General features: G+C 70.8%; 74 protein-coding genes. 39 read left to right on the top strand and 35 right to left on the bottom strand.

Annotated elements, in window-relative coordinates; genetic code table 11:
- The first annotated feature begins 240 nt into the window (after positions 1–240).
- Both uvrA and Van01_RS25240 read left to right on the top strand, forming a co-directional pair.
- The gene (gene uvrA, locus Van01_RS25245; protein ID WP_204012539.1) at positions 241–3,183 is read left to right on the top strand and encodes an excinuclease ABC subunit UvrA; all 2,943 of its coding nucleotides are present in this window, start codon (positions 241–243) and stop codon (positions 3,181–3,183) included.
- Positions 3,184–3,374: 191 nt separating this feature from the next.
- Positions 3,375–3,851: a Rieske (2Fe-2S) protein gene (locus tag Van01_RS25240; RefSeq protein WP_204012545.1), complete on the top strand. Its 477-nt coding sequence runs from the start codon at positions 3,375–3,377 to the stop codon at positions 3,849–3,851.
- A 54-nt stretch (positions 3,852–3,905) separates the two neighbouring features.
- Here Van01_RS25240 and Van01_RS25235 read toward each other — a convergent pair whose 3' ends face one another.
- Complete coding sequence (locus tag Van01_RS25235; RefSeq protein WP_204012538.1) at positions 3,906–7,160, bottom strand: penicillin acylase family protein; 3,255 nt, start codon at positions 7,158–7,160, stop codon at positions 3,906–3,908.
- A 188-nt stretch (positions 7,161–7,348) separates the two neighbouring features.
- Here Van01_RS25235 and uvrC point away from each other — a divergent pair, with 188 nt between their 5' ends.
- On the top strand, positions 7,349–9,334 hold the full coding sequence (gene uvrC, locus Van01_RS25230) for an excinuclease ABC subunit UvrC (protein WP_204012537.1): 1,986 nt from the start codon (positions 7,349–7,351) through the stop codon (positions 9,332–9,334).
- A gap of 86 nt (positions 9,335–9,420) precedes the next feature.
- Here uvrC and recQ read toward each other — a convergent pair whose 3' ends face one another.
- Positions 9,421–11,256: a DNA helicase RecQ gene (gene recQ, locus Van01_RS25225; protein WP_204012535.1), complete on the bottom strand. Its 1,836-nt coding sequence runs from the start codon at positions 11,254–11,256 to the stop codon at positions 9,421–9,423.
- Between the two features lie 109 nt (positions 11,257–11,365).
- Positions 11,366–12,019 carry a hypothetical protein gene (locus tag Van01_RS25220; protein ID WP_204012533.1) on the bottom strand — a complete coding sequence of 218 codons (654 nt, stop codon included), beginning with the start codon at positions 12,017–12,019 and terminating at the stop codon, positions 11,366–11,368.
- 265 nt (positions 12,020–12,284) lie between these two features.
- Here Van01_RS25220 and rapZ point away from each other — a divergent pair, with 265 nt between their 5' ends.
- The 9 genes from rapZ to Van01_RS25175 all read left to right on the top strand — a co-directional run bounded on the left by rapZ (position 12,285) and on the right by Van01_RS25175 (position 20,292).
- Complete coding sequence (rapZ, locus tag Van01_RS25215; protein ID WP_099851059.1) at positions 12,285–13,133, top strand: RNase adapter RapZ; 849 nt, start codon at positions 12,285–12,287, stop codon at positions 13,131–13,133.
- Positions 13,130–14,101 carry a gluconeogenesis factor YvcK family protein gene (locus Van01_RS25210; RefSeq protein WP_204012530.1) on the top strand — a complete coding sequence of 324 codons (972 nt, stop codon included), beginning with the start codon at positions 13,130–13,132 and terminating at the stop codon, positions 14,099–14,101. Before rapZ ends, Van01_RS25210 begins: the two co-directional genes overlap by 4 nt.
- Before the next feature lie 54 nt (positions 14,102–14,155).
- Complete coding sequence (gene whiA / locus Van01_RS25205; RefSeq protein WP_093401454.1) at positions 14,156–15,136, top strand: DNA-binding protein WhiA; 981 nt, start codon at positions 14,156–14,158, stop codon at positions 15,134–15,136.
- A 248-nt stretch (positions 15,137–15,384) separates the two neighbouring features.
- A complete protein-coding gene (gene gap, locus Van01_RS25200) occupies positions 15,385–16,389 on the top strand; it encodes a type I glyceraldehyde-3-phosphate dehydrogenase (protein ID WP_204012527.1) in 1,005 nt (334 codons plus the stop codon).
- 52 nt (positions 16,390–16,441) lie between these two features.
- The gene (locus Van01_RS25195) at positions 16,442–17,641 is read left to right on the top strand and encodes a phosphoglycerate kinase (protein WP_204012525.1); all 1,200 of its coding nucleotides are present in this window, start codon (positions 16,442–16,444) and stop codon (positions 17,639–17,641) included.
- On the top strand, positions 17,641–18,432 hold the full coding sequence (tpiA, locus tag Van01_RS25190; protein ID WP_204012523.1) for a triose-phosphate isomerase: 792 nt from the start codon (positions 17,641–17,643) through the stop codon (positions 18,430–18,432). The genes Van01_RS25195 and tpiA overlap by 1 nt, the downstream gene beginning before the upstream one ends.
- Positions 18,433–18,527: 95 nt before the next feature.
- Positions 18,528–18,788 carry a preprotein translocase subunit SecG gene (gene secG / locus Van01_RS25185; RefSeq protein ID WP_099844816.1) on the top strand — a complete coding sequence of 87 codons (261 nt, stop codon included), beginning with the start codon at positions 18,528–18,530 and terminating at the stop codon, positions 18,786–18,788.
- Between the two features lie 138 nt (positions 18,789–18,926).
- Positions 18,927–19,271 (top strand): RNA polymerase-binding protein RbpA, encoded by a 345-nt coding sequence (locus tag Van01_RS25180; RefSeq protein ID WP_204012521.1) that lies wholly within the window; start codon positions 18,927–18,929, stop codon positions 19,269–19,271.
- 67 nt (positions 19,272–19,338) lie between these two features.
- Positions 19,339–20,292, top strand: coding sequence for a DMT family transporter (locus tag Van01_RS25175; protein WP_204012518.1), 954 nt, complete (start codon positions 19,339–19,341; stop codon positions 20,290–20,292).
- Here Van01_RS25175 and Van01_RS25170 read toward each other — a convergent pair.
- The 11 genes from Van01_RS25170 to Van01_RS25120 all read right to left on the bottom strand — a co-directional run bounded on the left by Van01_RS25170 (position 20,257) and on the right by Van01_RS25120 (position 31,965).
- Positions 20,257–20,931: a B3/B4 domain-containing protein gene (locus tag Van01_RS25170; RefSeq protein WP_204012516.1), complete on the bottom strand. Its 675-nt coding sequence runs from the start codon at positions 20,929–20,931 to the stop codon at positions 20,257–20,259. The genes Van01_RS25175 and Van01_RS25170 overlap by 36 nt on opposite strands.
- The gene (locus tag Van01_RS25165; RefSeq protein ID WP_204012513.1) at positions 20,928–22,250 is read right to left on the bottom strand and encodes a Gfo/Idh/MocA family protein; all 1,323 of its coding nucleotides are present in this window, start codon (positions 22,248–22,250) and stop codon (positions 20,928–20,930) included. The genes Van01_RS25170 and Van01_RS25165 overlap by 4 nt, the downstream gene beginning before the upstream one ends.
- Positions 22,247–23,356, bottom strand: coding sequence for an Ldh family oxidoreductase (locus Van01_RS25160; RefSeq protein WP_204012510.1), 1,110 nt, complete (start codon positions 23,354–23,356; stop codon positions 22,247–22,249). The genes Van01_RS25165 and Van01_RS25160 overlap by 4 nt, the downstream gene beginning before the upstream one ends.
- 10 nt (positions 23,357–23,366) lie before the next feature.
- Positions 23,367–24,653: a M20/M25/M40 family metallo-hydrolase gene (locus Van01_RS25155; protein WP_239099280.1), complete on the bottom strand. Its 1,287-nt coding sequence runs from the start codon at positions 24,651–24,653 to the stop codon at positions 23,367–23,369.
- Positions 24,650–25,513 carry a sugar phosphate isomerase/epimerase family protein gene (locus Van01_RS25150; RefSeq protein ID WP_204012508.1) on the bottom strand — a complete coding sequence of 288 codons (864 nt, stop codon included), beginning with the start codon at positions 25,511–25,513 and terminating at the stop codon, positions 24,650–24,652. The genes Van01_RS25155 and Van01_RS25150 overlap by 4 nt, the downstream gene beginning before the upstream one ends.
- The gene (locus Van01_RS25145; protein WP_239099284.1) at positions 25,510–26,628 is read right to left on the bottom strand and encodes a DegT/DnrJ/EryC1/StrS family aminotransferase; all 1,119 of its coding nucleotides are present in this window, start codon (positions 26,626–26,628) and stop codon (positions 25,510–25,512) included. Before Van01_RS25145 ends, Van01_RS25150 begins: the two co-directional genes overlap by 4 nt.
- Positions 26,629–26,630: 2 nt before the next feature.
- Entirely contained in the window at positions 26,631–27,788 is a 1,158-nt protein-coding gene (locus tag Van01_RS25140; protein WP_204012506.1) for a DegT/DnrJ/EryC1/StrS family aminotransferase, read from the bottom strand.
- Positions 27,785–28,576, bottom strand: coding sequence for a tryptophan synthase subunit alpha (trpA, locus tag Van01_RS25135; RefSeq protein WP_204012505.1), 792 nt, complete (start codon positions 28,574–28,576; stop codon positions 27,785–27,787). Before trpA ends, Van01_RS25140 begins: the two co-directional genes overlap by 4 nt.
- Positions 28,573–29,760 (bottom strand): tryptophan synthase subunit beta, encoded by a 1,188-nt coding sequence (trpB, locus tag Van01_RS25130; protein ID WP_204012504.1) that lies wholly within the window; start codon positions 29,758–29,760, stop codon positions 28,573–28,575. Before trpB ends, trpA begins: the two co-directional genes overlap by 4 nt.
- Positions 29,757–30,548 (bottom strand): indole-3-glycerol phosphate synthase TrpC, encoded by a 792-nt coding sequence (locus tag Van01_RS25125; RefSeq protein WP_204012502.1) that lies wholly within the window; start codon positions 30,546–30,548, stop codon positions 29,757–29,759. Before Van01_RS25125 ends, trpB begins: the two co-directional genes overlap by 4 nt.
- A gap of 130 nt (positions 30,549–30,678) precedes the next feature.
- Positions 30,679–31,965 carry a nucleotide sugar dehydrogenase gene (locus Van01_RS25120; protein WP_204012499.1) on the bottom strand — a complete coding sequence of 429 codons (1,287 nt, stop codon included), beginning with the start codon at positions 31,963–31,965 and terminating at the stop codon, positions 30,679–30,681.
- Between the two features lie 707 nt (positions 31,966–32,672).
- Between Van01_RS25120 and pdxR the strand changes: the two genes are divergently transcribed.
- Complete coding sequence (gene pdxR / locus Van01_RS25115; protein WP_204012494.1) at positions 32,673–34,160, top strand: MocR-like pyridoxine biosynthesis transcription factor PdxR; 1,488 nt, start codon at positions 32,673–32,675, stop codon at positions 34,158–34,160.
- On the opposite strand, the gene Van01_RS25110 is transcribed toward pdxR, so the two are convergent.
- The 11 genes from Van01_RS25110 to tkt form a co-directional block, all read right to left on the bottom strand.
- The gene (locus Van01_RS25110) at positions 34,084–34,707 is read right to left on the bottom strand and encodes a phosphoribosylanthranilate isomerase (protein WP_204012492.1); all 624 of its coding nucleotides are present in this window, start codon (positions 34,705–34,707) and stop codon (positions 34,084–34,086) included. The genes pdxR and Van01_RS25110 overlap by 77 nt on opposite strands.
- A gap of 104 nt (positions 34,708–34,811) precedes the next feature.
- Positions 34,812–36,164 carry an MFS transporter gene (locus Van01_RS25105; RefSeq protein WP_204012490.1) on the bottom strand — a complete coding sequence of 451 codons (1,353 nt, stop codon included), beginning with the start codon at positions 36,162–36,164 and terminating at the stop codon, positions 34,812–34,814.
- Positions 36,161–37,420 (bottom strand): ATP-grasp domain-containing protein, encoded by a 1,260-nt coding sequence (locus tag Van01_RS25100; protein WP_204012488.1) that lies wholly within the window; start codon positions 37,418–37,420, stop codon positions 36,161–36,163. Before Van01_RS25100 ends, Van01_RS25105 begins: the two co-directional genes overlap by 4 nt.
- A gap of 34 nt (positions 37,421–37,454) precedes the next feature.
- Positions 37,455–38,681, bottom strand: coding sequence for an ATP-grasp domain-containing protein (locus Van01_RS25095; RefSeq protein WP_204012486.1), 1,227 nt, complete (start codon positions 38,679–38,681; stop codon positions 37,455–37,457).
- Positions 38,669–39,700, bottom strand: coding sequence for a Gfo/Idh/MocA family oxidoreductase (locus Van01_RS25090; protein WP_204012484.1), 1,032 nt, complete (start codon positions 39,698–39,700; stop codon positions 38,669–38,671). Before Van01_RS25090 ends, Van01_RS25095 begins: the two co-directional genes overlap by 13 nt.
- Positions 39,701–39,781: 81 nt before the next feature.
- Positions 39,782–41,038, bottom strand: coding sequence for an ATP-grasp domain-containing protein (locus tag Van01_RS25085; protein WP_204012481.1), 1,257 nt, complete (start codon positions 41,036–41,038; stop codon positions 39,782–39,784).
- 247 nt (positions 41,039–41,285) lie between these two features.
- Positions 41,286–42,050, bottom strand: a complete 765-nt coding sequence (gene pgl, locus Van01_RS25080) for a 6-phosphogluconolactonase (RefSeq protein ID WP_204012478.1) — start codon at positions 42,048–42,050, stop codon at positions 41,286–41,288.
- A gap of 56 nt (positions 42,051–42,106) precedes the next feature.
- Entirely contained in the window at positions 42,107–43,123 is a 1,017-nt protein-coding gene (locus Van01_RS25075; protein ID WP_204012473.1) for a glucose-6-phosphate dehydrogenase assembly protein OpcA, read from the bottom strand.
- Positions 43,124–43,217: 94 nt separating this feature from the next.
- Positions 43,218–44,732: a glucose-6-phosphate dehydrogenase gene (zwf, locus tag Van01_RS25070; protein ID WP_204012471.1), complete on the bottom strand. Its 1,515-nt coding sequence runs from the start codon at positions 44,730–44,732 to the stop codon at positions 43,218–43,220.
- 317 nt (positions 44,733–45,049) lie between these two features.
- Positions 45,050–46,228, bottom strand: a complete 1,179-nt coding sequence (gene tal / locus Van01_RS25065; RefSeq protein WP_204012463.1) for a transaldolase — start codon at positions 46,226–46,228, stop codon at positions 45,050–45,052.
- An 18-nt stretch (positions 46,229–46,246) separates the two neighbouring features.
- A complete protein-coding gene (gene tkt, locus Van01_RS25060) occupies positions 46,247–48,385 on the bottom strand; it encodes a transketolase (RefSeq protein ID WP_204012460.1) in 2,139 nt (712 codons plus the stop codon).
- Positions 48,386–48,674: 289 nt separating this feature from the next.
- On the opposite strand from tkt, the gene Van01_RS25055 reads away from it, so the two are divergent.
- The 3 genes from Van01_RS25055 to Van01_RS25045 all read left to right on the top strand — a co-directional run bounded on the left by Van01_RS25055 (position 48,675) and on the right by Van01_RS25045 (position 51,124).
- Positions 48,675–49,631 (top strand): heme o synthase, encoded by a 957-nt coding sequence (locus tag Van01_RS25055; RefSeq protein ID WP_204012459.1) that lies wholly within the window; start codon positions 48,675–48,677, stop codon positions 49,629–49,631.
- Between the two features lie 224 nt (positions 49,632–49,855).
- Complete coding sequence (locus Van01_RS25050; RefSeq protein WP_204012458.1) at positions 49,856–50,191, top strand: hypothetical protein; 336 nt, start codon at positions 49,856–49,858, stop codon at positions 50,189–50,191.
- 6 nt (positions 50,192–50,197) lie between these two features.
- On the top strand, positions 50,198–51,124 hold the full coding sequence (locus Van01_RS25045; RefSeq protein ID WP_204012457.1) for an ATP-grasp domain-containing protein: 927 nt from the start codon (positions 50,198–50,200) through the stop codon (positions 51,122–51,124).
- Positions 51,125–51,210: 86 nt separating this feature from the next.
- Here the strand turns inward: Van01_RS25045 and Van01_RS25040 are convergent, their stop codons facing one another.
- On the bottom strand, positions 51,211–52,191 hold the full coding sequence (locus Van01_RS25040) for a COX15/CtaA family protein (RefSeq protein WP_204012456.1): 981 nt from the start codon (positions 52,189–52,191) through the stop codon (positions 51,211–51,213).
- 115 nt (positions 52,192–52,306) lie between these two features.
- Between Van01_RS25040 and Van01_RS25035 the strand changes: the two genes are divergently transcribed.
- From Van01_RS25035 to Van01_RS24985, 11 genes are all read left to right on the top strand, one after another.
- On the top strand, positions 52,307–53,110 hold the full coding sequence (locus tag Van01_RS25035; protein ID WP_373306291.1) for a helix-turn-helix transcriptional regulator: 804 nt from the start codon (positions 52,307–52,309) through the stop codon (positions 53,108–53,110).
- Positions 53,107–54,537 (top strand): Fe-S cluster assembly protein SufB, encoded by a 1,431-nt coding sequence (gene sufB / locus Van01_RS25030; RefSeq protein WP_204012455.1) that lies wholly within the window; start codon positions 53,107–53,109, stop codon positions 54,535–54,537. Before Van01_RS25035 ends, sufB begins: the two co-directional genes overlap by 4 nt.
- Positions 54,538–54,646: 109 nt before the next feature.
- Positions 54,647–55,789: a Fe-S cluster assembly protein SufD gene (gene sufD, locus Van01_RS25025; RefSeq protein ID WP_204012454.1), complete on the top strand. Its 1,143-nt coding sequence runs from the start codon at positions 54,647–54,649 to the stop codon at positions 55,787–55,789.
- Positions 55,789–56,115, top strand: coding sequence for a non-heme iron oxygenase ferredoxin subunit (locus Van01_RS25020; RefSeq protein ID WP_204012451.1), 327 nt, complete (start codon positions 55,789–55,791; stop codon positions 56,113–56,115). The genes sufD and Van01_RS25020 overlap by 1 nt, the downstream gene beginning before the upstream one ends.
- Positions 56,115–56,888 (top strand): Fe-S cluster assembly ATPase SufC, encoded by a 774-nt coding sequence (sufC, locus tag Van01_RS25015; RefSeq protein WP_204012448.1) that lies wholly within the window; start codon positions 56,115–56,117, stop codon positions 56,886–56,888. The genes Van01_RS25020 and sufC overlap by 1 nt, the downstream gene beginning before the upstream one ends.
- Before the next feature lie 27 nt (positions 56,889–56,915).
- Positions 56,916–58,220: a cysteine desulfurase gene (locus Van01_RS25010; protein WP_204012445.1), complete on the top strand. Its 1,305-nt coding sequence runs from the start codon at positions 56,916–56,918 to the stop codon at positions 58,218–58,220.
- Positions 58,220–58,696 (top strand): Fe-S cluster assembly sulfur transfer protein SufU, encoded by a 477-nt coding sequence (gene sufU, locus Van01_RS25005; protein ID WP_204012444.1) that lies wholly within the window; start codon positions 58,220–58,222, stop codon positions 58,694–58,696. Before Van01_RS25010 ends, sufU begins: the two co-directional genes overlap by 1 nt.
- Positions 58,693–59,046 (top strand): metal-sulfur cluster assembly factor, encoded by a 354-nt coding sequence (locus Van01_RS25000; RefSeq protein WP_308442425.1) that lies wholly within the window; start codon positions 58,693–58,695, stop codon positions 59,044–59,046. Before sufU ends, Van01_RS25000 begins: the two co-directional genes overlap by 4 nt.
- 183 nt (positions 59,047–59,229) lie before the next feature.
- Positions 59,230–59,370, top strand: coding sequence for a hypothetical protein (locus tag Van01_RS24995; protein ID WP_204012443.1), 141 nt, complete (start codon positions 59,230–59,232; stop codon positions 59,368–59,370).
- Between the two features lie 93 nt (positions 59,371–59,463).
- Positions 59,464–60,090 carry a LysE/ArgO family amino acid transporter gene (locus tag Van01_RS24990; protein ID WP_204012442.1) on the top strand — a complete coding sequence of 209 codons (627 nt, stop codon included), beginning with the start codon at positions 59,464–59,466 and terminating at the stop codon, positions 60,088–60,090.
- Positions 60,091–60,120: 30 nt separating this feature from the next.
- Entirely contained in the window at positions 60,121–60,783 is a 663-nt protein-coding gene (locus tag Van01_RS24985; protein WP_204012434.1) for an acVLRF1 family peptidyl-tRNA hydrolase, read from the top strand.
- Between the two features lie 80 nt (positions 60,784–60,863).
- On the opposite strand, the gene ypfJ is transcribed toward Van01_RS24985, so the two are convergent.
- Positions 60,864–61,775 (bottom strand): KPN_02809 family neutral zinc metallopeptidase, encoded by a 912-nt coding sequence (ypfJ, locus tag Van01_RS24980; protein ID WP_204012432.1) that lies wholly within the window; start codon positions 61,773–61,775, stop codon positions 60,864–60,866.
- A gap of 233 nt (positions 61,776–62,008) precedes the next feature.
- On the opposite strand from ypfJ, the gene Van01_RS24975 reads away from it, so the two are divergent.
- The 4 genes from Van01_RS24975 (at position 62,009) to Van01_RS24960 (ending at position 66,900) form a co-directional block, all read left to right on the top strand.
- Complete coding sequence (locus Van01_RS24975) at positions 62,009–63,613, top strand: ABC-F family ATP-binding cassette domain-containing protein (protein ID WP_099844850.1); 1,605 nt, start codon at positions 62,009–62,011, stop codon at positions 63,611–63,613.
- A gap of 146 nt (positions 63,614–63,759) precedes the next feature.
- Positions 63,760–63,987: a helix-turn-helix domain-containing protein gene (locus Van01_RS24970; protein WP_007072022.1), complete on the top strand. Its 228-nt coding sequence runs from the start codon at positions 63,760–63,762 to the stop codon at positions 63,985–63,987.
- 58 nt (positions 63,988–64,045) lie between these two features.
- Complete coding sequence (locus Van01_RS24965) at positions 64,046–64,813, top strand: enoyl-CoA hydratase/isomerase family protein (RefSeq protein WP_204012421.1); 768 nt, start codon at positions 64,046–64,048, stop codon at positions 64,811–64,813.
- Positions 64,814–64,923: 110 nt separating this feature from the next.
- Complete coding sequence (locus Van01_RS24960; protein WP_204012540.1) at positions 64,924–66,900, top strand: ABC transporter ATP-binding protein; 1,977 nt, start codon at positions 64,924–64,926, stop codon at positions 66,898–66,900.
- 37 nt (positions 66,901–66,937) lie between these two features.
- On the opposite strand, the gene mug is transcribed toward Van01_RS24960, so the two are convergent.
- The 6 genes from mug to Van01_RS24930 form a co-directional block, all read right to left on the bottom strand.
- Positions 66,938–67,576 (bottom strand): G/U mismatch-specific DNA glycosylase, encoded by a 639-nt coding sequence (gene mug, locus Van01_RS24955; protein WP_204012418.1) that lies wholly within the window; start codon positions 67,574–67,576, stop codon positions 66,938–66,940.
- Positions 67,573–68,334, bottom strand: a complete 762-nt coding sequence (locus Van01_RS24950; RefSeq protein ID WP_204012415.1) for an SDR family oxidoreductase — start codon at positions 68,332–68,334, stop codon at positions 67,573–67,575. The genes mug and Van01_RS24950 overlap by 4 nt, the downstream gene beginning before the upstream one ends.
- Before the next feature lie 65 nt (positions 68,335–68,399).
- Positions 68,400–68,900 carry an SCO6045 C-terminal-like domain-containing protein gene (locus Van01_RS24945; protein WP_204012412.1) on the bottom strand — a complete coding sequence of 167 codons (501 nt, stop codon included), beginning with the start codon at positions 68,898–68,900 and terminating at the stop codon, positions 68,400–68,402.
- Positions 68,897–69,715, bottom strand: coding sequence for an MbnB/TglH/ChrH family RiPP precursor modification enzyme (locus Van01_RS24940; RefSeq protein ID WP_204012409.1), 819 nt, complete (start codon positions 69,713–69,715; stop codon positions 68,897–68,899). Before Van01_RS24940 ends, Van01_RS24945 begins: the two co-directional genes overlap by 4 nt.
- Entirely contained in the window at positions 69,712–70,641 is a 930-nt protein-coding gene (locus Van01_RS24935) for a TIGR04222 domain-containing membrane protein (protein WP_204012406.1), read from the bottom strand. The genes Van01_RS24940 and Van01_RS24935 overlap by 4 nt, the downstream gene beginning before the upstream one ends.
- A gap of 102 nt (positions 70,642–70,743) precedes the next feature.
- A complete protein-coding gene (locus Van01_RS24930; RefSeq protein ID WP_099844857.1) occupies positions 70,744–71,316 on the bottom strand; it encodes a TetR/AcrR family transcriptional regulator in 573 nt (190 codons plus the stop codon).
- Positions 71,317–71,470: 154 nt separating this feature from the next.
- Here Van01_RS24930 and Van01_RS24925 point away from each other — a divergent pair, with 154 nt between their 5' ends.
- Together Van01_RS24925 and Van01_RS24920 are read left to right on the top strand one after the other, a co-directional pair.
- On the top strand, positions 71,471–72,115 hold the full coding sequence (locus Van01_RS24925; protein WP_099844858.1) for an HAD family hydrolase: 645 nt from the start codon (positions 71,471–71,473) through the stop codon (positions 72,113–72,115).
- A 162-nt stretch (positions 72,116–72,277) separates the two neighbouring features.
- Positions 72,278–73,210 (top strand): serine protein kinase RIO, encoded by a 933-nt coding sequence (locus Van01_RS24920; protein ID WP_204012404.1) that lies wholly within the window; start codon positions 72,278–72,280, stop codon positions 73,208–73,210.
- Positions 73,211–73,334: 124 nt separating this feature from the next.
- Here Van01_RS24920 and Van01_RS24915 read toward each other — a convergent pair whose 3' ends face one another.
- Positions 73,335–73,583: a DUF2630 family protein gene (locus Van01_RS24915; RefSeq protein WP_204012400.1), complete on the bottom strand. Its 249-nt coding sequence runs from the start codon at positions 73,581–73,583 to the stop codon at positions 73,335–73,337.
- A gap of 573 nt (positions 73,584–74,156) precedes the next feature.
- Here Van01_RS24915 and Van01_RS24910 point away from each other — a divergent pair.
- From Van01_RS24910 to Van01_RS24890, 5 genes are all read left to right on the top strand, one after another.
- The gene (locus tag Van01_RS24910) at positions 74,157–75,857 is read left to right on the top strand and encodes a prenyltransferase/squalene oxidase repeat-containing protein (protein ID WP_204012398.1); all 1,701 of its coding nucleotides are present in this window, start codon (positions 74,157–74,159) and stop codon (positions 75,855–75,857) included.
- A 97-nt stretch (positions 75,858–75,954) separates the two neighbouring features.
- The gene (locus Van01_RS24905) at positions 75,955–78,429 is read left to right on the top strand and encodes a nitrate- and nitrite sensing domain-containing protein (RefSeq protein ID WP_204012396.1); all 2,475 of its coding nucleotides are present in this window, start codon (positions 75,955–75,957) and stop codon (positions 78,427–78,429) included.
- Between the two features lie 88 nt (positions 78,430–78,517).
- A complete protein-coding gene (locus Van01_RS24900; RefSeq protein ID WP_204012394.1) occupies positions 78,518–78,949 on the top strand; it encodes a roadblock/LC7 domain-containing protein in 432 nt (143 codons plus the stop codon).
- Entirely contained in the window at positions 78,946–79,332 is a 387-nt protein-coding gene (locus Van01_RS24895) for a DUF742 domain-containing protein (RefSeq protein WP_204012392.1), read from the top strand. The genes Van01_RS24900 and Van01_RS24895 overlap by 4 nt, the downstream gene beginning before the upstream one ends.
- Positions 79,313–79,909, top strand: a complete 597-nt coding sequence (locus tag Van01_RS24890; protein ID WP_204012390.1) for a GTP-binding protein — start codon at positions 79,313–79,315, stop codon at positions 79,907–79,909. Before Van01_RS24895 ends, Van01_RS24890 begins: the two co-directional genes overlap by 20 nt.
- Positions 79,910–79,974: 65 nt before the next feature.
- Here Van01_RS24890 and Van01_RS24885 read toward each other — a convergent pair whose 3' ends face one another.
- Positions 79,975–82,830: an aconitate hydratase gene (locus Van01_RS24885; RefSeq protein ID WP_204012388.1), complete on the bottom strand. Its 2,856-nt coding sequence runs from the start codon at positions 82,828–82,830 to the stop codon at positions 79,975–79,977.
- Between the two features lie 158 nt (positions 82,831–82,988).
- Between Van01_RS24885 and Van01_RS24880 the strand changes: the two genes are divergently transcribed.
- Positions 82,989–83,348, top strand: a complete 360-nt coding sequence (locus tag Van01_RS24880; protein ID WP_204012386.1) for a VOC family protein — start codon at positions 82,989–82,991, stop codon at positions 83,346–83,348.
- The last annotated feature ends 54 nt before the right edge of the window (positions 83,349–83,402 follow it).

Raw genomic sequence — 83,402 nt, 5'->3', positions numbered from 1 at the left:
TTGTGGTGGTTGGTACGCAATGGTTTGTCCGCTTCGTGACGTGCCACAACTGCATGATCGGCGGCGGTCGGGGGGTGGTGGGGTGGGTGGGGAGCGGGGGTGGGATGCGCGGGTGGGGGAAGTTGTCGGAGGTCGGGTCTACAGTTGCCGGGGCGCACTCTCCGCGCTGGCACAACCGCTGGGCTCACCACAAAAGCGGACAGATCTTCCTCTTCGTTCTCACCCGGGAGTACACGGACCGTGGCCGACCGTTTGATCATCCGTGGCGCACGCGAGCACAACCTGCGTGACGTCAGCCTCGACCTGCCCCGGGACGCCCTTATCGTGTTCACCGGGCTGTCCGGGTCGGGCAAGTCGAGCCTGGCCTTCGACACGATCTTCGCCGAGGGCCAGCGTCGGTACGTCGAGTCGCTGTCGTCGTACGCCCGGCAGTTCCTCGGCCAGATGGACAAGCCGGACGTCGACTTCATCGAGGGCCTGAGCCCGGCCGTGTCCATCGACCAGAAGTCCACCTCGCGCAACCCCCGCTCCACCGTGGGCACGATCACCGAGGTCTACGACTACCTGCGGCTGCTCTTCGCGCGGGTCGGCGAACCGCACTGTCCGGTCTGCGGCGAGCGGATCTCCAAGCAGAGCCCGCAGCAGATCGTCGACCGGGTCCTCGCCATGGCGGAGGGGACGCGCTTCATGGTGCTCGCACCCGTGGTGCGGGGGCGCAAGGGCGAGTACGTCGACCTCTTCGCCGAACTCCAGGCCAAGGGGTACGCCCGGGCCCGGGTCGACGGCGTGGTGCACCAGCTCACCGACCCGCCGAAGTTGAAGAAGCAGGAGAAGCACACGATCGAGGTGGTCATCGACCGGCTCAGCGTCAAGCCCAGCGCCAAGCAGCGGCTGACCGACTCGGTCGAGGCGGCCCTCGGCCTCTCCGGCGGCCTGGTGCTGCTCGACTTCGTCGACCTGGCCGAGGACCACCCCGACCGGGAGCGTCGCTACTCCGAGCACCTCGCCTGCCCCAACGACCACCCCCTGGCGATCGAGGACCTGGAGCCCCGGGTCTTCTCCTTCAACGCGCCCTACGGCGCCTGCCCGGAGTGCACCGGCCTCGGCACCAAGAAGGAGGTCGACCCGGAGCTTGTCGTGCCGGATCCGGAGCGCTCGCTGCGGGAGGGGGCGATCCAGCCCTGGGCCACCGGCCACAACCTGGAATATTTCCTGCGCCTGCTGGAGGCGCTCGGCGAGGCGGAGCACTTCGACGTCGACACGCCCTGGCGGGCGTTGCCGTCGCGGGCGCAGAAGACGATCCTGCACGGCTCCGACGACCAGGTGCACGTGCGGTACCGCAACAAGTACGGCCGGGAGCGGTCGTACTACACCGGTTTCGAGGGTGTGGTGCAGTGGATCGAGCGCCGGCACTCCGACACCGAGAGTGAGTGGTCGCGGGACAAGTACGAGGGCTACATGCGCGACGTGCCCTGCGCGGCCTGCGGCGGTGCCCGGCTCAAGCCCGAGGTGCTCGCGGTCACCCTGGCCGGACGCAGCATCGCCGAGGCCTGCAACCTGTCGGTAGGCGAGTGCGCCGACCTGCTGGCCGGCATCGAGCTGACCGACAGGCAGAAGCTGATCGCCGAGCGGGTGCTCAAGGAGATCAACGCCCGGCTGCGTTTCCTGCTCGACGTCGGGCTGGACTATCTCTCCCTGGACCGCCCGGCCGGCACCCTCTCCGGCGGTGAGGCGCAGCGGATCCGGCTCGCCACCCAGATCGGCTCCGGGCTGGTCGGGGTGCTCTACGTGCTCGACGAGCCGTCGATCGGGCTGCACCAGCGGGACAACCACCGGCTGATCGAGACGCTGGTGCGGCTGCGTGGCCTGGGCAACACGCTGATCGTGGTCGAGCACGACGAGGACACCATCCGCACCGCCGACTGGATCGTGGACATCGGCCCCGGTGCGGGGGAGCACGGCGGGCAGATCGTGCACAGCGGCTCGGTGCCGGCGCTGCTGGAGAATCCGGAGTCACTGACCGGGGCGTACCTGTCCGGCCGGCGGGAGATCCCGACACCCACCGGACGCCGGCCGCAGACCCCCGGGCGGGAGCTGGTCGTGCACGGGGCCCGCGAGCACAACCTGCGCAACCTGACGGTGTCCTTCCCGCTCGGCCAGTTGATCGCCGTCACCGGGGTCAGCGGCTCGGGCAAGTCGACACTTGTCAACGACATCCTCTACGCCGTGCTGGCCAACCAGATCAACGGCGCGCGGCTGGTGCCGGGCCGGCACACCCGGGTCTCCGGCCTGGAGCACGTCGACAAGGTCGTCGGCGTCGACCAGTCGCCGATCGGCCGCACCCCGCGCTCCAACCCGGCCACCTACACCGGCGTCTGGGACCACGTACGCAAGCTGTTCGCCGAGACCACCGAGGCCAAGGTTCGCGGGTACGGCCCCGGACGGTTCTCGTTCAACGTCAAGGGTGGTCGTTGCGAGGCGTGTTCCGGCGACGGCACGATCAAGATCGAGATGAACTTCCTGCCCGACGTGTACGTCCCGTGCGAGGTCTGCAAGGGCGCCCGGTACAACCGGGAGACCCTGGAGGTGCACTACAAGGGCAAGACCGTCTCCGACGTGCTGGAGATGCCGATCGAGGAGGCGGCCGAGTTCTTCTCCGCCATCCCGGCCATCCACCGCCACCTCAAGACGCTTGTCGACGTCGGCCTGGGCTACGTACGGCTGGGTCAGCCCGCGCCGACCCTCTCTGGTGGCGAGGCGCAGCGGGTCAAGCTCGCCTCCGAGTTGCAGAAGCGCTCGACCGGGCGGACGGTCTACGTCCTCGACGAGCCGACCACCGGCCTGCACTTCGAGGACATCCGCAAGCTGCTGCTGGTGCTGGAGGGCCTTGTCGACAAGGGCAACACGGTGATCACGATCGAGCACAACCTCGACGTGATCAAGAGTGCCGACTGGCTCATCGACATGGGCCCCGAGGGCGGCCACCGGGGCGGCACGGTGCTCGCCACCGGCAGCCCGGAGGAGGTCGCCGAGGTCGCCGAGAGTCACACCGGGCAGTTCCTGCGTACCGTCCTCAAGCTCGACGGCGCGGCGAAGGGGGCCGTGGCGGCGACCACGCGGGCGGCGAAGGCGAACGGTAGCCGGGCCCGCAGCGGTCGGAAGACCACAGCTGGCGCGCGCTGACGGGGCGGGAAGTCGACCGCCGACCGGCACGCGGCGGTCGGCGGATGTCCGGCGGTCGGACGGCGCGCTCGGGTGGCCGATCGGGTGAACCGCCGGGCAGAGTGGTGCGTGCAGGGAGAGTAGCCACAGATCATGCACCGGAGTGACCGACGGAAGGGCGAGGCATGAGCGAGCCGCAGCGCAGCGCTGACATGAGCGACGATCAGGTGCCGGTCGGGCCTGGAGTGCGTACCCGCCGGGCGATGCTCACCGGCGCGGGAGCGGTCGGCGCGGCGGTGGTGCTGGCCGCCTGCGGCGGCGAGGGCGACGACGGCGCGGCGCCCAGCCCCGGACCGCAGGTCACCGACACCGGTGACGCCGGTGGCGGGGACCGTGCGGGGGCCCAGTCACTGGCGCGGACCACCGACATCCCGGTCGGCGGCGGCGCGGTCTTCGCCGCCCAGGGCGTGGTGATCACTCAGCCCAGCGCGGGTGACTTCAAGGGGTTCGATCCGATCTGCACCCATCAGGGTTGCCCGGTGTCGAACGTCGACGGCGGCACCATCAACTGCACCTGCCACGGCAGCAAGTTCTCCATCGAGGACGGCTCGGTCAAGGCGGGCCCGGCCACCACCCCGCTGCCGGCCAAGAACATCAAGGTCGACGGCGACCAGATCGCGCTGGCCTGAGGCCACCCGCCGGGCGCGGCCGGGACGGGGTCGTCCCGGCCGCGCCCGGTGGCCTCACTGGGCGTGGACCGACATCTCCCAGAGCGAGAAGCCGTAGGAGGTGCCCCGGGTCAGCCCGTACATCCGCACGTACCGGGCCGACTGCGGGGTGAAGGTGACCACGTCCGTACCGCCGTCCCCGGCGCTTGTCGACCAGACCTGCCGCCACGCGGCACCGTCGGTGGAGACCTCCACCCGGTAGGACCGGGCGTACGCCGCCTCCCAGGCCAGGGCCACCCGACCCACCTGGCGTACGGATCCGAGGTCCACCCGCAGCCACTGGTTGTCCGACCAGGAACTGGCCCAGCGGGTGCCCGGGTCACCGTCGACGGCGCGGCCGGGGCCGTGGAACAGTTGACTGCTGGAGGCGGTGGCCGGGCGACCGGCCGCCAGGTTCGTCAGGTCGTCGCCACGTCGGGCGGGGAACGACACCACCTGCTGGTAGGTGGGGCGGTTCTGCCAGGCGATCGTGGCGTGCTTGATGCCGCCCAGCGGTGACTGGATGATGGCGTCGGCGCACCACTGGTCACCTGCGGCGCAGGTCGAGTCGCCCGGATAGGTCTGCGCGGCCGGCGTGGCAGCCGCCGTGCGCAGCGTGTCGAGCAGGATCTGCCGGCAGGAGGCCAGGTTCCCGTTGCCGCAGAAGGTACGCCCCGGCCCTCCGGCGACCGGGTCACCAAGCACGGCCCGCAGGTCCTTGTCGACCCAGCCCCACCATCCGTACTGGAACGCCGAGCCCTTGTGCGTCTGGGCGCTGTTCGCCGACGACGGCAGGTTCGACACGTCGCCCTGCTGGTGGCCGGAGGGTGACTCGTTGACCTGGAGGGTGTTGACCAGGGACTGGTACAGCTCCGCGCCGAGCGGATCGCGGAACATGCCCCGCACCAGCAGCGGCCACCAGGCGTCGAGGGTCCGGATCGCCTCGGCGTGCTGGTAGACCTTGCTGCCCTTGGTTGTCTCCACCCGCAGCGCGCCGGCCTGCCGCCACGCCTTCAACCGGGCGATCTCGGCGGCCAGGGCGGTGTCGGTCACCGGCTGGCTCTCCAGCACCCGGATCAGCTCGCCGAGCACTTCGGCGCCGCGCAGGTCGGTCAGCCCGGCCCGCTGCACCAGCTCGGTCAACGTGGCCCGGTCGAACGTCCGACCCGCCGCGATGGCCGCCTTCACCGGCTTGTCCAGCAGGTCCCCGCGGTGCACGGCACCGAAGCTGAAGTTCCCGTCGGCGGCACCGAAGTCCTTGGCCTGCTTGTTGTTCCAGCTGACGTAGTAGTCCTGGTTGACCGACTGCGGGTGGGCCGACGCCGGTGCGTACCGGGCGGTGCCGGTGTCCGGGTCGAAGTCCTGCCACTCGTACGCCCGGTCGGCCTTCATCGGCAGGCTCGGGTTGGTGCCGGCGGCCCGCACCGGGTTGAGCCCGGAGTTGAAGTACGCCGACTCGGTGGAGTTGACGTAGAACCAGTTGAACGCGTACTCGACGTTGTTCGCCGAGGTGAGGAACGCGCTGGCGGAGCCCATCTGGGTCGGGTCGTTGTACATCTGGAAACCAATGGCGGAGTCGGCCTCCCGACCGTAGGTGGAGCGCAGTTGGGTGAAGGCGTGCGGCACCCCGCCGACGGTGCCCCGCCAGGCCACCAGGCCGAGCTTCGTACGCCAGGCGACCAGCTTGTACGACCCGGCTGCGGTGCTGTCGGCGACGGTCGGGCTCCACCTGTTGACGTGGGACAGCTCCTCCATCGCCAGGCACTGGCGACGGAACAGGTAGTGGTTGCTGCCCTGGGTCGGTGTGCCACCGCCAGGGACGCAGAGCGGCACCGCGTACGTGTCGGTGATGTCGTGCACGGAGGAGGTGGCGCTCCAGGCGTAGTCCTGGCCCCGGCCGAGCAGGACGTAGAGGTTGAGTCCGGCGAAGGCGGCACCCCGGGCGCTGATGCCCGGACCCTGCAACTCCTGAACCATCAGCAGTTGCGGGGAGAAATAGCCGGTCTGCGGCCCGAAGACCGCCACCGGGTGCCCGCTTGTGGAGTGCTCGGCGGAAATCACCGCCGCGTTGGACATGCCCCGGTGTGCCGGGTCGATGGTCAGCCCGGACAGCGCGGCGGCCAGCTCGGAGCTGCGGTTCGAGGTCGTGGCGGCGGTGGCGGAGCCGGTCGGGTCAGTGAGGACCGGCTCGACGCGGGCCGAGCCGGCGTCCGGCAGCACCACGCCGGGTGCGTCGGCGGAGGCGTCGCCGTACGGGAAGCTCTGCCCGTCGTGCAGGGTCAGCACGGTCTCCGGGTCGTTCTGCCCCCGGAAGCCGTTCCACACCCGGTCACCCTCCACCGGGCCGAACTTGGCCCGGGCGGCGATGCGGACCAGCGCGGACTGCATCTCGGTGCCGCCCCCGCCGCCGAACAGGCCACCTACGACACCGGCGATCGCGACCAGGTCGGTCATGACGAACGGCTCGGGCCCGCCGGCGTTGGTGATCGCGTCGAGGTGCCCGGTGAGCACGTACTCCCCGGGGCAGTTGCGGTTGGCCATGCAGGTGCGGATGTAGGCGTTGACCCCGGCGATGTACTCCTGCACGTCGGCGTGGAGCTGCTCACCGCGGCCACCCTTCTGCCGCAGCGCGGCGACCTGCGCCGCCAGGTCGGCCTCGGTGTACGGGGAGGTGCGCCAGACGCTCTGCTCCAGCGCCCGGTTGCCCGGCGCGCCGCCCGCGAACGGGGTCAGGGTGCCCCGGCCGACGTGCCGCAGCAGGTCCATGGTGAACAGCCGGTCCTCTGCTCCGGCGTAACCGGCGCCGAACATGGTGCCGGCGCGGGTGGTACCGGTGATGTGCGGTACGCCTGTTGCCCGGTCCCGCACGATCCGCACGTCTGAGCGGGGCGAGTAGTCGCGCTCCACCTGGCTGGGCGCGACGCCGAAGGAGGCGTCATTGAAGAAGGTGCCGATCTGGTCCTCGCGCAGCCCGGCGTAGCCGTAGACGAGGTCGGCGTACCTGTCGAGCTGGTCGGCGGAGTGTCGGGGCAGGGTGCCGAGGGCCTGGTTGCCCAGGATCTCGACAAGTGTGGCGTTGCCGTTCTGGCCGGGCGGCAGGATCTCCGAGCATTCGCCGAGGCAGTAGTCGTCGGCGGCGAAGGCGCTCGCGACGTTCGCCGCGAGGGCGGTCACGGTGCTGTCGGTCGGGGTGGCGGTGGCCGTGGTCGGGGCCGCGACGAGCAGGGCGGCGACGGCGGTGGCGGTCGTGGCACCGGCGAGCAGCCGGCGGAGGGGGCGGTGACCGGTCATGGCGATCCTCTGTGGACGGGGGATCGGGCGGGATCATTACATGAAGAACATTCGGTTACTGGATGGTAGGCCGCAGTGCCCGATATTGGAAGGCGTCGATCGGGGTGACGGGGTGCGGCCTCGGCCAGGGTGAGAACGGCCATCCAGGGATGATTCGGGCTGTCGGGGGCGGCGACTAATCTCGGAGTGTGGCTGATCCGTCGACCTACCGGCCCGCGCCGGGCACGATCCCCGAGGCGCCGGGGGTCTACCGCTTCTACGACGGCACCGGCCGGGTGATCTACGTCGGCAAGGCGAAGAACCTGCGCAGTCGGCTCAACTCCTACTTCGCCGACCTGTGGGGGCTGCACCAGCGCACCCAGCAGATGGTCACCACGGCCGAGTCGGTCGACTGGGTCACCGTGGGCACCGAGGTCGAGGCGCTCCAGCTCGAATACCTCTGGATCAAGCAGTACGACCCGAGATTCAACGTCCGGTACCGCGACGACAAGTCCTACCCCTACCTGGCGGTGACCCTCGACGAGGAATATCCCCGGCTCCAGGTGATGCGCGGGGCCAAGCGCAAGGGGGTGCGGTATTTCGGGCCGTACTCGCACGCCTGGGCGATCCGCGAGACGCTCGACCTGCTGCTGCGGGTCTTCCCGGCCCGCACCTGCTCCGCCGGGGTGTTCAAGCGGGCCGGTCAGGTCGGCCGGCCCTGCCTGCTGGGCTACATCGGCAAATGCTCGGCCCCCTGCGTCGGCAGCGTCTCCGCCGAGCGGCACCGAGAGATCGTCGACGACTTCTGCGACTTCATGGCCGGGCGCACCGACACCATGGTCCGCAAACTGGAACGCGAGATGGTTAAGGCCAGCGAGCAGTTGGAGTTCGAGCGGGCGGCCCGGCTGCGCGACGACATCGCCGCGCTGCGCCGGGCGATGGAGAAGCAGACGGTGGTGCTCGGCGACGGCACCGACGCCGACGTGGTGGCCTTCGCCGACGACCCGCTCGAAGCCGCGGTGCAGGTTTTCCACGTACGTGGTGGCCGGGTGCGGGGCCAGCGCGGCTGGGTGGTGGAGAAGACCGAGGAGCTGACCACAGGTGACCTGGTGCACCACTTCTGCACCCAGGTCTACGGCGGCGAGCACGGCGAGGCCGACGTGCCGCGCGAACTGCTGGTGCCCGAGCTGCCCGCCGACGCCGAGGCGCTCGCCGACTGGCTCTCCACCCACCGGGGCGGCCGGGTGACCCTGCGGGTGCCGCAGCGCGGCGACAAGCGGGCCCTGATGGAGACCGTCGAACGCAACGCGAAGGACGCCCTGGCCCGGCACAAACTCAGGCGGGCCGGTGACCTCACCACCCGCAGCAAGGCCCTCGACGAGATCACCGAAGCGCTCGGCCTGCGGACGGCGCCGCTGCGCATCGAGTGCTTCGACATCTCGCAGATCCAGGGCACCGACGTGGTGGCGAGCATGGTCGTCTTCGAGGACGGGCTGCCCCGCAAGAGCGAGTACCGCCGGTTCATCATCCGGGGGGCCACCGACGACCTCTCGGCGATGTCCGAGGTGCTGCGCCGTCGCTTCGCCCGCTACCTCGACGCGCGCGCCGAGACCGGTGAGGTGGGTGTCGAAGCCGACGCCCTCCCGGCTGAACTGGGCGCGACCGACGGCAGCGACGAGCCGCGGATCGGCGCGCTCGTCGACCCGACCACCGGCCGGCCGCGCAGGTTCGCGTACCCACCGCAGCTGGTGGTGGTCGACGGCGGCGCGCCGCAGGTCGCCGCCGCCGCGCAGGCCCTCGCCGAGCTGGGCATCGACGACGTGGCGCTGTGCGGCCTGGCCAAGCGGCTGGAGGAGGTCTGGCTGCCCGACGACGACTTCCCGGTCATCCTGCCGCGCGCCTCCGAGGGGCTCTACCTGCTGCAACGGGTCCGCGACGAGGCGCACCGCTTCGCCATCACCTTCCACCGGCAGCGCCGCTCCAAGCGGATGACCACCTCGGCGTTGGACAGTGTCCCCGGCCTGGGCGAGGTACGCCGCAAGGCGTTGCTGCGTCACTTCGGCTCGCTGAAACGCCTGTCCGCCGCCACCGTGGAGGAGATCACCGAGGTGCCCGGCGTCGGCCGCCGGACCGCCGAGGCGATCCTGGCCGCGCTCGGTGCGCCTACCCCCACCACCGAACCTCCCGCAAGCTGACAACTTCGGGGATGTTGCGGTGTCCGCAGCGCCTGGGACAGCAACATCCCCGAAGTTGCGCAGATCTTGATGTGGGAGGGTGGCACTCAGCTGGCGTCGGCGAGCACCCCGAGCAGTTGCTCGCCGTACTTGGCCAGCTTGTTCTCGCCCACGCCGCTGATCCGGGACAGCTCGGCCAGGGAGGACGGCGCGTCGGACGCGATCTGCCGCAGCGTCGCGTCGTGGAAGATGACGTACGCGGGTACGCCCTGCTCCTTCGCGGTGGCCGCCCGCCAGGCCCGCAGCCGCTCGAACGTGCCGGCCGCCTCCGCCGGCAGCTCGGCGACCACTGTGGCCGCGCCCCGGGGCTTGGCCGCCTTCGCCGGGCGTGCCGCCTCGCGGCGCAGCATCACGGTGCGCCGCCGGCCGAGCACCTCGCCGCTGGCGTCGGTCAGCGCCAGCGTGCCGTAGTCGCCCTCCACGGCGAGCAGCCCCTCGGCGAGCAGTTGCCGGACCACGCCGCGCCACTCCGCCTCGCTCAGATCGTCGCCGATGCCGAACACGGTCAACGAGTCGTGCCGATGCTGAGTGATCTTGTCTGTGGCGCGGCCGAGCAGGATGTCGATGCAGTGCCCGGCGCCGAATCGCTGGTTGCGCTCGCGGTCCAGCCGGAAGACGGTGGAGAGCAGCTTCTGCGCGGCCACCGTGCCGTCCCAGGACTCGGGTGGCTCCAGGCAGGTGTCGCAGTTGCCGCAGCCGCCGGTGGCCGGTTCACCGAAGTACTCCAGCAGTTGCGCGCGGCGGCAGCGGACCGTCTCGCAGAGCGCCAGCATCGCGTCGAGGTGGGCGGCGAGGTTGCGCCGATGCGCCAGGTCGCCCTCGGAGGTGTCGATCATCTTTCGTTGCTGCACCACGTCCTGGAGCCCGTACGCCAGCCAGGCGGTCGACGGCAACCCGTCCCGGCCGGCGCGGCCGGTCTCCTGGTAGTAGCCCTCGACCGACTTCGGCAGGTCGAGGTGGGCGACGAACCGTACGTCGGGCTTGTCGATGCCCATCCCGAAGGCGATCGTCGCCACCATCACCACGCCGTCGGCGCGCAGGAAGCGCTGCTGGTTGGCGGCGCGGGTGCCGGCGTCGAGACCAGCGTGGTAGGGCAGCGCGTCGATGCCGTTGGCGACCAGAAAGTCGGCTGTCTTCTCCACCGAGGCCCGCGACAGGCAGTAGACGATGCCGGAATCGCCGGGGTGCTCGTCGCGCAGCAGGGCGAGCAGTTGCTTGCGTGGTTCCCGCTTCGGCACGATCCGGTACTGGATGTTGGGCCGGTCGAAGCTGGCCACGAAGTGCCGCGCCGCGGTGAGGCTGAGCCGGGTGGCGATCTCGGACCGGGTGGCGCTCGTCGCGGTGGCGGTGAGCGCGATGCGGGGTACGCCCGGCCAGCGTTCGTGCAGCATCGACAGGTTCAGGTAGTCCGGCCGGAAGTCGTGACCCCACTGCGACACGCAGTGCGCCTCGTCGATGGCGAACAGGCTGATCCGCCCCCGGTCCAGCAAGCTCAGCGTGGCCCGGCTGGCCAGCGCCTCCGGCGCGAGGTAGAGCAGGTCGATCTCGCCGGCCACGAACTCCGCCTCGACCAGCCGACGGGTGTCCGGGTCGAGGGTGGAGTTGAGGAAACCGGCCCGCACCCCGACCGCGGTCAACGCGTCGACCTGGTCCTGCATCAGGGCGATCAGCGGCGAGATCACCACTGCGACACCGTCCCGGACCAGGGCGGGAATCTGGTAGCACAACGACTTGCCGCCGCCGGTGGGCATCAGCACCAGCGCGTCGCCGCCGGCCACCACGTGGTCGATGACCTCCCGCTGGAACCCCCGGAACGCGTCGTACCCGAAGACCCGCCGCAGTACCTCAAGCGTCGCTGTCACCTGCTCGGCGGGGGAGACCATCCGAGGATTCTACGAGCGGCTGATCTCGGCGTCCGATCCGTGGCGGTTCCGGTGCTGCCGGTTCGGCGTGTCGACCACCTGCGGTGCCACAGTTCGTAGCCGTGGGTGCTCACGGGGTGGGTGGGACGGGGACGCGTTTGGCCCAGCGGACGTCGCCGTCGGGGTCGACGTAGCAGAACGCCACGACCAGACGCGACGGGTCGGTCAACGGCAGGGCGCCGGGCACCAGTCGGAAGACGGCGATCAGGCTGCCGTCGGCGGTCGCGCGGGTGCCCACCGCGCCGACGTTGTCCGGGGTGGTGAACGTGCCCTCGGGCTCCTCCCGGGTGGCGGTGTCGGCGAGCCAGGCGTACCGCTCGGCCAGCACGTCGTACGCTCCGGCCCAGTTGGAACCGGTGCCGCCGTCGCGGTCCCAGCCGGCGTAGGGCTGCACCACCCGGGCGGGTTCCACCCGGGAGTCGAGCAGGATGACCTGGTAGTAGCCCTTCCGCGGCGGCCCGGACCAGCGCAGCCGCAACACCACCGACTGCCGGTCGGGGTCACCTATGACGTTGTCCACCGGCTCGGGCCAGCCCAAGGCGGCGACCGCGCCCGTCACCCCGTCCGGCTCCGGCAGCACCGCCTCGACGGTCACCGCCACCTGGTCGCCGCCGCGAGCCCATTCGCGTTCACGGTCGACGTAGCGGTCCACCGTGGCCAGCACGGCGATCGTGACCGACACCAGGGCAACCACCCAGCGCAGCCGCGCCCCGTGCCTGCCCATGGCCGGAGAATAGCCGCGTCGCGCGTCGCGCGCCGTCAGTCAGCCGACAGACCGCCGGCGCTTTCGGTGGCCCCTGCGGTGACGCGGCGGTGCGTCCCGCGGAGCCGGACACCGGCGAGCTAGAGTCGCTGCTTGACCATGCCCGGCCGGACCGGCCGGGGCAGCGCGGTTGGAGGTTTGACGGGTGGGCGAGGCGCACACGACCGGTCACCGTGCGGGCGTACCCGGTGAGCAGACCGGGGCGACCGCCGAGACGGACACCACACTGGTCGTGGTCACCGGCCTGTCCGGCGGTGGCCGCAGCACCGTGGCCCGGGCGCTGGAGAACGTCGGCTTCTACGTCGTCGACAACCTGCCGCAGGCCCTGCTGCTGGACATGGCCGAGCTGGCGGTCAAGGCGGGTGGGGCGGCCCGGCGTACCGCGATGGTGCTGGACGTGCGCTCCCGGGCCTTCTCCACAGATCTGGCCGAGGCGATCCGGGAGCTGAAGGAGCGTGGCTACGCCCCCCGGGTGGTCTTCGTCGACGCCGACGACGAGGTGCTGATCCGCCGGTTCGAGAGCGTCCGGCGCTCGCACCCGTTGCAGGGCGACGGCCGGCTCGCCGACGGCATCGCCGTCGAGCGGGGTCTGCTGGAGGAGGCCCGCGACCAGGCCGACGTGATCATCGACACCAGTCACCTCAATGTGAACCAGCTGCGCCGCCGGGTCGAGGAGCTGTTCGGCGGGGAGGACGCCCGCCGGTTGCGGCTGACCGTGATCTCCTTCGGCTTCAAGTACGGCCTGCCACCGGACGCCGACTTCGTGATGGACGCCCGGTTCCTGCCCAACCCGTACTGGGTGCCCGAACTGCGCGAGCACACCGGGCGCGAGGAGGCGGTGAGCGCGTACGTGCTCGGGCAGGAGGGCGCGGACGCCTTCGTCGACGCGTACGCGGACCTGGTCAACGCCACCACCGCCGGCTTCGAGCGGGAGGGCAAGCGGTACCTGACCGTGGCGGTCGGCTGCACCGGTGGCAAGCATCGCAGCGTGGCGATCGCCGAGGAGTTGGCGGCCCGGCTGCGCCGCTCCGGGCTGGCGGCCAACGCCCAGCACCGCGACCTGGGGCGGGAATGACGATCCGGGTGGTGGCGTTCGGCGGCGGGCACGGCCTGTCCGCCTCGCTGCGCGCGCTGCGCCGCTGCGCTCCCGAACTGGACCTGGACATCACGGCTGTGGTGACAGTCGGTGACGACGGCGGGTCCAGCGGCCGGCTGCGCGCCGAGCGGGGCGGGTTGCCTCCCGGCGACCTGCGGCAGGCACTCGTGGCGTTGGCCGGCGACCATCCCGCCACCCGACGCAGCGCGGGGCTGTTCCAGCACCGGTTCGCCGAGGTGACGGTCGCTGGCCGGGGTGACGGGCTGGCCGGGCACGCGGTCGGCAACCTGGTGCTCTGCGGCCTGATGGAGTCACTCGGCGACCCGGTGGCCGCGCTGGAGCACGCCGGCGCGATGCTCGGTGCGGTCGGCCGGGTGCTGCCGATGTCCCGTCAGCCTGTCGACATCGAGGCCCGGGTACGCGGAGCGGACCCGGGGCGTCCCGACGAGGTGTGCACCGTACGCGGACAGCACCAGGTGGCGGTCACCACCGGCCGGGTCGAGTCGCTGCGGCTCACCCCGCAGGCCCCGGCGGCGTGCGCGGAGGCGGTCGCCGCGATCGGCACCGCCGACTGGCTGATCTTCGGGCCGGGCAGTTGGTACACGAGCGTGCTGCCGCATCTGCTGGTGCCGCAGTTGGCCACGGCGATCCTGGCCAGCCCGGCGCGACGACTCGTCACTCTCAACCTGGCCGCCGAGAAGGAGACGCTCGGGCTCTCCGTCGCCGACCACCTGGCGGCGCTGCGCTGGTACCTGCCGGAGCTGACAGTCGACTTTGTGCTCGCCGACGCCAAGGCGGTGGGTGACCCCGAACCGGTCCACGGTGCGGCAGAATCCCTGGGAGCCCGACTGGTCCTCGCTCCCGTCGCGGTCGACGACGGCACTCCCCGTCATGATCCGGCTGCTCTGGGCGCCGCCCTGGTGCCTGTACTGGGCGCCGATCGTTAGACACGTACGTAATCTCCGGCGACACGCCGGAACCGGTCCGTGAGGGGACGCACAATGGCGATGACGGCTGCGGTCAAGGACGAGCTGAGTCGGGTCGACGTGCCCAAGCCCTGCTGCCGGCGGGCGGAGATGGCGGCGCTGCTGCGGTTCGCCGGTGGGCTGCACATCGTCTCCGGGCGGGTGGTGGTGGAGGCCGAACTCGACACCGGCGCGGTGGCCCGGCGGCTGCGGCGGGAGATCGCCGAGGTCTACGGCTATCCGAGCGAGATCCATGTGCTCGCCTCCGGTGGGCTGCGCAAGGGCAGCCACTTCATCGTCCGGGTGGTGAAGGACGGTGAGGCACTGGCCCGGCAGACCGGGCTGCTCGACGTGCGTGGCCGGCCGGTACGGGGACTACCGCCGCACGTCGTGGCCGCGAGCGTCTGCTGCGCGGTGTCCGCCTGGCGGGGGGCGTTTATGGCCCACGGCTCGTTGACCGAGCCGGGGCGCTCCAGCGCCCTGGAGATCACCTGCCCCGGGCCGGAGTCGGCGCTGGCGCTCGTCGGCGCGGCGCGGCGGCTCGGCATCACCGCCAAGAACCGGGAGGTACGCGGCGTCGACCGGGTGGTCGTCAAGGACGGGGACGCGATCGCCGCGCTGCTCACCCGCATCGGTGCCCACTCCAGCGTGCTGGCCTGGGAGGAGCGTCGGGTCCGGCGCGAGGTCCGGGCGACGGCCAACCGGCTGGCGAACTTCGACGACGCCAACCTGCGGCGTTCGGCCCGGGCGGCGGTCGCCGCCGCGGCCCGGGTGACCAGGGCGTTGGAGATCCTCGCCGACGACGCGCCAGAGCATCTGACCTCGGCCGGCCGGCTGCGGCTGGAGCACCGGCAGGCGTCGCTGGAGGAGTTGGGCGCGCTTGCCGACCCGCCGTTGACCAAGGACGCCATCGCCGGGCGGATCCGCCGGTTGCTGGCGCTTGCCGACAAGCGAGCCCGGGACCTGGGCATCCCGGATACCGAAGCGGCCGTCACGCCCGACATGCTCGTGGTCTGATAGGACGGTGGGGCGACCACCCGGCGCAGCGTGGCTCGGCGCGCTCGGATATGGTCGCTGCGTACGGCAAGGGGGCCGGCACCGGTGCTTCCCGCCGTACCCACCGCCTCGACGGCGGTCAGGTCCCTCGGACCGCGGCGGGGTGGCCGGGATGAACCGTCAACGGCCGGCTCCAACGGTCGGCGCACACCGCTTCGCCGGCCGAGGGTCTCCACGCCGGCGGACCAGAACGCGAGGAGATGGGACCTGTGACCATCCGGGTTGGCATCAACGGCTTCGGCCGGATCGGCCGTAACTTCTTCCGGGCAGTGCTGGCGTCCGGCGCTGACGTCGAGGTCGTGGCCGTCAACGACCTGACCGACAACGCGACGCTCGCCCACCTGCTCAAGTACGACAGCATCCTGGGTCGCCTCCCGCAGGAGGTCAAGGCCACCGCCGACGAGATCACCGTCGGCGGCAAGTCCATCAAGGCGTACGCCGAGAAGGACCCGGCGTCGCTGCCGTGGGGCGACGTCGGCGCGGACGTGGTCATCGAGTCGACCGGCTTCTTCACCGACGCCACCAAGGCCAAGGCGCACATCGACGGCGGGGCCAAGAAGGTCATCATCTCCGCTCCGGCGAAGAACGAGGACGTCACGGTCGTGATGGGCGTCAACGACGGCCAGTACGACCCGGCCAGCCACAACATCATCTCGAACGCCTCCTGCACCACCAACTGCCTGGCGCCGATGGCGAAGGTGCTGCACGACACGTTCGGCATCCAGCAGGGTCTGATGACCACCATCCACGCGTACACCCAGGACCAGAACCTCCAGGACGCGCCGCACAAGGATCTGCGCCGGGCCCGGGCCGCCGCGCTGAACATCGTGCCGACCTCGACCGGCGCCGCGAAGGCCATCGGCCTGGTGCTGCCGGACCTCAAGGGCAAGCTCGACGGGTACGCGCTGCGGGTGCCGATCCCGACCGGCTCCGCCACCGACCTCACCGTGACCGTCGGTCGGGAGACCTCGGTGGACGAGGTCAACGCCGCGCTGAAGGCCGCCGCCGAGGGCCCGCTGCGGGGCATCCTGACCTACAACGAGGACCCGATCGTCTCCGCCGACATCGTCACCGACCCGGCGTCGTGCATCTTCGACGCGCCGCTGACCAAGGTCATCGGCAACCAGGTCAAGGTCGTCGGCTGGTACGACAACGAGTGGGGCTACTCCAACCGCCTGGTCGACCTGGTGAAGCTGGTTGGTTCGTCCCTGTGAGTGCGAGGAGTGAGCTCGCGAGCCCCGCAGTCACGAACGGAGGATCAGCTCTGTGAGCATCCGTAACCTCGACGACCTGCTCGCCGAGGGGGTCTCGGGTCGGCGCGTGCTGGTGCGCGCCGACCTGAACGTCCCGCTTGACAAGCAGACCGGCGACATCAGTGACGACGGCCGGATCCGGGCGGTGCTGCCGACCCTCGGTGCGCTGACCGAGGCCGGTGCCAAGGTGGTCGTCTGCTCCCACCTGGGTCGGCCGAAGGGTGCGCCGGACCCGCAGTTCAGCCTCGCCCCGGTCGCCGGGCGGCTCGGTGAGCTGCTCGGCACGCCGGTGCACGCCGCCACCGACACGGTCGGTGAGTCCGCCCGGGCGACGGTGGCGGCGCTCGCCGACGGCGAGGTGGCGCTGCTGGAGAATCTCCGCTTCAACAAGGGGGAGACCAGCAAGGACGACGCCGAGCGGGCCGCCTTCGCCGACCAGTTGGCCGCCCTCGGCGACGTGTACGTCGACGACGCGTTCGGCGCGGTGCACCGCAAGCACGCAAGCGTCCACGACGTGCCCGCGCGGCTGCCGCACTTCGCCGGCCGGTTGGTGCTGCGCGAGGTGGAGGTGCTGTCGCAGCTCACCGGCGACCCCGAGCGGCCGTACGTGGTGGTGCTCGGCGGGTCGAAGGTCTCCGACAAGCTCGCGGTGATCGAGGCGCTGCTGCCGACCGTCGACCGGCTGCTCATCGGTGGCGGCATGTGCTTCACCTTCCTCAAGGCCCAGGGCCACGAGGTCGGGTCCTCGCTGCTGGAGGCCGAGATGGTGGAGACCTGCCGTAACCTGCTGGAGCGCTCCGAGGGCAAGATCATGCTCCCGGTCGACGTGGTGGCCGCCGACGCGTTCGCCCCGGACGCCGCGCACGACACCGTGCCGGCCGACGGCATCCCCAGCCACCGGGTCGGGCTCGACATCGGGCCGAAGACGGTGGCGGGCTTCGCCGCCGCGCTCAAGGGCGCCCGGACGATCTTCTGGAACGGCCCGATGGGCGTGTTCGAGATGCCCGCGTTCGCGCACGGCACCCGTGGGGTGGCCGAGGCGATTGCCGGCGCGGACGCGTTCAGCGTGGTCGGTGGTGGTGACTCCGCCGCTGCGGTGCGGGCCCTGGGTCTGGACGAGAAGGCCTTCGGGCACATTTCCACAGGCGGTGGCGCGTCCCTGGAGTACCTGGAGGGCAAGACCCTCCCCGGCATCGCGGCTCTGGAGAACTGATGGCGAGCGCTCCCCGCCGGCCGCTGATGGCCGGCAACTGGAAGATGAACCTCAACCACCTCGAGGCGAACCTGCTGGTGCAGAAGCTGGCGGCCAGCCTCACCGAGAAGCAGTTGACCGAGGTGGAGACGGTGGTGCTGCCACCCTTCACCGACCTGCGCACGGTGCAGACCGTGGTGGAGGGCGACAAACTGCTGATCGGCTACGGTGCGCAGGATCTCTCGCCGCACGCCTCCGGCGCGTACACCGGGGAGATCTCCGGCGCGATGCTGGCCAAGCTCGGCTGCACGTACGTGGCGGTCGGGCACTCCGAGCGCCGGCAGTACCACCGCGAGGACGACGCGCTCGTCGGCGCCAAGGTGCAGGCGGCGCTGACCCACGGGCTGACCCCGATCCTCTGCGTGGGGGAGGGGCTGGACATCCGGGAGCAGGGCACCCACGTGGCGCACTGCACCGACCAGCTCGACGCGGCCCTCAAGGGGCTCAGCCCGGAGCAGATCCAGCGGGTGGTTGTCGCGTACGAGCCGGTCTGGGCGATCGGCACCGGCAAGACGGCCACCCCGGAGGACGCCCAGGAGGTGTGTGGCGCGCTGCGGGCCCGGCTGGCCGAGACCGTGGACCAGGCCACCGCCGACGGGGTGCGGATCCTCTACGGCGGCTCGGTCAAGTCGTCGAACGTGGCCTCGATCATGGCGCAGCCGGACGTGGACGGTGCCCTGGTGGGCGGCGCCAGCCTGGACGCCGAGGAGTTCGCGAAGATCTGCCGGTTCCCGGAGCACATCACCGGCTGATCGCTCGCTATCCTTGACTCCGCCCGTCCGCCGGTCGGTGCCGCCGTGCCCGATCTGCCCGGGCGAGGATCGTAACGAGAGGACTGACCCCCGCCATGCCGCTCTGGTTCGCCTACACGTTGATCGTGTTGCTGGTCATCACCAGCTTCCTGCTCGTGCTGCTCATCCTGCTGCACCGCGGCAAGGGCGGTGGAATGTCCAGCATGTTCGGCGGTGGCGTCAGCTCCAGCCTGGCCGGCTCGTCGGTGGCCGAGAAGAACCTGGACCGCTACACGGTTCTGGTGGGCATCGTCTGGTTCGCCTGCATCATCGGGCTCGGTCTCTGGCTCCGGCTTGAGGTGGGTACGGGCGTCTGATTCGACCCCACAGGCGTACAATCTGCGCGCGGTCCGTCACCCGACGGGCCGCGCGCAGTCCGTTTCACCCGCTGCACCGCGTCGCCCGCCGTCCACCCCTACCGACGGCGGTCCCCTCCGACGACAGGAGTCAGCGCCGTGCCGAACGGCCACGTCATCCGGGGCGCCCGCGTCGGGTCCGCGCCCCCACGTCCCCCCGAACGCCACCAGCCGGTCCCGTGCCGGTCGGTCAGCTACTGGTGTCGCAACGGGCACCGCACTGACATCCGGATCGTCGCCGACGTGGCGGCCCCGACCGTCTGGGACTGCCCCCGCTGCGGGTTGCCCGCAGGCCAGGACGCCCAGGATCCGCCGGGCCGGACCCGGGCGGAGCCGTACAAGACCCATCTGGCGTACGTGAAGGAACGGCGTACCGATGCCGAGGGGGAGGCGATCCTCGCCGAGGCCCTCGCCGCCCTGCGTAACCGGCGCGGCGGGGGGTGATCACGCCGTCCCGGCACGTCGAGGGTCATCGACGTGAATGCCGAGGTCTTATGCTCACGCAATGGCTATGACCAGTTACCGTGCGGGGTTGATCAGCGGGGCGCTCGCGATGGCCTTCGTGGGCAGTTCCGCTGCCGTCAGCCCGCTGCTCACCGACTATCCGGTGTTGACCGGTCAGGCGTGGCGCTACGCGGCCGCGGCTCTACTGCTGCTGGGCTACCTGTGGCTGCGCCGGTTGCCGTGGGTCCGGGTGGGCAGGTCGGACTGGGCACGACTCGTCCTGCTCGCCGCAACAGGTCTGGCAGCGTTCAACGTGTGCCTGCTCCAGGCCGCCCGGCACACCGACCCTCCGGTGCTCGGTGCCATCGTCGGGGCGGCTCCGCTGGTGCTCGCCATCATCGGGCCGTTGCTGGCGGGTCGTCGGCCGTCGCTGCTCGTGGCGACATCGGCGGTGATCGTGGTGGTCGGCGTCGGTACCGTCCTCGGCGGGGGACACTTCAGTCTGCCCGGCGTGCTGTGGTCCCTCGGCGCGTTGGCCGGTGAGTGCCTCTTCTCCCTGCTCGCCGTCCCGCTGCTGCCCCGGCTCGGGCCGGTACGGGTGAGCGCCTACACCTGCGCGCTCGCCGGTGTCATGCTCGCCCTGGCCGCCCTGCTCGTCGAGCGAAGTGACGTCGCCACCGTGCCCACAGGCGTGGAGGTGCTGTCGCTCGCCTTCCTCGCGGTCTTCGTCACCGCTGTGGCGTTCGCCCTGTGGTATGCCGCAGTCGGGTCGCTGGGAGTGGACCGTGCCGGCCTGCTGGCGGGCCTCGTCCCGGTGGCTGCCACCCTCATCGCGGTCGGGATCGACACCACGACACTGTCGCTCCAGGTCCTGCTCGGTGCCGTGCTTGTCGGGGCGGGTGTGAGCCTGGGCATGCTCCCGCCCCGGCGTCGACCCGGCGGCGGGGAGGCCGGCCGCGGGGGACAGCGGCCGGCCAGCCGCCGGTCAGCGCAGGTTGAGCAGGTCGGCGGATTGCCGTAGCGCCTCCGCCGCCTGATCGGGGGCGATGCCGTCCACCACGCACGCGAGCAGCAACACCCGGCGGGTGTCCGCCCGGACCGCCTGGTGTACGCCGTCGCGGTGGGCGAAGAGCGACAGCACCCGAGCGTCGTCGGCCAGGATCAGCCGGTCCGGCTCCACCGCCACGTCCTCCTGGGCACCGATCGGTCGCAGGCGTTCGCCGCCCTGACTCAGGGCCAGCCGGACCGGACCGGAGAGCCGCTCCGCGTCGAACACACCGAGCGCGACCATCGTCGCCACCGCTGTCACGTTCACCGCGTCCACAGTGGAATTGATCTTCGGCCAGTTGCCCAGCGGTTTCGTCCGCAGGCCGCGCTCGACAAGTGCCTGAATCGACGGCGGCTGGCGGTCCGGGTCCACGCCGATCTGCCGGGAGAAGCGTCGGTAGGCGTCGATCGCCTGGTGTGCGCGGATCTCCGCCTTCGCCACCCCGTGCCACAGGCCGTGCTGCTGCGTCCAACGCTCCTGCACCTCGCGTGCGATGGCGTCACCACCGCCCACCTCGGCCTCGACACACAGCACCCTGACGTCGGGGAATGCTGCCGCGACCTGCGGGGAGACGGTGACCTCGGCCATGGGCAGGTGTGCTTGAGCGGTCATCGCACAGCCTCCAGAAGTTGCAGCGAATCGCCGACCTGCAAGCTTAGGTCCTCGGCCGTGATGATGCGTTCGGTGTCGATGAGGATGTTGTAGTGGTTGGGCCAGTGGCACTCGTCGAAACCGGCGACGGTGCCGATCCGCTGCCCGTTGCAGACCACCACGTCGCCCCGCTGCACGACGGTGGCCGTACTGAACTCGGCGAACCCGAGGAAACCGACAGCGTCCACCCGGTCACCTGGCCGGCTCGGCTGGTCCGTGGTCGTCACCAGCTCGTGGATCTCACCCTGTCGGACGCACCGCGACAGCCACTGTGACATCGTCATGCCGCGTTCGTCGCGCCTGTGGAACAACAGCTTCACGAACCGCGCCATTGTCGGTCGCTTCGACGGCGTACGCAGCCGTGGTTCCTTGCGCCGGGCGATGGCGTACGCCTGCTCGACGAGAGCGACGATGTCCGGACCCGCGTCGGTGTACGCGTCACCGAGCGACACCACGTGCCGGAAATCCGCCATGATCGCGGCGTATTCGTGGTCGAGAGAGGACTTGAACCCGGGGAATCCGGCAAGCATGTCGGCCGACCGGACCGAGCCGTCCTTGCCGTACACGGTGATGTCCTTGACCTCGCCCGACGGCAGAGCCCAGTCCAGTTCGACGGTGACCGGCACGCCGCTGAGGGAGCGCAGGTGGAGTTCGGCGCAGAACTCCACCCCACGACGGACGTCACCGATGGTGGCGTCGACAAGTTCCAGGTCGCCGACGATCGTGCGGACCGCGTCCAGCGCGTTCGGGCCGTTGTCGATGACACAGCCACCGCCGCCCAGATCCTGGTCGAGGTACCACGCCTCAGATCCAGTGTGCTCCTCGATGCGCTCGGAGTAGCGGCACACCAGACGTTCGATGTCCTCCGGATCGCCCACTCCGAGGCGCAGCGCGGCCACGTTACGGTTGTACCGCCGGTGGAAGGCGGTGAACAGCGTCCGACCAGCCTCCCGCGCCAACGCCATGAGCATGTGTGCGTCCGCCAGCTGCACGGTCATCGGCTTTTCGCAGCACACGTGCACCCCGGCGCGTAGCGCGTCGGCGGCGACCTCGGCGTGCACCGCGTTCGGCAGGGTCAGCACGACCGCGTCGACCAGACCCGAGGCGAGGAGTTCGCGGTGGTCGGTGTAGGTCGCGACGGCACGGCTGCCGTCGGCGAAGTCCACGAGCTTCGCGTCGTTGCGATCACAGACGGCGGTCAGAGTGAGGTGCTCGTCGTCCTCGATGGCCCGCAGGAAGTACGGAGCGATCACCCCGAGGCCGATGACCCCGATCCTCATGCCGGTCCCGCCTCGGCCAGCGCGACCGGGACTGTCACGTCGAGTTCGGCACCGAGCCGTACCAACTGGACGGCGACGTGGTGCGGGAGCCGGATCCCTTCGGCGTACGACGCCGCGGCCCGCTCCGCCTCCGGAGCCCCCGGGTAGGTCACCCGCTGTCCGGGTGCGGCGGGCGACGACGACACCGTGTCCAACAGCGTGCGGGTCTCGGTCTTGAAGCCGTCCGCGACGCCGAACGCCGCGGGGTCGATCACGAGGGCGACCTGGCCGATGTTCACGTCCTCGGCCGGTTCGGTCTCGGTGAGCGCCTGCGGCCGGGGCCCGTACGCGGCTCCGGCCAACGGTCCGCACAACAGGTCGACAAGCAGCGCGAGGCCGTACCCCTTGGCGCCACCGGTCTGCGCGGTGCCGCCCAGCCAGGCCACGTCGGCGTGCCCGTCGAAGTACGCGTCGGGGTCGGTGGTCGTCGACCCGTCGGCGGACACCAGCCAGCCCTCGGGGACCTGCCGTCCTTCGCGCTGAGCCGCCCGGATCTTGCCGGTGGCCACGGCTGTGGCGCTCATGTCCAGGACGAACGGCGCACCGTGAGAGACCGGCACCGCCGCGCTCAGCGGGTTGGTGCCGAGCAGCCGCTGCACGCCGCCCAGCGGCGGGACGACACCCTGTGCGCCGCAGTTGGACATGACGATCCCGATCAGACCGTTGGCGGCGACCCGGCTGGCGTAGTAGCCGGCGCTACCGAAGTGGCTGCTGTTGCGTACCGTCACCATGCCGAGGCCGAGTTCCCGCGCCTTGGCTGCGGCCAGGTCGACGGCGGTCACCATCGTGACGGCTCCCAGGCCGTTGTCGCCGTCGACGACGGCCGTGGTCGCGGTCTCGACCACGACCTTGGGTTGCGCGTCGGGTCGGATGCTCCCGCTGCGCAGGCGAGGGGCGTAGATCCCGGCCAGCGCGTTGGTGCCGTGGGTGGTGAAGCCGTGGATGTCGGCGTAGCAGATGACCTCGGTGGCCGTCGTCGCCGCCGGCTCGTCGAGTCCACATCGCAGCAGTACCGTCCGTACGAAGGCGGTGAGCTGGGTGTGCTCGACCGTCACGCTGTTGGCCATGTCTCTCCCGTTACTGTGTCGGCACGTGGGCGCCGAAACGCACCACGAGGTCGCGGATCTGTCTCGCGTAGGTCGCCAGGTCGCCGACGCGTACCCACTCGGCTGCGGTGTGCGCGCCGTTGTCGTCGAGCCGGCCCGGTCCGCACACCGCGACGTACCGGCCGGGCCCGCCGGCCCAGATGGCGTCACAGGTGAAGGCGCTGCCGTCGGCCAGGCCGTCGTGGCGGGGGAATCCCGCCGCGGCGAGCAGGTCTTCCATCTCGGGGTCGCGGTTGTCGAGCACCGGCAGCCCACGCTTGAGCCAGTCCAACCGCACCACCCGATCCCAGTCGTCGACGAGGCGGGCGGTGAACGGGTTGCCGAGGTGTGCCTTGGCGAAGACGTCACGGGCCTCGTCGACCGCCCGCTCCAGCTCGTGCCCAAGCGTCTCCGCGCTTGCCTGGTCCCGGTAGGCGATGTTGAGCAGCAACTCACCCTCGCCGTACACCCGGTTGTGCGCGGTTCCGGTGTGCAGACCGGCGACGCAGAGCTTGGCGCCGAGGTCGGCGGCCCGGGGGCCGACGGCGCGGACCAGATGATCCGCGAGGAAACCGAGCGCCACAGTGGCGTTGTGCGCGTCGGCGGGATGGTCGTCAGTGCTGCCCTCGCCGAGCACCCGGAGTCGCGGGGTCATCGCCGCCGTACAGGCGTCCATGACCCGGCCACCGGTGGGCTCGGCGAACAGCATCAGTCGACCCGTGTAGCCCTGCCGCACCAGCCACCGGGTGCCGAGGACACCCATCGCGCCGCCTTCCTCACCCGGCACGCTTGTGAGCATGACCTCGATGCGTCGGGCCAGCGAGGGATCCGCCGCGAACGCGGCGGCGACACCCACCGCGGCGGCCACCCCGGGTCCCTTGTCATCGACCGCACCCCGACCGTGCAGGATGTCGCCGTCGAGGCGCGGCTCGACGTGCGGGCCGACGGTGTCGACGTGAAAGTTGATGACCAGCCGTCGCTCCGGTGGTGCCGGGTCTCCCATGGCCACCACCAGGGAGGGCTGGGCATCGAGGAAGGTGTCGGGGGCGGCCGCCAGCGCCCGCCGTACCGGCATCGGGATCTCCCCGGACGTCATGCTCCGCACGGTCGGGCTGCCGTAGTGGCGGACCTGGAAGCCGCGCGCGGAGGCACCGGCGAGGAACACCTCCTGCGCCTGCCGGGTGGCGGCGATCCGTCCGCCCTCCAACGGCGACACCGAGTCCACCGCCATGAACTGCCGCAACCAGTCCAGGTCGGTCTGCGTCCAGCAGGCTGTCACGGCTGGGCCGCCCCTTCGACGATGTCGCGGAAGCCCGTCGCGTAGGCCCGGTAGCTCTGCTCCAGCTGCTCCGGGTCGCCCGAGACCTGAAGGTGCGGAATGTGTGCCACGTGTGGCTCCAGGCTGTACCAGCCCCGGTAGCCTGCCGCTTCCAGCCGGCGGATGCAGGCGGCCAGGTCCAGCTCGCCGGCGTCGGGCAGGGTGAACCGGGCCTGGCCGTCCGGGTCTCGGTGGCCGTTCTTGATGTGGACGTGTTCGACCCAGGGCAGCACCTGCGCGAGGTACTCCTCGGCCTGGTAGCCGTACGCCAGGCCGTTGCCCACATCGAAGATCAGCCTGAGGTGCGGACTGTCGACGTGGTCGAGCATGCGCAGCGTGTTGGCGGCGGAGGCCCCCGCCCACCCCTGGCAGTTCTCGTGCAGCAGCACGACTCCGAGCCGGCCCGCCTCGTCGGTCAGCAACCGCATGCGCCGGAGCGACTCCGCGGCCCACGCGTCGTGCGGCCAGCCGTCGTTGGGGTACGACATGACCCGCAGCCACCGACAGTTCAGCGCGTGCGCGACTGTCGCGGTGCGGCTCAGGATCGACAGTTCGGTGTCGAGGTCGGTGGCGACGGTGGTGGACCAGTTGCCGATCGGGGTGTCCAGCACCGGTACCCGCAAACCGCTGGCCTCGACCTGCCGACGCAGGTCGGCCACCTCGTCGGTGCCGAGTTCGTGCAGACCCCGACCGTCGACCGTACGCAGCTCCACCCCGGACATGCCGAGGTCGCGGTGTACGTCGAGTTGTCTCATCAGGCCCGGTGCGGCCTCGTCACCGATGCCGCAGACCCGGCTGGCCCAGATCCCCACCGCCGTCATGCGCCCTGCCGGTAGAAGCCGGCGATCTCCTCGACGACCCGCTCGACGGTTCCGGCGGGCAGTTCCGGATGCAACGGCAGTGCCAGGCACTCGCGGGACAGGCGCTCGGCGACCGGGAAGTCACCCGGGCCGTGGCCGAGGTGCCGGAACGCGGGTTGCAGGTGCAGCGGCCGGGGATAGTAGACCTTCGTCTCGATACCGCGTCCGGCCAGGTACGAGCGGAGGTCGTCGCGCTGTGGCGCGCGTACGACGTAGGTGTAGACGGCCTGCCCGGTGAGGTCCCCGGGGGGCGTCAGCACGACGGGCGCGGCCTCGCGCAGCAGCTCGCCGTAGTGTCGGGCCAGCCGGCGACGCTCGGCGAGGAACTGGTCGAGGTGTGGCAGCCGGCGCAGCAGGAACAGCGCCGTGACCTCGTCCATCCGACTGTTGAAGCCGACCAGGTGGTGCAGGAACCGAACCTTCAGGTCCTGACCGTGGTTGCGCAGCATCCGGCAGGTGGTGGCCAGCTCCGGATCGTCGGTGACGATCATGCCGGCGTCCCCGATCCCGCCCAGCGGTTTGCCGGGGAAGAAGGAGTACACCCCGGCGTCGCCGTGGCGGCCGGCGGGTCGGCCCGCGACCTGACCGCCCAGCGCGACGGCGCTGTCCTCGATCAGGCGCATCGAGTGGCGGTCGGCAAGTGCCCGCAGCGCCGGCATGTCGGGGCTGCTCGCGAAGAGGTACGCCGGCACGACGGCCCGGCTCGCCGTGGTGCGGACGGCCTCGACGGTCGCCACGGTCAGCATCGCCGTGTCGTAGTCGACGTCGGCGAAGACCGGACGGGCACCGCGCAGCGCCACAGTGCTGGCCGAGGAGATGAACGAGAAGGCGGGGGTGACGACGTCGTCGCCGGGTCCGATGTCCATGGCCGTGAGGATCAGCGTCAACGCGCCGGTGCCGCTGGCGACCGCGATGGCCTCGGCGGCGCCGGTTCGCTGCGTCACGGCCGTCTCCAGGGCCGCGACCCGGGACTTGAGGATGAACTCGTCCGACTCGCCGACCTCCCGGACCGCGTCCAGGACGTCCTCGGTCCACCCGGCGTACCGGGTGGGGTAGTCGAAGTACGGGACTGCCATGGTCACTGTCGCTCCCGATAGAACTCGTGGATCAGATCGCAGACCCGGTCGACCTGCTCGTCGGTGAGGTCGGGATACATCGGCAGTCCGACCGCCCGCTGACTTGCCGCCTTCGCGACAGGTACGGGCTGGTCCACCCCGGCCCGGGTGATCAGGCAGGGCTGCTCGGTGAGCGGCCGGGGGTAGTACACCTCGGTGCCCACGCCGTGCGAGGTCAGGTAGGCGACCAACTCGTCACGCCGCTCACACTCGATCAGGTAGACGTAGTAGACGAGGTTGCTCTGTTTGCCGGCCGGAGCGAGCCAGGGGGTACGGACCAGCGGCGCGAGTTCGTCGAGCTGTTTGTCGTAGCGCGCCGCCACGGCCGCCCGCCTGGCGATTTCCGCGTCCAACGACTCCAGCCGCCACAGCAGGAACGCGGCCTGCACCTCGTCGCAGCGGCTGTTGTAGCCGAGTTCGAGGTACTCGTAGGAGCCGTCGCTCGGCTGGCCGTGGCAGCGCAGTTGGCGTGCCGTGCGGGCGAGGTCCTCGTCGTCGGTGAGCAGCATGCCCGCGTCGCCCAGCGCGCCGAGCGTCTTGGTGGGGAAGAACGAGAGCACTCCGGCCCGACCCCAGCGGCCGGCGTGCCGGCCGTCGATGTGCATTCCGATACCTTCGGCGCTGTCCTCAAGTAGTTGCAGGCCGTGCTCGTCGGCCACCTCGCCCAACGCCACCATGTCCGCCATCTGGGTGAACAGGTGCACCGGCATGATCGCCCGGGTCCGCTCCGTTACGGCGGCGCGGACCTGCTCTGGGTCCAACGCGTAGGAGCCGGGCTCGATGTCGACAAGGACCGGCCTGGCACCGACGTGCAGCACCGAGGAGGCGCTGGCGAAGAAGGTGTACGCGGGCACGATCACCTCGTCGCCCGGCCTGATCCCCGCCGCCCGCAGCATGATGATCAGCGCGTCGGTGCCGTTGTTCACCGCTACCGTGTGCCGGGCGCCGGTACGCTCCGCGATCGCTTGTTCCAGTTCCTCGCCCACCGGTCCGAAGGTGAACCGTCCGGTGTCGGTGACCGTACGCAGCCTGGCGGCGAGCCCGGCCCAGTCCCGGCGGATCGACGCCGCGCCGCTGAAGAACGGCACCGCGGTGGTGGAGGTCGTCGTCGGAGCACTCATCGGCACGCCTCCTTCAGCTCACTGATCAGGGTGGTCGTCTCCGCGATCCGCTGCTGCGGGGTGGTGGCCGCCCCGATTCGCTTGAGCAGCGCGCTGCCGACGATGACGCCGTCGACCTTGCCCCGCAGGGCGGCGACGTGTTCCGGTCGCGAGATGCCGAAGCCCACCGCGACGGGCGTGGTCGCCGCGGCCCGGACCCGGGCGAGGTAGGCGTCGAGCCCGTCGGCGAGCCGGTCCCGGACACCTGTCACCCCGTTGTCGGCGAGGCAGTACAGGAATCCGCGGGATTGTCGCGCGGTGCGGCGCAGCCGCTCGGGACTGCTGCCCGGAGCGGCGAAGAAGACCTGGCCCAGGTTGTGCCCTTCCGCCTCCACCAGCCAGTCCGTGCTCTCGGTGGCGGGCAGGTCCGGCACGATGAAGCCGTCGGCGCCTGCCGATGCGGCGTCGGCGAAGAGTTTCGGCAGCCCGTACCGGAGAAAGGGGTTGCAGTAGCCCATCAACATGATCGGCACGTCGTTGCCGGTGGCCCGCACCTTGGCCACCAGGTCGAGCGTCGTCGCCACCGTCACACCGGCGCGCAACGCCTGCTGGGTGGTGGCCTGGATGACCGGACCGTCGCCGAGCGGGTCGGAGAACGGCGCCCCCAGTTCGATGACGTCGGCGCCGGCCGCGCAGGCCGCGTCGACGAGATCGACGGTCTCGTCGAGGCTCGGGTAGCCGGCGGTCAGGTACGCCACAAGCGCGGTTTCGCGCTGGCTGTCCGCGAACGCGTGCTCAAGTCGTCTCACCTGTCTGCTCCATCCCGTTCGCGTATCGCTGCCAGCGCGCTGACCAGGTCCTTGTCGCCGCGTCCGGAGAGGTTCACCAGGATGTTGCTGCCGTGCGGCAGTTCCTCAGCCAGTTCGAGCCCGCCCGCCACCGCGTGCGCGGACTCCAGGGCGGGGATGATCCCCTCGGCGCGGCTGAGCAGCGCGAAGGTGGCGAGCGCCTGGTCGTCGCTGGCCGTTCGGTACTCGACCCGGCCGGTGTCCTTGAAGTAGCTGTGCTCCGGTCCGACACCTGGGTAGTCCAGTCCCGGTGCCACGCTGTGGGTCAGCAGGATCTGCCCGTCGTCGTCCTGAAGGAGGTAGGTGCGGGTACCTTGCAGGACGCCGGGCTCGCCGTAGAGCAGCGGTGCGGCGTGCCGGCCGCCCGGACCCAGCCCCTCACCGGCCGCCTGTACGCCGATCAGGCGTACCGGGTCGTCGAGGAACGCGCTGAACATCCCGACCGAGTTGCTGCCGCCGCCGACGCAGGCCACCACCGCGTCGGGCAGATCGCCGACGCTGTCCAGGAACTGCTGCCGGGCCTCCCGGCCGATGACGGACTGGAAGCCGCGCACGATCGTGGGGAAGGGATGTGGCCCGACCACCGAGCCGAGCAGGTAGTGGGTGGAGTCTGGGTGGGCGATCCAGTCGCGGATCGCCTCGTTGATGGCGTCCTTGAGGGTCGCCGTGCCGTTGTCGACCAGACGCACTTCGGCCCCCAGCAGCTCCATCCGCTGGACGTTCGGCGCCTGCCGCTCGGCGTCGACGCGTCCCATGTAGATGGTCGCGTCGAGCTGGAGATGAGCGCACGCCGCCGCGACCGCCACACCGTGCTGGCCCGCCCCGGTCTCGGCGATGATGCGCCGCTTGCCGATGCGTCGGGCCAGCAGAGCCTGCCCGATCGCGTTGTTGATCTTATGTGCGCCGGTGTGGGTCAGGTCCTCCCGCTTGAGCCAGAGGGTGCAGCCGTTGGCCTCGACCCCCAACCTGCGAAGTCTGGTAAGCGGGGTGGGCCGGCCGACGAACCTGTTCAACAGGTCGTCCAGCTCGCTGAGGAAATCCTCGCTGGCCTGGGCCTTCTGGTACGCCGCCTCCAGTTCCTCCAACGGAGCCACCAACGTCTCCGCCACGAACTGGCCGCCGTACCCGCCGAACCACCCGCTCATCGCACTGCCTGCACGATCCGGACACCGCGCAGCGAACGGAGCTTGTCCGCCGGGTCGTCACTGGTCAGCAGGCTCTCGCCGATCAGGGCGGCGTGAAAGCCGTGCGCACCGATGCGGGCCAGGTCGGCCGAGGTGTGCAGGCCGCTCTCGCTCACCGTCAGCACGGCGGGCGGGATCAACCGACGCAGCCGCGTCGAGTTGTCCAGGTCGACCGCGAAGGTGCGCAGGTCGCGGTTGTTCACGCCGACGATCCGGGCGCCGGCCCGGACGGCCCGGTCCACCTCCGCCTCGGTGAACGTCTCGACGAGCGCGTCGATTCCGAGATCGTCGGCGGCCGCGAGGAGGTCGGCGAGCAGGGCGTCGTCGACCGCCCGGACGATGACCAGCACCGCGTCGGCACCGCAGTCGTGTGCGAGCTGCACCTGCCGTACGTCGACCAGGAAGTCCTTGAACAGCACCGGAACGGTGACCTCGGGGTCGTTGGCGACCTGCGCGACCAGGTCCGGCGAGCCACCGAAGTAGGCGGTGTCGGCCAGGACCGACACCGCGGCGGCGCCCGCTCCGGCGTACGTGCGGGCCAGGGGCACCGCCTCGGTCAGGGGCAGCAGGTCGCCCTTGGACGGCGACTTCGGTTTGACCTCGGCGATGATGCCCACGTCGGTACCGCTCAGGGCGGCGGCGAACGTGCCGGGACGGGCGGGCGTGGCACGCCCGCCCGTCTTCGACACCGGCGCTCGCGCACCTGTCCAGGCCGACCGCTTCGCGGCGACGATGTCGTCGAGATGCATGCGGAACTCCTTGCTGGGTAGTGGTGACTGCGTCATCGCGAGTCGTGTTCGGCGGCGGTGACGGCAGTTGGCTCGCCGCGCAGTGCGTCGAGTCCGGCCGGTGCCACGGGCAGGGAGCGGGAGGCCGGCGTCACAGGATTTCGATGTTGTCGCCCGGCGTCAGGACGTTGCGCGTGTCCAGCACCAGCGGTGCCGCGCTCCAGTGCGGGTCCGCCGCGATGCGGTTGTGCGGGGTTACCAGCACGACGCAGTCCTGGGCGGCGAGCTCCGTGGGCGTCCAGGCCGCCACGGGCACGGCCTGGTTGTCGAGGACCATCGACGGCACCAGCGGGTCGTAGTAGCTGACCTGCGCGCCGCAGTGCCGCAGCGCCCGGATGATGTCCAGGGCCGGCGCGTTGCGCAGGTCGGCGACGCCCTCCTTGTAGCTGACACCGACGATCAGCACCCGGGCCTGCTGGATCGTTCCGCCCCCGGCCGCGATGAGCTCCACGATCCGGTCGACGACCTGCCCCGGGCGCTCGGTGATCCGTCGGTGTGCGGCCTGGACCAGGCTGAGATCCGTGCCCGCCAGTTGCGCCAACGGCTGGAGGAAGAGCGGATCGACAGGGATGCACTCGCCGCCGACGCCGGGGCCCGGGTAGTGCGCGAGGAAGCCGTACGGTTTGGTCGCCGCCGCGTCGATGACTTCCCGGACCGGAATCCGCAGGTGCCGGCAGAGGTCGGACAGTTCCAGACTCAGGGCGATGTTGACCAGCCGGAAGGTGTTCTCGAAGACCTTCGCCAGCTCGGCGACCTCCGGGCTGGAGACCGGGTGGACCTGCTCGCAGACCTGCTCGAACAACACGGTGGCCCGGCGGGTGCACTCGGGGGTGAAGCCGCCGACGAGTTTGGGCGTGTTCGTCATCCGCCAGCCGTCGGCGTTCGCCGGATTGATCCGCTCCGGAGCCATCGCCAGGTAGAGGTCGGTGCCGATGCGGATGCCACCCTCGCGGGTGAGCCGGCGCGCCGCAGCGGACGTGGTGCCCGGCGGGATGGTGGACTGCAACACCAGCAGCGTTCCCGGTCGCAGGTGCGGGACCACCGCGGCAAGGGCCGCGTCGACGTGTGAGAGGTCGGCGACGCCGTGACTGGTAGGTGTCGGGACACAGACGACCACGGCGTCTGCCGCCGCCATCGCGGCCGGGGACGTGCCCACCGACAACCGCGGGTGCAGTTCCTCCAGCTCCAGGTCCGAGACGTCGGGCAGGTAGGACTCGCCCCGGAGGATGGCGTTGATCTTCTCGGCATCCGTGTCGAGACCGACCACTGAGAAGCCCGCCGCGGCGAAACCGGTAGCCAGCGGCAAGCCGGTGTACCCGAGCCCGATGATGCCGACGACCGCCTTCCGGCTGGCGATGAGGCGATCGAAGTCGGCCACCTCGACAACGGTGCCGGCGCGCGGGTCCGCTGCTCTGGAATCGGTGGGCGAGCTGACCATAGTAACCATTTGTACAGCTCCAAGCGGTGGGCGTGAATGCTCGGCCACTGAGTGCCAGCGGCGATCCAATCAGCCGGCCGGTCGCCCGGCCCAGACCACTGAACAGGGACATCGGCAGACCAGGACCGGGTTACGCTGCGAATCGTCTGCGTTGACCTGGGTGTCGTCCACGTATTGGTCAATCTTCGCTCCGCCGGATCGTCTCCCCGGTGCACCGTCCGGGCAGTAATTGCCGCCTATGTGATGGCCCTCTCCTGCTTCCGCATGAGGTGCATATGGCCATAGCAAGCACGAAAGCGTCGAAATGGGCGTAGTTCGGTGGTGCTAGTTGCGCATGGCTACACTCCGTCCGATATCACCTACTTTATGTTGCGGGATCATCCCGGCCGATTCGGCTAAAGGGTGCGCTACGGACGGCCGGTGATCCACGATGGGGCCCTCCGCGCCGGGGGGTCAGCGGCGTTGTTTCGCCGGCCACGATTCGGTGTCGACTGGGGGTCGACGCTAGAATCCACTCTGCGTGCCATTGTGGGTGGGGCGGCGATCATCGGATTCGGTCATTGGTGACCGACCTGAAAGTTCAGCACGTGGGATCCGATGAGCAAAAGCCAAGGGCGATGCTGCCATGCTGAGGGGGCAATTCCAGAATGCCGTGGCATCTGACAATCAGCGTTTGCAGGGATGTCGACGAGCCGCTTAGCCGGCAGATCCAGAGCGCTATCAAGGAGAAGATTCGAAATGGCGTTCTCCTACCCGGCGTGCCGCTGCCGTCAAGCCGTCTGTTGGCTCGTGACATCGGAGTGTCGCGCAGCGTGGTGGTCGAGGCGTACGAGCAGATGAGCGCGGAGGGGTACCTGGAAGCCGTCCAGGGTTCGGGTACCCGCGTCGCCACCCGGCCCGTCGTCGGTGTGGAGCGGGGATCCGGTCTCGACGAGCCGACGGCACCGGCCGTGCGCTGGGACCTTCGTGTCGGTGCGACGGACGTGACGAACTTTCCACTTCAGGAATGGCTGTCGTGCTACCAACGGGCGACGCAGAGCCTGGGTGCCAACGACCTGAGCTACCCGCCGATAACCGGCATCCCGGCGCTGCGTACGGAGTTGGCGAGCTACCTGGGCCGGGTGCGGGGCGTACGGGTGGAACCCGCCCACACCATGGTCACGATGGGCTTCGCCCACGGCCTCGGTCTAATCTGCCGGACCCTGCCGACGGTGGGCATCGACCGGATCGGTGTGGAGAATCCCGGTAGCGGCAAGCAGTTCCACTTCATCCGCAGCACCGGCATGCGCGCGCTGCCCGTACCTGTGGATGCCGACGGTGTGGACCTCGACGCCCTGGCGCGCAGTGGTGTCCGCGCTGTCCTGATCACCGCGGCCCACCAGTTTCCCACCGGGGCGACGATGTCGCTCGAACGCCGGCAAGCGCTGCTGCGGTGGGCGAGTGACGTCGACGGAATCATCATCGAGGATGACTACGACACGGAGTTCTGGTTCGACCAGCGGGAGCGGCCACCGGCGATCCAGGGCAGCGACCCGGAGCGGGTCGTCTACGGCGGAAGCCTGAGCAAGGTACTCGCCCCCGGGTTGCGCCTCGGTTGGCTCGCCGTGCCGGAATGGCTGTTCGGCGCGGTCGAACGAGCACGGGCCACATCGGACCAGGGCTCCGACAGCATCACCCAACTGGCCGTGTCGGAGTTCCTCCGTGCCGGCCTGCTCGACCGGCACCTGCGACGGCTGCGGCCGAGGTACCGGTCCAGACTGGAGACCGTCGTCCAGGCGGTACGGCGACATCTGCCAGGTGCGAGCATCAGGGGCGCCTCCGCCGGCCGTCACGTCTACGTCGAGCTGCCCCACCACGTGGACGAGGCGGCCGTCGTCGACGGAGCCCTGCGCCTGTCGGTTCTTCTGCGCGGGGGCGCGCACTTCCGTCTCGCCGAGTCCCCCCGCCTCACCAACCGTCCAGCGCTGGTCATCGGCTACTCGGCGGTACGGCCAAGTGACATCAACGAGGCGCTCGCCCGCGTCGGTGAGTCCTACGCCCGGTACGCGGACCCTCGGCCTAACCGGAATGGGGCGAGCCTGACCCGTTCGATCGGGCAGCCGTTACGAATTCCGCGATCAGCCGCGGTTCCTTGACCCCCCGGCGCACCTCCACTCCGCTGGAGACGTCGACCCCCCACGGAGACAGTGCCGCGACGGCGGCCGTGACGTTGCCGGGGCTGAGACCACCGGCAAGCATCCAACGCCCGGCCAGTGGCTTCGTCCTCAGGGAGGACCAGTTCCACAGGTTGCCGGAACCCGGCTGGGGAGAGTCGATGATCAGCATGTCCTCGCCGTACGAGCCGGGTTGCAGGTCCTGACCCTCGGCCAGCGACGTCGCCCTGATCAGCGTGACGTCCAGGTCGCGCAGCGCCTCGTAGTGCTCGCGGGGCTCGCCGCCGTGCAGTTGCACAGCCCGAAGACCGGCCGTGGTCACACATTCGCGGATGACGTCGACCGGCTCACCCCGGAACACCCCGACGGTCAGCACGTGTGGCGGCACCTCGGCCGCCAGGCGACAGGCCTCCGTCGGGGTCACCCGACGGACGCTCTCCGTCAGCATGAAGCCCACCGCGTCCACCCCGGCCCGTACGGCGGCGGCGACATCGGTCGAGGTCCGTAGGCCGCAGACTTTGATGAACAAGCATGTCCTCCTTCGACGTCCCATATTCTGCATCGCTGCCCGGGGCGCGGCGGGAGCACGTGCCGGACGGGTGGCGGTCTGGTGCCGTGGCCACGACTCGATCGCTACATCGGGTCGCCCGAGCGCTTGAGGTTCGTGGGCAACTCGGCCTCGGGGCCCTCCGGTGCCTCGGCGATCCGTCCGGCCGGGGTGAACGCGAACACCACCGCCCCGACCATCAGGCCGATGCCGGCGATCAACAGGGCGCCTCGGGCGCTCAGGACGTTTGCCAGCACTCCGGCGAGCAGGCCACCCAGCGGGATGACCGCCCAGGCGACGAAGCGGTAGGTGCCGCTGACCCGCCCGAGGAGACGGTTGGGGATGATCGCCTGGCGCAGCGCCACCGAGTGGATGTTGAAGATGGTGATGCCCACGCCGCTGATCACGTACCCCGCGCCGAGCAGCAGCAACTGCACCATCGGCGAGCCCGTCGCCAGCGGCAACGCCAGTAGGCCAAGTGCCGAGGTCAGCACGCCCGCGACCATCGCGGGGCCGATCCCGAGGCGTCGCGCCAGCCCACCTGCGATCAGCGAGCCACCGAAGGCGCCGACGCTGGCCGAGGCGATGATGAACCCGAGCAGCGCCGGCGACAGCTCCAGGTCCTTGAGGCCGTACAGGGGAAACAGCACGAGTACGACGTCATGGAACAGGTTGAACCAGGCGGCCTGGAGCAGGACGGCCCGGAGAATGCGATGACCGAGGGTGGCCCGCAACCCCTCGCCGATCTCGCTCCACACACCCCTGAACCCTCGGGACGTGGTGGAGCGACGTGGTTCGCGGGTCTTGATGGCCAGCAGGGACGCGGCGGAGATCAGATACGTCAGGCAGTCGACGATGATCGCGCCGGGAGCGGTGAACACCTGGATGAGCACACCGCTGAAGCCCTTGCCGCCGGTCTCGGCGATGGACCGGGTGGACTGCAGCTTCGAGTTGGCCTCGACGAGCTGGGCCCGCGATACGAGCACCGGCACGTACGCCTGGTAAGCGACGTCGAACTGCGAGGTCAGGACACCGATCAGGAAGGCCACCACGTAGAGAGCCGTCATGGACAGCTGATCGGTCAGGGCGAGCACCGGCACCACCGCCAGGATCAACGCCCGGCCGATGTTGGCACCGATGAGCAGGCCACGCCGTCGGTAACGGTCGGCCAGCACCCCGGCGAACAACGTGACAAGGGTGAAGGGCAGGTACTCGGCGACGTTGAGCAGGCCCAGGCTTGTCGGTCCGGCGTCCAGGAGCAGAATCGCGGTGAGCGGCAGCGCCAACTCGGTCACTCGGGAACCGAGCATCGCGATGGTCTGTGCTCCCCAGAGCCGGAGGAAGTCGGGGTGGCGCCACAACGATGCCGCCACCTCCGGCGGCCGATCGGGCGGCGGGGGGTCGGACAGCAGCGAGTCGGCTCCGCGGTCCTGGCTCACCCGTGCGTTCCGGTGGCGTCGCGCTCGGCCTGCGCCGGTGACCAGGACAGCTCGTACAACTCGGCGGCCCGGGAGATCGCCTGCTTCACCCGTGCGGCGGTGGGCGCCCGGAACCGGAACGTGCCGGCCGTGTGGCGGGCACCGCCCGTGCCGTTCAGGACCGCGCCAGGCGGCGGCAGGGTCTCGTCGTACAGGTCGTCCACCCGACCACGCAGGGAACCGACGGCGTGGACGACCGCCGGGCGGACCGGTGGCTCCGGCATCATCAGGTAACCGGCCACGGTGCCGAGGTCCATCGCCGGCAGGTCCAGTTTCTCCCCGATCTGCAACCGGACCGAGGCGTCGATCAGGTCGACGCCGTACACGTCGCGCCAGACGAACCGCACCTGGCCCCCGCCGGCCCGGGCGCCGATCTCCAGGAAGACCATGTCGGCGTGCTCGTCGTCGCCGATCCGCGTGTCGGTGCGGAAGAACTCCAGGTGGAACACGTCGTCGGTGAGGCCCAACGCGGCCAGCACCCGCTCGGTGTAGGAGACCACCCGCCGCTCGAACTCGGCATCGTCGTTGGCGACCGAGCCGAACGGCGTGCCCTGGGCGAAGTCGAGACATCCGGCCAGGCACTGCCAGCTCCGGACGACAAGCAGCCGACCGTCCTGGACCACCCCGTCCACCTGGTAGAGCCCGCCCTCGACGAACTCCTCGCCCTCGTAGTCGGTGAACGACTCGTCGGCCAGCAGCCGGTCCAGCTCGGCCTCCGTACGGCAGACGAAGACTCCTTGACTGTCGGCACCGGCCCGGGGCTTGAGCACGATCGGCAGGCCCACCCGACGGACCAGCTCCCGCACCTGCTCGACCGAGTTCGCCGGGCCGTACGCCGGCACCCGCAGCCCGGCCTGCTCGATGTGCCGCTTCATGACCAGCTTGTCGCGGACCTTCAGCACCTCCGCCGAGTTCTTACCTGGCACATCGAGGATGGCCCGTAGCTCCGCCGCCGTCTCCAGGTCGAACTCGGACAGCGCGATGATGTGGTCGAACTGTCCGTACCGGGTGGACAACTCCTTGGCGTGGGTGGTGACCGCCGCCACGTCACCGAGATCGGGCAGCGTGACGATCGCCTCGGCGAGCTGCTCGTCGAGCGGCTCCCGGCCGGCCGGCGTGGCCAGGTACGCCACCCGGTTGCTCCGGTGGTCGACGTAGCGGTGGTACTCGCCGAACTCGTTGCTCCATCGGTTGAGGATGAGAATGTGACTGGACACGGTCAACTCCTGAACGAGGCGGTGGATGAGAAGATCATGAGAAGACGACCGCCGCGTCTACCGCGTCGAGCAGCGCGGTCGTCTCCTGATAGGTCGCACCGGTGGCCACGACGTAGCCGAGCCGGCCCGACGAACTCCCTTGGTCCGGCACCTCGGCACCGGGCGAGTGCAGCAGGGAGATCTCCTTGATCCGAGGATCGTCGGCCACCCGACGGCCGACAGTCATCGTCGTGAAGCGGCGGACCTCCGGCCGCAGGAAGTAACGGATGCCCGCGGTCTGCCGACGGACGCCGTGCGCCGGCGCGCCGACCGGCTCACCCAGGTAGGCCCGCACCGTGATCGCGTGCATGTCGATGTCCTGGGCCAGCGACAGCAGCACCGGGATGTGATCGCCCGGCAACCTGGCCGCGAGTTCCATCAACAGCGGTCCCCGGTCGGCCAGCCGGACCTCGGCGTGGAACGGACCCAGCCCGAGACCGAGCGCGGCGACGACCCGCCGGACATAGGCGGCCATCTCGGCTGCCAGGCCGGTCGGCAGGTCGGCCGGCAGGACGTGTCCCGCCTCCACGAACCAGGGCTCCGCCCCGAGCATCTTCTCGGTGATGCACAGGACGTGTGTCACGCCGTCGTGGACGTAACCCTCGACGCTGAACTCCGGCCCCCGCACGTACTCCTCGACCAGGGCGACGGGCAACGTCTGCCGGTCCAGATAGGTGGCGGCCGGGTTGCGGATACGGTCGATCGCGGCCTTCGCCTCGTCCAGGGTGTCCGCCCGACGGACGAACAGGCTGCCGGACTGGTTGACCGGCTTCACCACGCAGGGCAGGCCGACCTTCGTGACCGCGGCCTCGACCTCGTTCGGTTCGGTCACCAGCACGGCGGCGGGCTGGTCCACGGCCGCGTCGGTGACCGCCTGGCGCATCAGGTGCTTGTAGTGCAGCTTCATCGCCGCGTCGGGGTCGATCCCCGGCAGGCCCAGGTTGGCCGCGGCCCGGGCGGCGACCGGGACGTAGTGTTCGAACCCGGGTAAGACGGCACCCAGTGGCGTGGCCCGGTGCAACGTCTCCAGCACGTCGAGCACGGCCGCGTCGTCGTTGGTGTCGACGATCTCCACCTCGCTCGCGGCGGCCAACCGCTCGCGGGGGATGGTTCGCTCGCCCCGGTCCGCGGTCAGCACCACCGGATCGTGGCCGAGTTCCCGGGCGCGGTCGATGAGCAGGCAGCCGGACGACCGGGGCTCGATGATGGTCAGCCGTGCCATGATGCGAACTCCGTCGGCTGGGGAAGCGTCACCTGAGGCGGAATGGTCACAGCGGTACTCCGGGCCTGGTCCAGCAGCTCGATGCTGCGTACGTGCATGCCGAGATCGCCACGGGGTGGCGGGCTGGCACCGCGCCGTGAGTCGTACGCGGCCCGCACGAACTGGGACAGCGGCAGATCCCGGACGATCTGGCGATCGCCACGACCACGGATGCGTACCTGCCCGTAGTCGTCCTCGGAGCTCAGCGGATAGTCGGCGACGATCTGGCCGTGCGTGCCGGTCACCACCAGCCGGCGACGTCGGATCGGTGCGGTGAGATCGGACAGCAGGGTGCTGGTGACGGCTGATCCGTGCGTCAGCGTCACCGCGGCGCCACCCATCACGTGCCCGTACTTGTCACATGACGACATCGGCCACCGGACCGCGGACTCGACGGCGGCGTCCGCTCCGGCCAGGTGCAACGCGAGCAGCATCTGGTGCGGCAACTCGACGTCGAAAGGCGTCGTGTGCGCGTCGGTCGCCGCCAGGTTCCGCCGAAACCGGGGCTTGCTCTGCTCCATGTGCAGAGTTGTCACCCGGCCGACCTCACCGGCGGCGACTGCGCGCTCCACCACAGCGGTCGTGGTGCTCTCCAGCCAGACGCTCACCGGCATGATGGCGATGTCGCTCGACAGGTCCGCGATCCGGCGCGCCTCCGCCACGCTTGTGGCGATCGGCTTCTCCAGGATCACCTGCCGGGCGCCGAGCGCGACGAGATGCTCCACCCCGGCCAGGTGCGCGGCAGGGGGAGTGGTCAGGTGGAAGACCGCCCGACGCATCGGTACGGACATCGCGTGCAGGGCCCGCGCCGCTTCGGCAAGCGTCGCCACCCAGCGGATCCCTGGTTGCGCCGGCACCGGACGTGGGTCCACCACGATCACGGTGTCGTGCGGGTCGAGGAACGGACGTAGCGCGCGATGGTGCAGGTCACGACCGGCCCGTCCGTAACCGACGATGACCGGCTGAAGGTCGCCTTGCATGAGGTGTCTCTCCCTAGGCCGCGCCCGTGGGGCACGAAACGGAATCGAGAAGGGCCACAGCCCTGCGACGACTGCGTTCCGTCAGCCGGATCGGCTCGACGACGGGGACACCGACGCCCTGATTCCGAGGGCCGGTTCGGACGGTTGTGGCTCGTCGACCAGATCCACGGTGAGCGTGCTGCGGGCCAGCTCCATCGCCGCGGTCAACTCGTCCAGGTCGGGAGCCTGGAACAGGACGTGCCCCACCCGCTGCGCCGACGAGGAGTACGCGGCGATCGTCTCGCCGGCCCGTACCTTGAGCTTGACGTCGGCCACCCACGGCTGGGCGCGCAGGGCGTCCAGGCCGTTGACGCGTGCGACCCGACCGGCCGGGAACTGCGGGAACCAACTGGCGCCGTGCGCACCCGGCGTCGCCGTGGCAGGCAGGGCGACCGGCAGGTCCAGCGCCATGGCGATCAGCGCGGCGTACGGATCGAACCGGTGGGTGAGCGCGATGACGTCCATGATGTAGTCGCCGGGGGTGCGGACCGCGACCTCGACGATCGCCGGGCCGTCCGCGGTCATCCGGAACTCCAGATGCACGATGCTGGTCTGCATCCGCATCGCCGCCACGACGCCACGGCCCAGGCTGTGAATCGTGAACATGTCCGCACCGGACATCCGCGGGCCGCCCACGTGCGCCAGCTCGACGAAGTCCGGTGGGCCCGTCGTCTCCTTCGCGGTGACGTTCTCGAAGATCACCTCGCCGCCCCGGACCAGTGCCTCCCAGCTGTACTCAGCGCCGACGAGGAACTCCTCCAGCAGCACCTTCTCCTGGGGCAACCGGGACTGGAGCACGGCGATGAGCGTGGGCTCGTCCAGCACCTGGACCACACCGGCGCTCCCGCTACTGTGCAGCGGCTTGGCGATCACCGGGTAGCGGTTCCGCGCCCAGCTGACACCCGCTTCGACATCCGGAACGATGAGGTACTTCGGTTGGCACAGCCCCGCGGTCGCGAAGCAGCCACGTTGCAGGGCCTTGTTCCGCGAGAGGACGGCGGCGTGCAGTGAGGGGCCGGGCACGTCGAGGGCGTCCTGCACCAGGGCGGCGGCGATGACCTGCGGTTCGGCGAACCCCAGCACGCCGTCCGGTTCACACGAATAGGCGGCGGCGGTGGCCGCTGCCGCCCAGTCCTCCTCGGCGGTGCCCTCGGTGAGAATGAAACGGTCCGCCTGCGGAGCGAGCCGGTCGCGGTGCAGCGCCGACTCGACCACTGTGACGCGTACCCCGAGGCGCTCGGCGGCTGTCAGGTAGGGAGTGCCCATGTAGCCGGCACCGATCAGCAACAGTTCCTTCACCGAAGCCCCTCCCGAGCCTGCACCGCCGCGTGGTGGTCCGACATCCGGCGAGCGTGGACGAGCGAGGCTCACCTTCAGTCGGTGAGCACAGTCTTCGGCCAGGAGGGGGTGAGAGCCAGACCAGCTGGGTGACAGTCGCTGGTACCAGTTCGGCCACCCGGGGTCGACGAGCGACGATCAGCCGGCGGTGGCGGCACGCGACGACCCGGGCCCTCGGTGGGCCCGGGCACGTCAGGTGCTCACGCCGTCAGCGCAGGCTGCGGAAGCGGGCCGGCAGGTCGGCCGCCGCGGCGCGGTCCAGCAGCCAGAGGGTACGTCCGGTGCCCTGGACCCCGGCCGCCGGCACCTGCACCGGGCCGGCGCCGGCCAGCGCCATGCCAACCGCGTGGGCCTTGTCGCCGCCGCCGGCCACCAGCCACACCTCCTCGGCGGTGTTGATCGCCGGCAGGGTCAGGGTGATGCGCACCGGTGGCGGCTTCGGGCTGCCCCGCACCGCGCTCACCGGTCGGCTCTCGTAGTGCACCGGGTGCTCCGGGAAGACCGAGGCGACGTGCCCGTCCTCACCGACGCCGAGCATCAGCACGTCGAAGTGGGGCAGCACGGCGGTGCCGGGCCGGGCTGCCTGGGCGAGTTCGGCCGCGTACCGGGCGGCGGCCTCCTCCGGGTCGGCACCGCCGTCCGAGGCCGGCATGGCGTGGATCCGGGCCGGGGGCACCGGCAGCGAGTCGAGCAGCGCCGCCCGGGCCTGGGTCTCGTTGCGCTCCGGGTCGCCGGCCGGCAGGAACCGTTCGTCGCCCCACCAGAAATCGACCCGGGACCAGTCGACCGCGTCCCGGGCGGGCAGCGAGCCCACCGCCCGGTAGACCGCGGCGGCGATCCGACCACCGGTGAGCACCACCGACGCCTGGCCGCGTTCGGCCTGTGCGTCGAGCAGCCGCACCACCAGTCGGGCCGCGACCGCCTGCGCCAGCAGGTCGGCGTCGGCGTGGACGGCGACACTCGCCTCACTCATGGTGTCCTTCCGGGACCGCGTGGCGGTCGCTGTCGTGCGTAGCTGAGAGGTGGGGGTCAGGAGGCGTTGCTCGTCGTGGAATGCGCGGTGACGCCGGCCTCGGCCCGTTGGGCGGTGGCCGGGTCCTTCCAGACGTGCACCCGCTGGCTGGGCCGCCGGTCCAGGTTGGTGAGCCCGGCGAACGCGCCCAACGCCTCCGCGTACACCTGGTCGGTGCCGAGCCGACGCAGTTCCTCGGCCAGTTCGTCGCCGAGCGGCCGGCGCACCAGCGGCAGGATCCGGTCCTCCTGGCCGGTACGCCGGAAGGTGGCCACGCTGTCCTCGCGGGTGAGGGTCAGCTCGTCGCCGTTGCCGCAGCGCAACTGCACCTCCCGCATCCGGGGAAACTCGCGCGTCCGGTCCCAGCGCGGCTTGATGCCGAGCCGGCTGCGCAGCCAGCCCCGCATCAGCGCGGCGGTCGGGTCGGTCGGCGGTGCGACCACCACCGCCTCGGTCAGCTGCGCGTCGGTGGTGTCGAAGGCGCCGGCCACCAGGGTGCGCCACGGGGTGATCCTGGTCCAGGCGAGGTCGGTGTCACCGGAGGCGTAGTCGCGGGCCCGCTGCCGCAGCGCCGCGATCGGGTCGGCGGCCTGCGCGGCGTCGGTGATCCGCCGGTCGGCCACCACACCGAGGAAGTCGGTGGCGATCTCCTCCGGCGGCTCACCGTGCCACCAGGTGACCACCGGAACGTCCGGCACCAGCAGCGGCATCACCACCGACTCGGCGTGCAGCGCCAACCGTCCGTACATCCGCATCACCACGGCCTCACAGGGGCCCAGCCGCCCGCCGACCACGATCTCGGCGTCCAGCCGGTTGCGGTCCCGGTCCACGTCGGAGCGGACCACCACCAGCAGTCGGCAGGGGTGTGCGGCGGCGGCGATGGTGGCCGCCGCCTCAGCCTCGCGGACCCGCTTCTCGTCCACCACCACGATCAGGGTCAGCGCCATGCCGCTGGCCACGCCGCCCGCGCTGCGCCGTTCCGCGGCGAGCGCCTTGACCACCTCGTTGCCGGTGGTGTCCCACAGTCCGATCACCGCAGCCTCCTGCTTCGCTCGCCTCGCGCTGCCGCCTCGCTCCGCTCACCGGCGGCGCGAGGCGCCACGCTGCTGAGCCTGTCGCTCCGCTCGCTCACGCCCGCCGCCAGGCCCGGCCCTCGCGGGCCAACATCTCGTCGGCGGCCCGGGGGCCCCACTCGCCGGACCGGTAGGGTTCGGGTTTCGTGCCCTCCCAGGCAACCTCCAGCGGGTCCACCACGGCCCAGCTCTGCTCGACCTCGGCGGCGTCCGGGAACAGTGTCCGGTCGCCGATCAGCACATCCAGCACCAGCCGCTCGTACGCCTCCGGACTGGACTCGGTGAACGCCTCGCCGTACTGGAAGTCCATCGCGATGTCGCGGACCTCCATTGTGGTGCCGGGCACCTTGGAACCGAACTTGAGCACCACGCCCTCGTCCGGCTGGACCCGGATCACCAACTGGTTGTTGCCGAGCATCTCCATGTCGGCAGCGGTGAACGGCAGGTGCGGGGCCTGCTTGAACACCACCGCGACCTCGGTGACCCGCCGCGGCAGCCGCTTGCCGGCCCGGATGTAGAACGGCACCTCCGCCCAGCGGCGGTTCTGGATGCCGAGCCGTACCGCCACGTACGTCTCGGTGGTCGACGTCGACGGGACGCCGTCCTCCTCCAGGTAGCCCCGGGCCCGCTGCCCACCGACCCAGCCCGGCAGGTACTGACCGCGTACCGTGCCCTCGCTGACGTCCCTGGGCAGCGTGATGGCCTTGAGCACCTTGAGCTTCTCGGCCCGGATCTCGTCGGCGTCGAAGCTTGTCGGCTCCTCCATCGCCACCAGGGCGAGCAGTTGCAGCAGGTGGTTCTGCAACACGTCACGGGCGGTGCCGACCGAGTCGTAGAAGCCGGCCCGGCTGCCGATCCCGACGTCCTCGGCCATGGTGATCTGCACCGAGTCGACGTACTGCGAGTTCCACAACGGCTCGAAGAGGCTGTTGGCGAAGCGCAGGGCCAGGATGTTCTGGACCGTCTCCTTGCCCAGGTAGTGGTCGATGCGGAAGACGTCCTGCCGGGTGAAGACGTCGTCGACCAGGTCGTTGAGGGCCTTGGCCGAGGGCAGGTCGTGGCCGAACGGCTTCTCCACCACCACCCGGCGCCAGCCGCCGCACTTCTCGTTGTCGGCCATGCCGGTGCGGGCGAGCTGCTTGAGCACCACCGGGAAGGCCGCCGGTGGGATGGAGAAGTAGAAGGCCGCGTTGCCGTGGATGCCGTGGCTGTCGCGCAGGCCATCCAGGCAGCGCGCGAGATTGTCGAACGCGGTGTCGTCGTCGAACGACCCACCGACGAACTTGATGTTGTGTTCGAGCCGAGACCACACCTCCTCCCGCCACGGTGTCCGGGAGTGGGCCTTGGCCGCCTCGCGGGCCAGCGAGGCGAAATCGCCGTCGCCCCAGTCCCGCCGGGCGAACCCGACGACCACGAAGCCGGGTGGCAGCAGCCCCCGGTTGGCCAGGTCGTAGACCGCGGGTAGCAGTTTCTTCTGGGCCAGGTCACCGGTAACCCCGAAGATCACCAGAGCGCACGGCTCCGGGATCCGGGGCAGTCGCCGGTCCTGCGGGTCGCGCAGCGGGTTCACGCTGCCTCCTCGCTCCGCTCGTCCACGTCGTCAATCGTCATGCCCGTAGCGACCCACCGCGCCGAGCGACCGGGCCGGGTCCGTCTGCCGCCCGGTCGGATGCCGGCGCGGCGGCGGACGTTCCCGACCGGCCAGCGGGCACCGGTCACCGCCGGCGACTCCGCACAGGAGTACGGGTTTCCGGGCACCGGTAGATCAACGCCGACCGTACCGGTTGTCTGAAGAAAGCTACCCACCTGCGCATCACGTGCGTACCACCGCCGGCTCACGCCGCCACCCGGTCCGGGTGGCGGCGTGAGCGCTGCCGGACGGCACCGTCACGCATTTCCTCCGGCACGCGCGGCGGCGTCGGCGTTGCCCCGGGCGGCGTCGCCGGGACTGCTGCTGCCCTGACCCGCGGCGGCCAGCGACTTGCGGACGCCGTCGAGCAGTTCCTGCCAGCTGGCCTCGAACTTCTCCACGCCCTCCCGTTCCAACGTGGCGATGACGTCGGCCAGGTCCACGCCGGCCGAATCCAGGGCGGCGAAGACCCCCCGGGCGTCGTCGTACGCGCCGGTGACGGTGTCCGGGTGGGTCTCGCCGTGCTCGGCGTACGCGTGGATGACCGGCTCCGGCATGGTGTTGACCGTGCCGGGCGCGATCAGTTCCTCGACGTAGATGACGTCCCGGTAGTCCGGGTTCTTGGTCGAGGTGGACGCCCAGAGCGGCCGCTGCGGGTGCGCCCCGGCGTCGGCCAGTGCCTGCCACCGGTCCGAGGAGAACACCTCGCTGTAGCGCTCGTACGCCAGCCGCGCGTTGGCCACCGCTGCCTTGCCCCGCAGCGCCTTGGCCTGCTCCGAACCGATCTTCTCCAGCCGCTTGTCCACCTCGCTGTCCACCCGGGAGACGAAGAACGAGGCCACCGAGCCGATGGTGCTCAGGTCGTGGCCGTTCGCCTTCGCCTGCTCCAGCCCGGCCAGGAACGCCTCCATCACCTGCGAGTAGCGGTCCAGGCCGAAGATGAGCGTGACGTTGACGCTGATCCCCTCGGCCAGGGCCGCGGTGATCGCCGGCAGGCCGGCCTCGGTTGCCGGGATCTTGATGAACAGGTTCGGCCGGTCCACCAGCCACCACAGGGCCCTGGCCTCGGCGATGGTCTTGGCCGAATCGTGTGCCGAACGTGGGTCCACCTCGATCGAGACCCGGCCGTCGACGCCGTCGCTGGCGTCGTACGCCGGGCGCATCACGTCACAGGCCCACCGCACGTCGTACGTGGTGAGCATCCGGACGGCCTCTTCCACGTCCACGTCGCGGGTGGCCAGGTCGCGCAGCTGCCAGTCGTAGGTGTCGGCGTCGCTCAGCGCCTTGGCGAAGATGGTCGGGTTGGTGGTCACCCCGACCACGTGCTGCTCCCGGCGCAGCCGGTCCAGCCCGCCGGAACTGAGTCGTACCCGGGAAAGGTCGTCAAGCCAGACCGCCACCTTCGCAGCGGTCAGTTCGCCCAGTCGGTCAGTCATGTTGCGCCAGCGCTCCCCTCAGTTGCCGGTCGTGAAACCGGTGATGTCGCCGACCCGGGTCTGCGCCGCGTGCGCGGCGGCGACGATCCGGTCCGGGGTGAAGCCGAACTGCTCGAAGAGCACGGAGTGCGGGGCACTCGCGCCGTAGTGCTCCAGGCTGACGCTCTCGCCGCAGTCGCCGACGATGCCGCGCCAGGACATCGCGATGCCCGCCTCCACGCTCACCCGGGCCTTTACCCCGCGCGGCAGGACCGACTCCCGGTACGCCTCGTCCTGCTCGAAGAACCACTCCTGGCAGGGCATCGACACGACCCGGGTGGGGGTGCCGTCGGCTTCCAGCCGCTCCCGGGCGGTGAGGCAGAGCTGCACCTCGGAGCCGGTACCCACGATGATCACCTCGGGCTTGCCGTTGGACGCCTCGGCCAGCACGTAGCCGCCCTTGGCGACCCCCTCGGCACCGGCCAGCTGCGAGCGGTCCAGCGTCGGCAGCGCCTGCCGGCTCAACGCCAACGCGGTCGGCCGGTCGGTGTGCTCCAGCGCCTGCCGCCAGGCCCAGGCGGTCTCGTTGGCGTCGGCCGGCCGGACCACGTCAAGGCCGGGAATGGCCCGCAGCGCGGTCAAATGCTCCACCGGCTGGTGGGTCGGGCCGTCCTCACCGAGACCGATGGAGTCGTGCGTCCATACGTAGACCACCGGCAGCTTCATCAACGCGGCCAACCGGACGGACGGCCGCATGTAGTCGCTGAACACCAGGAAGGTGCCGCCGTACGGGCGGGTGCCGCCGTGCAGGGCGATGCCGTTGAGGATCGCGCCCATGGCGTGCTCGCGGATGCCGAAGTGCAGCGTCCGGCCGTACTCGTGGCCCGGGAACTCCTTGGTGGCGTACTGGCTGGGGACGAAGGAGGGCTCACCCTTCATCGTGGTGTTGTTGCTCTCGGCCAGGTCGGCGGAGCCGCCCCACAGCTCGGGCAGCACCGGCGCGAGCGCGGCCAGCACCTTGCCGGAGGCGGCCCGGGTGGCGACGCCCTTGGCGTCGGCGGGGAACTCCGGCAGGGCGTCGGTCCAGCCCTCGGGCAGCGTCCGGTTGGCCATCCGGTCGTAGAGCGCGCGGCGCTCCGGGTTGGCCTTCGACCACGCGTCGAAGGTGGTCGTCCACTCCTGCTGGGCGGCCTCGCCGCGACGCAGCGCCGACCGGGTGTGGCCGAGCACCCTCTCGGTGACCTCGAACGAGCCGGCCGGGTCGAAGCCGAGGACCTCCTTGGTGGCGGCCACCTCGTCGGCGCCCAGCGCCGAGCCGTGGATCTTGCCGGTGTTCTGCTTGTTCGGTGCCGGCCAGCCGATGATGGTGCGCAGCGCGATGAACGAGGGGCGACCGGTCTCCGCCTTGGCGGCCAGCAGCGCCTGGTACAGCTCCTCGACGTTCTCGTGGTAGTCGCCCTGCTCGGCGTCGCCGCGTCGCCAGTCGACGGTCTGCACGTGCCAGCCGTACGCGGCGTAGCGGGCGGCCACGTCCTCGCTCATCGCGATCCGGGTGTCGTCCTCGATCGAGATCTCGTTGTCGTCGTAGATGAGGCAGAGGTTGCCCAGCTGCTGGTGCCCGGCCAGGGCGCTGGCCTCGTGGCTGATGCCCTCCTCGATGTCGCCGTCGGAGGCGATGCACCAGATGTGGTGGTCGAAGGCGGACTCACCGGCCTCGGCCTCCGGGTCGAACAGGCCGCGTTCGCGCCGCGCCGCCATGGCCATGCCGACGGCGTTGCCCAGGCCCTGGCCGAGCGGGCCGGTGGTGGTCTCCACGCCGGGGGTGTGCCCGTGCTCGGGGTGGCCCGGGGTGAGCGAACCCCACTGCCGCAGCGACCTGAGGTCGTCCAGGCTGAGCGGGTAGCCGGCCAGGAAGAGCTGGATGTAGAGAGTCAGGCTGGAGTGGCCGGCGGAGAGCACGAAGCGGTCCCGGCCGGGCCAGTTCGGATCGGCGGGGTTGTGCCGCATCACCCGGTTGAACAGCAGGTACGCCGCAGGGGCGAGGCTCATCGCGGTGCCCGGGTGGCCGTTGCCGGATTTCTCCACGGCGTCCATGGCCAGTACGCGGACGGTGTCCACGGCACGGCGGTCGAGGTCGGACCAGTCAAGTGCGGGGGGCGCGGGTCGGTTGGCAGCCACGGTGGTTTGTGCTCCTCGGCGAGATGGGCGGAACCCTCAGTGGTGACCCTATCGAGCGCGGCTAAACGTGCGCCCGAGGATCTCAGCATGCTGGTCTGTACGTTTCGGGTGCGCTCCACGGTTCAGCCCGCCGTCAGGCCGCCCGCCAGCCCGTCGGTGTGACGACTGGCACCGTTGCCGGGTCGCCCGGGCAGCCAAAACGACAACGCGTAGTGTGTGGGTCGGTGTGTGGACCCGAGCCGGTCCGGCCGCCGTGACCTCCCCTCCCGACGCCGGAAGGTGGCAATCCGTGAGCATGATCACCGAGCGCCCCGTCAGTAACCCTGCCGGGCAGACGCCGGTGCGTACGGCCGGGGAGACCCCAGCCCGCCCCCGCGACCTGCGGGCGGTGGTGGCGGCGTACGTGACGCTTACCAAGCCGCGGATCGTGGAGCTGCTGCTGGTCACCACGGTGCCGGCGATGATGCTCGCGCACGGTGGGCTGCCGTCGCTGTGGTTGGTGGCTGTGGTGCTGGTCGGCGGCTCGCTCGCGGCGGGCGCGGCAAGCGTGCTCAACTGCTACATCGACCGGGACATCGACCAGTTGATGCGGCGTACGAAGCGACGGCCGCTGCCGGCGCACACCGTGACGCCCCGCAATGCGCTGATCTTCGGTCTGGTGCTGGCGGTGGTCTCGGTCGCGTTGATGGCGGTGTTCACAAATCTGCTCGCCGCCGGGCTCACGCTGGCCGCGATCGTCTACTACGACGTGGTCTACACCCTGTGGCTCAAGCGCACGACGACGGCGAACACCTTCTGGGGTGGCGCCTGCGGTGCCGCGCCGGTGCTGATCGGCTGGGCGGCGGTGACCGGCTCGCTGTCGCCGGTGGCGTGGGCGCTGTTCGGGGTGGTCTTCTTCTGGCAGATGCCGCACTTCTACCCGCTGGCGATGAAGTACAAGGACGACTACGCCCGGGCCGGCATCCCGATGCTTCCGGTTGTCGCGTCGGTCCGGCGGGTCAACGCCGAGATCGTGCTGTTCGCCTGGCTGACCCTGCTGACCTCGCTGGCCGTCTGGCCGCTGGGGTTGAGTGCGGTCTACGGTGTTCCGACGCTTGTGGTCGGCGTGATCTTCGTGGCCGAGGCGCACAAGCTCGCCGGCCGGGCCAGCCGGGGCGAGCCGGTCAAGCCGATGCGGCTGTTCCACTGGTCGACGACCTACCTGACCATCGTCTTCGCCGCCGCGGCTCTCGACGCCCTGCTCTGACCGCCTGCTCGTCGACAGCTGCGGATGGCGGGGCCGTGGGGCATGAGTACCGTGTCGCCAAATGCGCCCGGTTGGTGGCGCTTTTGCCGCTCCGAAAGACCTGTTTGATACTGATAAATACGGGCGAAACGTCTGTGGTCCCGCTTAAACCTGCGGGTAATGGGTATCACAAAAACTTCATGGTTCTCGCCCGTTCGAGTGGATGTCTGCTTAGGCTTCACGTTATGGCAGATGGTTCCGATACGACGCTGACGGCTGATCAGACCGCCTCCGAGCCGGCCTCCAACGGGCTGGTCGCGGGCATCAAGTCGTTCGCCGCCGAGCACGGCGGGGCGAAGGCGGTCATCGAGTACGTCGGCAAGCGCGGTGCCCGCATCGTCCTGGTGGGCTCCGACGGCGCCTGGGGCGACCAGTTCGCCGAGGACACCGTGACCGCCCGTGAGGCCTGCGCGCAGGCCGGGGTGGCCGTTGAGAACGCCTGGGAACGGGAACTGATGGACCAGATGCGCCCGAGTAACGACCTGTGGCGTTCGATGGCCCGGCGCACGATGGCCCGTTGAGATAAATTGACCGATCACCACCAGTCGACCCGGGGGAAACCCCGGGTCGCTCTTGTCACCTGCACCGATCTGGCCGACCTCGACGACGACGACCGTCTCGTGGTGGCTCCGCTGGCCGCACGCGGGATCGTCGCCGAACCCGTCGTCTGGGACCACCCGGACGTCGACTGGGCCCGCTACGACCTGGCCGTGCTCCGCTCGCCCTGGGATTACATGTCCCGCCGGGACGAGTTCATCGCCTGGGCGACGGGCGTACCCCGGCTGGCCAATCCGGCGGACGTGGTGCGCTGGAACACCGACAAGCGCTACCTCGACGAGTTGTCCGCCGCCGGTGTACCCACGGTCCCTACCGGCTGGGTGCTGCCCGGCCAGCCGTGGGAGCAACCTGCCGATCACGGTGAGTACGTCATCAAGCCGGCCGTGAGCGCCGGCAGCCAGGACACCGGCCGGTACGACCTGGCCGACCCGGGTCACCGGGACCTCGCGGTCGCCCACGTGCGTCGACTCGGTGTGGCCGGTCGGGTGGCCATGGTCCAGCCGTACCTGAACGCGGTCGACACCGACGGCGAGACCGCGCTGCTCTTCCTCGCCGGCCCGACCGGGTTGACCTTCAGCCACGCCATCCGCAAGGGCCCGATGCTGACCGGGCCGGACGAGGGTGTCGACGGGCTGTACAAGCTCGAGGAGATCACCGCCCGCACGGCGCAGCCGGCGCAACTCGCCGTCGCGGCGCAGACCCTCGCGGCGGTGCCGGGCGGGTCTGACCGCCTGCTCTACGCCCGGGTCGACCTGATTCCCGGCCCCGACGGCACCCCGGTGCTCGTGGAACTGGAACTGACCGAGCCCTCGCTCTTCCTCGGCCACTCCGCTGGCGCACCCGACCGCCTGGCCGCCGCCATCGCCCTCCACCTACCCCACCACCCCACCACCTGACCCCCACCACCACCGAACACGTCGATCATGAAGTTGTTGTCGTCCCCGCCGGTGTGGCGTGACAACAACTTCATGATCGACGCGGGTCAGGCGGGGGTGGGGGCCGGGTGGGAGGGCTCGGTGGGGGAGGCGGCGACGGGCTGGGACGGCGGGATCGTCGCGGTCGGGTCCTCGGCGGGGTGGCGTTCGTGGGTTGACCAGAGCACGGCCAAGGTGGCGAGCCAGACCAGGCAGGAGCCGAGCATGTGCAGGCCGACAAGCAGGGCCGGCAGGTTGGTGAAGTACTGCACGAAGCCGATCACCCCCTGACCCAGCTCGACAAGCAGCAGGGTCAGCGCGGCCCGGACCGCCCGCGCCGGTGCGCCTACCGCGCGCAAGGCCAGCCACAGGCCCACGGTCAGACCGACGAGCAGGAAGACCAGGTCGGCGTGGATCTGGGAGATCGTCTGCGGATCCAGGCCGTTGCGGACGGCGTCGGCGTCGCCGGCGTGCGGGCCGCTGCCGGTCACCGCCACCCCGACCACGATGACCGCCGCGCTGGCCACCACCGTGATCCAGGTGAGGGACCGCAGTGCCGGCGGCACCACTGGCACCTTGCGGCCGTCCGGCTCGCGTACCCGACGCCACAGGGCGTACGCGAAGACAAGCAGCAGCATCGACACCACGAAGTGGATGCCCACGATCGAGGGATGCAGCTGGGTGCGGACGGTGATCCCGCCGATCACGGCCTGCGCCACGATGCCGAGGACCACGGCCAGTGCCAGCGGCACCGTACCCCGTCGGCGGGGTCGGTACGCGAGCACGGCCAGCAGCGTGGCGCCCGCGATCAGTACCAGCACGAAGGTGAGCAGGCGGTTGCCGAACTCGATCGCCCCGTGCATGCCCATCTCGGCGGTGGTGGTGTACGACTCGTCGGTGCACCGGGGCCAGGTGGGGCAGCCCAGCCCGGACGCGGTCAACCGCACCGCCCCGCCGGTGACGACGATCGCGACGTTCGCGACGATGTTGGCGAACGCCAGTCGGCGCAGCAGGGTGCTGGAGACCAGGGAGCGGACGGGTCGGTTCACGAGGCGAATCCTACGCAACGTAGTTGTCGCCGATCGGGTGACTCCGCCGGTGCGGTGGCTCGGATCACCGGGGTCACGTTTGCGGGCCCTGATTGAATTACGTAACGTGGGCGTTGTGAAAAAGGCGGCGGGGCTCACCGGGCACCAGCCGACGGCCGGCCCGGCCGTCGGCGGACCGTTGCCCGTCGTCACACCCGCCCCGCAGGTCCCGGCCGGCACCCAGGCCGCACCGGCCGGTGAGGCGTCGACCCGCGACCGGGTCACCCTGCTCCTGCTGGAACGTCGCGCCGCCACCGCCGCCCAGTTGGGCGACGCGCTCGGGCTCAGCCCGGCGGCGATCCGCCGGCACCTGGACGCGATGCTCGCCGACGGTGACGTCGTGGCCCGCGAGCAGACCGTACGCGGTCACCGCGGGCGGGGCCGACCGGCGAAGGTGTTCCTGCTCACCGACGCCGCCCGGAGCCGGTGTGGCACGCACCACTACGACAACATGGCCACCGCCGCGTTGCGCTGGATCGCGCGTACCGGCGGCTCACGCGCGGTGGAGAGGTTCGCCGCCGAGCAGGTGGCCGCCCTGGAGACGCGCTGTCAGGCCGCCCTGGCCGACGCTGGCGACGATCCGATGGCCCGTGCCGAGGCACTCGCCGCGGCGCTGACCGCTGAGGGATACGCTGCCAGTGCCTCCACGATCGCCTCCGGCGGCCAGCTCTGTCAGCACCACTGCCCGGTGGCGCACGTGGCCGCCGAGTTTCCCCAGCTGTGCGAGGCCGAGACCACGGTGATCTCTCGCCTGGTCGGTACCCACGTGCAGCGCCTGGCCACCATCGCGCACGGCGACGGGGTGTGCACCACGCACATTCCGGGCCCGCCGCACGCCCAGTCCGGTAAGACCGTCACCACTGTGAGGACAGATAGATGACCGAGCAGATCGTCCAGCCCCTGACCCAGGAGGAGCAGCTCGCCGCCCTGGGCAACTACGAGTACGGCTGGGCCGACCCGGACGTCGCCGGGGCCTCGGCTCAGCGCGGGCTCAACGAGGCGGTGGTGCGGGACATCTCGGCCAAGAAGAACGAGCCGGCCTGGATGCTCGACCTGCGCCTGAAGGGTCTGCGGCTGTTCGAGCGCAAGCCGATGCCGGCCTGGGGCGCCGACCTCACCGGGATCGACTTCGACAACATCAAGTACTTCGTGCGCTCCACCGAGAAGCAGGCCGCCAGCTGGGAGGACCTGCCCGAGGACATCAAGAACACCTACGACAAGCTGGGCATCCCGGAGGCGGAGAAGCAACGCCTCGTCGCCGGTGTCGCCGCCCAGTACGAGTCCGAGGTGGTCTACCACAAGATCCGCGAGGATCTGGAGGAGCAGGGTGTCCTCTTCCTCGACACCGACACCGCGCTCAAGGAGCACGAGGACGTCTTCAAGGAGTACTTCGGCACGGTGATCCCGGTCGGCGACAACAAGTTCGCCGCGTTGAACACCTCCGTGTGGTCCGGCGGCTCGTTCATCTACGTGCCGAAGGGCGTGCACGTGGAGATCCCGCTGCAGGCGTACTTCCGGATCAACACCGAGAACATGGGCCAGTTCGAGCGGACGCTGATCATCGTCGACGAGGGTGCCTACGTGCACTACGTCGAGGGCTGCACCGCCCCCATCTACTCCTCGGACTCGCTGCACAGCGCCGTGGTGGAGATCATCGTCAAGAAGAACGCCAGGTGCCGTTACACGACCATCCAGAACTGGTCGAACAACGTCTACAACCTGGTCACCAAGCGCGCCGTGTGCCACGAGGGCGCGACCATGGAGTGGATCGACGGCAACATCGGCTCCAAGGTGACCATGAAGTACCCGGCGGTCTACATGACCGGCGAGCACGCCAAGGGCGAGGTGCTCTCGGTGGCCATGGCCGGTGAGGGCCAGCACCAGGACGCCGGCGCCAAGATGGTGCACGCGGCACCGCACACCAGCAGCACCATCGTGTCGAAGTCGATCGCCCGGGGCGGCGGCCGGACCTCGTACCGGGGCCTGGTGCAGGTGCTGGAGGGCTCGTACAGCAGCGCCAGCACGGTCAAGTGCGACGCCCTGCTCGTCGACACCATCTCCCGCTCCGACACCTACCCCTACGTCGACATCCGCGAGGACGACGTGTCGATGGGGCACGAGGCGACCGTCTCCAAGGTCAGCGAGGACCAGCTCTTCTACCTGATGAGCCGGGGCCTGAGCGAGGACGAGGCGATGGCGATGATCGTGCGCGGCTTCATCGAGCCGATCGCCAAGGAACTGCCCATGGAGTACGCCCTGGAGCTCAACCGCCTGATCGAGCTGCAGATGGAGGGCGCGGTCGGCTGACGCCGAGCGGCGTCACCGGCGTACGCCGACCCGTCGGGCCGGGGCGTGCGAGCCCCGGCCGACCCTCCAGTAATGACACCGCCGTCGTAGAGAACAGACCAAGGACGAGATGACTACCCAGGCTTCCGCGCCGCCCAGCACCAAGTCGCAGGCGCTGCGCTCGTACGATGTCGCCGACTTCCCGGCCCTGACCGGCCTGGAGGAGGAGTGGCGCTTCACCCCGCTCAAGCGGCTGCGCGGGCTGGTCGGTGACGACCCGACCGGCACCGGCACGGTCCGGCACGAGTACGCCGACCTGCCCGAGGGCGTGTCCGTGGAGCGCATCGGCCACGACGACCCGCGGGTCGGCAGTGTGCTGACCCCGTTCGACCGGGTCAGCGCCCTGGCGTACACCGGAGCCGGGCAGGCGCTGCTGGTGCGGGTGGCACAGGACGCCGTGATCAGTGGCCCGGCCATCCTCCGGGCGGTCGGCGGCGGCGTCGAGGGCCTGGCCTTCGGGCACACGGTCGTCGAGGTGGGGCGGTTCGCCGAGGCGATCCTGGTGCTGGAGCACGTCGGCTCGGCCACGCTGGCGGACAACGTCGAGGTGTCGGTGGGCGACGGAGCGAAGCTCACTCTCGTCACAGTGGCCGACTGGGCCGACGACGCGGTGCAGGCGCAGCACCTGAAGGTGCGACTCGGCCGGGACGCCCGGGTGCTGCACGTGCAGGTCACCCTCGGCGGCGAGCTGGTTCGCCAGCACACCACAGTCGAGTACACCGACCGTGGCGGCGAGGCCGAACTGTACGGCGTCTACTTCGCCGACTCCGGCCAGCACCAGGAGCACCGCCAGTTGGTCGACCACACCGTGCCGGACTGCCGCAGCTACGTGGGCTACCGGGGCGCATTGCAGGGGGAGAGCGCCCGCACGGTCTGGGTCGGCGACGTGTTGATCCGGGCCGAGGCGACCGGCACCGACACGTACGAGATCAACCGGAACCTGCTGCTCACCGACGGCGCCCGAGCCGACTCCGTGCCGAACCTGGAGATCGAGACCGGCGAGATCGCCGGTGCCGGCCACGCCAGCGCCACCGGCCGCTTCGACGACGAGCAGTTGTTCTACCTGATGGCCCGGGGCATCCCGGAGGCCGAGGCACGCCGCCTGGTGGTGCGCGGGTTCTTCGCCGAGCTGCTGAACAAGATCCCGGTGGAGCCCCTGCGTGAGCGCCTGGGGGACGCTATCGAGGCTCGGCTGGCGAAGGCGGGCGCCTGATGATCCGCATCTGCGCCGTCGAGGACGTGCCGAAGGGCACCGTGATCAGCGCCGACGTCGACGGCATCCAGCTCGCGCTCGTACACGGTGAGGATGACCAGTTCTACGCCGTGTTCGACGAGTGCTCGCACGCGGCCGTGGCGCTCTCCGAGGGAGAGGTCGAAGGCTGCACGCTTGAGTGCTGGCTGCACGGCTCCCGCTTCGACCTGCGTACCGGCGAGCCCACCGGGCTGCCCGCCACCGAACCCGTACCCGTCTACCCCGTCGAAGTCCGCGACGGTGACATCTACGTCAGTCTGACGCCGAGCAATGGAGTGACCCGATAATGAGCACCCTGGAGATCCGCGACCTGCAGGTGTCGGTGAAGCTGCCCGAGGGTGAGCTCAAGCCGATCCTGCACGGTGTCGACCTGACCGTGAAGTCGGGGGAGACCCACGCGATCATGGGCCCGAACGGCTCCGGCAAGTCGACCCTGGCGTACTCGGTCGCCGGCCACCCGAAGTACGAGATCACCGGCGGTTCGGTGACCCTGGACGGCGAGGACGTCCTGGAGATGTCCGTCGACGAGCGGGCCCGCGCCGGTCTCTTCCTCGCCATGCAGTACCCGGTCGAGGTGCCCGGCGTCTCGGTGGCGAACTTCCTGCGTACCGCCAAGACCGCGATCGACGGCGAGGCGCCGAAGCTGCGCACCTGGGGCGGCGAGCTGCGCGGTGCCATGGAGCGGCTGCACATGGACCCGGCTTTCGCCCAGCGCAACGTCAACGAGGGCTTCTCCGGCGGTGAGAAGAAGCGCCACGAGATCGTCCAGCTGGAGCTGCTCAAGCCGAAGATGGCCATCCTCGACGAGACCGACTCGGGCCTCGACGTGGACGCGCTGCGGGTGGTGAGCGAGGGGGTGAACCGGGTGCGTGACACCGGTGACACCGGCCTGCTGCTGATCACCCACTACACCCGGATCCTGCGCTACATCAAGCCTGACTTCGTGCACGTCTTCGTCGCCGGTCGCATCGTCGAGCAGGGTGGTCCGGAGCTGGCCGACACGCTCGAGGAGTCCGGCTACGAGCGGTACGCGGCCGGGGCTGGTCCGGCGCGGGTCTGATCTGCGAAGGAAGGGCCGGTCAGGACGATGACCACCATCGCGATCCCGCCGGGGATGCCGCAGTACGACGACGTGCCCCGCTACGACGTGGCGGCGGTGCGCGCCGACTTCCCGATCCTCGCTCGGGAGATCAACGGGCATCCGCTTGTCTATTTGGACAGCGCCAACACCTCGCACAAGCCTCGCCAGGTGCTCGACGTGCTGGCCGAGCACTACGCCCGGCACAACGCCAACGTGTCCCGCTCGGTGCACACGCTCGGCACCGAGGCGACCGAGGCGTACGAGGGGGCCCGGGGGAAGGTCGCCGCGTTCGTCAACGCGCCGAGCGTCGACGAGGTGGTCTTCACCAAGAACTCCACCGAGGCGATCAACATCGTGGCGTACGCGTTCTCCAACGCCTCGCTGCGTCCCGACGCCGACCCCCGGCTCCGGCTGGGGCCGGGTGACGAGATCGTCATCTCCGAGATGGAGCACCACTCGAACATCGTCCCGTGGCAGTTGCTGGCCGAGCGGACCGGCGCGACACTGCGCTGGTTCCCGGTCACCGACAACGGCCGGCTTGACGAGTCGGGCCTGACCGACCTGGTCAACGAGCGGACGAAGATCGTCTCGTTGGTGCACATGTCAAACATCCTCGGCACCGTCAACGCCACCTCGCGGATCACCGCGCGGGTCCGCGAGGTGGGGGCGCTGCTGCTGCTGGACTGCTCGCAGTCGGTGCCGCACATGCCTATCGACGTGGTCGACCTGGACGCGGACTTCATCGTCTTCACCGGGCACAAGATGTGCGGCCCGACCGGCATCGGCGTGCTCTGGGGCCGGACCGAGCTGCTGGCGGCGATGCCGCCGGTGTTCGGTGGCGGTTCGATGATCGAGACGGTGACGATGGCCGGCTCCACGTACGCCGCGCCGCCGGCCCGGTTCGAGGCCGGCACCCCGCCGATCGCCGAGGCGGTAGCGCTCGGTGCGGCAGTGGACTACCTCACCGGCGTCGGCATGCCGGCCATCCAGTGGCATGAGAAGCAGTTGACCGCGTACGCGCTTGACGCCCTGCGTACCGTGCCCGGCCTGCGGATCTTCGGCCCGGAGGTGCCGGTCGGCCGGGGCGGCACCATCTCGTTCGCCCTCGGTGACGTGCATCCGCACGACGTGGGTCAGGTGCTCGACTCCCTCGGCGTGCAGGTGCGGGTGGGCCATCACTGCGCCCGGCCGGTCTGCGCCAGGTTCGGGGTGCCGGCCACCACCCGGGCCTCGTTCTACCTCTACACCACCACCGAGGAGATCGACGCGCTGGTGGCGGGCCTGGAGCAGGTGCGGAAGGTCTTCGGCTGATGCAGCTTGAATCTCTCTACCAGGAGATCATCCTGGACCACTACAAGCACCCGCACGGTCGCGGGCTGCGCGACGCCGAGGACCCGGCCGACCGGGTCGGCGAAGCGCACCACGTCAACCCGACCTGCGGGGACGAGATCACCGTCCGGGTGGCCACCGACGGTCAGTCGCTGCACGACGTGTCGTACGACGGCATGGGCTGTTCGATCAGCCAGGCGTCCGCGAGCGTGCTGCACGAGCTGCTGACCGGCCGGGGTGCCACGGAGGCGTTCGAGGTGCACGAGGCGTTTCTGGCGCTGATGTCCGGTCGTGGTCAGGTCACGCCGGACGAGGACGTGCTCGGTGACGGGGTGGCGTTCGAGGGTGTCGCCCGCTACCCCGCCCGGGTCAAGTGCGCGCTGTTGCCGTGGATGGCGTTCAAGGACGCCGCGGCACGCGCCGGTGTGGGCGCGAGCCCGACGGAGGTGAAGGCATGAGTGAGAACACCGCGCCGGCCGGCGGCAAGGCCGCCGTCGCCGACATCGAGGAGGCGATGAAGGACGTCGTCGACCCGGAGCTGGGCATCAACGTGGTCGATCTCGGCCTGGTGTACGGGGTACACGTCGACGACCAGAACGTCGCCACCCTGGACATGACGTTGACCTCGGCGGCCTGCCCGCTCACCGACGTGATCGAGGACCAGGCCCGCCAGGCGCTCACCACCGGCCCCGGCGGTGGTCTGGTCGACGACATCCGGATCAACTGGGTCTGGCTCCCCCCGTGGGGGCCGGACAAGATCACTGACGAGGGTCGCGACCAGCTCCGCTCCCTCGGCTTCAACGTCTGACAGCTCCTCCGGGCAGGCTCCGGACTGCTACCTCGGGCGCGGCATCCACCGGATGCCGCGCCCGACGTCTCTGTGCGCACGCGTCGACGGCTCCGGCCGCCGCGAGAATGGCCAACCTCCCGGCAGCGGCCAGCGTGTCCCGGCACGGGGTGCTGGTGGTCGTGGCACTGTCGAGCTGAGGGCGTGGACGCATCGCACGAGCCCATGCCGCCGATGACCACCACGATGAGCGCGACGATCGGCGGGATCGAGAGGTGTGCCGCCCGGGTCGGAAAATCCGTGGCGCTGCTTCGGCGGGTCGCCGCAGGATGGCGCGGTGAGTGAGGCGTACCCGATGAAGCTGAGTCCTGTCGCCGTGGCCACCGCCGCGCGTCGACAGCGGCTCGCGCCGGGTCGCGTCTCGGCACGACGTCTGTCGTGACCGGCGCGTTCCTCGCCGGTCTGGTCGCCGGCTACGGCGTGGCCGTCCCGGTCGGCGCGATCGCCGTGCTCATCCTCGGGCTCACCGCGCGGACCTCGTTCCGCGTCGGTTCGGCCGCTGCACTCGGGGTGGCCACCGCCGACGGGCTGTACGCCGGTGTCGCGGCGCTCGGCGGCGCGGTGGTCGCGGGCTGGCTCGCCCCGGTCGCCGGGCCGCTGCGACTGGTCGGCGCGACGGTGCTGCTCGCCCTCGCCGCCCACGGTGCCTGGCGTGCCCTGCGGGTACGCGACCCACTCCGTTCCCCGAAGCCCGCGCGTGGGTTGGACACGCCGGTCCGGGCCTTCGTCGGGATCCTCGCGCTGACCCTGCTCAACCCGGCCACCATCGTCTACTTCACGGCACTGGTGCTCGGCCGGGCGGAGCTGGGCGGCTCCGGCACCGCCGTCGCGTTGGTCTTCACCCTCGGAGTGTTTCTCGCCTCGGCCAGTTGGCAGCTGCTCGTCGCCGGCGGCGGCTCGCTGATCGGGCGGGTGCTCACCAGCGACAGTGGCCGGCTGGTCACCGCCCTGATGTCCAGCGCGATCATCACCGTGCTCGCCGTCGGCATGCTCCTCGGTGGCTGACCCGAGCTGCCCGTGCCGTACGGTCGGGTGATGAGCAGCCGACCCGCCGCCGGGGGCGGCCGGTGGGTGGAGGTCGATCCGGACCGTGCCGCCCGCTGGGTCGCCGGCTTCGCCGACCGGCACGGCCCGCCCACCGCCAGCACGCAGGCGTACGGCCTGCTGTTGTCCGCCCCAGACGGTGCGACAGCCGAACTGCACACCCCGCCGGGGGCGCCTGTCGTACCGGATCTGGATGCCTTCGTCAGGGAGGTCGTCGCGCCGCGCCGGATCGGCCTGCTGCTGGCCCGCAAAGGGGCGGTGGCGATGGGCATCGCCGAGGGTACCCAGCTCAGCGTGCACAAGGTGGACACCCGCTACGTGCAGGGACGTACCGCCGCCGGTGGTTGGTCGCAGCAGCGTTTCGCCCGCCGCCGGGACAACCAGACGAAGGCGGCGCTGGCCGATGCGGCCGATCTTGCCGTACGCCTGCTGCTGCCGGAGGCCGACCGGCTCGACGCCCTGGTCGCCGGGGGTGACCGGCGGGCGGTGGACACCGTGCTGGCCGACCGCCGGCTCGCCCCGCTCGCCGCGCGCCGCGCCGACCGGTTGCTCGACGTCCCGGAACCCCGGTACGCGGTGCTTGTCGCCGCTCTCGCCGCGGCCCGGTCGGTCCGCATTCTGGTCCGCGAGCCGCAATCGGAGGCTGGCCGCTAGGACACCGCCGGTGGTGGGCTGGTTCGTCACGCGGACGTGGGCCCGGTCACCGGTGACCGGGCCCACGGGGTGTCGGTCCGTCAGACCGCGCCGCTGAACGTGTCGCAGGAGGCCGGGTCGCCGTTCTCGTAGCCCCTGTTGAACCACTGCTTACGCTGCTCGGACGAGCCGTGGGTGAACTCCTCCGGGTTCACCGGCCGGTCGGCGCGCTTGGAGATGGCGTCGTCACCGATCGCCTCGGCGGTGTCGATGGCCTCGGCGATGTCCTGCTCGGTGATGCTGGTGAAGATCTTCTGGCCGCTCTCGTCGGCGGTGCCTGTGGCGTTCTTCGCCCACGCGCCCGCGTAGCAGTCGGCCTGCAACTCCAGGCGTACCGACAGGTCGTTGGCGTTGCCCGGGTCGCGCTGCTGCTGGCGGCGCACCTGCTCGTTGGTGCCGAGCAGGTTCTGCACGTGGTGACCGTACTCGTGGGCCAGCACGTACGGCTGGGCGAACTCGCCCTCGGCGCCGAGTTGCGTGGCGAGCACCTCGTAGAAGGAGAGGTCGATGTAGACGAGCGAGTCGGCCGGGCAGTAGAACGGGCCGACGCCGGAGTCGGCCTGGCCGCAGGCGGTGTTGACGGCCTGGCTGAAGAAGACGGTGCGGGTGGGGCGGTACTGCTCGCCGAGCGCCTCGGGCAGGGCGGTACGCCAGTACGCCTGGATCGAGTTGACGTAGAGGGTGTTGCGGCAGTCGAGCTGCTCCAAGGCGTTCTCGGCGGCGCAGCGCTGCTCCAACGCGGCGTTGTCGCCCTGTTCCTCGCCGCCGGTCATGGCGTTCAGGCCGAAACCGCCGCCGACGAGGGCCACCAGCACGGCGATGACGATGCCGACGATGCCGCCCCGCCCGCCGCCGATCGGGATGGGGATGCCCATCCCGCCGCCGCCTCCGCCGCTGCCTCGCCGGTCCTCCACCTGGCTGGTGTCGATCCGTGCGTTCTCGTTCAGCTCCATGGGTGACCCCGATCAGTAAGTGGCTCGTGGGCCGGAACCGGGTCCGGTCGGCGATCCGGTACCCGACGATCTTGGTCGGTAATCCGCGTGGGGTGTCGGCCGGGGCCCGGTACACTTGACGCCGTGCTGCGCTGCGAAGGCTGAACGCCCCGCGCCGACGGGTCACCGGGATCCGCCGGCGCTTTCGTGTGCCCTGAGTCAGCCCTTCGGATCCCGAGAGCGAGTACCTGGAAATGATCACTGCCACCGGCCTGGAACTGCGCGCCGGAGCCCGGATCCTGCTGTCCGACACCACGCTGCGGGTGCAGCCCGGTGACCGGATCGGCCTGGTCGGGCGCAACGGCGCCGGCAAGACCACCACGCTGAAGGTGCTCGCCGGGGAGGGCCAGCCGTACGCCGGTCAGGTCGACAGGCGTAGCGCCGTCGGTTACCTGCCGCAGGATCCGCGTACCGGCGATCTGGACGTCACCGGCCGCGACCGGGTGCTCTCCGCCCGCGGCCTGGACGCGCTGATGGCCGGGATGAAGGAACTGGAGGCTCGGCTCGCCGAGGACAGCGACGAGCGCCTGGTACGCCGCTACGGCGCGCTCGAGGACCAGTTCGCCGCGCTCGGCGGGTACGCGGCGGAGGCCGAGGCGGCCCGTATCTGTGCCAACCTGGGGCTGCCCGACCGGGCTCTGGCGCAGACCATCGGCACCCTTTCCGGCGGTCAACGGCGGCGCATCGAGCTGGCCCGGATCCTGTTCCGGGACGCGGGCGAGAACGGCGGCGGCATCCTGCTGCTGGACGAGCCCACGAACCACCTGGACGCCGACTCGATCACCTGGTTGCGGGGTTTCCTCGCCAACCACAAGGGCGGGTTGATCGTGATCTCCCACGACGGTGACCTGCTGGAGTCGGTGGTCAACAAGGTGTGGTTCCTGGACGCCACCCGCAGCGTGGTCGACGTATACAACCTGGGTTGGAAGGCGTACCTGGAGGCTCGGGAGACCGACGAGCGTCGTCGCCGTCGGGAGCGGGCCAACGCCGAGAAGAAGGCCGGCGCGCTGATGGCCCAGGCCGACAAGATGCGGGCCAAGGCCACCAAGACGGTCGCCGCGCAGAACATGGCCCGCCGTGCTGAACGGCTGATGTCCGGCCTGGAGGAGGTCCGCGTCGCCGACAAGGTAGCCAAGGTGCGCTTCCCCGCACCCGCGCCGTGCGGCAAGACCCCGCTCACCGCGACCGGCCTGTCCAAGTCGTACGGTTCGTTGGAGATCTTCACGGACGTGAACGTGGCGGTGGACCGAGGTTCCCGGGTGGCCATCCTCGGGCTCAACGGTGCCGGCAAGACCACGCTGCTGCGGATGCTCGGCGGTCTGCTGGAGCCGGACACCGGCGAGGTACGCCCCGGTCACGGCCTGCGACTGGGTTACTACGCTCAGGAGCACGAGACGCTTGATGTGGAGCGGACGGTGCTGGAGAACATGCGGGCCGCCGCGGTCGAGCAGACCGACACCGAACTGCGGAAGATCCTGGGTGCCTTCCTCTTCTCCGGCGAGGACGTGGACAAGCCCGCCGGGGTCCTCTCCGGCGGGGAGAAGACCCGACTGGCCCTGTCCACCCTTGTCTGTTCCGGTGCCAACGTGCTGCTGCTCGATGAGCCGACGAACAACCTGGACCCGGTCAGCCGGGAGCAGGTGCTCGACGCCATCGCCCGCTATCCGGGGGCGATCGTGCTGGTCACGCACGATCCGGGGGCGGTCCTCGCGCTCAAGCCGGACCGGGCGATCCTGCTGCCCGACGGTGACGAGGACGCCTGGAGCGACGACCTGCTGGAACTCGTCGAGTTGGCCTGACCGGCCCACGGTGTCACCTATCGGGAAGCTGACATTGCATAGCGTGTCGGTTGGCGAATAGTTGATATCTGGCGCATGATCGTTCGAGACGGTCTAATAGGTGGGACCGTATCCGAACCGCACAGTCTGGGACGTGAGGACACAGCATGGCAGCCACTGGCACAGCCACCAGCACTGAGAAGGGTCGCCGGATCGTCGGAGCCGAGCGTCAGACGCTCGCCAAGGACCTCGTCAAGCGGTACACCGGGGGCGAGAGCATCCGGGCGCTCGCGGCCTCGACCGGGCGATCGTACGGGTTCATCCACCGCGTGCTCACCGAGTCCGGGGTGCAGCTGCGGCAGCGCGGCGGCGCCCGGCGTCGCAAGAAGGCGTGACCCGCCCGTCAGCGTTGTCCAGCAGCACCGCCACCACCACCGCGACCCGGGCCGCCCGGTGACCGCCGAGGCGACCGGGGTCCGGCTGGAATGCGACGGGCCGGTCGCCACGGTCACCCTGTGCCGGCCCGACGTGCTCAACGCGCAGACCCCGGCGATGTGGCGCGCGATGAGCGACTTCTCCCGGGAGCTTCCCGGTGACGTGCGGGTGGTCGTGGTACGCGGCGAGGGGCGAGCCTTCTCCGCCGGCCTCGACCTGTCGGTGGCCGGCGCCTCCGGGCCCGGCTCCTTCGCCGAGCTGACCACCCTGCCGGAGCAGGAGTGCGCCGACAAGATCGCCGACTATCAGGGTGGTTTCACCTGGCTGCACCGGCCCGACGTCATCTCGATCGCCGCGGTGCAGGGGCACGCCATCGGCGCCGGTTTCCAGCTCGCCCTCGCCTGCGACCTGCGGGTCCTGGCCGAGGACGCGAAGTTCGCCATGGCCGAGGTGACCTTGGGGCTGGTCCCTGACCTGGCCGGCACCAAGCGTCTGGTCGAGTTGGTCGGTTACGCCCGGGCGTTGGAGATCTGCACCACCGGGCGGCGGATGGACGCCGCGGAGGCCGACCGGATCGGGCTGGCCACCCTGGTGGTGCCCGCCGGGGAGTTGGACGACGCGGTGCGTGACCTGACCGCCGGGCTGCTCGCCCACAACCGGGACGCGGTCGTCGAGATCAAGGCGCTGCTCGCCGGAGCTGCCGGGCGTACCCACGCCGAGCAGCAGCGCGCCGAGCGGGAGGCGCAGACGCGACGGCTGCGGGACCTCGCCGGCCAGGGAGAATAGTAAGGACCGCTCGGGAAGATCCGGGTTACTCGCGTGGTTGTCGTAGTCATCGGGAGAATTGACCCGACGGTGTACGACGTCCTGATCCGGAGGTAAGCATGTCCAACCACATGGCCGCTGGCGGCATGGGCGGTTGGAGCATGCTCCGGTCGATGCGCAGCCAGGACGACATCTCCGCACACCGGCTCAAGCGCGGTGTCGCCCGCCGGATCGTGGCCTTCGCCCACCCCTATCGACGCGACATCGTCGTCTTCCTGCTTACCGTCATCGTCGCCGCGGTGATCGGGGTGGCGACCCCGCTGCTGGCCGGCGACGTGATCGACGCGATCACCCGCGGGGGCGCGGAGGCCGGCGCGCTGGTGATCCGGCTGGCCATGTTCATCGCCGCGCTCGCGGTCGCCGATGCTCTGCTCTCGCTGGCCCAACGGTGGTACTCGGCCCGCATCGGCGAAGGCATCATCCTCGACCTGCGTACCCGCGTCTACGACCACGTGCAGCGGATGCCGTTGCAGTTCTTCACCCGGACCCAGACCGGTGCGTTGGTCAGCCGGCTCAACAACGACGTCATGGGGGCCCAGCGGGCGTTCACCTCGACGTTGTCGGGTGTGGTCAGCAACGTGATCCAGCTTGTCCTCACCGCCGTGGTGATGCTGACCCTGTCCTGGCAGATCACGGCGCTGTCACTGGTGCTGCTGCCGGTCTTCATCATCCCGGCGCGTCGGGTGGGCCGGCGGCTGGCCGAGATCACCCGTGAGTCGTACAACCTCGACGCCAAGATGAACGCGACGATGACCGAGCGGTTCGGGGTCGCCGGCGCGTTGCTGGTGAAGCTCTTCGGCCGACCGGACGCGGAGGCGGCCCGCTTCGCCGCCCGGGCCGAACGGGTGCGCGACATCGGCATCACCTCCGCGATGTACTCGCGGACCTTCTTCGTGGCCATGCTGCTGGTGGCCTCGCTGGCCCAGGCGCTGACCTACGGTCTCGGCGGTTGGCTCGCGGTCAGCGGCCAGGTCAGCGCCGGCACCGTGGTGACACTCGCGTTGCTGCTCACCCGTCTCTACGGTCCGCTCACCGCGCTGAGCAACGTCCGGGTGGACGTGATGAGCGCGCTCGTCTCGTTCGACCGGGTCTTCGAGGTGCTCGACCTGCAACCGGGCATCAAGGAACGGCCCGACGCGGTGCGGGTGCCGGCGGGGGCGGGGACTGTCGAGTTCCGCGACGTCCGGTTCCGCTACCCGAGCGCCGCCGAGATCTCCCTCGCCTCGCTGGAGGAGGTCGCCGCGCTGGACCGTACGGTAAACGAACCCGTGCTCAAAGGCGTCTCGTTCAGCGTCGAGCCGGGGCAGATGGTGGCGCTGGTCGGCCCCTCCGGCGCCGGTAAGTCCACGCTGTCCATGCTGATCTCCCGCATCTACGACGTCACCGACGGGCAGGTGCTTGTCGGCGGCGTCGACGTCCGCGACGCCCGGCTCGACTCGCTGCGCGACGAGATCGGTGTGGTCACCCAGGATTCGCACCTGTTCCACGAGACGATCGCGGAGAATCTGCGCTACGCCAAGCCGGAGGCCACCGACGACGAGCTGTGGGCGGCCCTGGCCGGGGCGCAGGTTGCCGATCTGGTCAGGTCGCTGCCCGACGGGCTCGACACCACAGTCGGGGAGCGCGGCTACCGCTTCTCCGGTGGCGAGAAGCAGCGCATCGCCATCGCCCGGCTGCTGCTCAAGGCGCCGTCGATCGTGATCCTCGACGAGGCGACAGCTCACCTCGATTCGGAGAGTGAGGCGGCTGTGCAACGGGCGCTGTCGGTGGCGCTTACCGGGCGCACCGCTCTGGTGATCGCCCACCGGCTCTCCACCGTCCGGGACGCCGACCAGATTCTGGTCCTCGACGACGGTCGGATCGTGGAGCGGGGCCGGCACGACGAGCTGGTCGCCGTCGGCGGTCTCTACGCCGAGCTGTACCGCACCCAGTTCGCGGTGGCCGACTCTCCCACCCCGTACGCCGACGCCACAGGTCCGGAGCCGGTGGTCATCCCGTCCCGGGAGTACATCGCCGACGAGGCCATGCCGCCCGCCGCCGCCAACTGACGGCTGCTGGTTCAGATCGACAGCCGGCCCGCCAGATTCACCCGAGGGCGGCCGAGCGGAGTTCGGCGAAGGCGGCACCGAGAGTCTGCGGGGTGTAGTGGGCATTCAGGCCGCTGGGGTTGGGCAGCACCCACAGCGGGGCGCCGGCCAACTGCTCCGGTTGTGGCCCGAACCCCGCCTTCGGTCGGGCGAAGCCGACCCGGTACGCGGTCACCCCGACCACAGCGACCCAGCGTGGCCGGTACCGGGTCACCTTGTCGGTGAGCTGTCGCGCGCCGTCGACGAGTTCGGCGGCGGTCAGCTCGTCGGCGCGGGCGCTGGCCCGGGCCACCATGTTGGTGATGCCCAGCCCGAGCGCCGGCAGGTCGTCCTGCTCGCCGGGGTGCAGCAGACGTGGCGTGAACCCACCCCGGTGCAGCGCCGGCCAGAACCGGTTGCCGGGGCGGGCGAAATGCAACCCGGTCGCTGCCGACCACAGCCCCGGGTTGATCCCGACGAAGAGCACCTCCAACCCGACCCCGATGACGTCCGGGATGGTCCTGTCGACCGCCGCGGCCAGTTCTTCCCGGCTCGGGCGCGGGTACGGTCCCGGCTCCGCGCGGCCCGGTCGGCGCGGCTTCGTCGACCCGCCGCCGGTGGTCCGCCGCTCGGGGTGGGGCGGCTTGCCGGCGGTCACAGGCCGCGCAGCGCGCCGCCGTCGACCGGGACGGTGACGCCGGTGAGGTAGCTGGCTGCGGGGGAGAGCACGAAGGCGGCGACCCGACCGAACTCGGCGGGGTCACCGATGCGGCGCAGCGGGATGGCGGCCTCCGCCTCGGCCCGGGCCCGGTCGGGGTCACCCGTGGCGGCGAACAGTTCCCGGTTGCGGTCGGTCAGGATCCGACCCGGCAGCAGCCCCACCACCCGTACGCCGCGCGGGCCGTACTCGTCCGCGACGTCCTTGGCGACACCGGCCAGACCTGGCCGTAGGGCGTTGGAGATGCCCAGCCCGGGCACTGGCCCGCGCGCCGAGGTGGAGAGCACCAGGGCGATCGCACCGCCGTCGGGCAGCGCGGCGGCGACAGTTCGTACCGTGCGGACGCTGCCGAGGAAGACCGTCTCGAAGGATTGCCGCCACTGCTCGTCGGCGACGGACGCGGCACTGCCGGCGGGCGGTCCGCCGACGGAGACCAGGGCACCGTCGACGCGGCCGAAGTGCTGCCGTGCGGCGGTCAGCAGCCGTTCGGGTGTCGCCGGGTCCGCCAGGTCGGCGGTGACGCCGACGGCCTGGTCCGGCCCGCCGAGGCCGGCCACGGCGGCCTGCACCGCGTCGGAGTTCCGGGCGGAGAGCACCACCCGGGCGCCGTCGGCCACCAGGCACTGCGCGGTGGCGTAACCGAGTCCACGGGAGGCGCCGGTGAGCACGTACACCCGATCGGTAAGTCCGAGATCCATGCCGACGATCCTGCCCCAGCCCGCCCGGCGGGAAACAGGCCCCGGTTCCGAGGCGGGAGTCCGGCTCAGGGGCGGGTCGGGCGCAGCAGGCGTACCCGACCGGCGAACTGGACGGCGATCGCGCCGCCAGCCCGTCCGAGGGCGGGGGACCGGCGGCGGCGCGGTGCCCGGTGGCCGTCGTAGCGGAACTGCGCCTCTCGTACGGCCAGTTCCTCGGCGGCCAGTGCCGGCAGGGCGGCGCGGGCGTGCAACGCGCGGGCCAGATCCCAGCCGTCGCGCAGCCCGCCGCCGGTGGGCCGGCCGTCCGCCCATTCGATGAACGCGGCAGGCCAGTCGGGGCCGAGCCCGGCGGCGAGCAGCGGCCAGTGCCGGGCGACCTCACCGGCCCGCTTGCGCAGCAACGCGGCGCGGGCGGCGGCCAACGGGCCGGGAGCGAAGCCGGGCGGCGGCGGACCACCGGCCACCAGGGCCGCTACCAGCTCCGCCTGCCGCGCGGCTAGCGATCCGGCTGTCGTCGCGGCCGGCGGTTCGGGCCGGCGGGCCGGGCCTGTACCGGCCGGTGTCACGTCACCACCGGGAAGCCGCAGGCGGCGGCGATGGCGTCCAGTTCGGTACGCAGCTCGGCCGCGGGTGGGTAGTACCCGTCGCGTTCCAGTAGTGCCGCTGGTGGTCGGTGCCGGGCGGACAGCTCGGCGAGCAGGTCCAACACCTCGCGTCCGATCGGGTCGGTGTGTGTGTCGTGGTAGAAGCCGCCGCGCTCGGCACCACCCGCGACGTGCAGGTACGCCACCCGTTCCAGGGGCAGCCGGTCGAGCAGCGCGAGCGGGTCGGTGCCCCGGTTCCGGGCGTTGGCGTACACGTTCGCGACGTCGAGCAGCAGTAGTGCCCCGGTGCGTTCCATGATCTCGTTGAGAAACGACGCCTCGTCGAGTTCGTCGTCCGGCCAGTCGAACAGGGCGGCGATCGGCTCCAGCGCGATCGGCACCGGCAGCTCCGCCTGGGCGCGGACGATGTTGGCGCAGACCGCGTCGACCGCCTCGTGGCTGCGCGGTAGCGGCAGCAGGTGGCCCGCCTCCAGGCCGCCGGCCCGGACGAAGGCGATGTGCTCGCTGACCAGGGGAGCCGCCAGTAGCTGCGCGACCGCCGCCAGGTGGGCGACCCGGGCCGGGTCGACCGGTTCCGCGCCGCCGAGGGAGAGCCGCACGCCGTGGGGTACGACTGTGACGCCGCGGTCGCGTAGCTCGACCAGGTCGTCCGGTGGCGGGCCGGCGGTCGGTACCGATTCGGCGATCACCTCGACGAAGCGTAGACCGGGCAGCTCGGCGACGAATCCGGCGATCTCCGGGCGCCAGCCGATGCCCACGCCGTGCGGGGTGGTCATCCGCCGCAGCCTCCGCCGCCGCAGCCCCCGCCACCTCCGCCGCCGCAACTGCTGCCACCTCCGCAGCCGCCGGCGCCGGCGGTGCTGCCGCCGCCGCACCCTCCGCTGGAGCTCGCGCCACCGGCGGCCACGTGGCGTTGGATCTGAGCCTGCTGAGCGAAGACCGGATCGAGCGCCCAGAGCGAGGCGGTGCCGTAGAGAGCGACAGCCATGCCCGCTCCCGCAGCGCCGTAGGTGGCGTAAGCCGGGTTGGCGGCGGGTGCGAGGTGGCGGTTGCGCTGGCGCAGTGTCCGGAGCGCGGCCTCGGCTGCCCGGGTGCGGCGGGGTACCCGGACGAGCAGCACGGCGGTCAGTGCAGCGAGCGCGAGAACGGTGAGCACGAGGTACCAGACCGGGCGGTCGTTGGCGATCCCGGCGATGATCCGGGCGACCCCGAGCACCAGCAGCGCGACAAGCAGCAGCGGACCCTGGCGCAGGGCGGCCCGGCGGTCCGGACCGATCGCGAGACCGCGCTTGTCAAGTCCGTCGCGCAGCTCGGTGAGGGCGCGCTCGACCCATTCGGCACGCCGTACGTCCTTGGCCGGGACGCGCTGCGTCGCGGCGTAGTGGATGGCCCGGTCGAGTGAGGTGACGGCGGGCGGCAGCGGACCGTCGGTGGTCAGCAGGCCCGCCGGGTCGACGCCGATCGCGCCCTGGCTGCGCAGCGCGCCCAGCGAGGTCCAGACGGCGAAGTCCGCACCGCCGTTGAGGTAGGCGACCTGCTGCGGGCTCAACTGGTCGGCGGGCGGAGCGGCACGGCCGCCCAGCAGCGCCCGGCGGCGGATGAGCACCACGGCGACGGCGACCACCGTCGCTACCAGGTACAGCGTGATGAAGGTGGAGCTGGGAACTCCCCAGGTGTCGTAATCGACAGCGAAACCCGTCATGGCCTGCTCCTGTCGCGCGAGGGAACGCGGCTTCATTGTGGAGCGGTGACGCCAGCATCCGGCTGCCCGGACTGTCGAGTTATCTTCTCGTTACCTGAGGAATCAGCGTCGGCGTACCGCCTCCTCGACCAGGTCGAGCACGGCGCCCAGGTCGCCGGCCGGCCGGCCCATGGCCAGGTGCAGCACCAGACCGTCGTAGGCGAGTTCGAGGAAGCGAGCCAGCACGTCGATGGGGACGTCCTCGCGGAGCACGCCGGCCTCCCGTTGACGGGCCAGCCGGTCCCGGGTCGCCTCGGCGATGGCGGCCGACCGCTGTGCCCAGCGGGTGGCGAAGGCCGGGTCGGTGCGCAGCCGCCGGGACACCTCCAACTGGCTGCCCAGCCACCCGGTGGTGTCCGGGGAGACCGCTCGGGCGAGCAGGTCACGCATCACCTGGACAAGCCCGTTGCGGGCGACCGTCTCGACCATCGTCGCCGCGTCGTCCTCGGCGACGGCGAGGAAGAGGGAGTCCTTGTCCCGGAAGTGGTGGAAGATCGCGCCTCGGGACAGGCCGGTGGCCTCCTCCAGCCGACGTACGGTCGCGCCCTCGTAGCCGTGCCGGGCGAAGCAGGCACGCGCGGCGGCGAGGATCTCCTGTCGGCGGGCGTCGAGCTGGTCCTGACTTACTCTGGGCACGTGTCGATCGTGTCAGCTCCCCCCGACTGACGCAAACCGTACGTACGGCTTGGTGCTGCCGGCCGGGGTCGCGTGCGACATCCGGCCCCGCCTGACATCACCGCGTAACCTTCTGCCCTGTCGGCGAGGTACCCGATTCCCGTAAGGTGCCCGAGTGCCGCTGCTCCTGCTGGATCTGGACAACACCCTGCTCGACCGGGCCGGGCCGTTCCGCACCTGGGCAGAGCGTTTCCTCGACGGCATCGGAGCGCCACCGCACGACATCGAATGGCTGCTGTCCATCGACGCTGACGGATTGACTGATCGCTGGGACGTGGCGGACGCGATCCGGGACCGCTACCGGTTGCGGATCCCCTCCATCGACCTGGTGGAGGAGCTGCACGACGGGGTCGTCGAGTTCACCCGGCTGGACCCGCTTGTGGCCTGCGCCCTGCGGATCGCCGACGACGCCGGCTGGATGCCGGTCGTGGTGAGCAACGGCGCGGTCCGGCAGCAGGACGCCAAGATCCGCCGCACCGGGCTGGACCGGTACGTCGCCGACTGGGTGATCTCCGAGGAGGCCGGGGTCAGCAAGCCCAACCCCCGCATCTTCGCGCTCGCCGCGCAGCGGGCCAGAATGCCACTGCGTGGCGCCTGGGTGGTCGGGGACGGCCCGGAGGCGGACATCGGCGGCGCCACTGCCGTCGGCCTGCCCAGCGTCTGGCTGCACCGGGGCCGTCCCTGGACCGACGCCCGGTTCGCCCCCACGGCGACGGTGGACAGCGTGATAGCCGCCATCGCCGAGATCATGGGTGCCTGAGTCGCGCTAATTCGGTTGACCCGGGCGGAGCTGGCCGACGAGCATGGTCCGCGCATCGTGCGACCCGGGTGTGCGCCCGGTCGAGGAGAGGGGGTCGGTCATGGCCGTCTTCGCAGGTCTCTTCCTGCCTCCCACAACCTCGACAAAGGGATTACCAGCGCCATGCGCGATGACGACTTTCCGGCGCCCGAGCGCCGTATCCGCGGCGGACGCCGCTTCGACGACGACGAACCACGGTTCCTGAAGCGCGGTCGGCCGGCCGCCGCCGCCACCGACCACGACGACGCGTCAGACCCGGGCAGCGACGAGAACTGGTCCTCCTGGGACGAGGCGGTGCACGGTCCATCGCCCCACCCGGAGTGGCTGGTCACCGAGCTGGCCGCGAAGGACACCGAACTCGGTGTGCTCAAGACCGGCAAGGAGGCCGACGTCCACCTGGTCCGCCGGGGAATTCCCGGCACCGACGTGTCCTGCCTGCTGGCGGCGAAACGGTACCGGGACCCTCGGCACCGGCTCTTCCACCGCGACGCGGGGTACCTCGAAGGGCGCCGGGTGCGCCGCTCACGTGAGATGCGGGCGATGACCGGCCGGACGGCGTTCGGCCGGCAGATGATCGCCGGACAGTGGGCGGCGGCGGAGTTCGCCGCCCTGACTCGGCTCTGGGAGATCGGCAGGCGCTACGGCACGATCACGGTGCCGTACCCGGTGCAGCTGCGGGGCACCGAGCTGATGCTGGAGTTCCTCGGCGACGCCGACGAGGGAACGGCCGCCCCCCGGCTGGCCGAGCTGCGACCCGCGCCGGCCGAACTGCGTGAACTGTGGGGGCAGTTGGTCGACGCGCTCGTCGTCCTGGCCCGGGCCGGGTACGCCCACGGCGACCTGTCGCCGTACAACCTGCTGGTGCATGCCGGGCGGCTGGCGCTCATCGACCTGCCGCAGGTGGTCGACGTGGTGGTCAACCCGCAGGGGCGGGAGTTCCTGGCCCGCGATGTTCGGATCGTCGCCCACTGGTTCACCGCCCGGGGTCTGCCGGCGGACCTCGCGGACCCGATGGTGCTCACCGACATGCTGTGCCGCGAGGCCGGCCTGGCCTGATCCGACGGGCTCCGGGCGACGGCGACCGCCGCCCGGAGCCCGCGCGCGGCTACCGAACCTGCTCAACCCGGCCGCGCGGCGCGCCTGCCGACCGGCCGGACCGCGGGCTGAGGGTGAGTGGCAGTTACTGCAGATACCGTTCGACCTCGGACACGGGGCGGGCGCCCTGGGCTTCGGGGTCGCCATGAGCCTGCCGGGCGGCGCGGCGGCGGCGCAGCAGGTCCCAGCACTGGTCGAGGGACTCCTCCAGCTCGCGCAGGCGGGTGCGGGCCTCGTCGTCGGTGCCCGACTCGTGGGCCTGCGCCTGTGCGCGCAGCCGGTGCTCCTCGTCAACCAGATCCGAGATCCGGTTCAGGATGGTCTTGTCGTCCATGTCCCTGAGCCTGGCACAGCGAGGCCGACCACGGCCCTCGTTCCCCTCGGCGAATCCCACGGATCGGCGCTGCGGACCCGGTCGGTCGGGCCGCCCGTCGGCCGCGGCCATCGACAGCCGCCGAACGCAACCCGTCGGCATGACGTAGATCACCTCATCGGTCCGACCGGGGTCGCGGTGTGGGCGGAGATCGATACCACCGGGGCTGCCCCACCGGTCGCTGGTGGCGACCCCATGGGCGCTGGGCAGGCAGATCGTGGCGCGAAGGCGCTCGTACGGCAGGGCGGCGACGCGGCCGAGGGCACCGAACGCGGCCGGCGCGGGCACGCTGGACCGCTCAGGTCTGTAGTGGACAGTGGGAATGTCGACCGCGAAGATTTCTCGCCACGCGACTAGTGAGAAACGCCGGTGCGATGTCATGCTCATTGCAACCACGGCAATTCGAAGAGTGACGCCCCGCACCCTTGGGGCCCTTTCAGGGGAGCCGACCCACGCCATGTCAGTCCAGAGTGTCGCCACCCGCCTGGCCCGGCAGATCGGCTTCAGCAGATCAACCGGCCGCTGGGGTACGCCGTGACGGCCCCGACGGTCACCACCTCGGCCACGGCGACGGCCGCCGTCGACGACGCGACAGGTGAACTGGTCGCGCAACTCGAACGGGAACCACCCGGACAGGTGAGCACCTCGGTCTACGAGACCGGCCGGCTCGTCGCGGACGCGCCGTGGCTCACCGGGCACGCACGGCGGCTGGGATACCTGCTCGGGCAGCAGGGCGCCGACGGCGCCTGGGGTGGCGCCGGCGGTTACGCCCTGGTGCCGACGGCGAGCGCGGTGGAGGCGCTGCTGGCCGACCTGGTCCGGTTCGACCCGGCCGACTCCGGCGGCCACCTCAGGACCGATCCGGCCGACTCCGGCGACCGGGCCAGGGCCGACCAGGCCGAGCCCCGTGGCCTCACCCGGGCGGACCTGGCCGTGGCCGCCATCCGCGGACTGATCGCCCTGGCCCGGCGAATCGACGCCGAGCAGTCCATGCCGGACACCCCGGCAGCGGACCTGATCGTGCCCGCCCTGGCGGCCCGGATCGACACCCACCTGGCCCGGTTGCACGACCTGGACGACCCGTTGGTGACCGGGGCGCCCCGCGCACTGCCCCCGGTGGACCGGCGGCGGCTCGACGCGGTAGGTGCGCTGCTCGTCACCGACCGGCAGGTGCCCGACAAGCTGTGGCACGCCTACGAGGTGCTGGGACCGGCCGCCGCCAACCGCCCCGAGGTCCGCCCGGTGGCCGGAGCGGTAGGCGCGTCACCGGCGGCCACGGCGGCCTGGCTGGGCCACCGTCCCGCCGCCGACCGGGCCGCCCGGACGTACCTCCACGACGTGGTGGCCCGGCACGGCGGTCCGGTGCCCTGCTGCACCCCGATCACCGCCTTCGAGCGGTCCTGGACCCTGGCCACGCTCGCCCGGGTGGGCCTGCCGGTCCGGCCCTCGCCGGGACTGGTGGCCGAGTTGGCGGACGCGCTCGGACCGACCGGCGCGGCGACCGGCCCCGGGCTGCCCGCCGACGCCGACACCACCTCGGTGGTGCTGTACGCCCTCGCCCGGTTGGGGCGGCCGGTGGAGCCGGTCAGCCTGGCCCACTACGACCTGGGCAGCCACTTCTGCACCTGGCGGGGAGAGGACGGGCACTCGGTCACCACGAACGCGCACGTGTTGGAGGCGCTGGGCTGGCACGCCCGACACACCCGCGACGGTACCGGCCGGTACGCGGCCCGGGTGGCGGCACTTGCGGACTGGCTGTCCGACCGGCAGCAGCGCGACGGGCACTGGGTGGACCGGTGGCACGCCTCGCCGTACTACGCCACCTGCTGCGTGGTGCTGGCCCTGGCTGGCTACGCGCCACCCGGTACCGTGAGCGGAGCCGTCGACCGGGCAGTGGACTGGGTGTTGGCGACGCAACGCGCCGACGGTGGCTGGGGCCGCTGGGGGAGCACGGCCGAGGAGACCGCCTACGCGGTGCAGATCCTGCTCGCCACCGGCCAGCGGAGCCGGCCCGACGTGCCACCGGCCGTGCGGCGGGCACTGCCGCACCTGAGCACCGACGGCAACGACCACCCTCCGCTCTGGCACGACAAGGATCTGTACGCGCCGTTGCTCATCGTGCGGGCGGCGGTGTTGGCGGCCCGACGCCTGGCTGTCGAGGTCGCCGGGCCGCCGTCGGAAGGTGTACCCGTGGCGGGTGATCCGGGCCGACCAGGGCATGATCATGAGGCTTGAGTTGACGCGGTGACGCTGTTAGGTTGCGCCGGGGTCGGTGTGCTGTGCGACGCATCCTGACTGACCGATCAACGAACTCAGGGCCATGGACGGTGTGATGGGTTCCCGCGGTACGAATCTTCGCACCAAGGTGGTGGCCCTGCTGGCCCTGTTGGTGGCGCTCTGGGGTTTCACCGCCTGGGTCACCGTCCGAAATGGCGTCGACCTGGTGGGCGTGCGGGTACTCGACGAGCGGGTGTTCGATCCCACCGAGCCGCTGCTGTTGCAGTTGCAGTTGGAACGGCGCACCTCGCTCGTCCACCTCGGACGCCCGGACGAGGCACAACTGGAGAAGCTGACGCGGCTGCGGGAACGCACCGACCAACTGGCCGCCGAGTTCGCCGAGTCGTCCGAGAACTGGCAGGTCGGCCTGCTCGGCAGCGACGGCCTGCACGAGCGCGTCGCGGAGCTGAAGCGGCAACTGGCCGCGCTGGCGGACACGCGGACCGCCGTCGACGGGCGCAACATCGGCCGTGGCGAGGCCGGTGCGACCTTCACCGAGCTCATCGAGTCGATCTACGAGGTGTACGACGAGCTCGGCAATCTCGACGACGATCAGGTCGCCGAGGACAGCAGCCAACTGATCCGGCTCAGCCGATCCCGGGAGCTGCTGTCCCAGCAGGACGCTCTGCTGGCCGGCGTGCTCGCCGCGAGACGGATCACCGCGGTCGAGCGGGCCGAGTTCACCCGGCTGGTCGGTGCCCGCCAGTTCGTCGCCGAGCAGGCGATCGTCCGGCTGCCCGAGGCGGATCAGCGCCGCTACGAGCAGATGGTCGCCGGGGCGAACTTCCGGCGGCTGGCCGACCTGGAGAACCAGATCTCGACAGGCAACGGCACCTCCCGACCGCCGTTCTCGGCCGATGAGTGGTCCGACACCACGGGTGCGGCCCTGATCGAGATCGGTGACGTGGTGCTGGCCGGCGGCGACGACGTCGTCACGAAGGCCGCGCCGGTCGCGGTGGGTGTCATCGTACGGTTGGTGCTGGCCGCCGGTCTCGGTCTGCTCGCGGTCATCGCCGCGGTGGTCCTCTCGGTCACCACGGCACGATCTCTGGTACGGCGCCTGCGGCGCCTGCGCGAGGCCGCGCTCCAGCTCGCCAACGACCGGCTGCCGAGCGTGGCCGATCGGCTCGGGCGCGGTGAGCAGGTGGACATCGCCGAGGAGGCACCGCCGCTGCGATTCGGCGACGACGAGATCGGCCGGGTGGGCCGGGCCTTCACCGTGGTGCAGGAGACTGCCGTCCGTACCGCTGTCGAACAGGCCGAGCTGCGCCGCGGTGTACGCGAGGTGTTCCTGAGCCTGGCCCGGCGTACCCAGGCACTTGTGCATCGACAGCTCGCCCTGCTCGACGCGCTGGAGCGACGCGAGCGGGACGCCGAGGAGTTGACCGACCTGTTCCGCGTCGACCACCTGGCCGCCCGGATGCGACGCAACGCGGAGAACCTGATCGTGCTCGCCGGCGCCACGCCCGGCCGGGCCTGGCGTCGCGCCGTCCCGATGACGGACGTGGTTCGCGGCGCGGTCGGTGAGGTCGAGGACTACGCTCGCGTCACCGTGCCGGCGATGGGCGGGGCGTCACTTGCCGGGGAGGCTGTCGGCGACGTCATCCACCTGCTCGCCGAACTGATCGAGAACGGACTCTCGTTCTCCCCGCCGCACACCACTGTCGAGGTACGCGGACAGCTTGTCGCCAACGGCTTCGCCATCGAGATCGAGGACCGCGGTCTGGGGATGACCGGGGAGGATCTCGCCGCCGCCAACCACCGCATCGTGGACCGTCCCGAGCTGAACCCCGCCGACGCCGCCCGGCTGGGCCTCTACGTGGTGAGCCGGTTGGCCGAGCGGCACGGCGTGCGGGTCCGGCTCAGGGAGTCCGTGTACGGCGGAACGACAGCTGTGGTGTTGATCCCGAGCACGCTTATCGTTTCGGACGAGGCCGAGTCGCACTCGACGGGCGACGGCGGCGTGGTCGGAACCGATCGGCAGTCACCGACCCCGGCCCAGCCCACGGCCGGTGACGAGGCCGACGGGTCCGAGTTGCCGACCAGGTCTCGGCGTGACTCCGGGCATTCCTCAGCGCTTGACGGACCGACCTTCCCGTTCGGTCTGCCGGTCACCTCCGCGTCCGGCGACGGCATGCCGTCACCGCCGCACCGGCCGAGCGGGCCCGGCCCAGCTACCGGTGCCGGTGGAGGGCCCGACGTCAACCCCGCCCCGGGCCAGCCGGCACGACAGGTGACCCCGGCCGAGGCGGGCGGCCCCACGGCTGCCGAGATCGAGGTGAGCCACACCGAGTCGGGCCTGCCGGTCCGGGTACGCCAGGCGAGCCTGGCACCGGCACTGCGCGCCGAGCCCGAGGCGGTGCAGGCGGACGACGACGTGATCCGCGAGCCCGAACAGGTTCGGCGCATGATGAGTTCGTACCAGACCGGCACCCGGCGGGGACGCTCCGACGCCGCACGGCTGCTCGGTTCTGGCGGTCGGCCCGGGCCCGACGATGAGTCCGACGACGCCGATCAACAGGCGACCTGACCAGGGTGCGTCACCCGGCGAGCCGGGTGGAGACGGTCAGGCCCACGAGAGAGCACGGCGATGAGCCGGGGGAGAAGAGGACGACGAAGTGGCGCAGAAGACGGCTTCGAGTGCCGACCTGACGTGGTTGCTGGATGATCTGGTCGGCCGGGTCAAGCAGGCCGAGCACGCGGTCGCGCTGTCCGCCGACGGACTGCTGATGGCCTCGTCGCAGGGGCTCAGCCGCGACGACGGCGAGCACCTGGCGGCGATGGCGGCCGGCATCCAGAGCCTGGCCCGGGGCGCTGGTAAGCGGTTCGGCGGCGGGCAGGTGCAGCAGACGATCATCGAGATGCGATCGTCGTTCCTGTTCGTCACAGCCGCCGGCCGCAACGCCTGCCTGGCGGTGCTGGCAACTGAGGACGCCGACGTCGGCCTGATCGCCTACGAGATGGCCATGCTTGTCACCCGGGTCGGCAGGTACGTCGCGTCACCGGCACGGTCAGCCGAGCAGACCGACGGGGAGACGTTACCCGGATGACAGGTCAGGGAGACGCCGTCGGCCACCAGTGGATTGACGACCACGCTGGTCCGGTGGTTCGTCCGTACGCGGTGACCGGCGGCCGGGCCCGTCCGGTCACCGGCAGGTTCGATCTGATCTCCCTGGTGACGGCCACCCGCGGGGACGTCCCTGCGGAGGTCGGCCTGGGTCCGGAGCACCTGGCGATCGTCGGTCTGTGCCAGCGGGTGCAGTCCGTCGCCGAGATCGCGGCACACCTGGACCTGCCGGTGGGCACCGTACGGGTCCTGCTCGGCGATCTGGTGGCGCGCAACCTGGTACGCATCCGCGAGCCGCACCCCACAGTCGAACTACCCGAGTACAGCATCTTCGAGGCGGTTATCAATGGACTACGGGCACTCTGAACGGCCGCCGGGCGCCGCGCTGCCCACAGCGATCAAGATTCTGATCGCCGGCGGCTTCGGGGTGGGCAAGACCACGATGGTCGGTGCGGTGAGTGAGACCCGCCCGCTGCGGACCGAGGAGGTGCTCACCGAATCGGGGGTGGGCATCGACGACCTTGCCGGCATCGAGGCGAAGCGGACCACCACCGTCGCGATGGACTTCGGTCGGATCACCATCAGCGACGACCTGGTGCTGTACCTGTTCGGCACCCCGGGCCAGGACCGGTTCTGGTTCGTCTGGGACGAGTTGGCACTCGGCGCGATCGGCGCGGTGGTGCTGGCCGACACCCGTCGGCTGGCGGACTGTTTCCCATCCATCGACTACTTCGAGGGTCGGGGGACACCGTTCGTCGTCGCGGTCAACTGCTTCGAGGGAGCCCGGCGGTACCGGCTCGACGAGGTGCAGGCGGCGTTGAACCTCGACCCCGAGGTGCCGGTGCTGCTCTGCGACGCTCGGCAGCGGGAGTCGGTCAAGCAGGCGCTCATCATGCTTGTCGAGCACGCCATGAAGATCCGTGAGGCGCGTCGCGCCGGGTGAGGTGGCAGCACCACACGACTGAGGGCTCCCACCCCGCCGGGGTGGGAGCCCTCACCGCGTTCCGGTCAGTTGGCGATCATGCGCCGCAGCACGTACTGCAGGATGCCGCCGTGCCGGTAGTAGTCCGCCTCGCCCGGGGTGTCGATCCGGACCACCGCGTCGAACTCCACGCCGCCGTCGGTGGCGACCTTCACCGTGCGCGGGGTGTCGCCGTCGTTGAGAGCTGTCACCCCGGTGATGGTGAACGTCTCGGTGCCGGTCAGCCCCAGCGACTCCGCGGTCTCGCCGGCGGGGAACTGCAACGGCAGCACGCCCATGCCGATCAGGTTGGAGCGGTGGATCCGCTCGTACGACTCGGCGATGACCGCCTGCACGCCGAGCAGCATGGTGCCCTTGGCCGCCCAGTCCCGCGACGAGCCGGAACCGTACTCCTTGCCGGCCAGGATGACCAGCGGCACCCCCGCCTCCTGGTACGCCATGGAGGCGTCGTAGATCGAGGTCTGCTCACCGGTGAGGTGGTTGACCGTGAAGCCGCCCTCCACCCCGGGGACCAGCTGGTTGCGCAGCCGGATGTTGGCGAAGGTGCCCCGGATCATCACCTCGTGGTTGCCCCGGCGGGAACCGTAGGAGTTGAACTCGTGGCGGGGCACGCCGTGCTCGGCGAGGTACGTCCCGGCCGGGGAGTCGGCCTTGATGGAACCGGCCGGCGAGATGTGGTCGGTGGTCACCGAGTCGCCGAGCTTGGCCAGCACCCGGGCGCCGGCGATGTCGGTCACCGGCTGCGGCTGCTGCCGCATGCCCTCGAAGTACGGGGGCTTGCGGACGTAGGTGGAGTCGCCGTCCCAGGCGAAGGTGTCCCCGGTGGGGGTCGGCAGCGACTGCCAGCGCTCGTCGCCGGCGAAGACGTCGGCGTACGCGGCGCTGAAGCCGGTGGCGCCGATCGCGGAGGCGATCACGTCCTGGATCTCGGAGGTGCTCGGCCAGATGTCGCGGAGGAAGACCGGGTTGCCCTCGCTGTCCTCACCGAGCGGCTCGTTGGCCAGGTCGATGTCCATCGTGCCGGCGAGGGCGTACGCCACCACCAGCGGCGGGGACGCCAGGTAGTTCATCTTCACGTCCGGGTTGATCCGGCCCTCGAAGTTGCGGTTGCCGGAGAGCACCGAGACGACCGCGAGGTCGGCCTCGTTCACCGCGGCGGAGATCTCCTCCGGCAGCGGGCCGGAGTTGCCGATGCAGGTGGTGCAGCCGTAGCCGACCAGGTGGAAGCCGAGCTTCTCCAGGTACGGCGTGAGACCGGCCCGCTCGTAGTAGTCCATGACGACCTTGGAGCCGGGCGCGAGGGTGGTCTTCACCCACGGCTTGCGGTTCAGGCCCTTGTCCACGGCGTTGCGGGCGAGCAGCGCCGCACCGATCATCACCTGCGGGTTCGAGGTGTTGGTGCAGGAGGTGATCGCGGCGATCACCACCGCGCCGTGGTCCAGCTCGAACTCGGTGCCGTCGGCGCCGGTGACCCGGATCGGGTTGCTGGCCCGTCCGCCGGAGCCCACGGCGGCGTTGACCAGGTCGCGGGGCGCGTCGGCCGGGTCGTTGACCCCGTTGGCGGGGGCGTCGCTGGCCGGGAACGACTCGGCGCTGGCCTCGTCCGCGTGGCCGGTCACCCCGTACGGCTGCTCCTGCTGCGGGACGCCCGGCGTGCGACCCGGGTCGCCGCCGGTCTCGTCGGCGGACACATAGTCGGTGAGCGCGGAACGGAACAGGGTCTTGGCGTTGCCGAGCGGCACCCGGTCCTGCGGGCGCTTCGGCCCGGCGAGTGAGGGCTCGATCGTGCCCAGGTCGAGTTCCAGGTGCTCGGAGTACGCCGGCTCGTGAGCCGGGTCGTGCCAGAGGCCCTGCTCCTTGGCGTACGCCTCGACCAGGGCGACCTGCTGCGGGTCGCGGCCGGTCAGCTCCAGGTAACGGACGGTCTCGGCGTCGATCGGGAAGATCGCGACGGTGGAGCCGTACTCCGGGGACATGTTGCCGATGGTGGCCCGGTTGGCCAGCGGCACCGCGCTCACACCGGGACCGTAGAACTCGACGAACTTACCGACCACGCCGTGCTTGCGCAGCATCTCGGTGATGGTGAGGACGAGGTCGGTGGCGGTGGTGCCGGCCGGCATCTCGCCGGAGAGCTTGAAGCCGACGACCCGTGGGATCAGCATGCTGACCGGCTGGCCGAGCATGGCGGCCTCGGCCTCGATGCCGCCGACGCCCCAGCCGAGCACGCCCAGGCCGTTGACCATCGTGGTGTGCGAGTCGGTGCCGACGACCGTGTCCGGGTACGCCTGGCCGTTGCGCTCCATCACCGTGCGGGCCAGGTACTCGATGTTGACCTGGTGCACGATGCCGGTGCCCGGCGGGACCACCTTGAACTCGTTGAACGCGCTCTGGCCCCAGCGCAGGAACTGGTACCGCTCCTTGTTGCGGGCGTACTCCAGCTCGACGTTGCGCTCGAAGGCGTCCTCGCGGCCGAACAGGTCGGCGATGACGGAGTGGTCGATGACCAGCTCGGCGGGGGCGAGCGGGTTCACCTTGGTCGGGTCGCCGCCGAGCTCGCGGACGGCCTCACGCATGGTGGCCAGGTCGACCACGCAGGGTACGCCGGTGAAGTCCTGCATCAGCACCCGGGCCGGGGTGAACTGGATCTCGACGTTCGGGTCCGCGGTCGGGTCCCACGCACCGAGCTGGCGGATGTGTTCGGCGGTGATGTTCGCGCCGTCCTCGGTCCGCAGCAGGTTCTCCAGCAGGATCTTCAGGCTGTAGGGGAGCCGTTCCTGCCCCTCCACCTGGCTGATCTTGAAAATTTCGTAGCTCGCGTCTCCGACGCGTAGCTGGGTCTTCGCACCGAAGGTGTCGAGGCTCGCCACGTCGTACTCCTTCACACCAGCGACCGTGAGTAGTCCTGAGCAGTCTTTCGCACCGGTCGGAGTGCCGCCGTGGTTAGGCAACACTTACCGCCGATCCTGGCCGTCAACAAAACCGTACGTCCGTCTTGCTATTCACGCAACCCGGTGTCATCGTGAGGCCGGGAGGTGCACCCATGATCCACCACGTACAGCTCGCCTGTCCTCGAGGCTCGGAGGACCTGTCGCGGGCTTTCTACGTCGACATCCTCGGCCTCACCGAGCTGGCCAAGCCGTCCGCCCTCGCCGCCCGCGGTGGTTGCTGGTTCCGTGGCTACGGCGCCGAACTGCACCTGGGTGTGGAGGACGACTTCCGCCCGGCCCGCAAGGCGCACCCCGCCCTGCTGCGGCCCGACCTCGACACCCTCGCCGCCCGGCTGGACGCCGCGGGCTGTCCGGTCACCTGGGGAGACGACGAACTGCCCGGGCTGCGTCGCTTCCACACCCACGACCCCCACGGCAACCGCCTGGAGTTCCTCACCCCGACCACCCACTGACCCCTCCCCGGTTACCGCACGGGGGTGGGCACCCTGGCCGAAGGCAGCAACATC

The sequence above is a fragment of the Micromonospora andamanensis genome (assembly GCF_016863495.1).
Classification (GTDB): Bacteria; Actinomycetota; Actinomycetes; order Mycobacteriales; family Micromonosporaceae; genus Micromonospora; species Micromonospora andamanensis.
This window is presented reverse-complemented; position numbering and strand designations above follow the sequence as displayed.

What these genes read in the sequence shown, in the direction of transcription:
- Van01_RS25240 (WP_204012545.1), top strand. Translation starts at nt 3,375, where the DNA reads ATGAGCGACGATCAGGTGCCGGTCGGGCCTGGAGTGCGTACCCGCCGG.
- Van01_RS25235 (WP_204012538.1), bottom strand. Translation starts at nt 7,160, where the DNA reads ATGACCGGTCACCGCCCCCTCCGCCGGCTGCTCGCCGGTGCCACGACC.
- recQ (WP_204012535.1), bottom strand. Translation starts at nt 11,256, where the DNA reads ATGGTCTCCCCCGCCGAGCAGGTGACAGCGACGCTTGAGGTACTGCGG.
- Van01_RS25220 (WP_204012533.1), bottom strand. Translation starts at nt 12,019, where the DNA reads ATGGGCAGGCACGGGGCGCGGCTGCGCTGGGTGGTTGCCCTGGTGTCG.
- Van01_RS25210 (WP_204012530.1), top strand. Translation starts at nt 13,130, where the DNA reads ATGACGATCCGGGTGGTGGCGTTCGGCGGCGGGCACGGCCTGTCCGCC.
- whiA (WP_093401454.1), top strand. Translation starts at nt 14,156, where the DNA reads ATGGCGATGACGGCTGCGGTCAAGGACGAGCTGAGTCGGGTCGACGTG.
- tpiA (WP_204012523.1), top strand. Translation starts at nt 17,641, where the DNA reads ATGGCGAGCGCTCCCCGCCGGCCGCTGATGGCCGGCAACTGGAAGATG.
- secG (WP_099844816.1), top strand. Translation starts at nt 18,528, where the DNA reads ATGCCGCTCTGGTTCGCCTACACGTTGATCGTGTTGCTGGTCATCACC.
- Van01_RS25175 (WP_204012518.1), top strand. Translation starts at nt 19,339, where the DNA reads ATGACCAGTTACCGTGCGGGGTTGATCAGCGGGGCGCTCGCGATGGCC.
- Van01_RS25170 (WP_204012516.1), bottom strand. Translation starts at nt 20,931, where the DNA reads ATGACCGCTCAAGCACACCTGCCCATGGCCGAGGTCACCGTCTCCCCG.
- Van01_RS25165 (WP_204012513.1), bottom strand. Translation starts at nt 22,250, where the DNA reads ATGAGGATCGGGGTCATCGGCCTCGGGGTGATCGCTCCGTACTTCCTG.
- Van01_RS25160 (WP_204012510.1), bottom strand. Translation starts at nt 23,356, where the DNA reads ATGGCCAACAGCGTGACGGTCGAGCACACCCAGCTCACCGCCTTCGTA.
- Van01_RS25150 (WP_204012508.1), bottom strand. Translation starts at nt 25,513, where the DNA reads ATGACGGCGGTGGGGATCTGGGCCAGCCGGGTCTGCGGCATCGGTGAC.
- Van01_RS25145 (WP_239099284.1), bottom strand. Translation starts at nt 26,628, where the DNA reads ATGGCAGTCCCGTACTTCGACTACCCCACCCGGTACGCCGGGTGGACC.
- Van01_RS25140 (WP_204012506.1), bottom strand. Translation starts at nt 27,788, where the DNA reads ATGAGTGCTCCGACGACGACCTCCACCACCGCGGTGCCGTTCTTCAGC.
- trpB (WP_204012504.1), bottom strand. Translation starts at nt 29,760, where the DNA reads ATGAGCGGGTGGTTCGGCGGGTACGGCGGCCAGTTCGTGGCGGAGACG.
- Van01_RS25125 (WP_204012502.1), bottom strand. Translation starts at nt 30,548, where the DNA reads ATGCATCTCGACGACATCGTCGCCGCGAAGCGGTCGGCCTGGACAGGT.
- pdxR (WP_204012494.1), top strand. Translation starts at nt 32,673, where the DNA reads ATGCCGTGGCATCTGACAATCAGCGTTTGCAGGGATGTCGACGAGCCG.
- Van01_RS25095 (WP_204012486.1), bottom strand. Translation starts at nt 38,681, where the DNA reads ATGGCACGGCTGACCATCATCGAGCCCCGGTCGTCCGGCTGCCTGCTC.
- Van01_RS25090 (WP_204012484.1), bottom strand. Translation starts at nt 39,700, where the DNA reads ATGCAAGGCGACCTTCAGCCGGTCATCGTCGGTTACGGACGGGCCGGT.
- pgl (WP_204012478.1), bottom strand. Translation starts at nt 42,050, where the DNA reads ATGAGTGAGGCGAGTGTCGCCGTCCACGCCGACGCCGACCTGCTGGCG.
- tal (WP_204012463.1), bottom strand. Translation starts at nt 46,228, where the DNA reads ATGACTGACCGACTGGGCGAACTGACCGCTGCGAAGGTGGCGGTCTGG.
- Van01_RS25050 (WP_204012458.1), top strand. Translation starts at nt 49,856, where the DNA reads ATGGCAGATGGTTCCGATACGACGCTGACGGCTGATCAGACCGCCTCC.
- sufB (WP_204012455.1), top strand. Translation starts at nt 53,107, where the DNA reads ATGACCGAGCAGATCGTCCAGCCCCTGACCCAGGAGGAGCAGCTCGCC.
- sufD (WP_204012454.1), top strand. Translation starts at nt 54,647, where the DNA reads ATGACTACCCAGGCTTCCGCGCCGCCCAGCACCAAGTCGCAGGCGCTG.
- Van01_RS25020 (WP_204012451.1), top strand. Translation starts at nt 55,789, where the DNA reads ATGATCCGCATCTGCGCCGTCGAGGACGTGCCGAAGGGCACCGTGATC.
- sufC (WP_204012448.1), top strand. Translation starts at nt 56,115, where the DNA reads ATGAGCACCCTGGAGATCCGCGACCTGCAGGTGTCGGTGAAGCTGCCC.
- Van01_RS25010 (WP_204012445.1), top strand. Translation starts at nt 56,916, where the DNA reads ATGACCACCATCGCGATCCCGCCGGGGATGCCGCAGTACGACGACGTG.
- sufU (WP_204012444.1), top strand. Translation starts at nt 58,220, where the DNA reads ATGCAGCTTGAATCTCTCTACCAGGAGATCATCCTGGACCACTACAAG.
- Van01_RS25000 (WP_308442425.1), top strand. Translation starts at nt 58,693, where the DNA reads ATGAGTGAGAACACCGCGCCGGCCGGCGGCAAGGCCGCCGTCGCCGAC.
- Van01_RS24985 (WP_204012434.1), top strand. Translation starts at nt 60,121, where the DNA reads ATGAGCAGCCGACCCGCCGCCGGGGGCGGCCGGTGGGTGGAGGTCGAT.
- ypfJ (WP_204012432.1), bottom strand. Translation starts at nt 61,775, where the DNA reads ATGGAGCTGAACGAGAACGCACGGATCGACACCAGCCAGGTGGAGGAC.
- Van01_RS24975 (WP_099844850.1), top strand. Translation starts at nt 62,009, where the DNA reads ATGATCACTGCCACCGGCCTGGAACTGCGCGCCGGAGCCCGGATCCTG.
- Van01_RS24970 (WP_007072022.1), top strand. Translation starts at nt 63,760, where the DNA reads ATGGCAGCCACTGGCACAGCCACCAGCACTGAGAAGGGTCGCCGGATC.
- Van01_RS24960 (WP_204012540.1), top strand. Translation starts at nt 64,924, where the DNA reads ATGGCCGCTGGCGGCATGGGCGGTTGGAGCATGCTCCGGTCGATGCGC.
- Van01_RS24950 (WP_204012415.1), bottom strand. Translation starts at nt 68,334, where the DNA reads ATGGATCTCGGACTTACCGATCGGGTGTACGTGCTCACCGGCGCCTCC.
- Van01_RS24940 (WP_204012409.1), bottom strand. Translation starts at nt 69,715, where the DNA reads ATGACCACCCCGCACGGCGTGGGCATCGGCTGGCGCCCGGAGATCGCC.
- Van01_RS24935 (WP_204012406.1), bottom strand. Translation starts at nt 70,641, where the DNA reads ATGACGGGTTTCGCTGTCGATTACGACACCTGGGGAGTTCCCAGCTCC.
- Van01_RS24920 (WP_204012404.1), top strand. Translation starts at nt 72,278, where the DNA reads ATGCGCGATGACGACTTTCCGGCGCCCGAGCGCCGTATCCGCGGCGGA.
- Van01_RS24915 (WP_204012400.1), bottom strand. Translation starts at nt 73,583, where the DNA reads ATGGACGACAAGACCATCCTGAACCGGATCTCGGATCTGGTTGACGAG.
- Van01_RS24905 (WP_204012396.1), top strand. Translation starts at nt 75,955, where the DNA reads ATGGGTTCCCGCGGTACGAATCTTCGCACCAAGGTGGTGGCCCTGCTG.
- Van01_RS24895 (WP_204012392.1), top strand. Translation starts at nt 78,946, where the DNA reads ATGACAGGTCAGGGAGACGCCGTCGGCCACCAGTGGATTGACGACCAC.
- Van01_RS24890 (WP_204012390.1), top strand. Translation starts at nt 79,313, where the DNA reads ATGGACTACGGGCACTCTGAACGGCCGCCGGGCGCCGCGCTGCCCACA.
- Van01_RS24880 (WP_204012386.1), top strand. Translation starts at nt 82,989, where the DNA reads ATGATCCACCACGTACAGCTCGCCTGTCCTCGAGGCTCGGAGGACCTG.